Here is a 115,343-nt window from a genome sequence, read left to right on the forward strand (position 1 = left end):
AGGCATCCCGACGACTCCTTGTCTGTTTGCTCAATGCTACCAAAACGAGTTCGATTTGGGTTTTTTCTACAGCCTCAACGCTTGCAGCATGCGCGCCCACGAAATGGAGCCGAAGGCGCAATGTAGTGGGCGTCGCGGTGCCTGCACTTGTTAGGGGGATTGGGTGCATTGGGCGAAATCGACTATAAATTGTAAAAGTAGCACTCGCCGGAAACAGATTCCCCGCTCTCTGTTTCTGCACTTTCTAACTCGGCGTAACGCTCGGAATAACGGTAACACTCACCGGAAACAGACTCTCCGTCTTCTGTCTCAGCTCCATCGAGCTCACCGTATTGATCGCTATACATGTAGCATTCGCCATCGACGTCTTGCCCACTGTCGGTGGAAGCGCCATCTAGTTCGCAATATTTGCCTTGGTAGCCCTGCGCACTCAAGTTGAGCGAGTAGAAAATCATGAACGCGAATACCGATATGATCTGTACTCTCTGCATTTTGTTACTCCTTGGCTAAGACGCCTAACGCCAAATTCACGCGCCCATTTTGTGGAGCGTTTTGATGTGTAAAATTGAGCGGAGCGACTTACACATAAAAATGCGTAGCAAAATGGGTCGCCGTGGAATTTCTTGTTATGCCATTCATCCAGATTGGAAAGCCGCTTTTTCAGCGAATTCATTTGAGGATGAGTAAAGCTTTAATATCTTTGCCCTTGCTGCTAAATAGCACCTATTATTAGGGTCCCACTCCATACCTCTTAGCAGTTTAACTTCTAAGTTGGTCTTAGTGATCCTAAAAATGCCATTCACCTGGCCAATTTTCATAGTTCTGCTCTTGGAACGAGGATCAGGACCTCTTAATTCCGACGTATAGATATAATCTACAAATTCAGCAGTATCAATATCTTTCTCGATAAATATACACTGACTGTCTATTGATATTTTAGAATTCACGACTACTCCTATTCTACAGATTCTATAGTACAGAACCTGTAACTTTTCGCCTGAGGGCATAACAGCGATTAGACCGCGTTCCGCGATATTGCAGAAAAGTGCGTTCTACATAACTCCGCTTTTTCCGCTTCTGACGGGCGGCAATTTTTTAATTTAAACAGGAGCTTAGTATATTCCTCCACTTCCAACAAGTAATCGCGTGACCTCTCATTTTTGCTCATACAATGAGGCAGGAGATAATTTTGGCTCCGCAAAGTACGAACCAGCATTGGCTGCTTCTAAATGCGATAAGGAAATCGCTGAACTACATCTGGTGGAATGGCGTGCTGACTGCGCAGCACCAAGCATGGAGACAAATCGTAGGCGAGAAGCCGCATCTCAGCTTGCTGCATTAGGTCTACTGTGGAGAGCGTAGAAGGTAAAACGAGGGGGTGGTTGTCTAACGTAGTGCTTTAAATGGTGCCCGGAGCCGGAATCGAACCGGCACGGCCTTACGGCCGAGAGATTTTAAGTCTCTTGTGTCTACCAATTTCACCATCCGGGCATCGGAGGAGAAAATCTGAAGGCGGAGATTGTATAAGGCTCCGTTGCCTAACGCAATTCCGTTCTTCAACTTCCTGCCCAAGCTGTTCATTTTGCGAACAATTTGGCTAGCTTTCGGGGTTTGTCGCGACGCCCTTGTAGATGTAGCCCGCGATTTTTGGCGCTTTCGGGATGTACAGGTTCTCGAGCTCCTGAATCTCGAATCCGCCCTGTTTGAGTAACTCGGCGATGTTGCGGTTCAAATGGCAGCCTCCAGCGAGTTTTTTCCAGCCTGGGGTGATCCGGTGCTGCCATTTGCAGGTACCTTCATCAGGAGATTCACCGTGTTCCAGAAACAAAAGCTCTCCGCCCGGCTTGAGCACCCGCTTCATTTGCTCGAGAGCGGCTTGCCAATCCGGGATGGTGCACAGGGTGAATGTCAGCAGAATGGTGTCTACGGAGTGATCTTCTAGCGGTATTTTCTCGCCAGGAAGGTCTAACCATTCTACTTTGATAGACGAGCGGTTGAGGTTTGTTTGGGCTTTGCGGCGCATGCCCTCGGAAGGTTCCAGGCCGTACACCATCTCGACACGGTCGGGATCGTAAAATTCGAGGTTGATTCCAGAGCCCATGCCAACTTCCAGAACACGGCCTTTGGCACGAGGGACCACTTGGCTACGAAGCTTCATGACCTGCCCCATCGAGCAGGCCTTGTCGATGATATGGGGCAGAATTCGGTTTTCGTAAAAGCTCATTGGTTCACCGTGTTGACTCGATTTGTTGTTGTGGTATGTCAAGAGTGCGACAAAATGTCTCGCGTTTCTCTGGTATGATCACGTTAGCATTACCGTAACCGCTGGTAATAACAATATTACAAAATGCACCAGGCTGTTGCTGTGCGGGCTATGCCCTTTTGTAAGCATGTCATTGCTGGAGGTTCCTGTGGAGCTAGATCCCCTCATCCTATCGCGAATCCAGTTCGCGTTTGTCGTGTCATTTCACGCCATTTTCCCGGTGTTCACCATCGGTCTTGCATCCTATATCGCTCTGCTAGAAGGGCTTGGTTATAAAACCAAGAACCCGGTCTGGATCACCCTATCCGCGTTCTGGACCAAAGTGTTTGCGGTGGTGTTTGGCATGGGCGTTGTGTCGGGCATCGTGATGTCGTTCCAGTTTGGCACCAACTGGAGTAACTTCGCGCAGGCTTCGGCCAACTTCCTGGGTCCTATTCTTAGCTATGAAGTGCTCACGGCCTTTTTCCTGGAAGCCGCTTTCCTGGGGGTGCTGCTTTTTGGCCGCGATAAAGTGCCACCCGGGGCGCACCTGTTCTCAGCCATTATGGTGGCCATCGGTACTTTGATTTCAGCGTTCTGGATTCTTTCCGCCAACAGCTGGATGCAAACCCCTGCCGGTACAGAACTCAGAGACGGTGCGTTTCATATCCTGTCCTGGGGCGAGGCGATCTTTAACCCCTCCTTTAAGTTCCGTTTGATGCACATGGTGCTGGCCTCCTTCCTCACCGGTAGTTTCGTGGTGGCCGGCGTGAGCGCTTGGTACATTCTCAAAGGGCGCGAAGTGGAAGCGAATAAGAAAGCCCTTTCCATGTGTTTGTGGCTGTTGCTGTTCATTGCTCCGGCTCAAGCGGTTGTGGGCGATTTCCACGGTTTGAACACGCTGGAGCATCAACCTATGAAGGTGGCGGCGATGGAAGGCCACTGGGAAACGTCTACCAATGTGCCCCTTCTGCTGTTCGCGATTCCAGACCAAGAAAACCAAACGAACCATTTCGAGATTGGTATTCCCAGCCTTGCCAGCTTGATCCTCACCCACGATTTCGATGGCGAGATTCTTGGTTTGAATGAAGTGCCAGTCGAAGAGCAGCCGCCAGTGGCGATTGTGTTCTGGTCGTTCCGGGTGATGGTCGGTCTTGGCATGCTAATGATTCTGTTCGCGATCACCGGGCTGGTTCTGCGTAAAGGTGGCCGCTTGTATAAGGCCCGATGGTATCTGCAAGGGCTCCGAGCGATGAGTATTGCACCGTTTCTTGCGGTTTTGACGGGCTGGTTTGTAACCGAAACGGGCCGTGCGCCTTGGCTGGTGTATGGCATGATGACGCAGGCGGAATCGGTAACGCCGTCTCTCACCGGAGGCATGGCGCTGTTCACCCTGATTGGCTACATCCTGGTGTATGCCTCTATCTTCTCGGCCGGCTTGTACTACCTGATGCGGGTTCTGTACGTGGGGCTGGAAGGCGATGGTGGCCACACCGAAGACGAGGCCGACCGCCCTGCCCGCCCACTGTCGGCGGCGCACGTTCAGTTTGAATACGATTCCGAGGAGAATTCAGCAAATCCGGCGAAAACCGCCCATGAAGGGGGGCAGCAATAATGGAAGTGTTCGACTTGGCCCTCATTTGGGCGTTTATCATCGGCTTTGGCATCATCATGTACGTCCTTATGGACGGCTTCGATTTGGGAATTGGCATTTTGTTTCCCTTTGCGCCGTCAGAAGAAGATCGGGACACCATGATGAATTCGGTGGCACCGGTCTGGGATGGCAACGAAACCTGGCTGGTACTGGGTGGCGCCGGTTTGTTGGCCGCATTCCCGATGGTTTACAGCATCATTCTTCCTGCCATGTACATTGGTGTGTTTTTGATGCTGGCCGGTTTGATTTTCCGGGGTGTTGCCTTTGAATTCCGGTTCAAGGCCCGCAGCTCGCGCTACCTTTGGAACTGGTCATTCGCCGGTGGTTCGACCATCGCGACCTTCGCTCAGGGCGCTGTGGTCGGTGCCTATATTCAGGGCTTCAATACCGTGGATGGCGTTTACGTCGGCGGCGCACTCGACTGGCTAACGCCCTTTACCGTGTTAACCGGCTTGGGCACCTTGGCAGGATACGCCTTGTTAGGTTCCACCTGGTTGATCCTGAAAACCGAAGGCCGCCTTCAGGACTGGGCTTATCGCATCACCACACCGCTGCTGTTCACCGTATTGGTGGTGTTCGGCATTATCAGTGTGTGGACGCCCTTCGTTGACAACTTTGTTTGGGAGCGCTGGTTCTCGAATCTGGGCGTTATCTGGATTCTGCCGGCTATCACATTGCTGTGCGCGTTCCAGATCTGGCGTTCAGTTCGCAATCGCTTTGAAGGCATGCCGTTTGTGGCCACCATGGGGTTGTTCATCACCACCTACCTGGGCTTGATCGTAAGCCGCTGGCCTTATGTGGTGCCACCAAACTACACCCTGTGGGATGCAGCCTCTGCGCCGGAAGCGCAGCTGTTCTTGCTGCTCGGGTTGCTGTTCGTAATTCCGATCATTCTGGTTTACACCGCCTGGACCTATTGGGTATTCCGCGGCAAGGTGCGTGCCGGAGAGGGGTACCACTAAGTGGAATCGTCGGACCCGGCCCGTGTCCGGCGTTGGCTGTCTGGATTAACCAACAGCAGTCAGCGCTGGATACGTGCCACGGTTTTGGCCGGTGTATGGGTTGGGCTGGCAACCATCGCACAGATGGCCCTGCTGGCTTGGCTGGTATACCAAGGGATTATCGAGCACCAGCCGGTAGCCAGCCTTACTCCTGCATTTCTGGTATTGGTGGCGGTGCTCATGCTGCGGGCCCTAGGCCAGGGCTTACAAACCCGGTTTGCCGCCCGCTGTAGTGAAGAAGTGCGCCGGGAGGTTCGCCGGCTACTGCACCGCAAATGGCAATCTCTCGGGCCTGTGGCGCTGTCCGATGCCTCAGCCGCTTCCCTCACCCGGGAATGGCTGGATCACGTTGAAGCCCTTCATGGGTACTTCGCCCGCTTCCTACCGCAAATGATGTTGGCGGTGATTGTGCCGCTTCTGATTCTGGTTGTGGTGTTCTGGCTGGATTGGCTGGCCGGTATTTTCTTGGTTTTATCTGCGCCTTTGATTCCCTTATTTATGGCGTTAGTAGGCATGGGCGCTGAAAAGGTAAACCAGCAACATTTTGAAACCGTCAGCCGGCTTTCGGGCCAGTTTCTCGATAAGGTTCGAGGGCTGACCACGCTTCAGTTGTTTGGGCAAACGGCGCAAGCCAGTGACACGCTGCACCAACGTTCAGATCAATTTCGCCTGATCACTCTGAAGACCCTTAAGATTGCCTTCCTGTCGTCGGCGGTGCTGGAGTTCTTCGCCTCCGTGGCGATTGCGGTGATTGCCATTTACATCGGGTTCGGGTTGCTGGGCTACATTTCGTTTGGCCCCAGCTCGGAGCTTACGCTGTTCTCGGGCCTGCTGATTTTGTTGTTGGCACCTGAGTTCTTTCAACCCCTGCGCACGTTGTCCCAGCATTACCATGACCGAGCGGCTGCACTTGGGGCCAGCGCAGAGATTATGGCCCGGCTTGAGCAGCCAATTTCCCAGCCATCACAAACAAAAAGTTCGACTACTTCAGATAACGCATCTGTCATTGCGATTGACGGCGTATCCCTTTGCTACGGTAACGGCCTCAAAGTTATAAACAACGTGTCGCTAACCGTTAAGCAAGGCGAAACTATTGTGCTGACGGGCCCCTCCGGTGGCGGCAAGTCGTCTCTGCTGCATATGTTAGCGGGGTTCCTTCAGCCAGATTCCGGCTCAATTTCGGTGTTTGGCAAAACCGCCGGTGAGCAGCCTTTCGGGTGGCTGGGCCAGAAAGGCTTCTGGATTCAAGGCACCTGGGCCGACAACCTGCGCATGACCACCCCTGATGCCTCAGACATAGCGATTGAAAATGCGCTTCATCAGGTCGGGTTGGCCGACTTGGTGGAACACCGGGAACACGGCATCTACAGCACGATTGGCGAAGACGGCCAGGGCTTGTCGGGTGGTCAGGCGCGACGCTTGAGTTTGGCTCGAATCTTTTTGGCTGATTACGACCTGGTGCTCCTGGACGAACCCACCGCCGGTTTGGATGCCACCAGTGAAATCCATGTACTGGAAGCCCTTCACAAACTTTCCCAAGCGGGCAAAACCCTAATCCTATCAACTCACCATCAAGCCCTGCTCACGCTGGCCGATCACTTGCTGATCACCAACGATGGCGAGGTGAAGCATGCGTGATCTTCGGCCCTGGCTCAGTTTGATATTACAACGGCGTGGGCGCTTGGTTGTTGGTGCGCTGTTGCTGCTGGCCACTTTGATTTCCGGCATCGCCCTACTCGCGCTTTCGGGCTGGTTTTTGACGGAAACCGCACTGGTGGGGTTGTTGTTTGCAGCGGGGATTCAAGCCTATATCAACTTGTACGTGCCCGGTGGCGGCATCCGCTTTTTTGCGGTGTCGCGTACTGTCGCTCGCTATTTCGAGCGGTTGTTTAACCACAACACGGTTCTGCGCCTGTTAACCGATATTCGCGTGGCGTTGTTCAATCGCATGGCAGAAGCTGGGCATCGCGACAGAGGGCGTCAGAAAGGTGCTCATTGGTTGTCTCGGCTCACAGCAGACGTAGACGCTCTGGATACACTGTACCTGCGGCTTGTCGCCCCTTCGGCTTTAGCTGCGGTGGTGGCATTACTGGTGGTTGCACTGGTGTGGCTGCTATTAAGCCTTCAAATTGCCTTAACGCTGCTGGCGATTCTGGCGACTGCATTTGTAATCGCCACATGGGCACTGTATCGGCGAACACAGATGCTTTCAGGGCAGCTAAACGAACGGCAGGAGCACCTGCGCAGTGACGTCATTGAACATCTGGAAGGGTTTTCCGAGCTCACCGCAGCGGGCAGGATTGGTAAGCATGCCGCGCTGCTTAAACGGCAATCGTTGGCGCTCTCCAAAGATCAGGCTGCGATCGAAACACAAACCGGCTGGCACTTGGCGATTACGCAGTTATTGATCAACCTCTCGGCTGTATTCGTGCTCTGGAACGGGTTCGCGCTGTTTCAGAGCGGATCTGTCTCTGGGCCGGTCTTGGTGATGCTACCCATCGTGTTGCTGGGCCTTAACGAAGTCTATGGCATGCTCCCCGATGCTTTCGGCAAACTCGGCGCGACGGTTGCTGCGGCCAAGCGGCTGAATGAGGATATTAAACCTTCCACGGTTAACCCAGTGGTCTCAACCAACGAGACCGCACTTACGGCTACCGACCTCTCCATAGGGCATCCTGGTACGGCACCGATCATGAGCCATTTCTCGCTGACGGTCAGTGCGGGAGAAAGGCTCGGTATTGTTGGTGTATCCGGGAGTGGTAAATCCTCGTTGGCCGATACCTTTGCGGGGGTGATTCCTGCGCTTTCAGGCACTCTAGAACGCCCCGATTGCGTTTACCTAACCCAAAGCACCGTGGTGTTTGAGGATACGGTCAAAGCCAACCTCCTTCTGGGCAACCCCACGGCGACGGACGCAGCGTTATGGCGGGCATTGGAATTGGTGGAACTGGCAGAGCGGTTTACGCGGGAAGCTGAAGGCTTGAACACTTGGTTAGGAAGCAGTGGCAACCGGTTATCCGGGGGCGAAGCCCGCCGCTTGGTTCTGGCTCGTGTATTGCTCTCAAAAGCGCCTTTGGTGATTCTCGACGAGCCGTTTACCGGTGTAGATGCCGATACACGCACGCGGATTGCGCCGCTGATTGACCGCTGGCTAGAAGGCCGGGCGGTCATCAGTCTGGGGCATGGGCCGGAAGCGCTGCTGCCTTCCGACCACATACTGCACCTGAATTAAGTTCTTAGCGCGTTTCCAACACCTCGAAAGTCAGGCCAGCGTTGCTGGTCAGACGCTCGTGGAGCTTGCCGTTCATGGCAGAGGACGGAGTCCAGAAACCACCGGGCAACTCGTCCTTAACGTCCAGAGCCAGGCACAAACCGGCTTCACCCAGCATTTTCCCAGTTGAACCGTATCCCGGGTCCCGATCACCGGTCACTTTGGTGATCATCGTCTTGCCATCTTGGGTGCGGCCAATGAAGCGAATGTCGTAAAAGCCTGCTTCCTGCGCTTCCGGAGTTGGGCCTTCACCTGGCTGAGGAACCAGTTTTTCGACCACCCAACGGGTCGGTTTGATGGCGGACGCGGTGAAGAATGCACCCAGAGCTGCCACGATACCGTAGGCGGTCAGTCGGCCCTTGGTGCCCTTCCCTGTCATGATGGCTTCATCGTAGGTGAACTCTTTGCCGTAGCGAGCGCCTTGCATCGCGTTGGAGCGATGAACCACACGAGTATTGATGGCCCCCATCACAAAGGGTGCAAGCCAAACACCGAAATCCTTGTCGTACTCCGCGGACTTCAGGCTAGGCTGCCTTGCTTTCGAACGGTGCTCCGGCGGGCAGATTGAAAACGGGTTCGCGAGTTCTTTGCGCAATTGCGGATCGGCACCGACTTCCTTGGCGATGTTGATCATGGAGGCGACAGTGCCGCCGGACAAGCCGCCCTTGGCAACCTTAACCCGCATACGAACGTCTTGGCAGGGCTGTCCAAAAGTTTCCTCAGCCTGTTGCTGAAGGAACCAAACACCCATGTCAGACGGAATAGAGTCGAAGCCACAGCAGTGCACAATACGCGCACCGCTTTCCTTCGCCTGTTCTTCATAACGCTTGATCATCCGGCTGATCCACTGCACCTCACCGGTCAGGTCGCAATAATCGGTGCCCGTTGAAACACAGGCTTTGATCAATGGCTCACCAAACAATGCATAAGGCCCAACCGTTGAAATCACCACCTTAGTTTGCTCACACATGGCAATCAGAGCGGCTTCGTCGCTGGCATCGGCAATCAGCACGGGCAAGTTCATGGAGTCCGCACCCAGCGTAGACTTAAGGTCGTTCAGTTTGCTCTCGGAGCGGCCGGCAATGGCCCACTTTACATCACCGCCTACGCCGTAGTTCTTGGCGAGGTAGCTGGTGAGTATCTGGCCTACAAAGCTGGTGGCCCCGAATACAATGAGATCGTAATTGTTCTGCGGTGTTGTCATTGCGTGTCCTTATCTTTATTCGATTTTATGATGGAAACGATGGTAACAGGTTTAATCGTGCGTGTTACTTTCATCTTTTCATCAAAACTGCGTCCTTCCGGCCAATCGTTTAGCGCTCAAGCAGGTTCACACTGGTCACACCTTAACAAATACCTCGGAGGACATAGGTGATTGTATTCCTGGTTATAACGAGCTTCGTACTGGCGTGCCTCAGCGGCCTTCTACTCTGGCAACTACTGGAACAGCGGAAGATGATTGATCAAATGCTTGAGCGTGAAGATATACCAGAGCATCAACCCGAACCCGAACTGGCGATTGTACTGAAAGTGACTGACCCTATCGGACTGGCCAAACGGGAGTCCAGAGCTGGACGCATCATGGGGGACAGGCTCCCCACGATGGCGAAGAAAATGGTGTATCAGGAAGTTCTCAAGGAATTGACGAGCGAATTGGAAGCGCGGGAAATAGATGTCGACATGCAGATCGAATACCGCTGAGGTAACCCACCATGATCACTTTGATAATGACCGGTGTTTGTTTAACCGTGAGCGCGTGCTTGTTGGCAATCGGCTTTCGTCAGTCGACAAGTTCGCGCAGAAAGCTTCGAATTCTTAACGCCAGTCGCGTGCATGCTCGTGGCCAGATCCAAAAACGAAGAATGGAGCTGCTTGAGGTGCGTAATCGCGCCAAACTTATGGAAGATACCGTGTCCGGCGGTGCAACCGCTGTTGAAAAAGTGCACAAGGCAATCGCCAATACCACGTTTGGCCTGATTGACCGATTCGCCAAAGATGAAGAATTCAAAAACACCGCGCGTAAGGTTAAAAAGACACACCACGAGAAAAGCGAACAGGTTTATCAGGTGGTGAGAACCACCAACCGGGCCCTACATCTGCTAGCCGATAGTTTGTTTATCGAGAAGGCCGAAAAACGCATTATCTCTAAAACAAAAAAGGCACCCTAAGGTGCCTTTTTTTATGAGTTCAGAAAGTTACAGAACTTTCTTCAACTCTTCTTCAAGCTGAGGAACAGCTTCGAACAGGTCCGCTACCAGGCCGTAATCGGCAACCTGGAAGATCGGAGCTTCTTCGTCCTTGTTGATCGCAACGATCACTTTGGACTCAGACATACCTGCCAAGTGCTGGATAGCACCGGAGATACCAACCGCTACGTACAGCTGAGGCGCAACGATCTTACCAGTCTGGCCTACCTGCATGTCGTTCGGTACGAAGCCGGCGTCAACCGCGGCACGGGAAGCACCTACAGCAGCACCCATCAGATCAGCAACTTGCTCAAGCATCTTGAAGTTGTCGCCATTCTGCATGCCACGACCACCGGAGATAACGATGCCGGCAGAAGCTAGGTCAGGACGGTCAGACTTAGCCTTCTCTTCGCCTACGAAAGAGGACAGGCCAGCGTCTTTAACAACGTCAAGCTGCTCAACGGAAGCGGAACCACCTTCAGCGGCTACTGGATCAAAACCAGTCGGGCGAACGGTGATTACTTTGATGCTGTCGCTAGCTTTTACAGTAGCGATGGCGTTACCAGCGTAGATCGGACGAACAAACGTGTCTTCAGATTCAACACGGATGATGTCAGACACCTGAGCAACGTCCAGCAGCGCAGCAACGCGAGGCATGAAGTCTTTACCAGTGGTACCGGCAGAAGTCAGGATGTGGCTGTAGCCCTTACCTACTTCAGCAACCAGCTCACCTAGGTTTTCAGCCAGGAAGTGGCCGTAGGCAGCGTTGTCAGCAACCAGAACCTTGTTTACGCCTTCGGCTTTTGCAGCGGCTTCAGCGACGGCACCTACGTTTTCACCAGCAACCAGCACGTCGATGTCACCACCGATGGCCTTGGCTGCCGCTACAACGTTCAGAGTAGCCTGCTTCAGGCTGCTGTTGTCGTGTTCAGCAATTACCAGGATGCTCATTTAGATCACCTTCGCTTCGTTCTTCAGTTTATCCACCAGCTCAGCAACGTCAGCCACCTTGATACCAGCCTGACGTGAAGCAGGCGCTTCTACCTTCAGGGTGGACAGACGAGGTGCGATTTCTACACCCAGATCAGCTGCGCTTACTGTCTCGAGGGGCTTCTTCTTAGCCTTCATGATGTTCGGCAGAGAAGCGTAGCGCGGCTCGTTCAGACGCAAGTCAGTGGTAACAACCGCTGGCAAGTTCAGAGCAACAGTCATCAGACCGCCGTCTACTTCACGGGTTACGTTAACTTTTTCGCCGTCAACAACTACTTCAGAAGCGAAAGTACCCTGACCCATACCGGTCAGAGCGGCCAGCATCTGGCCAGTTTGGTTGTTGTCGGAATCGATGGACTGTTTGCCCAGAATAACCAGCTTGGGCTCTTCTTTCTCAACGACAGCTTTCAGCAGCTTGGCCGCTTCGAGGGACTGGACTTCTTCGTCAGTCTCGATGTGAATACCACGGTCAGCGCCCAGTGCCAGAGCAGTACGGATTTGCTCCTGGGAGGCCTTCGGGCCAATGGATACAACAACGATCTCGGTGGCAACGCCTTTTTCTTTCAAACGAACCGCTTCTTCTACTGCGATTTCGCAGAACGGGTTCATTGCCATTTTGACGTTGGCGAGGTCAACACCGGTGTTGTCCGGCTTGACGCGCACCTTTACGTTGTAGTCGATAACTCGTTTTACAGCGACCAGAACCTTCATAGATTCCTCGTTCTTCTACAATGGGTTTAATGATGCACAGTGCGAAAAAGAGCGCCTGCCATATAAAGCATGACAATACTGCAGGTTAAAACAGAAGGGGTAATTGCCCCATCCGACGCTCCAGGCCTGCGTTCACGGCCAATAGACCGGGTTGACCCGGCCAGGCAATGAGACGATACTAAAAATCGACTCAAAACACACGACATTTCGGTGTTTACGTACAATGCCAAAGGTGAGCGCAAATTTCAAACAAACGTTTGTTTGATTTGTCAAATGCGTTATCCTTCGTCAAATAACATTCATTAAAGCTGTATGAGGAGACCAACGTGGAACGCGAATCAATGGAATTTGATGTTCTGATCGTAGGCGGCGGCCCTGCGGGACTGTCGGCAGCCTGCCGAGTCATGCAACTGGCGCAAGAAGCCGGTGAAGAACTGACTGTTTGTGTAGTTGAGAAAGGTTCCGAGGTTGGTGCACATATCCTCGCTGGTACCGTTTTCGAGCCTACTGCTCTGAACGAACTCTTCCCTGACTGGAAAGAGAGAGGCGCGCCTCTTAACACGCCTGTTACCCGTGATGACATCTTCCTGCTGAAAAACCAGGAAAAAGCCACGAAGATTCCTAACGCCTTTGTGCCCAAGAACATGCACAACCACGGCAACTACATCATCAGCCTTGGTAACCTGTGCCGCTGGTTGGCTGAACAAGCCGAGCAACTGGGCGTAGAAGTTTACCCAGGCTTTGCCGCTTCAGAAACCATCATTGAAGATGGCCAGGTTAAAGGCATCATCACTGGCGACATGGGCGTAGCTCGTGACGGTTCCCAGAAAGACGGTTACATGCCGGGCATGGAACTGCGCGCCAAGTACACCCTATTCACGGAAGGCTGTCGTGGTCACCTGGGCAAGCGCCTGATCAACGATTTCAAGCTGGACGAAGGCAAAGACCCCCAGCACTACGGCATCGGTATCAAAGAGCTGTGGGACATCGATCCGGCTAAACACGAGCCAGGCTTGGTTGTTCACACTACTGGCTGGCCACTGAATGAATCTGGCTCTACCGGCGGTTCCTTCCTGTATCACCTTGAAGGCGGTCAGGTGTATGTTGGTCTGATCACTGACCTATCCTACAGCAACCCGCACCTGAGCCCGTTTGAAGAATTCCAGCGTCTCAAGCATCACCCTGAAGTGAAGAAGTACCTGGAAGGCGGTAAGCGTGTTGCTTACGGTGCTCGAGCCATCACCAAAGGCGGCTACAACGCTCTGCCTAAGATGAGCTTCCCGGGCGGCCTGCTGCTGGGCTGTGACGCGGGTACTCTGAACAGCTCCAAGATCAAAGGTTCCCACACTGCCATGAAATCTGGCTTGTTGGGTGCTGAAGCGGTATTTGAAGCGCTGAAAGAAGGTAAAACTGGCGAAGAGATCACCAGCTTCGCGAAGCGTTTTGAAGACAGCTGGTTGTACAAAGAGCTTTACGCTGAGCGTAACTTTGGCCCGGCCATGCACAAGTTCGGTAACTTTGTTGGCGGCGCAATCGCTTTCGTTGAGCAGAACATTCTGCGCGGAAGCCTTCCGTTCACGTTCCGTGATACCACTCCGGATTACGCAACGATGAAGCCTGCAGCTGACTGCAAGAAGATCGACTATCCGAAGCCGGATAACAAGTTGACCTTCGACCGCTTGACCTCAGTGTTCATTTCGAACACCAACCACGAGGAAGATCAGCCGGTTCACCTGAAGCTGACCGATCCGGACATCCCGCTGCAGGTTAACCTGCCTAAGTTCGACGAACCCGCCCAGCGTTACTGCCCGGCCGGCGTTTACGAAGTGGTTGAAGCCGAAGACGGAAGCGGCAAGAAGTTCCAGATCAATGCCCAGAACTGTGTTCACTGTAAGACCTGTGACATCAAGGATCCTTCACAGAACATAACCTGGGTAACGCCGGAAGGAAGCGGCGGACCAAATTATCCGAACATGTAAGAAAATGTTCTGATAGGACCAAAAAAGCCGGGATCTTCCCGGCTTTTTTGTGTTTTAAAGGCATAAAAAAACGGCTCCCGAGGGAGCCGTTTTCAATCAACCTTTCGGAAGAGGTTAGTGCACGTGACCGTGCTCTTTCTCTTCGTCAGTTGCTTCGCGAGCTTCTACAACTTCCACGTCGAAGTGCAGAGTCTCACCCGCCAGCGGGTGGTTAGCATCGATAGTGACAGTTTCTTCGCTCACTTCAACAACACGAACAACCTGAGGGCCGCCCGGAGTTTGTGCTTGGAACTGCATGCCCGGCTCGATAGTGTCTACACCTTCGAAAGCGGAGCGAGGAACAGGCTGGATCAGCTCTTCGTTAACTTCGCCGTAGCCTTCAGTAGGTTCTACGGAAACTTTAACCTGGTCGCCAGCGTTCTTTTCGTTCAGTGCGCTTTCCAGTCCACCGATGATGTTCTGTGCACCTTCCAGGTAAGACAGAGGCTCACGGCCTTCTACACGGGAGGAGTCAAGCTGCTCTCCCTGGTCATTGGTGAGCGTGTAATGGATGGTGACAACACGTGGTTGGGCCATGTGATCTCCTTGCGAGTCGCAGTGACTATGTATTTAAAATGGAGGTAATCGAAAGGAACGTGAACAGATGCACTGCACAGAGGGACTAACGACCACCGGCCTCGTTAGAGAGCCTGGCTCGATAACAAGAAAGAAACCACAGTTTAACAAGTGACAGACTGCGTTTTCTACCTTCTTTATGGAGACAGCTCTGGGCTTTTCAACCGCCCTGCCCGATTTTCCAGAAATTTCCGTGGCTCATGACGCCCACGAAGGTCATTCCGTCGATCTCACGCTCTTCAGCGACCGCCACTAAATCATAGAATGCACTGGTTTCAAGGCGAGCTTCAACGCCATAGCGAACCGCAACTAAAGGTCTTGGCTCATCCGAATCCGGGTAGCTTTCGACGGTTAACGCGTGCTCATCACCAATCTCGAGCGTTTCACCCACATTTGTCGTTAATTGAAGGATCTGGCCCTCGCCTTCACCCGTGACCGTCAACGTGTGCGCCAGCAGTGGTGTATCTTGAACTTGAATGCGCCACTTTTCGACGGGTGTCACCAAGTAGTAATGGCCGTCGTTTTCACGGCGCAAAATGGTGGAGAAGAGCTTAACAATGGCTTCCCGTTTGATTGGACTACTCTTGTAGATCCACTGACCATCCCGCGTTATCACCAGATCCATGTCACCCGATAGCTCCGGGTGCCATTTATCGAGTGGTGGCAGGCCGCGCTCTTTCGAGTGCTCGGTGACAACCTTAGCGATCTCTTCTGGCTTAGTACTCACAAGTAACCCCTTCTGCTTTCGCAACGTCGCCCTTAAAGTCCACGCATAGATTCAGGGCGCAAAGGCACGGCACCCGGTTTGGTAATAGCAAGATTCACCTGATCCAACAGGCGCTGCTTGTCCTGCCCTAACGTGCCTTTGAGAACCAAATAATTCGATGCATGATCGCTGCGGAAGGTGGTGTTCTCCAGCTCTAAGTGCTCGAGGAACACTTGGATCTCTTCAAACAGCCCACGCTGATCAAGTAGCTCGAAATCGTCGCCAAACCCTTCGCGGAAACGCTCTTCGCCCTGAGGGAAGCTAACCACCAGTGTCGACAGAAAATCCGGCTGGGTTTCGTTACACAACGTCGCTGTGTTGATCGCGTGCTGACGTGACAGGGTTTTGCCACCAAGCCCGTTAAGCACCATCACTGAACTGGTCAAGCCCGCTTGCTTGATCTTATCCAGAGCTGAACGGGTGGATTCCCAGGTTTCGCCTTTATTGATCCGGCGCAACACTTCGTCATCACCAGATTCCATACCGACATACAAAATACCCAGTCCGGCTTCGCGAAGAGCTTTCAGATCTTCGACTGACTTCTTCGCCAGATTTCTCGGTAAACAATAACTGGATACTCGTTGAAGGCCCGGAAAAGCCTCTTTCAATTCGTGAAGTATTTCGAGTAACCGCCGGGTAGGCAGCACCATGGCATCGCCATCGGCCAGAAACACCCGAGGAACACTGCCAAACGCTTTGGCCGCTTTTTCTATATCAGCGCGCACATCCGCAGGCTTTCGGGCCCGAAACTTTTTCTGCGGCTGGGTGTACATCTCGCAGAACGTGCATTGGTTCCATGAGCAGCCGTTGGTGACGGGCAGAATAAGAGACTTTGCCTCACTCGGTGGCCGAAAAACCGGTTCAATGTATTCGATCGGGAAACTGTACATAACGGCTCAGTTGTATTGAGAAATAAAGATGGCAGGACGAACTGTCAGGGCAAAAACTGCGTTTTCAAGGTGGCACAGTCCGGCCCGACGACCGGCATATCGAGCACAACCGCTTGCGCGGTCATGAACGGCATGCCATTACGATGACCGTCCGACAACAAGGTTGTGAGGCTGCCCACCAAAGGCATGTGCGACACCAACATCAAGGGCGACTCTTTGTTTTCGAGCAAAGCATCGAGACACCGCCCCGGATCATCATCCGGTGTGATGAAGGACTTCTCATGCACCCGAACGCCCAGTATTTCAGCCACAATGGCAGCAGTTTGACGTGCGCGGATGTATGGGCTGCACCAAATGATCTTCGGCTTACAGTCAGATTTCGCAATCTTTTCCGCCACGTTGGCGGCCTGCTTTCGCCCGACTTCGGTCAGCTCTCGCTCGTGATCGAGGGAGTGTCTGCCTGCTTCACCGTGGCGCATGATGATCAGTTGCATAATACTCTCCTCGTTCAGTTTGCAGAGTTACTGAGTCACGGTACGCGGCAGGATGAATTCCACATCCGAGTTCTGAACGGCATTCATCAGATTTTTAATAACGACCTCAATCGGCGCATCGTTGTATAAAATTTCGTACAACCCGCGCACCAAGGGCATATGAATGCCGATGGCTTCAGATTTGTCTCGTACTAACTTAAGAGTATAGATGCCCTCAGCCACCTGACCCAATTCTTCGGCCGCCTCATCAAGCTTTTTACCAGTACCTACGGCGTAACCTACCCGAAAATTTCGGCTCTTGCTGGATGTACACGTAGCAATCAGATCGCCCACACCGGCCAGCCCCATAAAAGTCATCGGGTTGGCACCCAGACTAACCGCAAACCGGCTCATTTCCGCCAGCCCACGTGTAATCAGCATGGCTTTGGCGTTCTCACCAAGATTTTGGGCAGAGGCCAAGCCCGCCACAATGGCGTATATGTTTTTCAGAGCGCCCGCCAGCTCAACCCCATATACGTCCACGTTGGCGTACACACGGAAATACTCGCAACCAAGCAATTCCTGAACGGTGTGACGAACAGCGGGATCTTTCGCGGCAATAACCGTCGCGGTTAACTCGCGATTAACAATCTCACCCGCAAGGTTTGGACCACTCAGCACACCTGACCGGCAGCGGGGAATTTCTTCAAGCAGAATTTCACTCATCAGCTTGAAGCCTTGTTCTTCAATACCTTTGGTCAGACTCACAACGATCTGGCCGTCTTTGAAGGCACTGCTGTTGTCACGAATAACCGAACGGAACGCCTTTGAGGGAATCGCGACAAAGACTACGTCGGCACTGCCGACTGCCTTCACGAGATCGGTTGTTGGCAGGATATCGCCTTCAAGAACGATGTCGGGCATGTAACGGGAATTCATTCGAGTTGTGCGAATTGCTTCGACCTGCCCTTCGTCACGCATCCAAAAATGCACGGTGTGACCGTTTTCACCGAGCACCTTGGCCATGGCAGTCCCAAAACTGCCTCCGCCAAGTACGGCCACATGTTGAGATTTAGCCACATCGGTTTCAGGCGTTACGTTTTCTGGCATAGTTTTTCCGTATGTTGGTGTTAGGCAAGACCCGGCGCTGAAAGCAAAAGTGATCAGCCGGGTTCTTCACACTCAAGAGCTCGAACGAGGTCTTTGAACTCTTCCCTGTTTTTGCTGTTCATGGCCATCAATACTTTGTGGGCATCCAGCACTTTCTCGCGGACTTGTTGTTCGCTGGCCTTAAGGACAGGAATCTCTTCAAGGTCTTCGATTCGGGAAGCCGGCTCGCGGACAATAATAAAGATCTTGTCGAAGCCCATGGAGGAGATAATGCGGGTAACATCAGGATTTGTAGAAATCAGAGTCGGTAGAAATTGGCTTTGTTTGTAAGCCGCCAATGCTATCTTGGCAAGGAGCCCTAGCGTTGTGCTATCGACAATGTCCGTTTCGGTGAGATCGATAACGACGGTTTTGAATTCCGGGTCCCGGGTGATGGACTCAACGAGGTTGTCCAGCGTCGAACATAGGTTCAGCCGGATTTCTCCAATAAACTTCAGGACGTAAATTCCCTGCTTATCTGCTTGCAGGATTTTATAACCAGCCATGTTTTTCACAGTGCCACTAAGTCGACGACGTTTTATCTGAACCAGCTAACTGGTCAGTGACCGATACTATCGCTATATCGTCAGGAAGCTCCGAGATGCTATTTAATCCCAAGGCCTCGCTCAGCGATGCGATAGTGTGACTACCTCCTGATACGAGTTCAAGTAGCGTACGTTCCTTTTCATCCAGAGTTTTGTCAGGAATGACCTCCAAGAGGCCATCCGAGAAAAGAAAAAGGCGAAATGGCCGATCCAGTTTTACCTGATACAAATCCCACTTGGGATCATCATCAAATAAGCCAACAGGCAGGCCGCTGCCTTCGAGAAACCGGGTCTCGCCGTCTTCAAACGATAATATAGGCATAGGAAAATGCGCCCCCACCGCGTAGCTTAACGTTCGCTCTGACAGTGTAATGATGCCAACAAAAACGGTTACGTGTTTGCCTAAACTCGTATCCATCAGTTCTGAGTTAATACGCTCAAGAATACGCTCCGGATGCATAATGTCATCACTGGACTGCCTGCGTAGATTGCGCTTTAAGCGGTTGGTCAGGTTTTTTAGCAACACTGTAACGAAGGCTGAACTGGCTCCGTGGCCGGATACATCAGCGATGTACACCAACACCTTGTCACTCGACAGCCGAATGTAATCCAGGAAATCGCCGCTCAAGTAGAGGGACGGCTTGATAAAATAGTCGGCATGGAGGCCGCAAATTTCTTGGTTGTGCTCCGGCAACATCTTCAACTGTACTTTACGGCCCGCATTTTGATCGGCCCGTAGTTCAGCAATGCCGCTGCGAAGATCCACGTTGGCCTCTTCGAGCTCTTCACGATACTGCTTGTTCAGACGATTCACCCGAATTCGATCAAACAACTTTTCGATGACGTCATCCAACGCGCTCTTATCCGCGTTACAGGGCTTAAGTACAACATCCGCGGCGCCAGCCCGAAGAAGCTCAATCACCGTGGCGCTTGAAGGACTGCTGGTGCATGCAACAATGGGCGTGTAAGTTTCGGACGCCTCGAGGCACTGGGTCAGATCCTCTATGACATTCGGGTCAAGGTCAGCAAAGATGACATCAGGCGTTTTCTCGTTGAAGAGGCTGCGCGCCGCATGAACATCCCGACAAACGCTCACATAGAAGCCTCTGGCATCCAAATAACGTGACAGGTCTGAACGAGCCTGTTTATCGGCGTCAATAATCAAAATGCGCTCGGTGCGCGAGGTCATGTTAGTTGCCCTAAACTACCAGCGGTAAAAGAAAAACAGGCGTTATAAAGTCTATTCTGGCATGACCTTGTGATATAACAAGGCCATACTGATCTTTTTGGGGGATTTGTAACCATGCGACGTGCCGTCAACGACCTTCTGGGTGCCTACGACAAACTGATCATGGACCCTGTCCATGGCGGAATTCCGCTTTACAGGCACGAGATTCAGGTTATTGACCACCCTCTGTTCCAGCGCTTGCGCAACATTTGCCAGAACGACATCTTAAGTCTGGTGTTCCCCGGCGCAACGCACTCCCGTTTTCTGCACAGCATTGGCGTGATGCACGTGGGCACTCGAATGTTCCGCGCAATGATCGATGCGTACCTTCGCGAGCGGCAGCTTAGCGAACAAGTGGAGCTAAGCCTGAACCAACTGGATGCCATCGACTACCTCGCCAAGGTCATTCGTTTGGCTTGCCTGCTTCACGACAGCGGTCATTCCAGTTTTTCCCATCAGTTCACCCAAGCTCGCCGTATTCGAGAACTGATGTCACGCCCTGATCGTTTTCGGGAGCTTTGGCGGGGCGAAGATTACACTCGCTACTACTCGGATGAACCCGAAGAACTCGAACACGAGCACTACTCGGTTCGTGTGGCGCACGAGGTGCTTTCTTCAGTCGATCTTGAAAGCGCTGGTCTGCACGCCGAAGACATCATCGGCATTATGGAAACAACCCAAGTAACACAGAGTGAAACCTTCTGCCGCCATGCCCATACCTTCCTGGCCTTTATTGCGGGCGATCAATCGTTAGCGGAAACAACCTCTGGGCAAGCAGTTCCGGCGCTGGTGATGGGCCTGTTGTCTTCTATCGTGTCAGGTGAGATAGATGCTGACCGGGCCGACTACATGCTTCGGGATGGGTTCCATAGCTCAGTGACCATTGGCGGCTTCAACCTGGACCACCTTCTTAGTAACTTACGTTTCGGCTGGGATGTGTCTGAACCTTGGATGGGACTGGCGATCACCCAGAAAGGCTTGGGAGCACTGGAGGATTTCGTCTATAGCCGGTATCAGATGTACCGCAAAGTGTATGGCCACAAGACGGCACTCGGGTTCGACTGGCTTTTGCGGGAGGCCATCAACGAAGTTCTGGAAGATACAGAGTGTTTCGAGTGGATTGATACCTGCCTCAGCGATATGAGCTTTTTCGCCGAGTTAACCGACAGCTTCTTCTGGGAAGCGTTCCGTAAAGTCGCCCGCAAACAGCCCAAGAGTTACTCGTTCCTGATCGTTAACCGGGTAAAACTCAAGCATCTGGATACCCGGGAAAACCTGAGTAAACCAGAGATCCACGATCACAGCCAATGGCTGGCAGGCGAACTGGGCTTATCGGTGGACGATGTGGTGACCTGCACCATGAAAGCCCGGTTCTCCAACATCCAAGACAACTTCAACGGCATAAAAGTACTGGCGAGGGATCCGATATCCCGCCAGCGCTCACTGCGGAAGATTACCGACGTCAGCGCGTTCTTTTCCAAGTTCGCGGACGGCACTATCACGCATTTCTATCGGCAGCCGGAAGTTTCCGCCGCGGCGCCGGATCTAACGGAATAGTCCCACCCCACCGGATTAGCCAGTCTGCATGGCCCTAGCCAGCAGGCTGGCGCTCTCCCAAGCACCTTCTACGCGCCCGCCAACCAACCAGTCGCCCGCAATGCCGACGCCCTCACTCTGATCCCACAAATAACCCGGTTGTGCCGTGGAAGCTGACCGAGCATACAGCCAGCGATGCGCAACGGAATCGTCCACCGTTCCGCCGAACCCTGTGAGTAGTCGAAATTCTGCTAGCAAGTCATTGCAAACCTTTTCTGCGCTGGCATCCACATTTGCCTCAGTCCATTCAGGCGTCGCGTGTAGTACCCACCACTCACCAGCATCGTTTCGCCCCGGCTTGGACGAGTTGTTTGCCACCCAATAAAGAACATCAGAGTCTGGCCGCATAGCGTCGAATGGGGCGGTGGGAGCGTCCCTAAAATAGGCCGCTACAGCCCAGCAAGGAAGAATGCCGCCACCTGGGGGCTGTGTTGCGGTCAACAGGGTGCTCAAGCCACTCACCGCTAAAAGCTCCTGAGTTTGCGCCGGAGGCGCCGTTACAACAACCTGATCGTATTCGCCATGCTCTCTACCCTCTGTGCATACCAATCGCCATCGATCACCCGAACGGTGCAAACGGGCGATTCGAACCTGCGTGGTAAGCTCTACCTGCTCGGACAATCCCCGAGTGATGGCCGTCATTCTCGGAATACCAACGTAGCGAGTTTCTTCCGGGAACGGCTCCCAGCGGTCACCCGCACTTTGAAATCCAAACGTTGCATTCCAGGGCCCGAAACAACCGCGCCCGGCATACCTTTCCAAAAACGTCAGAAACTCGGGGTTCCGCCCCGTAAAATATTGAGCGCCTATATCGACGGAGCCATCCGCCACTCTTTTTGATGCCATTCGGCCGCCCGGCCCCCGGCTTTTTTCGAACACTCTGACCCGATGGCCCAATTGGCCAAGAAAAATAGCTGCGGTTAAACCCGCCAAGCCTGATCCGATGACTGCAATATTGCGTATTAATGAGTTATCTGAGGTTTCATTGAGCATGGCGATTTATGACCCGAGTGAATAACTTGTTTACAAACATTCTAAGATGGTTCGACTCTGAAGCCGGATTGGATCACCTCGATACCCAATGCCGGCAATTCAACATCGTCAGAGTGCTTCCGTTTCTAGCGCTCCACGCAGCTTGTTTTCTGGCACTGTACACCGGTACCAGTGCCTTTGCTGTTGGTTTTGCGGTGATTTTTTTCTTGGTTCGAATGTTTTCCATCACGGCGTTCTACCATCGGTATTTTTCTCACAAATCGTTCAAAACCAGCCGCGTGGCCCAATTCGTTTTTGCCATCGTCGGTGCCAGCTCCGCTCAACGCGGGCCGTTATGGTGGGCGGCTCATCATCGACACCATCACCAGCATTCCGACCAACCAGAAGATCTTCATTCACCCCATCAGGGCGGTTTTTGGTGGTCACATGTTGGCTGGTTTACGTGCGATGCCGGATTTGTCATGGACGAACGCCGCATCCGGGATTGGCTTAAATTTCCGGAACTGCGGTTCATCAACCGATTTGACTCGCTTGTTCCGGCTGCCGCCGCGGTCCTGATCTATCTTTTGGGTGAATCGCTGGCCATATGGGCCCCCAGCTTGGAAACCAACGGCTTGCAGCTTTTGGTCTGGGGCTTCTTCATTTCAACGGTAGTCCTGTTCCATGCCACAGTTTCCATCAACTCTCTGTCCCATGTCTGGGGCAAACGCCGGTTCGAAACCAGTGACGATAGTCGCAACAATTTCTGGCTGGCGTTACTGACATTAGGTGAAGGTTGGCACAACAACCACCATCGCTGGCCTCAGTCGGCTCGCCAGGGATTCCGCTGGTACGAAATTGATATCACATGGTACGGCCTGTGGGTACTTTCGAAGCTGGGCGTCATTTGGGACCTGACTCCCATTCCGGCGCACATTATGAAAGAAACTCTGGCCACTGACCAAAACCGAGTAGAAAAGCCATGAAGACGACTCCTCCAGACAACATTGTGGAAGTTGGATCCAGAGAAAAAGCCATGCAGATTGTTCTGGATAAATTCTGTCGCCTCTACAACCAATTGGATAAAGGACACCTCCGTGAGTTGGCGGCGGTGTACGGTGAAGACATACAGTTCCACGATCCGTTCGGACAGGTTGTAGGGCTCGATGCATTGACTGAATACATGGCCGGCGCTTATCAGAACGTGATCCGATGTCAGTTCAGTTTTGGCGAACCCATTTTTCAGCACCCCGGGTGCTGCATTCCTTGGATGATGGAACTGAGCCATAAGCGCATCCAAGGTGGAAAGCCGGTTTTTGTTGAGGGTATCAGCCACCTGCACATTCGGGACGGCAAAGTACGCATGCACCGGGATTACTTCGATGCGGGCCAACTGCTGTACGAGCACCTCCCGCTGGTCGGTAGCGCGATACGCTGGGTGAAGAGGCGCGCCGGATGAACAAACACGCGCTGCCTGAGTTAAACATCTGGCTGACCGGAGCGTCATCGGGCATTGGCGCAGCGCTGGTGCAGGAGCTGGCTACCCACGGGCACAGAATGGTCATTAGCGGCCGACGCCAGCAAGCGCTGGATGATCTGGCAAAAAATTGGCCCGAGCAGATCCACACCGCGGTGGCCGATACCACCTGCCGGGACGAACTGGCCACGCTTTCAGGGCAGCTGGATCACTTCGGTGACCTGGATATGGTTCTTCTCAATGCGGGCACTTGCGAATATTTGGAGGTGGCTGACTACGACAGTTCGATTATTGAAGCCAATATCACCACCAATTTGCTCGGCACGGCACGCTGTCTCGACATTGCTTTACCTGCCTTGCGCGCCACTCGTGCGAAAGGGAAACCGGCGACAGTGGTGATTGTCAGCTCGTCTGCTTGGTGGTTTCCGTTCAGTCGTGCCGAAGGCTATGGCGCGTCTAAAGCTGCCCTCACCTACTTTGCCCATTCGCTCCGGGCCGACCTGGCCGCAGAAGGCATTGAGGTAGTGGTGGTCTCCCCCGGGTTTGTAAAAACACCCCTGACCGACCGGAATGACTTCCCTATGCCGTTTATGGTCAGCGCCGAAGAGGCCGCAAGGCGCATTCACCAAGGGCTCGCCAAAGGCAACCGGGAGATAGCCTTTCCAAGACGATTTACTTGGTCGCTGAAAGTTTTGCGCGTTCTGCCGCAAGGGCTCATCGACCGGCTGGCGGCCGCAATGGCCCGAAACACTGATAACCACGCTTGAATGGATTTGCTACAGGAAAATACTAGATGAATCAGGAACGCCAACGGATTGCAGTGATTGGTGCAGGAGTGTCCGGTTTGACCGCGGCCTGGCTACTCAGCGAACACCACGACGTTGAATTGTTTGAAGCTGCCGATTACGCCGGAGGCCATACCAATACCGAACAGGTCACCGTAGATGGAAAAACCTGGCCGGTAAACACGGGCTTTATCGTGTTTAATGACTGGACCTACCCCAACTTTATGAAATTGATGGACCGACTTGGCGTGGCCTCAGAGGTCAGCGACATGAGCTTCAGCGTGGATTGCCACGCCACCGGGTTGCAGTACAACGGTACCAGCCTGAACACGTTATTCGCCCAGCGCAGAAACTTGTTTAACATCAAATTCCTGAAAATGATCCGGGAGATTCTGCGCTTTAACAAAGAATCGAGGGCCGACTTGGCTGACGGACAGATTCCGGAAGGCGAAACGCTGGGCGCGTACCTGAATCGAAATCACTACAGTCGCTATTTTCGTAAGAACTACATCGTGCCAATGGGCGCCGCGATATGGTCCGCCCCGGAAATTGCTCTGGAACAATTTCCAATTCGTTTTTTTCTGCAGTTCTTTAACAATCACGGCATGTTATCCGTCGATGACAGACCTACCTGGCGCGTGATTTCAGGCGGATCCGCCACCTATGTGGCGCGCATGATGGACCGTTTGGGCGACAAAACCCATCTAAACAGCCCTGTGTCCGACATACAGCGCGATGAGAACGGCGTAACTTTCGTCTCCAACGGCCGAACCCACAGGTTTGATCAGATCATTCTTGCCTGCCACAGCGACCAAACTCTGGCCATGCTGAGTGATCCTTCCGATAAGGAAAGGGCTATTCTGGGCGCTATCTCTTATCAGAAAAATGATGTGGTGCTTCACACCGATGCGAGCGTATTGCCCTCTAACCCTCTGGCGTGGGCCGCCTGGAATTACATGATGCCGGAGCACAGCACGCAGCCTGTCTCGGTTACTTACAACATGAATATTCTGCAGAATTTCGACGACGCGCCGGAAACCTTCTGCGTCACTTTGAACCGCAGCAAGGACATTGCTCCGGGAAAAGTCATCAAACGCTTTGAATACGACCACCCGGTGTTCACTCTGGATGCGGTAGCCGCCCAAGAACGCTACCACGAAATCGGTAACCAGAACCGCACACACTATTGCGGCGCGTATTGGTTCAACGGTTTTCACGAAGACGGCGTTCGTAGTGCCTTACGGGTGGCCAAAGCGTTTGGCGTGGAGCTCTGATCATGGCCAGCGAATGGTTAGAAGGTACTATAAGACATCGGCGCAAGTTACCGATACAAAACGAGTTTCAATACAAAATTGGCATGCTGGCACTGGATCTTGACGACTGGAGCAGTGTGACCAGCATCAGCCCCTATTTTTCATTAGAACGCTTCAATTGGCTGAGTCTGTATCGCAAGGATTACCTTGACCCTGACGAACCGGATTTGCGCCAAGCGGTTAGCAAGCGAGTGCAATCAGCCACCGGCTGGTTGCCGGATGGCCCTATCCAGTTGATCACCCACCCGCGCTACTTAGGCTACGTGTTCAACCCGGTAAGCTTTTATCTGTGTTATGACCGGGGCCGCCAACCCGAAAAAGGCGACGTACCACGCGTCATCCTCGCACAAATCACTAACACGCCGTGGAAAGAACGACACGTTTACTGCATGGAATGCCAACAACCCGGTGCCTTTACCCCCAACCGCTGGCAAACCGAGCGCTTTGCCTTCAGCAAACGCTTCCACGTATCTCCTTTCAACGGCATGGATCAACACTACCATTGGCTGTTCAACTTTCGCGGGCCCGACCTTCGTATCCACATGAACGTGGAGGAGGAAAACCGGAAACATTTTGATGCCACGCTGGAAATCCAACGCACCGCCCTCGACCGTATAACGCTAAACAGAAGCTTGCGGCGGTTCCCGCTGGAAACCGTCAAAGGTGTTGCCGGCATTTACTGGAACGCCCTGAAACTGAAATTGAAGGGAGCACCCTTCTACACCCATCCAGACAAGCTTGACGCTCAAGATTCGGCTTACCGCAGAGGCACAGAAGATCAGGGCCTGGATGTTACCGAGCAGCTGACGTTGTCGGAAGCAGATACAAAATCGATAGGAAGGGTAAGCTCATGGAGAACTTGAACACCTCCGTTGAAAAGCATGGCACCGTTACTGGGCGCCCATCAGTGATAAGCCGCATTGCACAGCAATTGGTTTGCCATCAGCTGTCTCAGTTGGGCCACGGCACCCTTCGGATTCGCGAAGCGGGTTTTGACGATCGGGTATTCGGTGATGGCGATCCATGCTACCCGGCTGCGGAGCTGGTTATACATAATCACAGCACCTGGAGAGACCTGGTGACTGGCGGCAGCGTCGGCGCAGCCGAGTCTTATGTGGCAGGCGACTGGGGATCGCCCGATCTAGTCGCGCTACTGCGTTTTTTCACCCGCAACCTGGACACCATGAACGCGTTCGAGGACAAATTCAGCTGGATCAGCAAGCCCGCGCTGAAGGGTTTGCACTGGCTGAACCGTAATACTCCCGAAGGCTCACGCAAGAATATCAGCGCTCACTATGACTTGGGCAATGACCTGTTTAGCCAGTTTCTTGACCCAACCATGATGTACTCTTCCGCGATCTATCCGAGCGAAGAATCCAGCCTTGAAGAAGCCGCCGTGCACAAGCTCGACGTTATCTGCCGGAAGCTGAACTTGCAGCCTGACGACAAGGTAATGGAAATCGGTACCGGTTGGGGCGGATTTGCTATACACGCCGCGAAACACTACGGCTGCCATGTCACCACGACAACCATTTCCAAAGAGCAGCTAGAGCTGGCCCGGGCCCGAGTGGAATCCGAAGGTCTTGAAGACAAAATCACTCTGTTGTTTGACGACTATCGAGACCTGACCGGCCAGTTCGACAAGCTGGTCTCCATTGAAATGATTGAAGCCGTCGGGCCGCAATTTCTCGACAGTTACCTCAGTCAGATCAGTACATTGTTAAAGCCGGACGGGCTTGCGCTCGTGCAAGCCATCAACATGCCTGAGCAGCGCTACGAACGAGCCCTGAAGAACGTCGATTTCATTCAACGCTATATTTTCCCTGGCAGTTTCATTCCTTCCTTCGGCAGTATTTTGGGGGCCATGAGCCGAGGTACAGATCTCGTACTCACTCAGGTTGATGATTTCGGCTTCCACTACGCACGCACCTTGCGCGACTGGTGTGAGCGCTTCATGGCCAAACGTGACGCGCTGTCTAAACAAGGCTACGACACCGAATTCCAGCGCTTGTGGCAATTCTATTTTGCATACTGCGAAGCAGGTTTCAGTGAACGGGCCATTGGTGTTGCCCACGTATTGATGGCCAAACCTCCCAACAAGCGCGCCAGTCTTGTTTGTTCATGATCACCTCTGAGATGGGCCGTAACGGGCTCAACTTTTTGCTCTTTCAAACCGGCTGGCTGGTTTGTGTGCTTTACCCGGGCCTCGCGTCTACCGGGCTAGCTGCGCTATTTCTAGCCATCCACATGGTGTTGGTGAGTACTCAGCGTGGCGCCGAACTCCGGTTCATCGCTGTTGGCATTCTGCTCGGAAGCCTGCTGGATGCACTTTGGTTCCGACTCGGCGTACTGGGGATCGAAGGCGCTGAAGGCATCAGTAACACCGTGCCACTTTGGCTCATCGCCATTTGGGCGTTGTTCATGACAACCTTGTGCCATTCGCTCAGCTGGATGACCAAACGGAAATGGCTCCCATTCGTTCTGGCGCCGTTTGCCGGCTCGTTTGCCTATTGGTCCGCCAGCAAGCTGGGCGCGATAACACTACCCGGGCACTTCGTTTCACTCCTGGCAATCGGAGCCGGCTGGCTCGTTTTGTTCCCGTTATTACTGACCATTCGCAAACATCTGGTTGTGGAGGTGGCGTCATGATTCGGTGGCTGGCGTGTCTTGCGGTTTTCTTATCAGCCTCGCAGCCGGCGCACGCAGCCTCCACGTTCGATTTTATCGGGACGGCCAAATCTGGTGACACAAAAAATGTTCTCTACCAAGAGCAGCACCGAATCACAGGGGCCTGCACAAAGGCTGGGTTCGAGCCCGACGAACACACCGTGGAGTACCGAAAAGGGCCGGCGGAAAGCCGTTTTGCGATAAAAACACTTCGATACGATGAACGCCCTAGCCGGCCCAGCGTCGATTTTCGGCAGCCGCATTTTGGAGAGTCCTTAACGATAACCTACCCTGAGAAAAATCAGTTGGCCATTGCGTGGAGGCCTCCGTCGGGGGACCGAAAAAACTTCAGGGTTCGATACGATGATCAGTTGGTTGTCGATGCCGGATTTGACCATTTTGTCAGGGCCAATTGGCAAGCGGTGACAGCTGGTAAATCTCTTTCCTTCCAGTTTCTGGCACCGACACGGGGAGACCACTACGGATTCGTGCTTGAACCGGCTCCAGCGGCAAAGATGGACGCCGATGTGGTGGTACAGATTCGTCCAACCAGTCTGGTACTGCGGTTTCTTGTCGATCCCATCATCTTGGGCTACAACCAGCGTGGCGCGTTAACGCATTATCAGGGGTTAACCAACATCCGCGCCAATAGCGAAACAAACTACACCGCCAACATCCACTACCGCATCACCCAATACCCGGACTGTGAGCTGACTTTCTGAGGCTCTACCTGCGGCCATACGGCCACCCTGCTATACCCCTTCGGTGTGGTAAACTCCGGATCAAACTGATTCGGAGTTTCTAAAACCATGATGTTCGTGTCATTTAACGTCAACAGTATCCGCACTCGCTTGCACCAACTCGAAGCTGTCATTAAACAGCTCGATCCTGATTTTATCGGACTTCAGGAAACCAAGGTCAGAGATGAGGAATTCCCCGAGGAAGCTATTCGGGAACTGGGCTATCACGTGCATTTTCATGGCCAGAAAACCCATTACGGCGTTGCCCTACTCTCCAAGCATGCACCCGATAATGTGGTAAAAGGCTACGCGACCGATGACGACGATGCGCAACGCCGTCTGATCACCGGCCATTTCACCGTAAACGGCGAACCGCTCACGGTGATTAATGGCTACTTCCCGCAAGGTGAAAGCCGTGACCACCCGGTCAAGTTCCCGGCAAAACAAAAGTTCTACGCAGACCTTATGGACCTGCTGGATGAACAGAACAAGCGCCCCGGTCACGTCGTACTGATGGGCGACATGAACATCTCGCCGACCGACAGTGACATTGGTATCGGTCCGGATAACGCCAAACGCTGGCTACGCTCCGGCAAGTGCAGCTTCCTACCCGAAGAGCGGGAGTGGCTGAGCCAAGTTGAAGCTCGCGGATTCACCGACGTGTTCCGCCATTTGAACCCGAACGAATCCGATACCTTCAGCTGGTTTGACTACCGGAGCAAAGGATTCGAACGCGAGCCCAAGCGGGGCCTGCGTATCGACTTAATCATGGCCAGTGACAGCTTGTTGCCCAAAGCCAAGGACGCCGGAGTGAGCTATGACATCCGTGGCATGGAACGCCCTTCTGACCATTGCCCGGTTTGGGCGAGCTTCGAACTCTGACAGGCCGATAGATTCGTTATGAAGAAAATAAAAACCAAGGATAGGATACTCAACACCAGCTTGCAGCTGTTCAATAGCCACGGCGAACCGAACGTCACCACGCTGCTGATCTCCGACGAGCTGGAAATTAGTCCGGGCAATCTTTACTACCATTTCAAGAGTAAAGGCGACATTGTTGAGGAGTTATTTAAGAGCTTTGAGGCTGAGATGCTGGACCTGCTCGCGGTGCCGGAAGATGCGGAGGTGCCGCTGGACCAATTCAGCTTCTTTCTGCACCTCCTGTTCGAGGCGGTTGCCCGCTATCGCTTCATGTATCAGGATCTGGTGAACGTGCTATCACGGTATGACCGCCTACAGGTGCGCTTTCGACGGATATTGAAGAAAAAAACGTTAGCTTTTCAGTCTCTGTGCACGAGCTTCAAGCGGCAGGGGTTGATGGAAATAGAATCGACAGAGCTCGATGCCCTGTGCCAACAGCTAACACTGACCGTTTGTTACTGGAGCAGTTTCGACACGCTGTCGCATCTGGATGATCGTGAGTTCGTCGATCCCGGTAAAGGGGTGTATCAGGTATTGCACCTGATACTGCCCTATCTTACCGATGACGAAAAAGAGGAGGTCAGGCTGATTAGCGCAACGTACCTCTAATCGTCAAAACTTACTCTTCTTCATCGCTGACGCTAGGCCCTTTTCCGCTGAGCTTGGCCAGCTCACCTTCCAGATACTCGATTCGACTCTCCAGAGCCTGAATGTCTTCCTTGCGATGAATCCCTAGTCGGCGTAAGGCTCCGGAAACACGCTGATCAAACATATGCTCAAGCTTGTCCCACGTGCCGGTTGCTCGCTCGCGTACTTCACCAACCCGGTCTTCAACGGTGCGAATTTGCTTGCCTACAACACCGCGAGTTTTGGATTCAAGCTGCTCACCTTCCTGAACCAGGCGCTCAAAGAATTTGCCGGCGTCTTCCTCTGCTTTAGTGTAGGCACCCAGCCCAGCCAACCAGATCTGACGGGCAGAGTCCTTGATCTTTCCAGGAAGCTGCGGATCAGTCTCGGGGGTTTGATCATCGTGCTCAGACATGAGTACCTCTTGAATACGGGCAATAGGATTAATTAGGCATTATATTACAGCCACCATTTGATTGCAGTGCTTGTGGCAAACTCCCCTAGAGCCCGCATCACGAAAGGCTGCAATATAAAGAACGTTGGCATATGAAGAAATGTTTTCAAAGGAAACGGTGCAAAGCTTGAGTTGTACGAAATATGGTCAATACTTCTCGATACCGGTGTCCCCGTTGATGCCGGTTTGTCTGGAAGTCTTTCATGGATACTACTCGCACGCCTCTGCCCGGCCTCCCATGCCGGGCTTTTTTTGGCCTTATTTCCTGTTATTATATGCTTATTCCAAACACACACTTTTTCGGGAATTTACCCATGATAAACATTGCTTGGAGTGATTTTACCCCCGTCAGCGCATTGGCGGGCGGCATTCTGATTGGCCTTGCTGCGGCTAGCTTCCTTCTGTTGAACGGCCGAATTGCTGGCATTAGCGGCATTCTTGGTGGACTGCTGACACCGGTGCGCAACGATATCATCTGGCGCACCGCCTTTCTCGGCGGTTTGATCGGAGCCCCCATCGTTTGGTTGCTGTTTGCCGAGCTACCGGAAATTGAGATCAACGCAGGCTTCCCGGCCATTATCATTGCGGGCCTATTAGTGGGTGTCGGCACCCGCTACGGCTCTGGCTGCACCAGTGGCCACGGTGTGTGCGGGCTATCAAGGCTCTCGCCTCGCTCGCTGGTAGCCACCCTGAGCTTCATGGCAACGGGCTTTATTACTGTTTATGTCATTCGTCACCTGATCGGAGCCTGATCTCATGAAATACAACCTTACCTCTCTGATTGCCGGCTTGATCTTCGGTTTGGGCCTCATCATTTCAGGTTTGGCTAACCCGGCTAAAGTTCTCGGATTTCTGGACCTTGCCGGCCTTTGGGATCCTTCGCTCGCGCTCGTTATGGGTGGTGCAATTCTCGTCGGCTTGTTTGCCTTCACGGTCGCTAAGAAGCGCACCTTATCGCTGCTCGGTTTTAGTATGAAGCTTCCAACCAACACAAAGATTGATAAGCGTCTAGTCGGCGGCAGTTTGATGTTTGGTGTGGGCTGGGGTGTTGCCGGATTCTGCCCGGGGCCGGCATTGGTTGCCGTTGGCGCGGGTGAAATTAAAGGGATAGTCTTTGTCGTGTCCATGGTGGCAGGTATGATGCTCTTTGAACTTATCGAACGGAAACGCGCGCAATCTACCGAACGTTAATCTAACTATTGCGCTCATATCCGTGCCGGGCTTCTTACGAGCCCGGCTCAGCCAACCTCCGGAGAAGCCCAGTGGATATCAGAAAAATTGACGACACCATCTCTGTTGCCCCCCAAATTGCCATCGAAGATATCGCCGAGCTTGCCCGCCTTGGCTTCAAGACACTGATCGCAAATCGGCCCGATGGCGAAGAATATGGGCAACCCCCAATGACTGACATCAAAGAAAGTGCCGAGGAACATGGGTTAAAGTGGGTCTATCTGCCTGTTGCGTCCGGCCATATTACCGATGAGGATGTCGATGCATTCGCCCCCATGTTTAAGGCGGCGGAAAAACCAGCCTTGGCGTTTTGCCGGTCTGGCACCCGCAGCGCCGTTTTGTGGGCACTGAGCGCTGCGCGAGAGCAGAACCCACAAGACCTGCTCTCAAAAGCGTATCAAGCCGGCTATGATCTCACCGGGCTGATTGGCCGTATGCACATGCAGCAACAGAACCACCAAAGCTAACTCCCACAACCGGAAAGTTTCAATGCCATACCAAGGGACTGAAAATTTCAGCCATAACCAGGCCGAACGCCTGGGCGTTCTTGTCACCAACTTGGGCACACCCGACGCCCCTACCCCATCAGCGTTAAGAAAGTATCTGGCTGAGTTTTTATGGGACCCGCGCGTGGTGGAGGTACCACGCCCACTTTGGTGGCTGATACTGCACGGCGTTATCCTGCGCATTCGCCCCAGGCGCAGTGCAAAGGCTTATGCAGGCGTATGGTCTCCCGAGGGGTCTCCGCTACTGGTGCACACCGCCAAGCAAGCCGAGGGCATTAGAGAAGCCTTACAAGCGCGATACGGAAGCAATGTCGTGGTTGGATTCGCCATGCGCTACGGCAATCCATCCATTCCCCGTGTATTGGATGAGATGCAACAACAGGGCGTGAACAAACTTCTGGTGCTCCCCCTGTACCCGCAATATTCTGCATCGACTTCGGCTTCAACCTTTGACGCGATTTCCAAAGACTTTAAGGGGCGCCGTTGGCTTCCCGACTTCCGCTTCGTGTCCCACTATCACGACTTCCCAGCCTATATCGAAGCAATGGCTCAGCATATCGAGGCACACTGGGCGGAACACGGGCGCAAGCAAAAGCTGATTCTTTCTTATCACGGGATACCGCTTAAGTATCTTCTGAAGGGGGATCCGTATCACTGCGAGTGCCATAAAACATCTCGCCTGCTGGCGGAACGACTGGGGCTTAAGAGTGACGAATACTTCACCACCTTCCAGTCACGCTTTGGCCGCGAAGAGTGGCTTAAGCCCTATACCGATGAAACGCTGAAGTCACTGCCCGAGACTGGCGTAAAGTCCATAGACGTGTTCTGTCCGGGCTTTTCTTCCGATTGCTTGGAAACCGTTGAGGAAATCGATGAGGAAAACCGAGAGTACTTTATGGAAGCCGGCGGTGAAAAGTTTGCTTACATCCCCTGCTTGAATGCCACACCGGGCCACATCGATGCGCTTGTGCAGCTTGTTGAAGAAAACATTAAAGGCTGGACCGTGCCCACCAATGATGGCGAGCAACTGGAAGCTCGAGCGAAACTGGCAGAAGAGCGGAAAAAGGCCACCTTCCCTGGCCGAAACGACATCTAAGAACTTCAGGCCGAGCGTCACCACTCATAATCTAATCAGGGTGGTGGCTCTTGGCGACTTCAGTCTTCGCGACTTCCCCTTTGCGCTCTGCGTCGGGCAAGGCCTGACAAAACGTGCACTCCTCAGTATCAATGGCCGCACCACCCGATTCGACATAGCGAATACGGTGGCTCGCATTGCCACGATTGGCTGATACCGAAAAACGACGATCTTTGCGCTTGTCCTGCTCAGAAATTTTGTCACCGTGCGTCATGGAGCACCTCCGTTCAGTTCACCTTATAGTGGTAAAACCGCGAAGCGAAGACAATACGAGGATAGACGGACCGGGCTTGAAGAGAGGAGAATCTACCCGCCGTATTCAAAGACGGCGGGTAGATTCTTTCAGAGGTTAGCTTTTACGAGCGTCTTCCCAAGTTTTCAGCAGTTCCTGATAAGGCACTGTCTTACCTGGTACTTTTTCGTTCGCCAGCTTCGGCTTAGGTGCGCCGGGCTGGTCCAACCAGTACTGAGGATCGCGAGGCTTGTTCAGCTTCGGACCACAGTTAGGCATAACATTGGCCCGTTCCAAACGCTCCATCACACGATCTTGCGCATCAGCCAGACCGTTCAGCGCTTCCTGCGGCGTTGCTTCGCCACTGGCCGCCTGAGCAATGTACTGCCACCAGAGTTGCGCCAGTTTTGGGTAGTCTGGAACGTTAGTGCCGGTCGGTGTCCACTGGACACGTGCCGGGCTACGATAGAACTCAACCAGTCCACCGAGTTTCGGGGCCATCTCTGTCATGTAGTCCGAGTTGATGTCGGAGTCACGAATGGGCGTCAGGCCAGCGATGGTTTTTTCCAAAGAAACGGTCTTGGAAACCGTAAACTGTGCGTACAACCACGCCGCCAAACGACGCTTCTCGGGTGTTGAGTCTAGGAAGGTCCAGGAACCAACGTCCTGATAACCCAGCTTCATACCCTCTTCCCAGTATGGCCCACGAGGTGAAGGCGCCATCCGCCATTTAGGCGTGCCGTCTTCATTCACCACCGGCAAGCCTTCTTCGATCATGCTGGCCGTAAAAGCGGTATACCAGAACACCTGTTGAGCAATGTTACCCTGAGCCGGAACAGGGCCGGATTCAGAGAAGGTCATGCCCGTAGCTTCAGGTGGCGCGTATTTCTCCATCCAATCCACGTATTTGGTGGTCGCATAGACCGCTGCTGGGCCGTTGGTGGCACCACCGCGCGACACGTTCGAACCGACCGGGTGGCACCCTTCAACTCGAATGCCCCACTCGTCTACAGGCAGCCCGTTAGGAAGCCCCTTGTCGCCAGCACCGGCCATAGAGAACCAGGCATCGGTAAAGCGCCAACCTAGAGACGGGTCTTTTTTGCCGTAATCCATGTGGCCGTATACTTTTTTGCCGTCGATCTCCTTCACGTGGACGGTAAAGAACTCGGCAATATCTTCATACGCAGACCAGTTAATCGGCACGCCCAACTCGTACCCGTAACGATCTTTAAACTGCTTCTTCAGGTCTTCCCGCTCAAACCAATCCGCACGGAACCAGTAAAGGTTAGCGAACTGTTGAGTTGGCAGTTGATACAGTTTGCCATCCGGACCCGTGGTGAAATCCAAGCCGATAAAATCATCCAGATCCAGAGTCGGTAACGTCAGGTCTTTACCTGCCCCTTTCATGATGTCTTCCACCGCCACTACCTTGCCGTAGCGAACGTGGGTGCCGATCAAGTCGGAGTCGTTTACATAACCGTCGTAGATATTCCGGCCGGACTGCATTTGAGTCTGCAGCTTCTCGATTACATCGCCTTCCTGAATCAACGTGTGGTTGAGCTTGATACCGGTGATTTCAGAAAACGCCTTGGCTAAAACGTTAGATTCGTACTCGTGGGTCGCGATGGTTTCTGACACCACGTTGATTTCCATTCCACGGAAATCTTTCGCAGCCTGGGTGAACCAAGCCATCTCTTCCAGCTGTTGCTCTTTGGTGAGGGTCGATTTCTTAAACGACTCAGTCACCCACTTTTCAGCTGCATCTGAATATTGATCCGCATAGGCCTGCAGGCTAAGCCCCATACCGGCTGCTGCAATAGCCGCGCTGAGTATAAGGGCCTTGGGATGTTTTTTATTTTCGAACATATCCGACCTCATTTTTTAATTTAGTAGAGCGAGACTAAGCAACACCCTTCTTTTTACTTCACAAACGCTTATCGAATTCCATTCGGTAAGCGTTGTGTTCAGTAATCGTCTAATGAACGTTTTCAAACACTGCTTTCAAACTAGTTCGCGAACGAACTATTTACAAATATCACCAAACAACGCAGAGCCTTGCTCACCCCCAGCGCAGCAATATCATCAGCCAGAGCACAGAAACTCCAAGCGCAACCCACAAACTGATGTCACTAACTGCCAAGAAGGTAAGGTGTATATAGGCCGCCGACAACAAGCCGATAAAAAGCCGATCACCCCGAGTCGTTTCGATGGGCAGAAACCCCTTACGCTCTGTACAGGGTGAAACTATTTCGAAAACGGTCATAACGGCCAGGATGGCGGCAATGACGGAAAAGAAAATGACAACACTGGGAGTCCAGTTCATCCACGCAATCATAGGTATTCTCCTTATACGCGTCCGAGAGCGAAGCCCTTAGCGACGTGGTTACGAACAAACCAAATTACAAGCAAGCCGGGAATAATGGTCAGCACGCCGGCTGCAGCAAGAACACCCCAATCGATACCGCTGGCACCAATGGTACGTGTCATGATTGCCCCAATAGGCTGAGCATCTACGGAGGTAAGCGTTCTTGCCAGTAGCAGTTCGACCCAAGAGAACATGAAGGCGAAAAATGCGGTCACACCGATACCAGAGCGGATCATCGGCAGGAACACTTTCACAAAAAAGCGCGGAAAGCTGTACCCATCGATGTAGGCCATTTCGTCGTATTCACGAGGAACCCCCTTCATGAACCCTTCAAGAATCCACACCGCCAAAGGCACGTTAAACAAGCAATGCGCCAACGCAACCGCTATGTGGGTATCGAATAGGCCGATCGACGAATACAGCTGGAAGAACGGCAGCAAGAACACCGCCGGTGGTGCCATGCGGTTACTTAGCAGCCAGAAAAATAGATGCTTGTCGCCCAAGAATTTATACCGGCTGAAGGCATAAGCTGCGGGTAACGCTACCAGCAACGTTATGATGACGTTGATAGTCACGTAGGCCATGGAATTCAGGTAGCCGTTGTACCAACTTGGGTCCGTGAAAATCACCATATAATTATCAAGAGTGAAATTCTTGGGCCACATGGTCAGCCCCCCGAGAATTTCCTGATTGGTTTTGAACGACATGTTCAACAACCAATAGACGGGAGCCAGTAACAGGACAATAAAAATAGTAATCGCGACATTTTTCGAGCGAGCTTGTTTCATCACACTCTCCTTAGTTTTCTTTGTCGGCGTGAGTGATGGCGGTAAAGAACAACCATGAAATCAGCAAAACGATCAGGAAATAGATCAAAGAGAATGCCGCTGCACGGCCAAGATCAAACTGCCCTATCGCCATGGTCGTCAAGGTTTGGCTCAGAAAGGTTGTCGAACTACCTGGGCCGCCACCGGTCAAAACAAACGGCTCTGTATAAATCATGAAGCTGTCCATAAAGCGCAACAGGACAGCAATAATCAGCACACTTTTGAGCCGTGGGAGCTGGATGTAACGAAAAACCGCCCACTTGGAAGCGCGGTCTATTTCTGCTGCTTGGTAAAAGGCTTCCGGAATCGCGCGCAGGCCTGAGTAGCAAAGCAAGGCTACCAGGGGCGTCCAGTGCCAGACATCCATCAACAAAACAGTTAGCCAAGCGTCTACGGTGCTACCGGTATAGTTATAATCAACGCCTAATTGGTTAATACCCCAACCAAACAAACCAATGTCACCGCGGGCAAAAATCTGCCAGATCGTGCCTACCACGTTCCAGGGAATCAGTAGCGGTATGGCGACCAAGATTAAGCACAGGGAACCCTTAATGCCGGACTTCGGCATCGTCAACGCAACGCCGATCCCCAAAGGAATCTGGATCAACAGCACGGCCCCTGAAAACAGAAACTGTCGTAGCAAGGAGTCTTGCAAACGTTCGTCGGTCAACACTTCTTTGAACCATTCCGTGCCAACAAAAAACGATTGTCCCGGCCCGAAGATGTCCTGTACCGAATAGTTGACTACAGTCATCAGTGGAATGAGCGCCGAAAACGCCACCAACAAAAATACCGGTAGTACCAGCCACCAAGCACGATTATTTGGAATCTTATCCATCACGGTTGCTCCTGTATCAGGAATTCATCGACATACAACATCGTCCACTGGGGCGGCAACGCAAGGTAAACGAGACTGCCAACCTCTGTCTCGAAGTCCTCATTAACTCGAACTTTTAGATTCTGGTTATCGAGTCGCACGTCAACAATCTTATAAGTACCGAGGTCTTCCATATCCAAAACCTCAACCTCATAAGAACTCTCTGAAGGATTACCAGCTAACTCAATGAATTCAGGGCGGATTCCGATCTTCACATTGACGGATTCAAGGCGACTTAAATGCTCATTCTGCCAAGACTGTAAAGCCACCTCGGTTGATCCAAAACGAACGCCTCCAGTACAGCGCTCGACCTCAATGAGGTTCATTCCGGGACTACCGATAAAGTAGCCAACGAAGGTGTGATTCGGCTGTTCGAAAAGCTCGGTCGGGGTACCAAACTGAACAATCTGACCGTCATACATCACGGCTATCTTGTCGGCAAAGGTCGACGCTTCCAATTGATCGTGGGTCACGTAAACCATGGTGATATCAAATTGTTCGTGGATTTGCTTGAGCTTGCGCCGCAACTTCCACTTGAGCTGGGGGTCGATCACTGTCAACGGTTCGTCGAACAAAATGGCGGACACATCTTCACGCACCAGCCCCCGCCCCATAGACACTTTTTGCTTTTCGTCAGCGGTCAGGTTCTTGGCTTTCTTATGCAGCTTGTCTTCAATCTCCAGAACTTCGGCGATCTCTTGTACCCGCTCCTTGATGCGCGCCGCCGGAACTTTATTGTTCTTCAGCGGAAACGCCAGGTTTTCGTATACCGTCATCGAGTCGTAAATGACGGGAAACTGGAAAACCTGAGCAATGTTTCGGTCCCGTGGTGACAGAGTGTTTACTCGCTTTCCGTCAAACAAAACCTCACCTTCAGATGGCTGAACCAGTCCAGAGATGATGTTGAGCATCGTGCTCTTACCACACCCGGAAGGCCCCAGCAGAGCGTAGGCGCCACCTTTGTGCCAAACGTGGTCGAGCTGACGAATCGCATAATCTTCGGGTCCTGCGGGCGACTTGCTGTAGCTGTGTGCCAGTGACTTCAGTTGAATTTCGGCCATTACACTCCCCTCCCCGAAACCTGCGATGGCGTGTGCACCAACTGTTCGTTGGCATCAAAAACGAACAGTTTATTGATCGGCAGATAAACCTTAATGGAAGCCCCTGTGTGGTGTTGGTGCACCCCCATCAATTGGGTGACCATTTCAAAGTGACTGTTTTCAACATGCATGAAGGTTTCAGAGCCGCTGATTTCACTCAAAGCCACTTCCATCGCCAGTTCTATATCGTCATCACTGGTAGGAGCCAAAGCGATATGGCTAGGACGAATTCCAAACCAATAATCGCCAGGCGTCAGCTTGGCTAGTTCATGAGTCAGCGCGTGGCGGGTGTCTTCGTCAAACGTGATTTCAGTATCTGAAACACGCCCACGAACCAGGTTCATTGGCGGCTCGCTAAACAACTGAGCCGCAAGTGTATTCACCGGTTTGCGATACACTTCCATCACTGGCCCACTTTGCACAACATTACCTTCGTGCAGAATCGTGGTTGTACCGCCCAACGCTAGGGCTTCATTCGCCTCTGTCGTTGCGTACACGGCAATACACTGGCGTTCACGAAACAAATCTCGCAGCTCAGCCCTGAGTTCCTCGCGAAGTTTATAGTCGAGGTTAACCAAGGGCTCATCGAACAGTACCAACGTGGCATCTTTAACCAACGCGCGCGCCATGGCTGTGCGCTGTTGCTGGCCGCCGGATAGCTCAAGAGGGAAGCGCTTCAACAGCGGTTCAATCTGCAGCATCGACGCTGTTTCTTTAACACGGCGGTCGATTTCCGATTCTGGCATTTTCGCTAGGCGCAACGGCGATGCGATGTTCTCGTACACAGAAAGATTCGGATAATTGATGAACTGCTGATAAATCATCGAAATATTACGACGCTGAACGCTTTGCCCGGTCACATCTTCGCCGTTGTAGATCAAGCGGCCTTCAGTCGGTTTATCGAGCCCTGCCATCAGCCTCATTAGCGAGGTTTTCCCCGCCAGCGTCCGGCCTAATAACACGTTGAAAGAGCCTGCCTCAAACGTAAGGTTGGCATTCCGAATGTAATCGACACCGTCGACTTTTCGGGAAAGGTTCTCGAGCGTTAAGGACATGTATCTTCCTTGCTGTTCTTGTGAATACGTGTCGGGCGCAATGATTGCGCCCTGTCATTCAACACTAATTTAATCAGAACAATAGCTTACGGCGGTTAAGCCCTTTCGAACTAAAGCTTTTGCACCGCATTAATCCAGCCATCGTATAGTCGATCTCGATGCTCTTTGGTCATAATCGGTTCAAAGCGGCGATCACAACGCCACAAATCTGAAAGCTCATCCTGTGACTTATAGACGCCAGCTTTAAGACCCGCCAAATAGGCAACGCCCAGAGCTGTGGTTTCTACCAGTGAAGGTCGGTCAACGGTTGCTCCAAGAATATCCGCCAAGAATTGCAGCACCCAGTTGTTCGCCACCATTCCACCATCGACCCTAAGAGTTGTTGGACGAATACCGTCTTTCTCCATGGCCTTCTGCAAGTCTTTGGTTTGGTAGCACACGGACTGCAGGCCAGCCGTTACAATTTCTTTGATTCCTGTATCCCGTGTTAAACCAAAGATGGCACCCCGTGCGTTAGGGTCCCAGTATGGCGCCCCCAAGCCTGTAAACGCAGGAACCAGATAAACTCCGTGATCAACGGGAGTATCCTGTGCCAATGGTTCGGTATCGCAGGCGTCGTTAATTAGTTGAAGCCCATCCCGAAGCCACTGAATCGCAGCTCCGGCGATAAAGATGCTGCCTTCCAAAGCATAGGTGGTTTTTCCATTTAGTCGATAGGCAACCGTGGTGAGCAAACGGTGCTCCGAACGAAGTGCTTTATCACCCGTGTTAAGCATCAAAAAGCAGCCAGTACCGTAGGTGCTTTTGGCCATGCCCACCTCAAAGCAGGTTTGCCCGAACAAGGCAGCTTGTTGATCTCCGGCAACGCCATACACGGGTGTGCCGTTGAGCGCACCACCGTTGGTGATCTCACCAAAGTCATCGGATGAATCCATGACCTCAGGCAACAGCGACGCTGGAATACCGAACATCTCCAAGAGATCTTCGTCCCACTGCTGGGTATGGATATTAAATAGCAATGTGCGGCTTGCATTGGTGGCATCCGTGCGATGCACCCGGCCATTAGTAAGCCGCCACAGTATGAAGGTATCAACGGTTCCGAAAGCCAACTCACCGCGTTCCGCGCGTTCCCTAACACCCGCCACATTCTCAAGCACCCACCGGATCTTTGTGGCGGAAAAATAAGGGTCAATCAAGAGGCCAGTTTTACCGTGCACCCAAGGTTCGTGGCTGCCTAGCTTCAACGATTTACAATACTCGGCCGTGCGCCTGTCTTGCCAGACAATGGCGTTGTATACAGGCTCTCCCGTTTTTCGGTCCCATATAATGGTTGTTTCACGCTGATTCGTGATACCAACCGCGAGCACTTCGTCGTCTGGACCAAACTCTTCAGTCATAACGGCGTCGCACGTGCGTTTCACCGTTGACCAGAGATCTTCCGGATCGTGCTCTACCCAGCCGCTCTCGGGAAAATGCTGCGGGAATTCCTCTTGTCGAACAGCATGAATATTGCCACTCAGATCAAAGAGGATAGCGCGGGAACTGGTGGTTCCCTGGTCAATGGACAGTAGGTACTGACTCATGCGTTGTCGGCCTCACCTTCATTTTTGTTCGTATTTTTACTTTTTTGAACATAAATACCAAGAATTTTTCCCGAACTTTCCTTATTTGACGCAATTTTGCAGCACACAACTGGCTGGAGTGGCTGCATATAACAGGCAAAACAACTAAACTTTCGTTCTATTTTCAGTTATACACACATTCGAACAAGAATACGCACTCGCAGAGGAAATCGCATGGCGCAGCGGCACCGACAGGAACTCATTCTCGAGCTGATTCATGAAAATGGTTTTGTGACCACTGAACAGCTGGTTGAGCAGTTTCAGGTAACGCCACAGACCATTCGCCGGGACTTAAACGAGCTGGCCAAACATAAGAAAGTACGACGGCACCACGGCGGAGCGGGTATCGACTCCAGTACGGTGAACACCGCCTATCAGGCACGCAAGATTATGGACCTGGAAGCCAAAGAACGCATTGCCGAGGCCATGGTTAAGCTCATCCCGGACAACTCTTCGATATTCATTAATATTGGCACCACCACCGAAACCATCGCTAAAGCCCTTCTCGTAAAAAACAACTTACAGATCGTGACCAACAACTTGCATGTAGCCTCTATTCTCTCGGCTAAAGAGGACTTTCACGTCATTATCGCCGGCGGTGAAGTGAGGAGTCGTGACGGCGGCATTGTGGGCGAGGCAACCCGCGACTTTATCAACCAATTCAAAATGGATTTCGGAATTATCGGGATCAGCGGCATTCACAACGACGGATCGCTTCTGGATTTCGATTACCGTGAGGTGCGGGTTGCTCAGGCGATCATAGCTAATTCCAGCCAAACCTTACTGGCAGCAGATCACTCCAAATTTGGCCGAAACGCAATGGTGCGCTTAGGCAGCATCACACAAGCGGATCATGTGTTCACAGACCAAAAACCGCCCGAGGCGATCGCTAAGATGCTCAAAGAGAACAGCGTAATCCTGCATTTGGTCTGACGCGCCCTCCACTTTTTTCCTCTCCGAACATTTTACTTTCTCGTATATTCGTTTATTTTCATATTTTCCTTTACGAAAATCTTGAGCTTTCGCATAATATCGAATTATGTTTTATCTACGGGCTTAGGAGATCATCAACAATGTCAGCAGATCACCCACATTATGACGTCGTGGTCGTAGGCGGCGGCATAAACGGTACCGGAATCGCCATGGATGCCGCCGGGCGCGGTTTGAAGGTTCTGTTGTGCGAAATGAATGATCTCGCTTCTGCTACTTCCTCTAACAGCAGTAAGCTTATCCACGGCGGGCTCCGTTATTTGGAGCATTACGAGTTTCGACTGGTTCAAAAGGCGTTGGCTGAACGGGAGTCACTTCTGCGAAACTCGCCTCACATCATGCGGCCGATGAGATTCCGCTTACCGCATCGCTCTCATTTGCGCCCGGCCTGGATGATTCGCACCGGCCTATTTCTCTACGACCACTTGGCCAAGCGTGAAATGCTGCCAGGCTCGCGCTCGATCCGCTTTGACGACTCAGGCCCGCTGAAGCCGGAAATGACCCGCGGATTCGAATATTCCGACGGTTGGGTAGACGATGCACGATTGGTCGTTCTAACAGCTAAAAAGGCGGAACAGGCCGGTGCAACCATCATGACCCGGACCAAGTGCGTAAGTGCCAAGCGTGGACGTGACCAGTGGCAAGTTACGCTTAGAGACACCAACACAAGCGCGGAACAGGTTATCGCCGCCAAAGCGATCGTTAATGCCTCTGGGCCTTGGGTTAGCGCACTTTTCGGAGAGACGCTATCCATGCCAGCCCCGAAGATGATTCGTATGGTTAAGGGCAGCCACATTGTTGTACCCCGCCTTAATCAGGAAGAAGAAGCCTACATCCTGCAAAATGAGGACGAGCGAATCGTCTTTGTGATTCCTTATGAGGACAACTTTTCGCTGGTGGGTACCACCGACGTTGAATACGAAGGTGATCCTTCAAAAGCAAAAATCTCACCGGAAGAAACCACCTATTTACTGGATATCGTAAACGATCACTTCAAGAGGCAGCTGCAACCCTCTGACGTTGTTTGGTCCTATTCCGGTGTTCGCCCTCTGATGGACGGCGAAGAAGAAAACGCACAGAAAGCTTCACGGGACTACACCTTTGAAGTCAGCGATGAAAAAGGCCAGGCCCCTCTGATCTCGGTATTCGGCGGCAAGATCACCACCTACCGTAAGCTTGCGGAAGTGGCTACTGACAAGCTTTGTAACTTCTTCAAGGGTTCAGGCGGTCACTGGACTAAAACGGCGGCGCTTCCGGGCGGAGATTTCGACAACCAACCGAACCTTGCCGCGTCGCTGAAACAGTCCTACCCCTGGCTTCCAGACAACCTTATTAGTCGGTACGTGCGGACCTACGGCACCTTATCGCATGACATTCTGAGCGGTTGCACATCGATGAGCGATCTTGGCCAACACTTTTTAGGCACACTTTATGAACGAGAGGTTAACTACTTGGTCCGCAACGAGTGGGCCATGACCTCAGAAGACATTCTTTGGCGCCGTACCAAACAAGGGCTTTATGCCACAGACAATGAGGCTGAGGTATTGGACCAGTATCTCGCTAATCTATCGGAGGGTACGCGAGTTACGGTCGACCATTAAGAATGAAGGGGGCATGGAACGCCCCCAAATTGCTTGTTTGATTCCGAATAATAAAACCAACTATTCAGAGGCAAGTACATGACCATCCGAATTGCAATCAATGGGTTCGGCCGCATTGGCCGCAATACTCTTCGCGCACTCTACGAAAACAACTACCGCAAACACATTCAGGTTGTCGCCATTAACGATCTGGCCGACGCCGAAACAAACGCCCACTTGCTCAAGTACGACAGTGTTCACGGACGCTTTTCTGCGGAGGTCAGCCATGACGCTGACTCATTAACGGTTAACGGTGACCGCATCAGAATTACCGCCATCCGCAATCCGGCCGACCTGCCCTGGAAAGAGCTCGACGTTGATGTTGTGCTGGAATGTACGGGCCTGTTCACCAAGCGCGAAAAAGCCGCAGACCATATAAAGGCAGGTGCTCGCAAAGTAATCCTCTCTGCACCAAGCGCCGACGCCGACGCTATGGTCGTATATGGTGTTAACCACCACACCCTTAGCGCTGACCACCAGATCATTTCGAATGCCTCCTGCACAACAAACTGCTTGGCACCCGTGGCAGAAGCGCTGCACAAAGGCATCGGCATTGAAAGTGGTTTAATGACGACGATTCACTCCTACACCAATGATCAACACCTCACGGACGTATACCACCCTGACCTTTACCGGGCGCGCTCGGCCACCCAGTCCATGATCCCAACTCAAACTGGTGCAGCTGCCGCCATCGGCAGGATCATACCTGAGCTAAACGGCAAGCTGGACGGGCTGGCGGTTCGAGTACCGACCATCAACGTGTCCCTCGTCGATTTTGGATTCATAGCCAGTCGCGACACGACAGTCGAAGAAATCAACGCCGTCGTGAAAGCCGCCGCTAAAAACAACTTAGTGATGAGTTACTGCGAAGAAAAGCTGGTGAGCGTGGATTTCAACCACGATGCGCATTCGAGCATATTCGACGCCAGCCATACGCGGGTGATTGGCCGCCACGTGAAAGTAATGGCTTGGTACGACAATGAATGGGGCTTTTCGAACCGAATGCTGGATAACACACTGGCGCTCATGAACGCCGCACGGTAACGTAACGACAAGCGAGCATTGCAACAGCGGTATTTTCAACGGGAAATTAACGCAGTTCTTTTACGTGCGCCTATAGGTTTGTTGCTGAAACGACAAAGCAGATCTATAGCGCGCCGTCTTAAGGGGGGTAAAACAAGGAGGGGTTTTCAAGAGGACTTAAAAGAAAAAATGGCGGTGGGCCAGGGATTCGAACCCCGGGAAGGCTATTAACCTTCGCTGGTTTTCAAGACCAGTGCATTCAGCCGCTCTGCCAGCCCACCGCATCGTTCTTGCCGTCATGTCGACAGCGGTGTGCATGATACCGGAATCACCTATGCTGTCAACGGTCTATATCGAAATTCCTAAAATTCTCGAACATTTTCTTTATGTTGTTCATACTTTCATCAACCCCTCCAAGGTGGACGAAGTGTAATGAACTTCTTCGCCGTGTTTATTGTCCTAAATGATTGAAAGTTGCGCATACAACCTTATTATGGGCTTTAGGTTAGAGGGAACAAGCAAGGCGAGATCAGCCTGCCCTCCCCGCCGTTTGATAAATTCGGAGACGAGAATGGATAACAGGCAATACAACGTTCAAAGCCAGGGTGGCATTCAAGTCGCTCGCGGCAGCGCTACGGGCGCCATCAGCCCGGAAGCAACCAAGGTTCTACGCAACACTTACACCCTACTGGCTATGACACTTCTGTTCAGTGCTGTCATGGCGGGTGTTTCCATGAGCGTTGGCTTGAGCCAAGGCGCAAGCCTCGTTTGCAGCTTGGGCGCACTGGCACTGGTATGGCTTGTTCTTCCGAGAACAGCCAACAGCGCAGCTGGCATTGGTGTCGTTTTCGCCTTCACAGGACTCTTAGGCCTTTCACTTGGCCCGATTCTGATGCACTACCTTCAGTTTGCTAACGGCAGCCAGATCGTTATGCAGGCACTGGGCGGCACCGCTGTTGTCTTTTTGGGGCTGTCAGGCTACGTGCTGACCACCAAGAAAGACTTCAGCTTCATGCGCGGCATGCTGGTCGCAGGCATGATGGTGGTTATCGTTGGTATGCTTGGCGCCTTTGTCGCCAGCTTGTTCGGCGTTCAGGTAACTGCTTTTAGTCTGGCGATGAGCGCAGCTATCGTATTCCTGATGTCTGGCTTCATCCTTTACGATACCAGCCGTATCGTAAACGGTGGTGAAACCAACTACATCATGGCAACAACCGGGCTGTACCTGAACATTTACAACCTGTTCGTCAGCTTGTTGCACCTGATTGGCGCCTTCACTGGCGAAGACTGATTCAGCAAACTGAACCAGCCTACAGAAACCCCGGCGCTTTGCCGGGGTTTCTGCTTTAGGTACACTCATAACCTGCATCTACCCACTACCAGAACTCTGACACATGCCGAATTCGATTGCTTATACGCTGGTTATCACAGGCGCCCCATGGACCACTCAGGCACCGCAAACCGCCTTGATGTTCGCGAGAGCAGCCCTCTCGGCCGGGCACAGAATCGACCGCGTATTCCTCTACGGAGAAGGTGTGCACCTCGCCTCCAACCTGAGCTCTCCCCCCTCCGATGAAATGCACTGGCCGCACGAGTGGGCACTCTTCCTCGAGGAATATGGGATACCCGCTGCTGCCTGCATTGCCTCTGCCTTGCGCCGGGGCCTTGTGGACGAAACAGAACAGGCTCGCTACGAACTGTCCGCCAACAATCTTCGCTCACCGTTCGAGATTGCTGGGCTGGGTGAATGGGTAGAAGGCAACCTGACCTCCAATCAAACCATCTACTTCCATGGGGGAAGCTGACGTGACCACTCTTATCGTGATCGATCAGGCACCCTATGGCTCTTGGGTGGGACGGGAAGCGCTGGATATGGCCTTTTCGCTAGCCGCTTTTGATCAGCCTGCGGCGATGCTGTTCACGGGTGCAGGTGTTAATTGGCTCCGTAAAGGTCAGCAACCTAGCGGTGTAGGCCAGAAGTCTGCAGAAAAAAATCTGTCTGCCGCTCCCCTGTTCGGAATAGAAGCATTGATTGCCGACAAGCACGCCTGCCAGCACTATGGAATGGATGAAGCGGCAATGCTGTCCGGCGTGGAACTTTCAGATAACATTCAAGACGTATTGAGCAGCCACAACCAAGTGGTATTCGCAGGCTAAGGAGCAGAGATTATGACTGGCAACGCATCGAGCCACCCTACGCTCCATATTTTGAACAAATCTCCTGAGCACCCAAGGTACAACACCTGCATGCAGGTGCTGGTTCCCGCGGACACCTTGGTGTTGATCGAAAACGGCGTACTTGCGGCTGCTGGCACCCAGCCGGAGCCCCCTTGCCAAGTCTTTGCTCTTGCAGCAGACATTGAAGCCAGAGCGCTCGAGAGCACATGCGGAGACATCAAAACGATCGATTACGATGGGCTGGTGCAGCTAACGGCAAATCACGAAAAGATAATCAGTTGGTAAACATGAGCAACTCAAATCTACCCGAAAGAAATAACGAAGGTTTTCTGGAAGACGCTACCGACTGGACGCCCAAGGCTGCGACTACGATCGCAGCCGAAGACGACATCACCCTCAACGAAAATCACTGGGAAATCATAGAGTTTCTGAGGGAATTTTACAGCGCACATGAAATGTCACCACCCTCGAACCGGCTTTTCGTGAAGGCCGTAAAGGACGCACTGGGCGAAGAGAAAGGAAACAGCATTTACTTGATGAAGCTGTTTCCGGGCACTCCAGCAAAAACCGCCTGCAAAATAGCCGGCTTACCTAGACCCACAAACTGCCTATGAGCGGTGCTGGCGCTCGCCGGTGCCGGACTTACCTTCATCCTCATTAGCTTCGGACTTCTGGCCGTCAGCAACTCCACCTAAAAAGCTGCTTAAGCCATTCTCAAACAAGCCGGAGCCAAACTTTATAACTTGCCTGGCTGGTTCCTTGGTCGCTCCTTCCCATGCACTTTGAGGGGCTTTACGGGCTGCATCCATCACGCCCTTGTGCACTCCTCGCGTGACTCGGGGCTCAATCTCTTCCAATGCGTCAATAAGCTCTTGCACCTTTTGCGACAGCCAAGGGCGCACGATCACGTACCAGAAACCAGCTAAAACGCACACCACGGCGACAACCGTGACGAATACCTGAATAGCAACCTGTACCCATATCGACATAATTAAACTTCCTGCCTTAGATACTAAAGGAGATCATGGGCAAATACGTCGCCCCCAACAACTGAACGAACCCTGCCCCAGCGCCGAAAATGCCGCCAACAACCATCAGTTGGAGCTCTTCTTCACGAAATGCCGGACGTAAGATGTCCTGAAACTCTTCGGGCTTCAATGCTTTCATTTGCTCAGAGAGCACCGCTGCCACAGCCGGGGCTCGCTCCTTTTTAAACGCTGGGTCGGCAAAGACATCCTTCGTAGCAATGACGGCCTTATCATTCATAACACGCTTCAAATCGGTATAGCCTGCCATCCCCACGCTGACCTGAGCCGCCACTTTCAATACCAGAGATTCGTCCAGCATCGGCCGAAGATGTTTTTGAATGATTGCACGGGTTCGACCTGCCTGATCACCGTTAACCATGGCATTGGCTACTTGTTCGATGGTGATCAACTCTTCAGCCACCAAGCGCGCCCACACATCACTGATCTCATCCTGACGGCGCAGAAACACCCCCTGAATCTTCCAGAACAAGAATCGGCGCGGACGCAGTGGTGAAAAGATGAAGTTAATCGCAAGCCAGTTGGTTATAAAGCCGATCAAGAAGCCACCCACGGGCAAGGCCCATGGTTCCGGATACCGGACCCAAAGCGGCACCAAAGCGGCACCAAGCATCCCGCCAATCACCCCACCCCGATTCACCACCGACCTCAACTCAACTGCGCCCGCTTCTTTAAATATCCGGTTCATCAAGTCCGGGTGTGCTTGCAACTGCCGGCTTAATAAAGCTTTCAGATCAACAAGGCCGTCCAGATCATCGCCAATGTCATCAACCAACTCTTCAATCCGAGAAGGCAGCTGTTGACGGGCCCACTGATAAATTCTGGAACGTACGAAAAGCGGTAGGTTGTCCCATAGAACGGGCTGAACTTCATACATCATTGAGTCGATGTATTCGTCTAGTCTCGGAGAAACCAGATTAACCACATGCTCAACAATCTTGTGCGGCTCCAGCTTCTGATAGACTGAGTTCAAATCACCGAACTGCTGGAGCGTTTGATCGATACAAATGTGGGCCATTTTTTCCGCTTTGCGCGGTATCACGCCCTGCCAACCGAAGGGGCCAACCCCCACAAACTGAACGGGATAGAACGACATTTGTATGGCGAGCCAATTGGTGAACCACCCGACAAATGCAGCCACTACAGGCACCAATAGAAGAAAGTAATCAGACAAGCGTGACCCCAAGCATCATCCCCGCTGCACCGCGGGTTATTGTTCGTGTGAACCGGCAAAATACCGCACTAAACATCCATTTATATGACAAATGATGAAGCAATTGGGCAAGGGTCACATTGGCCGCATTGCCAGCGGTAAGAGGTGATACCGGCAGGCGGCGTCTAATACCACCACCTGCCCAAGGCGGGAAACGCAATTACGTGTGGCGGGTCTTACTGGTAATAAGCGTTTTCGGTTTGCGTGTGATCTGTTACGTCACGAACGGCTGTGATCTCTGGCACACGCTCTTTCAGCGTTTTCTCGACGCCCTGCTTGAGAGTCAGACTGACCGCAGAGCAGCCCTGACAACCGCCACCAAATTTCAGCACCGCCACTGACTCTTCAACGATTTCAACCAACGACACGTCACCGCCGTGGGCCGCAAGGTTCGGATTGATCTCAGACGCCAGCACGTACTGAACACGCTCCGGCAACGGTGCATCGTCAGAAACCTGAGGGACTTTCGCGTTCGGCGCTTTAATGGTCAGCTGGCCGCCCATCTGATCTTTCGAATAATCGACGAAAGCATCTTCCAGAAACGGTACGGAGTTGTGGTCCAGATAAAGCATGAACTTTTCCAAGTCTTTGGCTTCATCCGTCGGCACCACCTCATTTGGCGGGCAATAAGCCAGACACGTTTCCGCATTTCGTGTACCCGGCTGGGTTACAAAAATGCGAACCCCCATGCCTTCAACATCCTGCTTTTCTATCAAGCTTGCGAGATAATCTCGTGCGGAATCTGTCACAGTTACCACGGCCATGCTTCCTACCTGTTTTCAAATGTAGCTTCCATTTTAAGAGAGTTGGCTCAAAGTTGAAAGACCAAGTAAAACAGTCAGGCATTCTACACGTAACTAATTTCCCTTATTCACACCCTTCTCCCTCCTAATTTTCAGTCACTTGATAATGATCATCTGTACTAAGACCTTCTGTTGCATTTTTGCTATGATCCCGCGGCACGACATTTACTAGATGTTATTCATGACCCCGGAAGATTTACCTATGACCGATCGCAGCAGCCGTCTGGAACAGCTCCATCTCGCCCTTAAAGAACGTATTCTGGTTCTCGATGGCGCCATGGGTACCATGATCCAGAACCAGAAACTGGACGAAGCCGACTTTCGAGGCGATCGGTTTAAAGATTTTGCCAACGATGTTCAGGGCAACAACGACCTGTTGAATCTGACCCAACCCGCCCTGCTCCGCAATATTCACGCGGAATATCTGGACGCTGGCGCAGACATCATCGAGACCAACACCTTCAACTCAACGCAACTTTCTCAAGCCGATTACGGCATGGAGTCGCTCGCCCGCGAACTCAACGTAGAAGCGGCCAAGATTGCGCGTAAAATTGCTGACGAATACACGGTAAAAACTCCAAATAAGCCACGCTTTGTGGCTGGCGCAGTGGGCCCCACGTCCCGCACAGCATCACTATCACCCGATGTAAACAACCCGGGCTTTCGCAACGTCGACTTCCAGATCCTGGTCGATAACTATTACGAGGCAGTGTCCGGCTTGGTTGAAGGCGGATCAGACATTATCCTGATCGAAACCATCTTCGACACCTTGAACGCCAAGGCAGCGATCTACGCCACTCAGCAGTTCTTTGAAGATAGCGGCATCGAGCTGCCGATCATGATTTCCGGCACCATTACCGATGCCTCTGGTCGAACCTTGTCAGGCCAAACCACCGAAGCCTTCTACAATTCCATCGCGCACGCCAAACCAATTTCTGTCGGCCTTAACTGTGCATTGGGTGCAGACGCGTTGCGCCCCTACGTAGAAGAGCTGGCCAACAAAGCCGAAACCTACGTATCCGCCCACCCCAATGCGGGCCTGCCCAATGAGTTTGGCGAATACGACCAAACCCCGGAAGAGATGGCAGACATCATCGAAGGATTTGCCCGCGACGGCTTCCTGAACATCATTGGTGGCTGCTGCGGCTCACAACCTGAGCATATCGAAGCCATTGTAAATGCGGTTTCAAAATACCCGCCGCGGAAGATACCAGACCGCCCGAAGGCTTTGCGCCTATCCGGCCTTGAGCCCTTTACCGGTGATGAAAACACGTTGTTCATCAACGTGGGTGAGCGTACCAACGTTACCGGCTCCAAGCGGTTCCTGCGCTTGATCAAAGAAGAGCAATACGAAGAAGCGTTAAGCGTTGCCCGCGACCAGGTTGAGAACGGTGCCCAGATCATCGACATCAACATGGACGAAGGCATGTTGGATTCGAAGGAAGTGATGGTCACTTTCTTGAATCTGGTGGCCTCGGAGCCCGATATCTCACGAGTGCCCATCATGATCGACTCCTCCAAGTGGGACGTCATTGAAGCAGGCCTGCGCTGCATTCAGGGCAAAGCGGTGGTCAACTCCATCAGCTTGAAAGAAGGCGAAGAAAAGTTCATCAAACAAGCCCGTGACTGTATGCGCTACGGCGCTGCAGTTGTAGTGATGGCCTTCGACGAGGACGGTCAGGCCGATACCTTTGAGCGGAAAACCGAAATCTGTAAGCGCTCCTACGACATTCTGGTGGACATAGGTTTCAATCCGGGCGACATCATTTTCGACCCCAACATTTTTGCCATCGCAACCGGTATCGAAGAGCACAACAATTACGCCGTGGACTTCATTAACGCCACGCGCTGGATTCGAGAGAATCTGCCCCACGCGTCCATTTCTGGCGGCGTAAGCAACGTTTCGTTCTCTTTCCGGGGTAACGATGCGGTTCGTGAAGCCATCCACTCGGTGTTCCTGTACCACGCGATCAAAGCCGGCATGAACATGGGCATCGTCAATCCCGGTCAGCTGGTGATTTACGACGAAATCGAGCCTGACTTGAAGGAACTCGTAGAAGACGTTGTTCTTAACCGCCGGGACGATTCCACCGACCGATTGCTCGAAGCCGCAGAGAAGTTCAAAAGCAAAGGTGGTAAGGCGCAAGAAGAAGATCTTTCGTGGCGCGAGCTGCCAGTTCAGAAGCGCCTCGAGCACGCCTTGGTTAAAGGCATCACCAGCTACATCATCGAGGACACCGAAGCCTGCCGCCTTGAGGCCGACCGCCCAATTCACGTCATTGAAGGCCCGCTCATGGATGGCATGAACGTGGTTGGCGATCTGTTTGGCGACGGCAAGATGTTCCTGCCCCAAGTTGTCAAAAGCGCTCGAGTGATGAAGCAAGCCGTGGCCCACCTCATCCCCTTCATTGAAGCGGAAAAGGATGAGAACCAGCAGGCCAAAGGTAAAATACTGATGGCCACGGTAAAAGGAGACGTTCACGATATTGGTAAGAACATCGTCGGCGTGGTTCTTCAGTGCAACAACTACGAAGTGATTGACCTGGGCGTTATGGTGCCCTGCGAAAAGATTCTGGAAACCGCCAAGAAAGAAAACGTAGACATCATCGGCTTGAGCGGCTTGATTACCCCATCCCTCGACGAAATGGTTCACGTAGCTCGCGAAATGCAGCGCTTGGACTTCCATCTGCCGTTGATGATTGGTGGCGCTACTACGTCCAAAGCGCACACTGCAGTCAAAATTGAGCCCCACTATAAAAACGACATTGCCCTGTATGTTTCTGACGCGTCTCGCTGCGTGAACGTTGCCTCGCAACTCCTCAGCAAAACGGCCAAGCCTGCACTGGTTGAGGCCGCACGCAAAGAATACGACGAAGTGCGTGAGCGCCGCAAAAACCGCGGTGATCGTACCAAACTGGTTACACTGAAAGAAGCTCGTGAACGAGCTCCCGAGATTGACTTCGAAAACTATGAGCCGCCACGCCCGGCATTCACCGGTGTTCGCGTATTTGACGATTACGATTTGGCCGAGCTCGTTAATTACATCGACTGGACACCCTTCTTTATCGCTTGGGATATCTCCGGAAAATACCCGGCGATTTTCGATGACCCTAAGCGCGGCGAAGCCGCACGCACCCTGTTTGACGATGCCCAGGTAATCCTCAAGCAGATGATCGAGCAAAAGCGCGTGACGGCAAGGGCCGTGGTCGGTTTCTGGCCAGCCAGTCGTCGCGGAGACGATGTTGTTCTGTTTGCCGATGACTCTCGCACCGAAGAGCTCACTACCCTGCACCACCTGCGCCAACAGGATGACAAAGCCCCCGGCAAGCCGATGATGGCACTCTCGGACTTCGTTGCACCGGAAGACTCCCACAAGGAAGATTATGTCGGCGGGTTTGCGGTTACAACCGGCATTGGTGCTGATGAATTCTCTCGCGAGTTTAAAGACAAGAACGATGACTACAACGCCATCATGGTGCAAGCACTGGCCGACCGCTTGGCTGAGGCATTTGCAGAAAGGATGCACGAACGCGTTCGTAAAGAGTTCTGGGGCTACGCTAACGAAGAGCAGATGGCCAACGAGGATCTGATTAAAGAACGCTACCGAGGCATTCGTCCTGCCCCCGGTTACCCGGCCTGCCCGGATCACACCGAGAAAGGGACACTGTTCAAGCTATTGGAAGCAACAGAAAACATCGACCTTAAACTGACCGAACACTTCGCCATGTTCCCGACCGCCGCTGTCTCTGGTTGGTACTTCGCTCACCCTGAGTCGAAGTATTTCCCGGTCGGTAAAATTGGCGTTGACCAGGTTGAAGACTATGCTGAGCGTAAAGGCATTTCCAAAGCAGAAGCGGAACGGTGGCTGATGCCAAGCTTGGCTTACGATCCTGCGGAATAATTCAGGGACTTCACATGACAGACGTTGCTAAAAACAAAAATAACGACAACGAGAAACCCCGGGGGCCCGGGGTTTTGAAAATTACACAAAGCATTCTTGCCGGTGCGCTGGGCGTACAGTCAAACAAACGCCGGCAAGAAGACTTTTCCAGCCACAGCCCTGCGCCTTATATTATTGCAGGCCTCGTCTTCACTGGGCTATTTGTGGGCGGCCTGATGTTGGTCGTCAATCTGGTACTTTCGGGCCAATAGCGATTTATTGGCCTGACACCCACAGCACGGCAAACCCCACCACAAGAACAACCAAGGCTATTGCGGCCATTGAATCTACGACACTGTCGGAACGTTCTGACTGCTTCATGTGCACCTCATTCGTATAACTCTTTTGTTTTTTATCGGGTTGCTGCTGAAATTAAAGCAGATAACTGACATTCGTCCAGCTCGATGATCGCCCTTATCACCTGAATCGATAAAGATATTTTGAAATAATCGTTTTGAGAATAAAAACTCGCTGGTATCCTTCACATCAGGAATAAGGCGCAATGTAAAATTGCCGCCATAACTATTAGCTTCTGATGTTAGCAGGCAGGACGTTCCACTATGTACGTTTATGATGAACACGACCGAAAAATTGCCGCAGAGCGCGTCGCCCAGTTCAGGGACCAGACCGAGCGCGCCTTGGCAGGTGAACTTTTAGAAGAGGAATTTCTCCCTCTTCGCCTACAGAACGGTCTTTATGTCCAGCGCCTCGCACCTATGCTACGAATCTGTGTGCCCTACGGCATGCTCCGTTCCGAGCAACTGCGCCGTCTGGCCAGAATTACTCGCGATTACGACAAAGGCTACGCCCACGTCACCACGCGTACGAACATACAGCTCAACTGGCCGCGTCTTGAAGACGTACCCGACATTCTCGCCGAGCTGGCCGAAGTTGAAATGCATGCAAACCAGACCAGCGGTAACTGCATTCGAAACACCACAACGGATCAGTTCTCCGGCGTACAAAAAGACGAAATTGCCGACCCGCGCCCTTACTGCGAGATTATCCGTCAGTGGTCAACGTTCCACCCGGAATTTGCGTTTCTGCCTCGTAAATTCAAAATTGCGGTGAACGCTTCCGAACACACCGACCGCGCGGCTATTCAGGTTCACGACATTGGCCTGCAGCTGGTCCGGAACGACCAAGGTGACTTGGGCTTCAAGGTTCACGTGGGCGGCGGCCTGGGCCGTACTCCGATGGTCAGCCCCGTGATTCGTGAGTTCCTTCCGGAAATGGATCTTCTGACCTATCTGGAAGCCGTGGTACGGGTGTATAACCGCTACGGTCGCCGTGACAACAAGTTCAAAGCGCGCATCAAAATTTTGGTAAAGGCCTTGAGCCCGGCCACGTTTGCCGAAAAAGTTGAAGCCGAGTGGGAGCACATTAAAAACTCCCCTACCCGACTGACTCAGAAAGAGATCGACCGAGTTAAGGGTTACTTCACCGAGCCTGCTTATGAAGCCTTGGAAGATGCCACCGAAGAACTGAGTCAGCGTCGATTCGAGAACAAAGAGTTTGACCGTTGGTTAACGCACAACGTCAATGAACACAAAAAGCCGGGCTATGCCATCGTCACACTGACTCTCAAGAAGACCGGCACGCCGCCTGGCGATATGACTGACCGCCAACTTGAGCAGATCGCTGACCTGGCAGACGAATACAGCTTCGGTGAAGCGCGCGCGACCCACGAACAGAACATGGTGCTGGCCGATGTCCGCCAAGATCGTTTGTTCGAGCTTTGGCAAGCCATTACAGGCATGGGCTTTGCCACTGCGAACCTGAACACCCTGACGGACATGATTTGCTGCCCCGGCGGCGACTACTGCGCACTGGCAAACGCTAAGTCGATTCCAGTTGCAGATGCCATTCAGCGCCGGTTCGATGACTTGGATTATCTCTATGATCTGGGCCCCATCGACTTGAACATTTCAGGTTGCATGAACGCCTGTGGCCACCACCATGTAGGCCACATCGGTATCCTGGGTGTCGACAAGAAAGGCGCGGAGTTCTATCAGGTCAGCCTCGGCGGATCATCTCAGCACGACGCCAATATCGGCAAGATTCTTGGGCCGTCGTTTGCTCGGGAAGATATGCCAGACGTGGTTTCCAAGATCATTGATGTGTTCGTTGAGAAACGAACTGAAGAAGAGACTTTCCTCGACACTTATCGCCGGGTTGGTTTGGATCCATTCAAGGAGCGGGTTTATGCCTGATGTTATTGCCGCTGACGGCACTATTCGTAACGACAACTGGGTAGTGGTTGCCCGCCCTGCCGAGGGTGACTCTCTGGACATTCCAGAGGGCCAACCGGCATTGATTCCAGCGGATCTGTGGCTTGCAGGCTATGAGCATTATGCGGGTCGAGCAGACATCGGTGTCTGGTTCGACAGCCATGACGAGCCTGAGCTGCTTGAAGGCAAGGTGAACGAGCTGCAGTTGATTGCGGTGAACTTTCCGCGCTTTGTGGATGGCCGCGGTTACAGCATTGGCCGCCTTCTGCGCCAGAGGTTCGGTTACACAGGCGAAATGCGGGCTATCGGTGATGTGCTGCTAGACCAGCTTCAATTCATGAAACGCTGCGGGTTTGATTCTTATGTGCTTCGCGCCGATAAGGACATTACCAAGGCAGCACGTTGCCTGAACTTCTTCTCTGAAACTTATCAGGCTGCCGTGGATAACGACGTGCCGCTGTTCCGGCGCAGGGCTTCTTAAGCTGCCTACAGACTGTACGAAGTGAGCAGGTGCCAACTATTTGGTTGGCACCTCTACTTGCCTCACCTGCTATTGAATCTTCTGATTCCTGAAAGCACTCAATACTTTCCACACGGAACGCTCCAGCGCCGTGCTGGTCGCAATTCCGATCTTCTCAGCCAGTGTCCGCTTTTGCTGGAACGATACTGAAACCACTTCAGCACGATCACAGGCTTCGATGAGGTATTCATCGGAGGTTTTGATTTCGTCGATGAGTTTTACGTCCAGGGCACGCTTACCAAACCAGATGTCACCATTAGCAACAGCTTGGATATCAAGATTCGGCCTACGCTCGCTTACGTATTCTTTAAACAGGCCGTGGGTGTCTTCCAAGTCTTCCAGAAACTTCTGCCGGCCTTTTTCGGTGTTTTCACCAAACATGGTGAGCGTGCGTTTGTGTTCACCCGCGGTCAGCACTTCAAAATCGACGTTATTTTTCTCAAGCAAACGATGGAAGTTCGGTAGTTGAGCAACTACGCCGATGGAACCGATGACGGCAAACGGAGACGCAATGATTTTATCGGCCACGCAAGCCATCATGTAGCCGCCACTGGCTGCGACTTTATCAACGCAGGCTGTCAATGACAGTCCTTTGCTCCGAATGCGGTCTAATTGAGCTGATGCCAAGCCGTAGGCATGAACCAGGCCGCCACCGCTCTCAAGGCGGACAACTACTTCGTCCTTTTCGGGGTCTGCAACGCTCAGGACAGCGGTTACGGAACGGCGAAGCGTGTCGGTATCACTGGCCTTGATGTCACCGTCGAAGTCGATCACATAGATACGCGATTTCGCTTCGCTTTCATCATCCGCTTTGTTTTTGGCAGCTTTTTTCTTTGCTTTATCTTCTTTCTTCTTTTGTTTGTTCCAAGCCTTGTATTCGTCATCCGACATCAACTTGGCCTGAATCGACTCTTTCAGGTTTCGGTATTTGTCGTTAAGTTTTCGTACCTTCAGTTCGCCTTCGTCATCGTCCGAATCACTATGCTTGCTTGCGGACATAATAACCGCGGCCAAAATAATCGCCGCCACAACGAAGGTTGCAACCTTTGCAAGAAACAATCCGTAATCACTAATGAATTCCAAAATTCAGTCTCCAGTGCGCTTTATGCAAACCCCAGAGTGTACTCTGTCGCACCTTAACTGATAAGCCCGAATCAAATTAAAACAAGCGTTCGATCAAGCTTGACATGCTCCTGCCGTAACCATAAAGTCGAATACTGAGGTCGGCGATACCCAGCTACTACAGAGTCAGTTGCGCTCGGGTTGTTGATCCGCCACTGTAAGATAAGACAATCACCAAAAAGGGTATAACTAATGTCTGTAGAACAGATTTTTGAGAAGCTGGAAAAGAACTTCAACGCAGACGCAGCACAGGGCTTGGACCTGGTGTTCCAGTTTGATATCGAAGACGACAAGACTTACAACCTGGAAATCAACGACGGCTCTTGCAAGTTGAACGAAGGCGCTCACGAAGATCCTTCTGTTACCCTGATCATGAACTCCGAAACTCTGGAAGGCATCGTTTCTGGCGAAACTGACGGCATGCAAGCATTCATGGCTGGTCAGCTGCGCGCCGAAGGCGACATGATGCTGGCTACCAAGCTGGGTGAACTGTTCGACATGGGCTAAGCCCTTATCGAAAGTTCCATAAAAAAACCTGCGTAGATCGCAGGTTTTTTTATGTCTGTTGTTTGGCTTAACAGCCTTATAAACCGACGTCTGCCAATGAAGACTCCGCCAAGTTGAGCAGCCCGACATTACTCTCTTCCCGCCGCCCAACGCTCTCGATGTAATATTCCAGCGACGTAAGCGCATCTGCCAGCGCTTCCAAGACAGAGCTCGATGGCGCTTCTTTCGCGTCCAGAAGCTCGCCCTGAATGGAATCTGCAACTCTTGCAATGACACTGGCCGCTGCAGGATCACTCACCATGATGAGCCCACCCCATATACTGCGCAGCGTACCGGGCAGGTTGGCAAGGTGTAACTTGTCGTAATCGGATTCAATGAATGCGGTAATCGCACGCTTCGCCAATGTTAAAGCGCCCCGCGCCTCTTCGGTAACCACCCAGATAGCTTCTTGGAGGTACACCGATTCTTCGGTTCGGCTATTCGCGCCCGCCAGCGCGTCGGTCTCAGACGTAATGCCACGGGTTACAATTTGCATAACCGCATCTTCTACGCCCAGAACTGAATCCGCCAGCTGATAAAGCTCGTCTTCAGCGGGCAAACGATTCTCCGTCTCCCACTGACGAAGCTTGCAAGCTTCGCCGCGGGAAATGCTTGCCAAGCGATTGAGGTCGAGCATAACTAAAGTATTGGCAAGCCGCTCCAGGGCATCCGCAATGGAGGATAACTCAGCCAAGTCTGGCTCGATGCCCCGCTCAATGATGTCGAGCTTGTCTTTGAGCTGATTCAACTCTTCCAGCAATGCATCAGACAAGGACTTCAAGACATCGCTTCCCGGGCCGTAGAGCCTACGAGAATGCGCTTCCATCATGGAGTCGGGAAAATCTGAAGGAAGCAGCTTGTAGCTTTGCAGCACCTTGACAATTTCCGGATTCGAAGACCCGCTTCGATAGAGCAAGTACAGCAGATCTTTTACAATCGAATCTGGCGCATCTTTTGCGGTTGCAACTTTGCCCACATACACGATTTCACGGGTGTAACGCTCCAAACGCATCAACAAGCGCTTACGAGCTTTACTGAATCCCATCGCCCGATCAAGCATGGCATCCGCTGCAATAGCAAGAAGGCACCACATCTGCCCCATTGGCGCGCCTTGGCAAAGTCGAGCGAAACCACGAGCCGCGCGAGCAATCAGCTTTTTACTGACATCTTCGTTCTGCTCTCGGAGTATGCTCAACAAAGCGACCTGAAACGTTAGGCGCATACGCCGCGCCAACACTTCGTATTCGGTATCATCTTCTACGCTGGGGCGGAGCGCCACATCGCAGCAAAAATCGGGGCGTTGACGCACATCCACGTCAAAAAAGCACGATTCGGGGTACGGTTTTTCCTTCCGGGCTTCGCGCAAGTCGTTAATAACGGGGAGCAATAATTCCGGGTGGTCAATGCGTTGCTGATGGTAGTACTCGACATAGCGACGCAAGGTAAATAGAGCGCTGTTCAGGGTCGTCAGCAAGATGTTTTTGTCGTCGTTGGCACCCACAGGGACATCGTTCGCCAGGCCCACTGCTTCCTGACAAATTAACGTTCCACCACGAAGTTCAACCAGCAGAAAAATACCGCGAAGCTGGTTCAGATAGTCGACACAGTTCTGCAGGTCTTCCCCACTTTCCCGATTTTCCTGAAAGCGTTCAAGGCTCGATTCCGCTTGTTTGATGGTCTGCTCAATTTCACCTTTAACCAGATCAAACGACTGCGATTTCGTCGCAAGAGACGATTGGACCATAAACGCTTCCTGTTACGTTGCGGAGACGACCGCTTCCTGTGCATGAACAATATCAATTCGCGAAAAACCCGGGAACTTATCATTACTTATAACATAAAATTCAAGTAGCTCAAGAAATCTGAAATGTAACAATTAGTACAGTTAGATGCAGATCTCACTCTGAGGCTTCAAGTTTGCTCCAGACCGTCTGCCCCGCCTTCTTTTCGATCCTGTCCATCATTTCATTGTGTGCGTTGATTTCGTCGTTAGTGGCTTCAATAACGGGCAAGCGAGCTCGTGTAGATGAAAGTCTCCGCACGCCTATTGCCCCCCCCTCTTCACCGGAGCCTGCGTCCAAAGAAAGCGCAGTTTGACCACCCGTCATCAACAGGTAGACGTCAGCCAGGATCTCGGCATCCAATAACGCGCCGTGAAGCTCTCGATTCGAGTTATCTACCCCGTAGCGTTTACAAAGCGCATCCAGATTGTTCTTTTGCCCGGGGTGTTTCTTTCGCGCAATGGCCAAGGTATCAACAATGCCGCAATGATCAGCGGTTTTTCGTACCGGCTTAACACGAGCGAACTCGGCATCCATGAAGCCAACGTCAAACGCCGCGTTATGAATAACCAACTCGGCACCTTCAATAAACGCAAAGAATTCGTCCGCGATTTCTGCAAATTTCGGCTTGTCCTGCAAAAATTCGTTGGTGATGCCGTGAACGGTAATGGCTTCGGCCTCAACTTCCCGCTCCGGATTGATGTATACGTGGTAGTTGCGCCCCGTCAGCTTACGCTCAATAACTTCAACACAACCGATCTCGATAATCCGGTGCCCGGCGTTGGGATCAATGCCCGTGGTTTCTGTATCCAGTACAATCTGTCTCATGCATTACCTTCCGGAGAACATCGTTTCGTGCTTCTATTTCTTTAGCAACTCATCACTGTTTCGACACCCAAGTTGGCAAGTTCATCCGCCAACTCGTTCCCGGGGTCGCCCGCGTGGCCCTTAACCCAATGCCAGTTCACGTTATGACGTGCGGATTCCACGTCCAGCTCCTTCCACAAATCTGAATTCTTAACCGGCTTTTTAGCTGAGGTTTTCCAGCCGTTGCGCTTCCACCCAGTCATCCACTCAGTGATCCCTTTGCGGACGTACTGGGAGTCTGTGTACAGTTCGACATCGCAGGCGCGATTCAAAGCTTTAAGGCCCTGAATGGCGGCCATCAGCTCCATGCGGTTATTGGTTGTTTCGCGCTCACCGCCGTGCATTTTTTTCTCGGATCCGCCATAACGCAAAACCACCCCCCAACCACCCGGGCCTGGATTACCTTTGCACGCACCATCGGTGTACATCACTACTTTGCCTACCATTAGAACTCCGGTGAATGATTACTGGTATCGAGTTTTCCGGGCACTCTGTTCACACAATCCCTCGACGCGCCTACCGCACCGGGGAGCGTAATGACTTTACTCTTTCGCCAATTTACGCGCCGCTGAATGGGCGCCGGCACCCGTTTGCGCGCAAGGATACAGTAATAGGCACCAACGGGAATAATGTTGGCTTTGCCGGAAGGCATTCGAGTGGCTACAGAACTGCTGCGTTTCTGAATCGGGAGCTGGCTGAAATACGTGGCAGAGGATTCAACGGTAAAGCCAAGCAACCGGAGCCAGTCTTCCATTCGTGACCGCATCAAAAATCGACCACCCCAAGGCCCCTGATGTTGCCGGGAGATCAACTTGCGGGCTCCCCATAGGCCCAAGGGATTAAAGCCGACCAAGGCCATCACGCCCTCCCCACGCAACACTCTTGCAGCCTCTCTAAGCACTTGGTGAGGATCTTTGGAGAAGTCGGCAGCATGATGAAGAATGGCTAAATCGACAGACTCGGCAGGGAACGGCAACTCATCCGAATCGCAAACCGCCACGCCGTCGGGCATATTCGGGCTCCAGCTTGGCGTCGTAATAATACGCTGCACAAAATCCGTGCCGCTGGCCAACGGCAACCTGTGACTCAAGCCAATCTGTAACTGTCGCGCGCCAGTGAGGCTGCTTAATTCTCTATCAAGCACACACCGCTGACTGGCTAACAAAGCACGCCCGAGCGGGCTCTGAAACCAGACTTCAAAGCTTTCATGTCGTACTGCGAAATCAACCGGCCTAGAGTCTTTCACCGTTCATCCCTCTAATCCTGCGGCCCTGACATCGGATACCTTGGGATAGGCGCGCTGTTGCTTTATCATAACAGTCACATCCATCAAGCACATGTGGTCATGATGTTTAGTATTTACCCTATTCCGGCGTTTTCAGACAACTACATCTGGTGCCTTGCAGATACAGAGGCAGGTAAAGCTCTTGTGGTAGACCCGGGGCAGGCTCAACCGGTCACGGATTACCTGGAACAGGCCGGCCTGACACTCGACACCATTTTGGTGACCCATCATCACCCGGACCACACCGGCGGGATTGCCAAGCTAATCGAAGGCGACCCGACCGTCAGAATCGTCGGCCCTGAAGGATCACCCTTCACTAATGTGACAGAAACGGTGTGCCATGGCGATAACATCGAATGGCAAACGATAAGTTTTCACATTCTGGCGACCCCGGGCCACACGCTGGATCACATCGTTTATTTTACTGAGACTGAGGTTAATGGCGCGCCAGTATTGTTCTGTGGTGACACCCTGTTCATTGGCGGATGTGGACGGTTGTTCGAGGGCACCCCGGCACAAATGCACGGGTCGTTGAACTCTTTGCGTGCCTTACCGGATAGCACGGCAATCTACTGCGCCCACGAATACACACTTGCCAACCTTCGCTTTGCCCGCCATTGGCTGCCAGAAGATGCAGGATTGATCCAATTCGAGCAGAAATGCTTCGAACTGCGCCAAGCGGGAAAACCGACCGTGCCTTCTAGCCTTAAAAACGAGAAAGCGTTAAATCTGTTCCTGCGCTGGGATGATCCAGCGGTTGTCCGAGCTGCTGAAGCCTATGGCGCTGAAAAAGGCTTACCGGTAACAAAACCGGCCGAGGTATTTGCGGCCATCCGGCATGGAAAGGATCACTTCTGACCTGAAACGGCTATGAGGCGGGGTAACAAGACCTCTCAAAGCCGTAACATCATGCGTCTTGACCGCCTCAAAACCCGTCCCATAGAATCTTGCACGAACTTTGTTTGTAACATCGCATTTTTATTTACGCCGGGGGCTTGTCACTCATACCCGGCGCAACCTCCCGGAACCCTATTTATGCCGGTTAATCGCCTTTCGTTGGTTTTGCTCACGACATCCTTAACAGCAGGGTGCAGCAGCAACCCCTTATTCGACAGTTGGCACAATAGCCCGCTTGAATCCGAACGTGTTGTCGTTGCTCAAGGCGACGACGAATTGATCGCTGCTATCGATTCCGACCAAGATATCGCCACAAATGCTCCGTTAGACGACGCCATATCTTCGCAATTGAAAGCTAAAGCCAAAGAAGCCCGCAAGAAGCTGGACGAGCCTAAATCTTCCAGTTCTGACGAACTTGATGAGAATGATATGTGGAGCCGCATGCGTGCAGGCTTTGCAATGGATCACTCGATCGACAATCCCCGGATGCAAGCGCAGCTCGACTGGTATGCCCGCAACCCACGCTATATTCAACGTGTGACCGAAAGGGGCGCTCGATACCTGCACCACATCCTGAGTGAAGCCGAAGCTCGCGGCTTGCCGACAGAACTTGCCCTGCTACCAGTGGTAGAAAGCGCGTTTGACCCTTTCGCGTACTCCCATGGGCGCGCGGCAGGGCTTTGGCAGTTTATACCTTCTACTGGTAAATACTTCGGCCTGACACAAAGCTGGTGGCATGATGATCGACGGGATTTACTGACTTCTACCGATGCGGCGCTGACCTACCTGGATCGACTGGCCAACCGTTTCGACGGTGACTTCACGCTGGCACTGGCTGCCTATAACTCCGGTGGCGGCACAGTTTCAAGTGCGATGCGCCGAAACCGCAAGGCCGGCAAACCCACGGACTATTGGTCTCTGCGTTTGCCAAAAGAAACCCGGCATTACGTACCCAAGTTGCTGGCACTGGCAAAGATCATCGACAATCCGGATGCCTACGGCATTGTCTTACCGGAATTGAAGAACGAACCCTATTTCGAAGTGGTTGAGACGGGTTCACAACTGGATCTCGCGCAAGCAGCCAAGCTTGCAGGCGTCGACATCGATGAAATTTACCTGCTGAACCCTTCATACAACCGGTGGGCGACCAACCCCGATGGTCCACACCGACTCTTGGTGCCCACTCAAAACGCTGAAACATTCCGTACTGCGTTGGCGAAATTCCCCGCTGAACAACGGGTTTCTTGGGAGAACTATAAAGTATCCAAAGGCGATAACCTCGGAAGCATCGCTCGTCGGTTCTCCACCACCACGTCCGTTATACGCCAGGTGAACAAACTGAATGGCGATATGATTCGTATCGGTCAGCAACTGCTAATCCCCTCTTCTACCAAGGGCTCTGAAGCCTATGCTTTGAGTCAGTCACAGCGGGTCGAGCGCAAGCAGGAGCGGAAACGTTCAGGCAATAAAGTGCGCTATACGGTTCGCAGGGGCGATACATTCTGGGACATTGCCCGGGAACACCGGGTGAGTGTACGAGAGGTTGCCGCATGGAATGGCATGGCGCCGGGGGACCCACTCCATCCCGGCCGGGAACTGGTGATCTGGAGTAAGGTCAAGCAGCCAAAGACCGTCGCAAGTAACGCCAGAAGCAAAGCCATGGTCCGCAAAGTTGGGTATCGAGTGCGTAAAGGCGATTCTTTGTCTACGATCGCCTCCCGATTCTCCGTGAATGTGCGAGATATCGCATCATGGAACGATCTTAATACCAACCGTTATCTGCAACCTGGCCAAAGTCTGGTACTCTACGTTGACATAAGAAACAGCCCATAACGTGCGAGAACTATGACAAAAATACGTAAAGCACCGAGTCTGACAGGACTGGTTACGTCGCTGGCCTTAGTGGTCACTTCTTTTGTTTCATACGCAGACAGTCAAGCCCCGGAAACGCCCGCCCCCGTGCACGGAATTGCCATGCACGGGGCGGTGAAATACTCCCCAGATTTCAGTCATTTTGATTATATAAACACAGAAGCCCCAAAAGGCGGCCACCTGAAACTGAGCGTCGTCGCAAACGGTTTCGACAGTTTTAACCCATTTGTTGTCAGAGGCGTTGCCGCAGCCGGTATCAGCACCTACGTTTACGACACGCTGATGGAGTCATCCGATGATGAGCCCTTTTCCGCTTACGGGCTGATCGCAGAAAGCCTCGAAGTACCCGAGGACAGAAGCTACGTCATCTTCAATTTGCGGGAAGAAGCCCGCTTTCAGGACGGCGAGCCCATCACCGCCGACGATGTGGCTTTTTCGTTCCGCATCCTGACCACTGAAGGCCATCCCTTCTACCGTAATTACTACTCCGATATACAAAACGTCTCAGTAGAAAATGATCACCGCGTTCGTTTTGATTTTGGAGATACTGAAAACCGCGAGTTGCCGCTAATTATCGGACAAATGCCTATTCTTCCGGCGCACTATTGGCAAGATCGTGAATTCGAGGGTAACGGCCTGAACGTTCCCGTAGGCAGTGGCCCTTATCGCATTGCATCGTTCGATGCCGGTCGTGCCCTGACTTTTGAGCGCGTGCCCGATTACTGGGCAGCCGATCTTCCGGTTCGCAAGGGCCGGTTTAACTTCAACAAAATTACCTACGAATACTACAGCGACGATACGGTCGCACTGGAATCCTTCAAAGCGGGTAACTTTGACTTCCGCCAGGAAACGTCCGCAAAGAATTGGGCCACTGCCTATAGCGGCACGCCCTTCGAGAACGGCTCCATTGCCAAGGCCGCCATCGAGCATCACCGTCCTACCGGCATGCAGGGATTCGTGTTCAACACCCGCAAAGCCGTCTTTAAAAATCCCAAAGTTCGGGAAGCCTTGGCGTACGGGTTTGATTTCGAATGGGCAAACCGAAACCTATTCTTTGGCCAGTACAGCCGCACAGACAGTTACTTCGATAATAGTGAGCTTGCCTCAAGCGGCCTCCCAACCGGACGCACTCTGGAGATTCTTGAGCCTTTCCGTGATCAGCTGAGCCCGGACGTGTTCAACAAAGTGTACACACCACCCGACACCGGAAAATCCAGGACCGTTCGTGACAACCTTAAACAAGCCCTTAAGCTGCTGACTGAAGCCGGCTACAGCATCCGTAACGGAAAGATGGTGAACAACGAAACCGGTAAGCCCCTGGCCTTTGAAATCCTGCTGGCACAGAAAAGCTTTGAGCGCGTGGTCCTGCCGTTTACGCAAAACCTGAAGAAACTGGGCATCGATGTCACTGTGCGTCTTGTGGATACCAGTCAGTATATCCGCCGTGTACGCAGCTTCGATTTCGACATGATCACCCAAGTGCTGCCCCAGTCAGACTCGCCGGGCAACGAACAGAGGGACTACTGGCACTCAACGAATGTTGATGTCGAGGGCTCCCGCAATACCATTGGCGTGAACGACCCCGTCGTTGATCAGTTAGTGGACATGGTGATTCAAGCGCCGGACCGCGATGAATTGGTGCATCGAGTCCGCGCCCTCGACCATGTGTTGCTGCATGGCCATTACGTGATACCTCACTGGCACCTGAGTAAAGACAGAGTGGCCTACTGGAACCATCTTGAACGGCCCGACGTTACCCCTAAAAGCGGTATCGATCTTAACAACTGGTGGGTGGCCCGCTGAGCGGCCCATTCCGAACCAAGCCGTCATGAAAGGATTCCTTCCCTAGATGGGTACATACATACTTCGTCGATTGGCGCTCATTATTCCGACGCTGGTCGGAATAATGCTACTCAATTTCATTATTGTGCAGGCAGCTCCCGGCGGCCCCATTGAGCAGCTCATTGCCGAAATGGAAGGCCTCGGCGGTAATGCGCTGGCCAGAGCGGGTGGCGGCGATATGGGCGGAGAAGTTTCCGCTGCCTCGGGAGAAAGCCGAGGGGCGCGGGGGCTGCCTCCGGAACTCCTCGCAGAGATGGAAACCCGGTACGGATTCGACAAACCCGCACACGAGCGTTTTCTGGGAATGCTGAAGGATTACGCCACCTTTGACTTCGGCGACTCCTTCTTTCGGGACCGCTCAGTGGTGGAGCTCGTCATCGATAAGATGCCTGTGTCGATTTCCCTCGGTCTCTGGTCAACACTGGTTATCTACCTGATATCCATTCCTCTAGGTATTCGAAAAGCCGTCACCGATGGCTCCCGCTTCGATGTCTGGAGCAGTTCGGCCATCGTAGTGGGCTACGCCATACCTGGGTTCCTGTTTGCCATTCTGTTAATTGTCCTGTTTGCTGGCGGCAGCTACTTTGATTGGTTTCCGTTGAGAGGCCTCACCTCACCCGACTTTGACACCATGACCTGGTACCAAAAAATAGCTGACTACTTCTGGCACTTGGCCCTGCCCGTCACCGCAAACGTCATCGGCGGTTTTGCCACCCTCACCTTACTGACCAAAAACTCTTTTCTCGATGAGATAGGCAAGCAATACGTGGTGACTGCCCGAGCGAAAGGTCTGGATGAAAAACAAGTGCTTTACGGCCACGTATTCCGTAACGCCATGTTAATCGTCATCGCCAGCTTACCCGGCGTACTGGTGTCTCTGTTTTTTACCGGTTCGTTGCTGATCGAGGTAATCTTCTCGCTCGATGGTCTGGGTTTGCTCGGCTTTGAAGCCGCACTGAACCGTGATTACCCAGTTATCTTCGGAACGCTTTATATCTTTACCCTCATGGGGCTTCTGCTAAAACTGATCAGCGACATAACCTATGTTCTGGTTGATCCGCGCATCGACTTTGAAAGCCGGGAGGGCGCGTAATCGTGATTAAGCTCTCGCCCATTCAGCGGCGCCGGGTACGTAACTTTCGCAATAACCGCCGCGGATTTTGGTCCCTTTGGCTGTTTTTGCTGATATTCGGCATCAGTCTCGGTGCAGAATTGATCGCCAACGACAAGCCGTTGTTCGTGTCTTACAACGGCGATTGGTATTTCCCGGTCGCCCAGACCATCCCAGAGGAAACCTTCGGTGGCTTCCTTCCGACCGAGACGGATTACCGGGACAGTTTTATAGCAGACGAGATCAATGCCAACGGCTGGATGATATGGCCTCCGATCCCGTTTAGTTACAACACGATCAACTTCAATCTGGACGTGCCCTCACCCGCACCACCGAGCTCCGTCAACTGGCTTGGCACAGACGATCAGGGGCGCGATGTAGCCGCCAGAGTGATTTACGGTTTCAGGATTTCAGTGGTATTTGGTCTGACACTGACACTGGTCAGCTGCCTCATCGGCGTGGCTGTGGGTGCCATTCAGGGCTATTACGGCGGCAAGATAGACCTTCTCGGGCAGCGGTTTCTGGAAATCTGGTCAGGGTTACCCATGCTCTACTTACTGATCATTCTGTCGGCCATTGTTCAACCCAACTTCTGGTGGCTTCTAGGCATTATGTTGCTGTTCAGCTGGATGGGGCTCGTAGATGTCGTTCGAGCTGAATTCCTCAGAGCCCGCAATTTTGAGTACGTACGCGCGGCGCGAGCTTTGGGCTTGGAGAACCGGCATATCATGTTCCGCCATGTGTTACCGAACGCCATGGTCGCCACCCTGACCTTTCTACCCTTTATTCTAGCGGGCGCCATTACCAGTCTGACCTCGCTTGATTTTCTTGGCTTTGGCTTGCCCTCGGGCTCTCCCTCACTGGGCGAGCTGATTGCTCAGGGTAAAGCCAATCTACATGCTCCGTGGCTGGGCATTTCAGCCTTTGTTTCCTTGTCACTCATGCTGACTCTGCTGGTCTTTACCGGAGAAGCTGTGCGTGATGCATTTGACCCGAGAAAGAATTGATATGAGCGCCCTGTTAACCATCTCGGACCTATCCATTCAGTTCGATAACGGTCCTCTCGCCGTTCAGAACCTTTCTCTGTCGATAAACTCGGGCGAGACACTGGCTGTGGTGGGTGAAAGCGGGTCCGGAAAATCGGTCTCTGCTCTTTCGGTACTTCGGCTGCTGGACGAGCGGCACGTCAGTTATCCGTCCGGAAAAATCCTGTTTGAAGGCACGAACGTTCTCAAGGCTTCCGAAAAGGCCATGAAGAAGATCCGGGGCCGGAAAATCAGTATGATTTTCCAAGAACCGATGACCTCGCTCAATCCACTTCACACCGTTGAGAAGCAAATTTCAGAAACCTTACAAGTCCATCTGGGCATGCGCGGACCGCAAGCCCGTGCACGTTGTATCGAACTTCTTGAGCTGGTCGGCATTCCAAACCCCGAGCGACGTCTTGCGAGTTACCCTCACCAGCTTTCCGGCGGACAAAAACAGCGGGTGATGATTGCCATGGCTCTGGCTAACGAACCTGAGCTGCTGATCGCCGACGAGCCGACCACCGCACTGGATGTGACGGTACAGAAACAGGTTCTGGAACTTCTGAAATCACTTCAGCAAAAGCTTGGTATGGCGATGCTGCTGATTACTCATGATCTGAGCCTTGTCAGGCGATATGCCGACCGGGTACTGGTCATGGAGAAAGGTATCAAGGTTGAAGAAGCCGAGACTGATCGATTGTTCACCGCGCCTGAGCATCCGTATACACGTACATTAATTGATGCAGAGCCTCCGCAACAGCCCGTGGCCCCGCGGGTCGAAGCTAAGGCTTTACTGGACGTTGCGGGACTGAACGTATCATTCACCCTTAAGAAAAACCTGCTGGGTAAAGTCACCAAGAGCTTTCACGCGGTGAAAGATGTCAGCCTCGACCTAGGGCGCGGTGAGACCTTGGGCATCGTAGGTGAAAGCGGTAGCGGCAAAACCACCATCGGCCATGCGCTGCTCAAACTGACCGGCAGCACCGGCTCCATTCGACTCGACGGCACCGATTTATCGCCCCTGTCTCAGAAACAGTTCCGGCCTTGGCGACGCCGCATTCAGATTGTATTCCAAGACCCGTTTGGCAGTTTGAGCCCTCGCATGTCAGTGGCTGAAATCATCAAAGAAGGGCTTCAGATTCACGACCAATCCAATGCCGAACAACACGATGCCAAGGTTATTCAGGCGCTGAAGGATGTCGGGCTCGACCCCGAAGCGCGGCATCGCTACCCCCACGAATTTTCCGGTGGCCAGCGCCAGCGCATTGCTATCGCTCGTGCGCTCGTTTTGCAGCCCGACGTGATCATTTTGGACGAGCCCACATCAGCGCTCGACCGGACGGTTCAGAAGCAAGTAATTGAGTTGCTGCAAGAACTTCAGGCGCAGTATGGGCTAAGCTATATTTTTATAAGCCATGACCTGAATGTCGTCCGTGCGCTCAGCCACAAGCTGCTCGTGCTACAACAAGGCGAGATTGTTGAATATGGGGTCGCGGAAGCTATCTTCCGAGCTCCCCAAGAAAACTATACGAAGGAGCTGCTTAACGCAGCGTTTTTCTACAGTACTACGACCAATTGACATTAGCCCCTTTGACTCGGGTCAGGGATAATGCGCCAAAATCAAGGAACATAGGGAGTCGATACCCATGGGTATTCTCAGTGGTAAGAAAGCACTGATTGTTGGTGTTGCCAGTAAACATTCCATCGCTTATGGCATCGCCGAAGCCTTTGCTCGTGAAGGCGCCGAACTGGCCTTTACGTACCAGAATGAAAAACTTCAGTCCCGCGTGGAAAAGTTTGCCGAGCAGTGGGGAAGCAACATCACCATCCCCTGCGACGTCGCGAGTGATGAAGAGATCGAACATGTTTTCACCGAGCTTGGCAAGCACTGGGACAACATCGACATCATTATTCACGCCGTTGGCTTCGCGCCTGGCCACGAGCTGGATGGTAATTACGTTGATGTGACCACTCGTGACGGTTTCCGCATCGCCCACGACATCAGCTCTTACAGCTTTGTCGCCTTGGCGAAAGGCGCCCGTAAAATGATGCACGAAGGCAGCAGTCTTCTGACCCTGAGCTATCTGGGCGCTGAAAAGGTTCTGCAGAACTACAACGTCATGGGCCTCGCCAAGGCCTCTCTGGAGGCGAATGTTCGCTATATGGCGGCGAGCCTGGGCAAGGAAGGCATTCGTGTGAACGGTATCTCTGCTGGGCCTATCAAGACTCTGGCGGCCTCGGGCATCAAGAGCTTCCGCCGCATGCTGGCAGAGAATGCCAAGCGCGCACCTCTGCGCCGCAATGTGACGACTGAAGAAGTGGGCAACGCCGCCGCGTTCATGTGCTCAAACCTGGCATCCGGTATCACAGGTGAGATTCTCTACGTTGACGGTGGTTTCAATATCACCGGTATGGGCGAACTGGAAGACTAAAGTCTTTCCGCCCAAGCAAACAAAAAAGCCGGCGTCATGCCGGCTTTTTTTATTCTGAACCCGAAAAAGCTTCAGCCACAGCTTCAAGCCAGTTTAGATAATCCGTTTCATCCGAATCGAACACCCGTACGCCATTCAAATGCCGGCTACCCTCTTCTTTCTTGCTCCACACAACTTCAACCATGAGTCGAAACGATTTCTTCTGTGCAGACAAATGGATCTCGGCTGCCAACAGAGAGCCCGCGTGTAACGGTTCCATAGTCACCAGACTCATGCCGCTTGCGGAGAGATCCCTGACTTCGCACGTTCGGACCGAGGCCTCCAATGATTCATCACCGAACTCGATAGGCTCAGCGGACTCAACACGCAGCCGCGCCGTTGCCCGAGCTGACAAGCGATAATCTTCACGTTTATCAGCTCCGTCAGGCAAGGAAGCTTCCCGACCAAAACTGTAATATTTGTCCATCACACACTCCCTCCATTCCGGCTGCCCCGGATTCTGCCAACGACACGACTGAGAGTGTCATCAAACGCCGCTCCGCCGCCAAGTATCCTGATCGTTCCATTGACGACGCCGGTTAGCAATTCGTCCCGCATGAACTGATGGCGGTTAAGCCCCAACCGATCGACAAACACAAACTTTCCGGAAGCCGCAATTTTAACGGCTAATTTCAGACGCAGAGGCTCGCCCTTGGTCGGCTCCCGATCCAGCACGATCCACCCTTCAAGCCCGAGTTGCTCGATCTGCCGTGCCGCTTCCGTTTCAGCCTCACGCATCAACCTCTCTGATTCCAGTTTTTCATCGGCAATCCGTTGTTGCTCGGCTTCGGCCCGCAGGCGTTCAATCATGGCTTCTTGAGCGGCTTGTTGCTCTGCTGCCAAACGCTGCGCCTCTTCTTTTTCTCGACGCAACGCCTCAACTCTCGCGCGAACTTCTCGTGCGGCTTGCTCTCGCTGTTGTTGCTGCTTATCACAGACGTTTGCCACGAGGAGTATCGTTTCCTCCATAACCTCGCCAAATGGTTTTAAATCAGGTAAAAGCCGCAGCGTCTTGGCCTCCAGTTCTTGCTGAAATTCAGACCAAGCCTGCAAGCCGAGTTTTACGCCGGCACCGTTGGTCCAGACAATCTCTTGGCTGTCAGGCAGAAACGTAAAGAAAAAGCGCCGCTGCTCGTCTACCCCCTCGCCTTTTACAAACCAATGATCCAGATAGAATTCAATGTCAGTGGCCTTCACCGCCTTTCGGTCCAGCGAACTGGCATCCCAAATAAAGTCATCACTACCAGGCAAGGCTAATTCAAGCTCGATTGTTTCGCCTTTAATCCTGTCGACAATAACGGCATTGATCGCATCAATCTTTGCTACAGGTATGTCCTGTCCCAAGGCACGGCGCCATACATCGTGGATCAGATCCCCAAGCTGTTCACCAACTCGGTACAACTTACTTCGGTCTTTATCGGACAGTTCAGGGTCGCCAGCCCACACCAACCACTCAAGAATCTTATTGGCGTGTCGGCACAGCTCGCTTTCCTCACCGTCCGCCAGCACGCTTTGTTTAAGCACAGAAATCCAGTCGTCCATCACGAACCGGGCAATAACGATGGGCAAATGCCGGCCCTTGAGTGCTCTGCCCACCAGCGCCTTTGCTATCTGTTCCGCATGGCGCTGACGAGATAAACCTCGTTCAGTTTCGGACAACCTTTGACGTAGCTTATCGACCTGACCAAGCCTCTTCAGACTATCATCAAGCCAGTGCCTGCAGTACGCCTCGACAGGTTCGGTTGAGCCCCCTTCAAAGCTACCGGCCACGGCGATGACCAAGCTGTCGAGCAACTCCAGCAATACACGAGAAGACCGGCCACCGTTGTCGCTCCATCCGCGCCACTCCTGCAAATGGTCGAGCCATTTCAACACCACAAGAGGGAACCCCGCTCCGCCATCTTCACCGACCCGCCATGCGAACCAGAACCTCAGCCGGGCGATACGACTAACCAACGAAGTATGAAGCCCACTCGTATTCAGAAAGACATCCATAATACGATCCGCCAAGTACGCGGCATTAACCTGCCGAACACTCCAGTCAATCTGGACCGACCGCAAAACATGGGTAACACGCTCATCCCGCTGCTCGGACCAACAGGACAAAAGCAAAGGTCGCCAATCCGGTATCGCCTCCGGTGCGGATTTTCCGGTGGGGTATGGCAGGTCCGGTACGCGAATGCCGTTGAGAACCTGATTGATTCGGGCAGCAACCTCTTTATGCGAGATCGGTACTGCCTGTGGCTGCTTTGCCGTAGGGGACATCCGGTGCCTGTTGTCTGGAATCGTTGAAAAGGGCCTTCAAATAACGCAGTATAACCAACTCGCCGGGGTTTGCTGCAACCGTGTACCGGCGCCATTCGTGTTTATCTTCAATCACCGAGCAAAGCGACACGGAGTTGTTTCGGTGACGTAACGATTTGAGTTGGGGAACTACAACAAGATGTCGGGCAAGAAACTGGAAAACCTGAACGTGGCCAGCCAGGAACAACTGATTACTCCTGAAGCCTTGAAAGCAGAACTGCCATTATCTGACAAGGCTGCAGATACTGTCGCGTCAGGCCGTCAGGCCATTTATGACATCATGGACGGCAAAGATAAGCGATTGTTTATCGTTGTTGGCCCCTGCTCCATCCACGATCCCGAAGCCGCAAGAGAATACGCCAGCCGACTGGCAAAACTGGCGGACGAAGTCAGCGACACCCTGCTTCTTGTGATGCGCGTCTATTTCGAAAAGCCCCGCACCACGGTTGGTTGGAAAGGTCTGATCAACGACCCACACCTGAACGACACCTTTGATATTGAGCAGGGTCTTCATATCGGGCGTCGCCTGTTGTTGGATATCAACGAAATGGGCTTGCCAGCAGCCACCGAAGCGCTTGATCCGATCTCACCTCAGTATCTGCAAGATACCATTGCCTGGTCGGCGATTGGTGCGCGTACCACTGAGTCGCAGACACACCGTGAAATGAGCAGCGGACTGTCTATGGCCATCGGCTTCAAAAACGGGACCGACGGCAATCTGGACGTGGCCGTGAATGCGATGAACTCTGTATCGCACCCTCACAGCTTCCTGGGTATTGATCAGCAAGGCCGCGGCGCCATTATCCGCACCAAGGGCAACAACTACGGCCACGTGGTTCTTCGTGGTGGCGGCGGCAAACCAAACTACGACTCGGTGAATGTTGCATTGTGCGAACGTGCCTTGGAAAAAGCCGGGCTACGGAAATCCATCATGGTGGATTGCAGCCACGCCAACTCCAACAAGGACCCCGGCATTCAACCTCTGGTTATGCAGGACGTTACTCGTCAAATCATAGAAGGTAACAACTCGATTCAGAGTTTGATGGTGGAGAGCAACATCAACTGGGGCAACCAGTCTATCCCCGAAAATCTCGAAGACCTGAAATACGGCGTATCCATCACGGACGCGTGTATCGACTGGGAAACAACTGAAAAAGCGATTCGTGAAATGCGCGAAAAGCTGAAGGACGTGCTACCAAAGCGCGGCGCGTAAAACGAATAAGGCCCGGAGGCTGAACAACCCCGGGCCTTATTTAGCAATCAATAAACTGATCAATTAACCGATTCACACCCCAGCCAGTCCAACTTCCTTCTCAAACTGACCACGTGGCCGATTATCACGATGGTTGGCGCCTGAACCCCGCTGCTTTTAACCAACTCAGCAATGTTGTCCAAAGTGCCAGTAACTACTTTCTGTTCCGGAGTTGTGCCCTTGGAAACTAACGCTACAGGCATGCTCGAATCCATTCCATGGGCTATCAGTTCACGGCAGATGATCGGTAGCCCTACCAATCCCATATAGAACACCAGCGTCTGGTTATTCTGAACAAAGTCCGACCATGGTAAATTGCAGGTATCATCTTTCAAGTGGCCGGTGATAAAGCGCACGGATTGGGCGTGATCACGATGCGTCAGCGGAATACCGGAGTAGGCTGCGCAGCCCGATGCGGCGGTGATACCCGGCACCACCTGAAAGCGTATCCCTGCGGCCGCCAAGGTTTCGATTTCTTCTCCACCACGACCAAAAATGAACGGGTCGCCTCCTTTAAGGCGGACAACCCGATACCCTTCCTTCGCCAAATCCACTAAACGCTGATTAATTTGCCCCTGCGGCAAAGTATGGTTCGCTCGTTTCTTACCTACGTGGATCTTCTCGACCTGCTCCGGAATCAACGCCATGATTTCAGGCGACACCAGACTGTCGTATAGCACCACTTCAGCCGACTGAATCAATCGCCAGGCTTTCAGCGTGAGCAGTTCTGGATCACCGGGGCCAGCTCCAACAAGAGCTACCTCGCCGGCAGAATTGTTCGGATTATCCGTCACCGGATTAGGTTTGTAGCGGACTGGCCCCGCCCCAACCTTTATACCTTTCCCTGGCACCTCGGTTTGTCGGCTCATTGGATGCGCTCAACGCCTCCCATATAGGGCTTAAGAACCTCCGGAACAACAATGCTTCCGTCAGCCTGCTGATAATTTTCCATAACCGCAATCATCGCCCGGCCTACCGCCAAGCCAGAACCGTTCAGAGTATGCACCGGCTCGGGCTTTCCGGTTTCCGGATTACGCCAACGAGCCTGCATGCGGCGCGCCTGGAAATCACGGGTGTTGGAGCAAGAGGATATCTCACGGTATTTACCCTGGCCCGGGAGCCAAACCTCAAGATCGTAGGTCTTGACCGCAGAGAAGCCCATATCGCCGCCACACAGGGTGACCATGCGATACGGCAACCCAAGCAACTGCAATACTTTTTCTGCATGACCTGTCAGCTCTTCCAAGGCTGCGCTGGACTCTTCAGGGCGAACCACCTGAACCAACTCCACTTTGTCGAACTGATGCTGGCGGATCATGCCACGCACATCGCGGCCGTATGAGCCAGCCTCACTGCGGAAACACGGGGTATGCGCCACCATTCTCAATGGCAATTCGGCATCGTCCAGAATCGTATCAGCCACTAGATTCGTGACGGGCACTTCCGCTGTCGGGATCAGATACAAAGGATTATCACCTTCCGTGCGGAACAGATCCTCTTCAAATTTGGGGAGCTGACCGGTGCCAAAAAGAGCATTTCCGTTCACTAAGTACGGCACATAGGTTTCGGTGTAACCGTGCTCGCCTGTGTGCAAATCGAGCATGAACTGAGCCAAGGCACGATGCAGCCGGGCCAACTGACCACGCATGACCGCGAAACGGGAGTGCGCCAGGTTGGTCGCTTTCTCAAAATCGAGACCGTTAATGGCTTCACCCAAAGCAACGTGATCTTTCGGCTCGAAATCAAATTCTCTGGGCGTTCCCCAAACACGGGTTTCAACGTTGTCGTCTTCGCTCTTTCCGGGAGGGACATCTTCGTCCGGCACGTTCGGGATACCGGCCAAAAACGCATTCAGAGCTTCCTGTACGGAACGCAGTTCATCTTCCGCTTCGCTACGCTGCTGCTTTAGGCTTTCAACTTCATCCAGCAGCGGTTTGATGTCTTCACCGGCCGCCTTGGCTTTGCCAATCGACTTGGAACGTTTGTTCTGCTCGCTCTGCAGCGTCTCGGTACGAACCTGAATGGCTCGGCGGCGCTCTTCCAGCTGCTCGAAAGTAGCTACGTCGAGCTCAAAGTTTTTAATGGCCAGCCGGCGGGCGATCTCTTCAGTCTGTGAACGGACACGTTTGGGATCGAGCATGGTGTTCCTGAATTATCCAGTTAACGAATGGGTGAATAGGCGAACATTATACCCGCCGTGAGTTTGCTGGCCACCATTGACCTGAGCACTGAGGCAAATCAAGGCGCAGCCAATCAATAGCGTTTCACAGCACTTTGCTGGTCGAGAGCCTCCAGGCGCTGACGCTTTTCGGCGAGTTTGATTTCCAGACCCCGCATAACGGGTTCATAGTAGCGACGCTGATGGATCGCTTCTGGCAGGTATTTCTCCCCCGCAGCATAGGCATCCGGCTCATCGTGAGCATACCGATACTCTTCGCCGTGCCCCATGCTTTTGAGCAGCTTGGTTGGCGCATTCCGTAAATGCACTGGCACGTCGTAATCGGGGTCGCTCTTGATATCCGCCATACATTGATTGAACGCGGTGTAAACCGCATTACTTTTAGGAGCCATGGCCAAATAAGTAGCCGCTTGAGCCAGTGCCAACTCCCCTTCCGGCGAGCCTAACCGCTCCTGCGCATCCCAAGCCTGCAATGCAATCTGCAGCGCTCTGGGGTCCGCATTACCTATGTCTTCGCTGGCGATTCTGGCGAGCCTTCTTGCGATGTAAAGCGGATCACAGCCGCCATCCAGCATTCTGCACAGCCAATACAGAGCGCCGTCTGAACTTGAACCTCGTATGGACTTGTGCAACGCCGAGATCTGGTCGTAAAAAACATCACCGCCTTTATCAAACCTGCGCAAGCTTGTTTGCAGAACCTGTTCAAGCGTCGAAGGCAGAACCCGGTCGTTTCCTTGCTCGTCCGGTTCCGCGAGATCTGCAGCCACTTCTAGAATGTTCAACGCACGGCGAGCATCGCCTCCTGAAGCCGAAGCCATGGTGCCCAGCACAGAAGGCTCAACCTTTAATGAACCCGCAAAGCCTTCTTCACTGGTAAGCGCACGCTCCAGCAAGGTGAGAATGTCCGCGGATTCGAGATTTTTGAGCACGTAAACCCGAGTACGGGACAGCAGAGCGCTGTTAAGTTCGAATGAGGGGTTTTCTGTCGTAGCGCCGACAAAGATGAAGGTGCCATCTTCAATATGGGGTAGGAAGGCATCCTGCTGACTTTTATTGAAGCGGTGCACCTCATCCACAAAAAGAAGTGTGTCACTGCCTTGTGCCTGCTTGCGATGTTTTGCGCGATCGACAACTTCGCGGATTTCTTTTACGCCGCTGAGCACCGCCGACAAGGTTTCGAACGTTAACTCGCCAACGTTCGCCAACAATTGAGCAAAAGTCGTCTTCCCGACTCCGGGCGGCCCCCACAAGATCATGGAGTGCAGCTGGCCCTGCTCCACTGCCCTGCGCAGCGGCTTACCTTCGCCAACCAGATGTGCCTGCCCAACGTAGTCAGCAAGGGTCCTCGGGCGCATTCTGGCAGCCAGAGGCTGAAACCCGACCTCTGGCTGAAGCAAACTGTCCTGCATCAGGCACCGTCCCGAATGACGTCAACCTCCTCGGGATACTCCAACGTGAAGGCACTTTGATCGACATCCTTGTTCAGTTCAATGGAGTCGAAGCTGAGAATGCTGATCTGCGCCAGCGAATCTTCCATTCTCATTTCTTGCAGCTCGCCATCGAAAAAACTCAGGCGCAGTGATACAAACAAAGAGTCTGCACCTCTAGGTACCAGAGTAAACTCCCGAGTCAATTCTCCGATTCGGCGCTGGCTGACCTCATAAGTTTCGTCCAGGTTATCGACTTCGCCACTTAACAGCAGTGCTGGCGTACTCTGAACGCGATCATCCAGTTTGTGGATCGTCACCTGTTCAAGATCAGGGTCATAAACCTCAACGGTTTCGCCATCGCTCACGATAAACTGCGACAAGGGAGCGGCTGTTTCCCAGTAAAACAGGCCGGGCCTCTTGGCTTTGAGAGAGCCCCGGGTTTCTTGAACACGGCCGCCGTTTTCACCTACGACGATTTGAATAAAATCAGCCTGGTACGTTTCATAGCTTCTCAGGATCGATGACAGCTCCTCCGCTGCTCCAGCCGAGGCGCCCTCAGCATGAGCTGCACCGGCGGTGAACGTGAGTAGCAAACTCGCAATCAGAAAGAACACAAATCGACTCATAATAACGCTCCTAGTCTCTTGGGGGCGGCGGTGCCAGAACTTCTCTGGCGCCATTGTGGCCCGCCGCACTGACTACACCTGCAGCTTCCATTGCATCCACCAGGTTGGCGGCACGGTTATAGCCAATTTTGAATTTACGCTGAACCGAGGATATCGAAACCCTGCGATTTTCTGTCACGAACGCGACCGCCTCATCAAATAGAGCATCGCCTTCATCGCCACCACCACCTTCACTCAACGTGGGTACGCCTGGCAAATGTTCTCCTTCGGCACCACTCAGCACGTCATCAACGTATTCCGGCTCGCCTCGAGCCTTCCACGCACTGACCACACGATGAACTTCATCATCGTCCACAAAGGCGCCATGCACACGCACTGGCAGACCGGAACCGGGCGGCAAGTACAACATATCCCCGTGCCCGAGAAGCTGCTCTGCCCCGCCCTGATCCAGTACTGTTCTGGAGTCGATTTTAGAGGAGACCTGAAACGAGATCCGCGTTGGAATGTTGGCTTTGATCAAACCGGTAATCACGTCAACCGAAGGCCGCTGAGTGGCCAGGATCAGATGGATGCCGGCAGCACGGGCTTTTTGGGCAATCCGCGCAATCAGCTCTTCAACCTTTTTACCGACAATCATCATCATATCGGCAAATTCATCGATCACGACGACGATGAACGGCAAGGTCTCCAGTTCCGGGCGCTCCTGTTCATCATTTAAGAGATGCTCATCAGGCTTCCAGAGAGGATCAAGCAAGGGCTCTCCCTCGGCCCGAGCGTCTTTTACTTTCTTGTTGTAGCCCGCCAAATTACGCACGCCCAAGCTCGCCATAAGGCGATATCGACGCTCCATTTCAGCGACACACCAGCGAAGTGCATTAGCTGCTTCTTTCATATCGGTGACCACAGGCGCCAGCAAATGCGGAATGCCATCGTAGATGCTCAGCTCCAGCATCTTCGGGTCGACCATGATAAAGCGAACGTCTTCTGGGCCTGCCTTGAGCAGCATGCTCAGCAGCATGGCGTTCACCCCCACCGACTTACCCGAGCCTGTCGTGCCCGCTACCAGCAGGTGAGGCATCTTCGCCAGGTTAGCGACCATCGGGTTACCGCCGATATCGTTACCCAAGGCAAGCGTGATGGGAGACGAAGACTCCTTGAACACACGAGCACTCAGCACTTCACTTAAACGAACCATCTCTCGGGTTTCGTTCGGTATTTCAATACCGACCACCGACTTGCCCGGAATAACTTCAACCACACGCACACTTAGCACCGCTAACGAGCGTGCAAGGTCTTTGGCAAGATTCGAGATCTTGCTGACCTTAACTCCTGCGGCCGGCTTGATTTCAAACCGTGTAATCACGGGGCCGGGGTTCACCTCGACCACTTCCACGGATACACCGAAATCGGCTAGCTTCTCTTCCAGCAAGCGCGACATATGCTCCAGTGATTCCTCTGAATAACCGCTCACCTGATGCTCTTCGGGTGGGTCCAATAAGGTAATTGGTGGAATCGGGCTTTCAATATCTTCCAGCAGCGAGCCTTGTTTACTGTTGCCTTTTTTCTTAACCGAGGCCCCCTGATCGTCTTTTTTGAAAGGTGCTATCTTAAGCGCGCGGCTTAGTGGCTTCTCGGGGTTCTTGGCCGCCGGTTTAGGCGCAATAGGTTCTACGTCGCGGGAGCTAAAGCTCTCCACCTCCGAAGGCTCAGGCTCAGCGGTTGGCCGACCTTCCAGAGCCGGTTCGTTGCGCTGCTTATGCGACTTGGTATTCGGATCTTGTTTAGCTGCGCGGTCTTTTTTCGCAAATAGACGACGCCACCAAGGCGTCTTTGAGGAGGATTCCGACTTAGATGCCGACGCTGTCAACCGGGACTGGCTGTGCACTACAGGCGGTTGAGGTTCAGCCACTGTCTGCGACTTCTCTGTACGACCGGCTTTAGCGGTCTGATTCTTGAAGAATGCACTAATGGCCAAGGCCGCTTTGAGCGTCAGGCCACCCACCCGATCCATCAAACGGAACCATGAAAGGCCAATCGTTACGGTCAGGGCAAACAAGAAAATTGCAATCAACAAGAGCGTGGTTGCTGGCAGGTTGAAGAACCGTACCATCGCCTCAGACACGGCCTTACCTAAAACCCCGCCGGAGGACATACCCAGGCCAAACAAGGAATACAAAGACAACAAACTAGTGGCAGAAAGCAGAATCAGAACGAATCCGCCAAAACGCACCATAAACAACGGCCAGTGCAGGTCCAGTGGCTGGTGGCGCAAGCGAATGAGCATGAAGGCATAGCCTGCCACCATGACTGGGAATAGCCAGGAGACGTGCCCGAAAAAGTCCATTAACAGACTTGCAAGCCAAGCCCCCGTGCGACCGGCGTAATTTTCTACGTTGGTTTCATGGCCGATGCTGGCCCAACCCGGGTCTGAATGGCTAAACGTAAACAGCGCCATGGCCAGATAAATACACAGCACGATGAGGCCGAGAACAGCCCCCTCACGAGCTCCTTGGGCCATCAAGCGGCGAAAGCGCTTTTGTTTGTCTGTGAGTTCCGTTGGTACAGATTTCTTCGCTTTAGCGGATTCCGCCATGAATGCTCAAACCGTATGTAAGTTTAGTCTTCCAACGCCTGAAAACCCCGTGCGAGATCAGTTTTCAGGTCGTCAATGGCTTCAATGCCAACTGACAGCCGGATCAGATTTTCAGTAATACCTGCCTGCACTTTATCTTCAGGAGCAAGGCGCCCGTGCGTGGTTGTCGCCGGGTGGGTGATTGTTGTTTTCACATCACCCAAGTTCGCCGTGATGGAAATCATTCTTGTGCCATCAATAAACCGCCAGGCTTGTTCCCTGCCGCCTTTGACCGTAAACGACACCATGCCACCGAACCCGCTTTGCTGTTTTTTGGCCAACTCATGCTGAGGATGACTTTCCAGCCCCGCATAAAAGACCTTTTCAACCGATGGCTGTGTTTCCAACCACTTAGCCAACTCTAACGCATTGTCACAGTGAGCTCGCATACGGATCGGTAAGGTTTCAAGACCTTTCTGGAAAACCCAGGCATTAAACGGGCTCATGGTGGGCCCGGCTGAGCGGATAAAACCGTAAACTTCGTCGAGGTACTTGGCAGGCCCAACAACGACACCGCCAACACAGCGACCTTGCCCATCCAGGTACTTGGTCGCTGAGTGAATAACCAGATCCGCACCGTGTTCCAGCGGCCGCTGCAAAATAGGCGTACAGAAGCAGTTATCGACAACGAACAACGCATCGTTTGCGTGGGCCAAAGAAGAAAGAGCATCCATGTCAGCAACTTCACAGAGCGGATTCGATGGCGTTTCGATAAATAACATCTTGGTTTCAGGTCGAACAGCCGCCTGCCACGCACTCACATCAGTCAGGCTGACAAACGTCGTTTCGACACCAAACCGCGCCATATATTTCTGAAACAACACGTTCGTGGTTCCGAAAACGCCCCGCGAACAAATCACGTGATCGCCGGTTTTGAGCAGCGACATACAGGTGCTCAGAATGGCGGCCATGCCAGAAGCTGTCGCTACGGCTTTTTCGCCCCCTTCCATTGCAGCGATCCGACCCTCAAACGCCTGAACCGTTGGGTTAGTGAAGCGCGAGTAGATATTCCCCGCTTCTTCCCCACCAAACCGCGCAGCAGCCTGTGCGGCACTGCCGTAGACGAAGCTCGACGTTGGGAATATTGCGTCACTGTGCTCCAGCTGCCCCGTACGAATCTGCCCTGCCCTGACCGACAGCGTATCAACGGACATCCCTTCCAGATCGGACTCCGGGATCCAAAGGTGTTCTTCATGTCCGTGGCTCATCGCATTCTCCTGGTCCAAGCGCTGTGATCAGTCTTCGTCATTATGCAGGTCAATATTGTCGTTATCCGAGTCGGAATCAGAGTCCACATCAGACATGCCTGAGTTGGAGCTGCTGCTGTCCTTGCGACGATTTTCAAGGCGTGTGAGGTACTCTTTGTCGATATCTCCGGTGATGTAATTACCACTGAAGACAGAGCATTCCCAACCGTTGATGTCATCATTCACGTCGCTAACACAGGCGATCAGATCATCCAGTTCCTGATAAACCAGCCAGTCCGTACCAATCAGCTCACCAACCTCTTCAACCGTGCGGTTGTGGGCGATCAGCTCTGAAGCCGACGGCATGTCGATACCGTACACGTTCGGGTACCGAACAGGCGGCGCAGCAGAGGCAAAATAAACGTTGCGCGCTCCGGCGTCTCGAGCCATCTGAACAATTTCTTTACAGGTGGTACCACGAACAATGGAGTCGTCTACCAACATGACGTTCTTGCCACGGAACTCCAGATCGATTGGGTTGAGTTTTTGGCGTACCGACTTTTTCCGCATTTTTTGACCAGGCATGATGAACGTCCGGCCGATATAGCGATTCTTGATGAAGCCTTCACGGTATTTAACACCGAGCTGATACGCCATTTGCATGGCAGAAGTACGGCTGGTGTCCGGAATCGGAATCACTACGTCAATATCGTGGTCCGGGCGCTCTCGCAATACTTTATCAGCCAGCACTTCACCCATCCGCAGACGGGCTTTATACACAGACACGCCGTCCATAATGGAATCAGGACGAGCAAAGTACACGTGCTCGAAGATACATGGATACAGCTTGGGCGACTCGGCACACTGCTCCGAGTATAGCGTGCCGTCTGTTTCGATATAGACAGCTTCGCCAGGTTCGATGTCCCGAACCAGAGTGAATCCGGCTGCATTCAGAGCCACACTCTCGGAAGCGATCATGTACTCTTTCTGACCGCTTTCACTCTCACGAACACCGTAACAAGCCGGACGAATACCGTTAGGGTCTCGGAAACCAACAATGCCGTAGCCCGTAATCATGGCGATAACGCCATAAGCACCACGGCAGCGCTTATGAACGGCGCGGACGGCAGCAAAAATTTCGTCTTTAGTCGGGTCCAGCTTTCCTAGTTTCTGCAGCTCATGTGCAAAGACGTTCAACAAGACTTCCGAATCGGAATTGGTGTTGATGTGGCGAAGATCCGTACGGAACAGGTCACTGCTCAATTCGTCGGCATTCGTCAGATTGCCGTTATGAGCAAGCGTGATACCGTAAGGGCTGTTCACGTAAAACGGCTGGGCTTCAGCAGAACTGGAGCTGCCGGCTGTCGGATAACGAACATGCCCAATGCCCACATTCCCGACCAAACGGCGCATATGGCGAGTATGGAACACATCCCGCACCAAGCCGTTATCTTTACGCAAAAAGAAACGGTCATCCTGGAAGGTAACAATACCCGCCGCATCCTGGCCACGGTGCTGTAGAACGGTCAATGCGTCATAAAGCATCTGATTGACGTTAGAAGTACTGACAATACCGACAATGCCACACATGGCTGGAAGATTCTCCGAGTGTTAGAACTGAATGTTAGCGAGAGGCGGACGTGGGTTCCACGCCTTCCGGTTCACTGGGTGCTTCTGTATTAGCTGAACTGCTATCTGCCGGCCCCAGAAAGCGGGCAAATTCGTCACCAAAGGTGCGTCGAGACCAGTCCTCAACCACCGCCAGACGATCGATCATGACGGATGACTGCCACCAAGTATCTTGCGCCAGCGGCGTATAACGAGTGAAGGCAATGCCAACAATAACAACCACCACGCCACGGAGTAATCCAAACCCCATACCCAACACTCGGTCGGTAGCGGAAAGCCCGGTTGCCCGAACCAAATGGCCGATAAGATTATTGACGATGGCACCTACGATCAGGGTACCGAAAAACAGAATAGCGAATGCAGCAACCAAACGAACCAGTGGTGTCTCGACGGATGACTCGAGAAGTGCCTGCATCTGCGGGTGAAACGTACGGGCGATGATGAATGCACCAATCCAGGTCACCAATGACAGAGCTTCGCGAACGAACCCCCGCTTCAGACTGATGAGCGTGGAAACAGAAATGAGGGCAATGATGACCCAGTCAATCCAGATCAGCGATTCCATGAACAACCCGGTGGAGAAAACGAAGGGGGAATTCTAACAGGAAACGAGAGCGCACCAAACTCTCGTCTTAAGATAATTCTGTTTCCGGCGGAATTATTTTCCGCCTTGGGTCACCAGACTTTTCAGACCGAACTTTTGATCCAGCTTGGCCTTGGCTTGGTCGGCATCGGCACGACTCACGAAGGGACCACTAAAGACGCGGGTTAGTGTCTTGTCGCCGCTGGAAAATTGCTGTAGATGAGCACCAAAACCCATTTCGATCACGTTGTCGCGCAACCGCCGTGCATTACCTTCGTTTCCAAAGCTGCCTAACTGAACAACCCAAGCGCCTTCCAAGGTACGAGTGAATTCGGCCTTTTCATCGGCGGGCTTCGCCGGCACCTGTTCTGGCTGTGAAGGCCGCACCGTTTCAGTTACTGAGCCAGCCTCAGCTTGCTTAACGGGAGCGCTCTGGACTGACTCAGACTGCGCTGCAACCGTCGCTCTTTGTGGCTTCTCTTCTTCAATAATTCGGAATCCTGGCGCTTGCTCCGAACTCCCAGTGACGGACGATCCATTCCCTGAAGTCACTTCATAACCAATCGCATCACCCGATGGCTCGGCCGGCATATCTACCTCGGGGAATGGAGGCTCTTCCGGGATGGTAATTGACGTGGTTTTTCGTTGCGAATGGGGCTCATCAAAAATCATCGGCACAAAGATGACAGCTAGGGAGATCAGAACCAAAGCACCAATGATCCGTTGTTTTAATCCGTCCACCTGAAAGAACTCCCTATGCCAACCTATTTGAGTTCGATAGTAACTGCGTCAAAAACAGAACTGAAGCCATATCCGGCCAATGAACAAAGTTTAAGACGCATCACCCAGGAGTAAAGCTCTGGCTTCAGCCACTGTAAAGAATGATCCGAAAACCACCACACAGTCTGCCTGCCCTACAGCCTGATCTTTAGCGCGCTCAACGGCCTCAGCGATGGTGGTATAGGAACCGGAGCTCGGAACCTCTCCAACACGAGCCTCAAGCTCGTGAACAGACAAACCTCTGGGCACATCCAGACCAGCAAGACACCAGTGATCGACAACAGGCGTCATGGCCGAAACCACACCCTCAATATCTTTGTCGCCAAGCGCGGCATAGACCGCAACAACCCGCCCGCTGCTTTGCAGCTTCAACTCATGAAGCTTGCCTGCCAACCAACGGGCTGCATGAGGATTATGACCCACATCAGCAATGATCAAGGGATCGCTACTGAGCCGCTCGAAGCGCCCGGGTAGGCTGACCGTATAAGCTGCCTCACCCAAGAGTTCAAGCTCAGCATCTGGAACCAGCTGTGCAGCCATGACAGTAGCTGCAGCCACGCTCTCGATGGGCAGAGGGCCCGCAGGCAACGCTACACGCCCCTCTGCCATCACCAAATCCATGATTGCACGGTCGTCAGCGCGAGGTTCCAGCTGGTAATCACGCCCCGTCAGTCGCAGATCAACTTTCTGCGCCGCTGCCTGCTGTAAAACCGAAGCAGGCGGCACTGGATCGGCACAAACAGCCGGAATCCCCCGCCGCAAAATGCCCGCCTTCTCAAAACCAATCACTTCCCGGTTATCACCAAGAAAACCAATATGATCAATATCGATGGAGGTAATAATCGCAAAATCGGCATCCAGCACATTCACTGCATCAAGCCGGCCACCCAAACCCACTTCCAATACCCAGTCCTGAACCCCGGCCTGCTCAAGAGCCACAAAAGCGGCCAGAGTTCCGAACTCGAAATAGGTCAACGAGACTCTATCCCTTGCGACCTCTACCTTTTCAAAGGCAGAAACCAAGTCAGCATCGGAAACATTGGTTCCGTTAATACGGACGCGCTCGTTGTAATACTGAAGATGGGGCGAAGTGTAGGCACCCGTGGTACGTCCGGCCGCCATTAACTGGCGCTCCAGCGTTGCTACGGTGGAGCCCTTTCCATTGGTACCGGCAACGGTAATGATTCGGGCATTGGGCTTTTTCGGAAACAAGCGGCGCAAAACCACCAGAACTCGATCAAGCCCCATGTCGATTTCTGTGGGATGAATGGCTTCTAACCACTGAAGCCATTCATCAACTGACGCACCCTCACTCGGGGCTTTCAAAGCCATACCGGGATTACTCGACTGATTCATCCGCACCCGGCTTCTCTGAAATTTCAAACTCGATTGGAGCCTCCGTGCCCGGCTTCTCTTGGCCGGTAAACTTGGCCAACACGTGGGCAATTCTTTCGCGCATCTGATGGCGATGCAAAATCATATCAATGGCCCCGTGTTCCAACAGAAACTCACTGCGCTGGAAACCTTCCGGCAACTTCTCCCGAACCGTTTGTTCGATAACACGTGGCCCGGCAAAGCCGATCAACGCATAGGGCTCTGCTATATTGAGATCACCCAACATGGCCAAACTTGCTGATACACCACCAAAGACCGGGTCTGTCATCACCGAAATGTAAGGAATACCCTCTTCCTTCATGCGCTCAAGAACGGCTGCGGTTTTTGCCATCTGCATCAAAGACAAAATGGCTTCCTGCATACGCGCTCCGCCACTCGCCGAAAAGCAAACCAGCGGAATCCGGCGTTCCAGTGCAACGTTTGCGGCCTGAACGAACTTCTCACCCACAACCTGACCCATCGAGCCGCCCAGGAAGTTGAATTCGAAGGCACAGGCAACTAGGGGGACGCCCAAAGCACTGCCGCTCATGGCAACCAAAGCATCCTTTTCGCCTGTCGCTTTCTGAGCTGCCGCCAAACGATCTTTGTAGCGCTTGGTGTCTTTGAACTTCAGACGGTCGTTCGGCTCAAGATCAGCTGCAATTTCTTCACGCCCGTCTTTATCCAGGAAAATTTCCAGGCGACGGCGAGCCGACACACGCAGGTGATGATTGCACTTGGGACATACGTCCAAATTCTTTTCCAGCTCTGGCTTATACAGAAATGCGCCACACTTTGGACACTTTTTCCAGAGCCCTTCCGGGACACCGGTGCGTTGTCTTGATTCCGAGCGAATTTTGCTCGGCATTATCTTGTCCAGCCAGTTACTCATGCTTTCGTCCTGTCCTTTTGTGCCTGGATACCGGTTTATAAAGCTAGGCTATCCAGCGCTTCGCGCATCGGGTACAACAGATCGTACAACGCTTGATTCAAGGCGTCAGTATCTGATTGATTTCGAGCTATTGTATCCACCAGTACGCTCCCGACAATTACACCATCGGATACTTTGCCGATCGCACCTGCGGTCTCTGCATCCCGGATACCAAAGCCTACACCTACAGGAAGTGCGGTTAACTCGTGGATATGAGCCACTTTCTCAGCAACTTCATCAACATTGATGGTCGCCGAGCCGGTCACGCCCTTAATAGAAACATAGTACACATAGCCGGACGAGTGCTTACTAATTGCTTTAATACGCTCATCAGTCGTGGTTGGGGCAAGCAGGAAGATCGGATCCATATTGCGTTCGGCGAACAACGGCGCAACGTCACCGGCTTCTTCAGGGGGCAGATCTACCGTCAATACCCCATCGATTCCAGCTTTAGCCGCTGCGTCTGCAAAGACCTCATAACCCATAGCTTCCACTGGGTTAAGGTACCCCATTAATACAACCGGGGTATCGGCGTCGGTTTTGCGAAACTCTTCAACCATGCCAATCACCTGCCGCAACGACGTGTTGTGCTTCAGAGCTCGCTCACACGCTAGCTGGATAACTGGACCATCGGCCATCGGATCCGAGAACGGAACACCAAGCTCAATAATGTCCGCGCCCGCCTTGACCAGAGTGTGCATCAGGCTGACCGTTTGATCAGGATGAGGATCTCCCGCAGTGATATAGGGGATCAACGCCTTACGTCCCTGCTCTTTCAAGGACTTCAATACACCTTCAATACGACTCATGCCTGCTCCTGATACCTTCAGATCTCGATGCCATCCAACTGGGCGATGGTATGAATGTCTTTGTCGCCGCGGCCCGACACGTTAATAACCAGAACTTTGTCTTTATCCATGGTCGCAGCCAGCTTCAGCGCGTATGCCACCGCATGGGACGACTCTAGTGCCGGCATGATGCCTTCTACCTGCGTCAAGGTGCGGAAACCAGCCAGCGCTTCTTCATCGGTCACTGACACGTAGTTAGCCCGACCAATATCCTTCAACCATGAATGCTCAGGCCCCACTCCCGGGTAATCCAACCCGGCACTGACAGAATGGGTTCCTGAGATCTGACCGTTTTCGTCTTCCATCAGGTAAGTGCGGTTACCATGCAAGACGCCTGGGCGGCCGGCACACAACGGCGCAGCGTGATCCCCGGTCTCAATACCCAAACCTCCAGCCTCAACGCCGTATAGCTCAACCGACTCGTCGGTCAGGAACGGGTAGAACATACCAATGGCATTAGAGCCCCCCCCCACACAAGCAACCAGAGCATCCGGAAGCTTTCCGCATTTTTCCATGGACTGCTCGCGCAACTCGCGACCGATCACAGATTGGAAATCGCGCACCAACAACGGATACGGATGGGGGCCAGCGACGGTACCAATGATGTAGAAGGTGTCGTCAACGTTTGCCACCCAATCCCGCATGGCCTCATTCATGGCATCTTTAAGCGTCTTTGTACCGCTTTCTACCGCGTGAACGGTGGCACCCAACAGTTTCATGCGATAAACGTTCAGAGATTGGCGCTGAACATCTTCCGAGCCCATGAAAATGTGACATTCGAGACCCAAACGAGCACAGACGGTCGCGGTTGCCACGCCATGTTGACCAGCCCCGGTTTCAGCAATAATGCGCTTCTTGCCCAAAAAACTGGCGAGCAGTGCCTGACCAATGGTGTTGTTCACCTTGTGGGCACCGGTATGGTTGAGGTCTTCGCGCTTCAACCAGATTTGCGCGCCACCCGTTTCACGGGTCAGGCGTTCAGCAAAATAAAGCGGGCTTGGCCGGCCTACGTAGTCGGCCAGATCTTTATCAAATTTAGCCTGAAATTCTGCGTCATCCTTCAGCTGGAGGTATTCTTTCTCCAACGTCATTAACGAGTCCATCAGGGTTTCGGAAACAAACCGGCCACCGAAGGCACCAAAGTGACCTCTGGAATCCGGGAGTGCCTTCAACATTTCATCAGTCAGTTTTACGGACACTTTGCACCTCTTTGCAGAAAACAGATAATTTGGTGGCGTCTTTAATACCCTTGCTCAGCTCAACCCCGCCGCTGACATCAACTGCCCAAGGGCGAACCTCTTCGATGGCGCGGGCTACGTTAGCAGATGACAAGCCGCCGGCCAATATCAAGGGGATTGGGCGTTGCTGCGGTATCAGTTGCCAATTAAAAGATTGGCCTGTTCCGCCATAACGATTTGGATCCCAGGCATCAACCAGCAATCCAACCGCTTTGTTATACGTAGAATACGCTTCTGAGATCTGTTCTGAACTACGAACCCTGATCGCTTTTATCCATCGCCGACCGAACGAATCACAGAATTCTGGCGTTTCGTCACCGTGAAACTGCAATAAATCCAGCGGAACGACCTCAAGCACCGACTTCACATAGTCTGAGGTCGGATTAACAAACAACCCCGTCACGGTCACAAACGCCGGAACAGCCGCCGCCAACTCTTTCGCCTGTTCGACGGAAACCGCTCGCGGGCTGCGCTCATAAAAAACAAGACCAACCGAATCCGCGCCGCAAGCCACAGCGGCTTCTACGTCTTCTACTCTGGTTAAGCCACAGATCTTTACACGCGTTGTCATGAGTCTGAAACCGGCTGCTTAGGATGAATATGGGTCGGAACGATCGGCAGGTTATCTTCCCTAGAGAACCACGGGGCCACAAAAGCCGGGCCGCAAAGCGCTTCGGGGATACCAAAGTGATCAGGATACCCTACATCAACCAGATAAAGCCCGTACGGTGGCGCGGTTACACCTGCCAACTTCCTATCCGTTGCGGCCAGAACCTCCCCAACCCACTCCACCGACTGCTCTCCGGAGCCAACCGCCATGAGAGCACCGGCAATGTTTCGAACCATGTGATGCAAGAAAGCATTAGCCTGCACATCGATCACCACATAGTCGCCAGAACGAGTCACTGATATTCGCTCCAAAAAACGAATCGGCGTTCGAGACTGGCAACCCGCGGCACGGAATGATGAGAAATCATGTTCACCGGTAAGTGCCTGAGCGGCTTCGTGCATCTTCTGGGCATCCAGCGGTCGAAAATTCCAACTCACCTGCCCCCGCTGAATACCCGGTCGCACAGGATTGTTGAAAATGACATAGCGATAACGCCGATAGGTTGCCGAGAAACGGGCATGAAAATCTCCCACGCCGTTACCCGCCCAATGCACAGCTATGTCATTGGGTAGCGCGGTATTAATCCCCATCACCCAAGACCGAAGCGTGCGTACGGCCGTGGTGTCAAAATGTACGATCTGAAAACTGGCATGAACGCCAGCATCTGTACGCCCAGCGCACACGAGTTCAACGGGATGATCAGCTACTTTAGAAACTGCTTTCGTTAATTCCGCCTGGACCGACCGAACGCCGCTTTTTTGCTGCTGCCAACCGTGAAATGCCTGGCCATCGTATTCAAAAGCAATCACTACCCGACCGTCACCAATCGCGTTGTTCGTAGTTAAAGGGTTCGGCTGAAGAAACAATGGAGCATCCAGTTTTACGGGTTCAGAAAAACAAAGCGCCGGCACGAAGGCCGGCGCTGTTGCCGTTATACGTTGATTATAACGAATCAGGAGAGATTTTTAAGAAGCTCTTGCGCTTCAGCCTTCTGCTCTTCGTTCCCCTCCAATGCAACTTCTTCGAGGATATCTCTGGCACCGTCGCCGTCCCCCATCTCAACGTAGGCTCGCGCCAAGTCGAGTTTTGTTGCGGCTTCATCTGTACCCGCAAGGAAGTCGAAATCATCGTCGTCGCCAAGGTCAGCATCATCGATGTTCAGTCCCGACAGCCCTTTGTCCTCTTTTTCCTCAATATCCACTTCAGGATCCAGAGAGGGAATGTTTTCTACAGCGTCGTCGACTAAACTTTCGTCTTGCTCCAGCTCATCCAGCGCATCCTCAAGACCCAGCTCTTCGTCTAACGACCTTTCACCTTCGTCCGAGGCGACAGCCTTATCAAGATCAGAGATTTCACCCATCAAGGCCAAGTCTTCATCAGTTACATCTAGCTCTAGATCATCCAAACCAGATTCACTTAAATCCAGAGCATCAACCTCAGTTTCTTCCTCAACTTTATCGAGCTCAGCATCCAGCTCATCAAGGAAAGATTCATCGAGACCTGAATCTTCGTCCGACATATCTTCAAGAGAAACGGCTTCATTTTCTTGATCTACTTTTTCACCTGCCTCGTCGCCGGACAGAGCGCTCAATTCATCCAGCTCGCCATCAAAATCCAAACTTTCGGTCAGATCCAACTCAGGATCGAGAACATCCTCAGAATCTCCCGCACCGAATACAGCCTCGTCTTCGTCGCTTAGCTCGAAATCAAGACTAAACTCATCTTCGCCGAGAACGTCATCAGGCTTGTCGACCTGAGAATCCGCCTCAACATCCATTTCGAACGATGAGAAATCTGATTCTTCTGCAGAGGCGTCCGCGGAATCATCTGACTTATCGAGCGCACCAATACCTGACAGGTCATATTCGATCGGATCATCCGGTGAACCGGCGCCCTTGTTATTACTCTCCAGCTCTTCACCCAGATCAAGCTCGCCAGCATCTTCTTGCAGACCTTGGAATTCGTCTTCAAGCGGCGTTGCAGACACTTCTGGCTCGTTCTCATTGGCATAGGTTTCTGAAGCGAAGCCGGCCAAAGAATCAGAGCGAAGCTCATTTTCGAGATCGTCGATGCTCGGCATTGCTTCAGCTTCTTCCAGCTGCTGCTTGAGAACCACTGCCTGGGCCAGCACCTCTTCATCACCCAAGGCTTCTACTTCACCGAATTGCTTATCAAAAGACTGATAATCCTGCCCATCGGCATAAGTTTCCAGCAGCTTCAGGCGCAGATCTGTTCGGCTAGGTTCACGCGAGATCGCTGTTTCCAAAATCTCAGCAGCCTTATCATGCTGACCATAGGCGACATAGCTATTAGCCTCAGCCAAAGCGTAATCACCCTCTGAGGAGTCCGCCATTTGGTCCTGGCCATCAGCGGCAGTCAGATCAAAACCTTCAGAATCGCTCTCATCTTCAGCGTTCAATTGATCGTAAAACGCTTTTTCACGATTTGCATTGCGACGAGCAACCAACAGAAGGAGCAAAAGAAGCAGAATCAGGCCGCCACCGAGCGCGAGCTGGTACACCGGATTTCCGACCACCGCGTCCATCAACTGACCCAACAAACCTTTTTTGTTCGCTTCAACCGGCTGATTTGAAGCTGATTGCTGAGTTTGGGCATCAGTATCTGAAACGCTCGCTACAGGCTCAGCCATTTCATCTGACTTTGCTGCTCCTGTGGTTTCTTCCGTGCTTTGACCTGCAGACTGTTCGCCTACAACTTCAGCGGCTTCATCTTCGAGCGAGTCGCCCTCTGTTATCGACTCGCCTTCCGTTACTTCAGATTGAGTGTCAGCTTCACTTACATCGGAGCCTTCGCTTTGAGCACCTTCAGCCTGCTGACCCTCCGCAGCCTCAGCGTCGGCAGCAGCCTCACTGCCTACTGCATCAGCGCCATCACCCTGAGCACTGGTTTCTCCGCCAACAGACACGTCCGGAGCTCCAGCTTCCTCGGATGAAGCCTTATCTTCAGCACCTTCCGCCGCTCCGCCCTCAGCGCCGTCAATGTTGCCAGAAGCGAGCGCTGAGTCTTCAGAAACGGCGCCCTGCAAATCAGCTAGCTGAGTACTCTTCAACTCCAAAAGACGCTGCAGCGTTTCAACCTGAGCCTGCATATCTTCCAGTCTGGAGTTCAACTCTTCATTTTCGCGACGCGTTGCTTCAAGCTCTTCCAAGGCCACAGCTGACCCTGCATCGACTCCACCCTCACTTGCACCATCACCACCAGCAGATCCACCCTGCTCTTCTGAACGAGCCTCGGTTTCATCCGCAGCAATAAGACGAAGCTCTGCTCCTGCTTCCACCTCTTGGGGCTTAGCGCTCGGCTTGGCTGCCGTTTGGGAGGATTGAGTCGCGTCTACAGGGCGAGGAGCTTTCAGCTCTTGGTTCTGTCTTGCAACAACACGAGAGGCCTCGGCCTGACTGCGCCGTTCAATTTCCGCAAGACTCGGCGCACGAAGTACCTGGCCGCGCTTGAGGCGGTTTATATTCCCGCCAATAAACGCATCCGGGTTTTTATCTTGAATAGCCAGCATAACTTGCTGCATCGACACCGAATTGTTCGGGCGCATGCGCTGAGCGATCGTCCAAAGCGTGTCAGAAGACCCAGTAGGACCATAGCTCTCGGCACTATAGCTACGAGAAGGGCGCGGACTCTGAGCGGCAGCCTGACGGCGTACAGACTCAGAACTACGTGCCGTTCGCGTAACTGAGCTACGCTGAGGTGCCGATGACGGCGCGGCAACTTGCTCGCGCACTCCGGACTCTTCCGCATATACCGGCGGATCAACAAGTACTGCGTACTCGCGCATGAGTCGGCCGTTAGGCCAAGTCAGTTCAAGCAGGAAATTCAGGTAGGGTTCGCGGAAAGGTTCACGTGATGACACGTTGATCGCGAGGTTACCGTCAGCCTCTGTAACCACTTCAAATTTCAGTTTACTCAGAAACTGATGACGCTCCAAGCCGACTCGTTGGTAAGCAGCTTCAGGAGCCACGTTAACGAAGACATCACCGGGATCGACTCCACGACTTTGTCTCAACGAAATTTCAGCGTCCAACGGCTGATTCAGCCAGGACTGCATCTCAATTTCACCCAGCCCCAGGGCCTGAGCCATACCCGAGCCGAGCCCTCCCGCCAACGCCAGGGCAACCGCAAGCTTGCGTACCTTCATGCTTTTTCCTTTCCAGTCTCCGTTATTCTTTGACTGCTGAATCTCAACAGAATCGGACGAGGTTGGATGACTTTCGTCTTTTTATAGTTTGGGAGTATTGTTGATAAAACCTCTTTTATCAATCAATCAGCCGCAATCCTTGCACCTTTAGTTCACCACTCCCACGGAACTCATTAGTGCTCCTGAAAATAACAGGGGCGGGCACTGAAATCAGCACCCGCCCCGAACCGGCTTGTGAAAAACCGGACACAGTTGGCATTAATGACCAACCTGTAACAATTTTTAACGTTCCTGAAGAATTCTCAGCATCCTGCGAAGCGGCTCTGCCGCCCCCCACAACAGCTGGTCACCAACGGTGAACGCGGAGATGTATTCAGGGCCCATCGCCAGCTTACGAATACGTCCGATTGGCACACTCAATGTGCCGGTCACCTTCGTTGGGGTCAGCTCCTGCATGGTCGCATCACGATCATTCGGGATTACTTTCACCCAATCGTTACCTTTAGCCAGAATACTTTCGATCTCGGAAACCGACAGATCTTTCTTGAGCTTGATGGTCAGAGCCTGACTGTGGGAGCGCATCGCTCCAATGCGAACGCAAATACCATCAATTGGAATCGGATTGCCACTGCGACCAAGAATCTTGTTGGTCTCAACACCGGCCTTCCATTCTTCCTTGCTCATACCGTTATCAAGCTGCTTGTCGATAAACGGAATCAGGCTACCCGCCAGCGGAACACCGAAGTGCTCGGTCGGAAAATCACCTGAACGCATGGTGTCAGTCACCTTACGGTCAATTCCCAAAATGGCAGACGAAGTATCTTCCAGCTCCGCTTTTACGCTGTCATTCAGCGCACCCATCTGGTTCAACAACTCACGCATATTCTGCGCGCCGGAACCGGAAGCGGCCTGATACGTCATGGGGGATACCCACTCGATCAGATCCTGCTCAAGCAGACCGCCCAGGGCCAGCATCATCAAACTTACAGTGCAGTTTCCACCCACGTAATCCTTCACACCCTTCTCGAGCGCTTCATCGATTACGTTGCGGTTAACAGGGTCCAGAACAATAACGGAGTGATCAGCCATCCGCAGCGTTGAGGCTGCGTCAATCCAATAGCCCTGCCAGCCTGCATCACGCAGCTTCTCATACACCGCTGAGGTGTAGTCTCCGCCCTGACAGGTGACAATCACGTCCATGGTTTTCAGGATGTCGATATCAAACGCATCCTGTAGTGCTGGAACACCCTCCTTTCCTACATCCGGAGCAGGTTTACCCGCTTGTGATGTGGTAAAGAATACCGGATCGATGTCAGCAAAATCGTTTTCTTCACGCATGCGCTGCATGAGGACAGACCCCACCATGCCACGCCAACCTACAAGTCCAACTCGCTTCATGTGCGACCTTTGAACCTCACATTATGCCCGCCCACTGCCGTTATCGCTGGCAGGGACAGGATGGATGATCCCGCAGCGGCTGCATCCCGCCGCCGTCGGGCCTCGGTTTTTGAACCTTAATATTAAAGCGCGTTTAGAACAGCTTCGCCCATTTCACGGGTCGAAACTTTCTTGCCGCCTTCAGACATAATATCGGCGGTACGCAAACCTTGGTCCAACACCTTGCTGACCGCGGCTTCAATGGCTGCTGCAGCTTCGTCTTCATTCAGACTGTACCGCAACATCATTGCTGCACTGATAATCGTGGCCAGCGGATTAGCAATGCCCTGCCCGGCGATGTCCGGAGCCGAACCATGGCAAGGCTCGTACATACCTTGCTTCTCAGAGTTCAACGAAGCGGACGGCAACATACCGATTGAGCCGGTAAGCATTGCTGCTTCGTCAGAAAGAATATCACCAAACATGTTACCAGTCACAATCACGTCGAACTGCTTAGGCGCTTTAACCAACTGCATAGCGGCGTTATCAACGTACATATGAGACAGCTCGACATCCGGATATTCGCTCTTGAGCTCCTCCATGATTTCGCGCCATAGCACCGTCACTTCCAGCACATTGGCTTTATCGACGGAGCACAATTTCTTGCCGCGCTGTTGAGCGGCTTCAAAAGCGACACGGCCGATACGACGAATCTCGGACTCAGTGTACTGGTAGGTGTTGTAACCCTGACGCTCGCCACTCTCCAGCTGGCGAACACCGCGCGGCTGACCGAAATAGATACCGCCCGTCAGTTCCCGCACGATCAGGATGTCCAAACCGGAAACCACTTCCGGCTTGAGCGAAGACGCAGAAGCCAGTTGCGGGTAAAGAATCGCCGGGCGCAAGTTGGCAAACAGCTCCAAGTTGGAGCGCAAACCCAGCAGCCCTTTTTCTGGGCGGCTCGCCATGGGCAGACTATCCCACTTCGGGCCACCGACGGCGCCGAGCAAGATGGCTTCGGCTTTGCGGGCCTTATCCAGCGTTTCGGCCGGAAGCGGAGTATCTTCTGCATCGATAGCCGCGCCGCCCACAAGAGCCGTATCGAATGACAGTCCTAAGGAGAACTTCTCATTCACCTTATGCAGGATCTTCTCGGCTTCCGCCACAATTTCCGGGCCAATGCCGTCACCCGGCAACAACAAAACACTACGGGACATATCAGAATCCTTTTAATTAGTTTCCAGCGTTAAACAACCAGGGAGCCGTTTGGCGACGCGCATCTTCATAGGCTTGGATTGCATCGGCATCTTCTAGCGTGACACCGATATCATCCAGGCCGTTCAGCAAACAATGACGACGGAAATTGTCGACATCAAAACTGAAGGATTCCCCCTCAGGCGTCGTGACCGTTTGCGCTTCGAGATCTACCGTCAACTGATAACCTTCGCTGGCTGCAACACTCTCGAACATTTTATCCACAACTTCTTCTTCAAGAACAATGGGTAACAAACCATTCTTAAAGCAATTGTTGTAAAAAATGTCAGCAAAGCTCGGCGCGATAATGACCCGGAAACCGAAATCATCCAATGCCCAAGGAGCGTGCTCACGGCTAGAACCACAACCGAAGTTGGTGCGCGCCAACAGCACGCTGGCATTCTTGTAACGCTCCTGATTGAGCACGAAATCGGGGTTCAACGGGCGGCCCGCGCAATCCTGATCTGGCTTACCTTCGTCCAGATAACGCAGCTCATCAAACAAGTTCGGACCAAAACCTGTGCGTTTGATGGACTTCAAAAACTGCTTTGGAATGATCATGTCCGTATCCACATTGGAACGGTCCATGGGGGCAACAATGCCCTGATGTTGCGTAAATGCTCGCATGGTGTCTCTCCTGTGGATCAGTTCATCAACTCACGGACATCAACAAAATGGCCAGTTACCGCAGCAGCGGCCGCCATCGCCGGACTCACCAAATGGGTGCGCCCGCCAAAGCCCTGACGACCCTCGAAGTTACGGTTTGAAGTGGAAGCACAATGCTCGCCCTGCCCCAACTTGTCGGCGTTCATCGCCAAGCACATGGAACAGCCGGGATCGCGCCACTCGAGACCTGCTTCGATAAAGATCTTGTCCAGACCTTCTTTTTCCGCCTGTTCTTTCACCAAACCGGAACCGGGAACCACCATCGCCTGTTTCAGACCAGCAGCAACCTTGCGCCCTTTGACCACAGCCGCCGCTTCACGCAGATCTTCAATACGGCTGTTGGTGCAAGAACCGATAAACACACGATCCAACTTGATGTCGGTAATTTTCTGATTCGGCTCTAACCCCATGTATTTCAAAGCACGAACAATGCCTTCGCGTTTGATGGGATCTTCTTCTTTGGCAGGATCAGGCACATTGGCACCTACATCAGCCACCATCTCTGGTGATGTGCCCCAGCTCACCTGCGGCTGGATCTTACTGCCATCAATCTCAACAACCTTGTCGAACACAGCATCGTCGTCACTGTGCAGCGTACGCCAGTACTCAACGGCCTTGTCCCAGGTTTCACCCTCAGGCGCGAAAGGACGACCTTTCACATAGTCGATCGTAGTGTCGTCTACCGCCACCATACCTACGCGTGCACCGCCTTCAATGGCCATATTACAAATGGTCATCCGGCCTTCCATGCTCAACCCACGAATCGCTTCGCCACCGAACTCGATCGCGTAACCCGTGCCGCCGGCCGTGCCGATCTTACCAATGATCGCCAACACCACGTCTTTACCGGTCACACCTGCACCCAGCTTACCGGTCACCTTAACCAGCATGTTCTTCATTTTCTTCTGCACCAGACACTGAGTGGCCAGTACGTGCTCAACCTCAGAGGTACCGATACCGTGCGCCAAGCAACCAAAAGCACCGTGAGTAGACGTATGGGAGTCACCACAAACAATGCTCATGCCCGGCAAAGTCGCGCCCTGCTCAGGCCCGATGACGTGAACAATACCTTGGCGAATATCCTTGATCTTGAACTCGAGGATACCGAACTCATCACAGTTCTTGCCCAGCGTTTCGACCTGGGTACGGGACACAGGATCGACAATGCCATCGATACCTTTGTCACGGTCTGTGGTCGGTACGTTGTGATCCGGCGTTGCGAGGTTGGCGTCAATTCGCCACGGCTTACGGTTAGCCAACCGAAGTCCTTCAAACGCCTGCGGAGATGTGACTTCGTGCAGCAACTGGCGATCGATATAGATCAATGCTGAACCGTCATCGCGCTGTTTGACCAAATGGTCATCCCACAACTTGTCGTATAAGGTCTTGCCCGCCATGGTTCTCTCTCACTCTCTGGGGGTTTCTGTTTCATTCTTAAGTGCAGCTATCATACTACCCTGCCTCCAATAACCCCAATTCATGTTTTTCATTCATTGCATTCCAATTAGTAATCGCTGATAGTTTTGTTCGGACCGGTCGCCGTTAATCTTTGGGTGCAAGTCACTATCGATAGCGCCCCAATTCCTGTCAGGGAATTCGCTTTCGGAGACAAATTCAATCAATCAACGGCATATACAGCTGCACAACTAGCGACTTTAGTACCCCCTCCCAAAAATTTCGTAGGCCATGGATGGCCGAAGAGAAGCGCACATGGATGTGCTCGTAGCGGTTTTTGGGAGGGGTACTGAAGTCGCGACACACCCCAAAGGTGCAGTTCTAGACAGGTGAGACCTAAAAAATGGACGCAAACTCCCTAAAAGCATTCCTAACTATCGTCGATCAAGGCTCCTTTTCCGAAGCCGCCGAAACGCTGCACCTTACTCAGCCAGCGGTCAGCAAACGCCTAGCAACCCTAGAGCACCAACTAGGAACCAAACTGATCGAACGAGGCCACCGGGAAATTCGCCTAACCGACGCAGGCGCCCGGTTGCTCCCCCATGCCAGACAAATACTGGACGACATACACAACGCCAAAGCCGCGCTTACCTCCGATGACGGCACCATCACCGGCGAACTTAACATCATCGCCAGCCATCACATCGGCCTGCATCACCTCCCAAACTGGCTTCGCCGCTTCGCCCGGGAATACCCCAACGTATCCGTAAACCTACAATTTATGGAATCCGACGCAGCCTACAGCCAAATGGTAAAACGTAACGCAGAGCTGGCTTTTGTAACACTCAGTGACAGTATGGAAAGCCAGTTCATGGTTTATCAACAATGGCCCGACCCTATGGTCTTTGTAACCGGCATCGATCATGAGCTGACCGAACAAAAAACGACTACACTTAAGAATCTAGCAAAGTATCCAGCCTTACTGCCCGACACGGCAACAGCCACCTATCGCGCTGTGAGCCGATTATTTTTAGAGGCCAACCTACCCCTCAAACAGCAAATACCCACCAATTATCTTGAGACCATCAAAATGATGACCAGCGTTGGCCTAGGTTGGAGCGTACTGCCCTTGAGCATGATGGATAGCAGCTTGCATCCATTGCACACAGGCTTCTCAGTAAGCCGAGTACTCGGCGCCATCGGGCTATCAGGACGTCAACTGAGCTTGGCAGCCAAAGCTATGTTGGATATTGTTCGGGAAGAAGAAGCAAACAGTTAATTAAAATAATGATTACAGGAGTTTTCATGGGCTTTGACGATTATCTTAAAATTCTGGCCAAACACGACGGTTCTGACCTCTACTTGAGCACCGGCGCACCGCCCTGCGCAAAATTCCACGGCGTGTTAAAGCCCATAGATCGCACACCTCTCGCCCCTGGCGCTATTAAAGAGATTGCTTGGTCCATCATGGACGAAGAGCAGCGCGCCGAGTTCGACCAGGAGCTGGAGATGAACCTGGCCTATTCCATTCGCAATGTGGGCCGTTTCCGCGTCAACATATTCCGACAGCGCAACGAAATCTCCATCGTCGCCCGAAACATCGTCACAGACATCCCCAACGCTGACGACCTCGGCCTACCGCCGATTCTAAAAGATGTAGTCATGGCCAAGCGTGGCTTGGTGCTATTTGTCGGTGGCACAGGCTCTGGCAAATCCACATCACTGGCCGCACTGATTGATCATCGCAATACAAACTCTGCTGGCCACATCATCACCATTGAGGATCCGGTTGAATACATACACCGGCACAAAAAAAGCATTGTAAACCAGCGTGAAGTTGGCGTTGATACCCGCAGTTTCCAAAAGGCGCTAAAGAACACTCTACGCCAGGCCCCCGACGTTATCCTTATAGGAGAGATCCGTGATCGCGAAACCATGGAGCACGCGCTCGCCTTCGCTGAAACCGGCCACCTTTGCATCTCTACCCTGCACGCAAACAACGCCAATCAAGCGCTGGACAGGATTATCAATTTCTTCCCGGAAGAACGCCGCCCACAACTGCTGATGGACCTAGCGATGAACCTCCGGGCGTTCGTGTCGCAAAGGCTTATCCCGACCGTTGATAAGAAACGCTGTGCAGCTATCGAAATCCTTCTAGGCACCCCCACCATCAGCGATCTCATTCTGCGTGGCGAGTTTGAGAACATTAAGGCCGCCATGGAAAAATCCGCCAATCTGGGCATGCAAACCTTTGACTTGGCGCTACTCAATCTTTGGAAGGATGGAAAAATTACGGAAGAAGAGGCTTTGAAAAACGCAGACTCGGCAAACAACCTGCGGCTGAAAATCAAGCTTCATGGCCAGGACGGCTCAATCACGAACGGCGAAGGGCCTAAACCCTCAACACCGACCGGAAGCGGCTTATCTTTGATGATGGAAGATGACGACGAAGAAAACCCGGAGCCATAGAATTACCCGTTTGGCGGCGGGCGTAGCCCCCGCCAAGTCACCACAATCGCAACCACCATAGCGGCAGAGCCGCCCCAAAAAGCCGCAGAGGTACTGTAGCCATCCACCAGAAAGCCTGACAACCAAGCACCTAAAGCGCCACCTGCACCAAAAGTTAGACCGCTATACAGCGCCTGCCCCTGACCGTGATGATGCCTCCCGAAATAGCCTTGAATGTACTGTACCGAAACGGCATGCAGAACACCGTACGAAACTGCGTGAAGCAATTGAGCAAAAACAAGCACCGGCACCACTGATGTGAACTCGGCAATAAGCGCCCAACGAATCATGGTCAGAACCAGTGCGCCAAGAACAACCTGTCGCACCGACAATATTCTTAGTAGCCGATGCATGACCATAAACAGGACGATTTCCGCAATCACACCGAGCGACCACAACAAACCAATCGAAAGTTTGCCGTACCCATGCTGCTCTAGGTGGATACTGAAAAAGGTGTAATAAGCTCCGTGTGACACCTGAAGCAAGAAGTTCATCAGAAAGAACGTCAATACCGCCGGGTGAGTCACAATCGCCTTGAGACTGCCTTTCGGGGCCTCCCCCTTCCGCTCACCGCGCTCCGACGGCACTAAAAATGCCGACACCGCGATGCCTGCAAAAACCGGCAACAGCAACCAAGGCAGGTACTGGATGGGCAACCATTCCAACAAAGCACCCACCAAAGCCACCGCCCCGATAAAACCCACCGAGCCCCATACACGAACCTTGCCGTACTTGTCTTTGTGAACTCCTAACACTCTTAGCGTAATGACTTCGTAGAGCGGAAGGATGGCATTCCAAAAGAAGGTGAACACCAGCATCACCAAAAGCAGGCCGTAAAAACCGGGATCAAGAAATACGCCGCCGAAGAACAGAGAGCCGGTGATCGCTCCAAACCGAACCAGACGCACTCGCTGGCCAGTTCGATCTCCAAGCCAGCCCCAAAGACTGGGAGCCACTATCTTGGTTAACTGGATGGTCGCCATGAGTGTGGCGATTTGCAGATAAGTAAAGCCCTGCCCCTCCAGATAGAGGGACCAATAAGGCAAAAGCCCTCCAAGGAGGGCAAAGAACCAGAAATAGAGGTTAGACAGCCGCCAGTAGATGGTGTCGCCTCCTTTTGATCAGAGCTGACCGAGAACCGGGGTGGAGACTTCAACATCGCCATTTTGAGCGCGATGACGCAGATAGTGATCCAACAAAACAATCGCCATCATGGCTTCCGCAATGGGCGTAGCCCGAATACCAACACAAGGATCGTGACGCCCGGTTGTAATCACCTCAACAGGGTTGCCATGCACGTCGATACTCCGCCCAGGCAAGCGCAAACTGGACGTCGGCTTCAACGCAATACTGGCAACAATCGGCTGCCCCGACGAAATGCCCCCGAGCACACCGCCAGCTTCATTAGACAGGAAGCCCTCCGGTGTCATCTCATCCCGGTGCTCAGTGCCTTTCTGCTCAATGCACCCAAAACCCGCACCAATTTCAACACCTTTGACCGCATTGATGCTCATCAGCGCATGAGCCAGATCTGCGTCCAAGCGATCAAAAATAGGCTCACCCAGCCCCGGAGGTACGCCTTCGGCGACCACGTTGATGCGCGCACCGATGGAGTCGCCCTCTTTTCGCAAGGCATCCATGTAGGCTTCCATTTCCGGCACCTTGTCAGCATCCGGGCAGAAGAACGGGTTCTGATGGACCTGCTCCCAATCCAGCTTGTCGGCCTTGATCGGGCCAAGTTGGGACAAATAACCGCGAATACGAATACCTAGGCGTTGTTCCAGAAATTTGCGAGCAACGGCGCCAGCTGCCACACGCATAGCTGTTTCGCGGGCAGAGGAACGGCCACCACCGCGGTAGTCTCGGTTACCGTACTTATGGTGATAGGTGTAATCAGCGTGTGCCGGGCGGAACTGCTCTGAAATTTTGGAGTAATCCTTGGAGCGCTGATCGGTATTCTCAATGATCAAGCCAATCGGTGTGCCGGTGGTTTTCCCCTCGAACACACCGGACAGAATGCGAACCTCATCAGCTTCGCGGCGCTGTGTAGTATGTCGGGAGGTGCCCGGTTTGCGGCGATCAAGGTCGGCCTGCATATCCGCTTCTGATAACTCAAGGCCTGGAGGGCAACCATCAATAATGCAGCCCAAAGCGGCACCGTGGCTTTCACCAAAGGTGGTGACCGTAAACAGCTTTCCGAAAGTATTTCCCGACATATTTCAGCACTTTATGTAAGTTTTATAAAAACGGCTTTAAGATCTTTTTGCTTGCCATTCACGAAGATCGCGGGCGGTAACGAGGAACACGCCATCACCACCGCTTTCGAACTCAAGCCAAGTCAGCGGCAGATCCGGATAAGCGTCATCCATGGCTCCCCAGGAGTTGCCCACCTCAACAATCAACAAGCCGTCTTCAGTCAGATGCTCGGCCGCTCCGGCAATAATACGGTGGGCGATATCGAGCCCATCGTCACCGGCAGCCAAACCTAACTCCGGCTCATGCCGATACTCTTCAGGCATGTCGGCCATATCTTCAGCATCCACGTAAGGCGGGTTGCTAAGAATGACATCGTAGCGACCTTCAATGCTTGCGAACACATCCGAGCGAACAGCTTGCACGCGACCCTGCAGGCCGTGCAATTCAATGTTCGATTCCGCCACGGCCAGCGCATCTTCAGAAATATCGGACAGTGTGACCTCGGCTTCGTCAAACACTGTCGCAGCGCCAATCCCGATACAGCCGCTACCCGTACACAAATCCAGCACTCGCTGAACAAAGGTATCGCCCAACCAAGGCTGCAAGCCGTTTTCGAGCAACTCACCTAAAGGAGAGCGGGGAACCAACACCCGCTCATCCACATTGAACGGCATTCCCATAAACCAGCCCTCGCCTAACAGATAGGCGATAGGCACACGCTCATTAATGCGACGATCGATACGCGTGAGAATCAAGTCTCTTTCTGAGCGGGTTAACCGCGCATCCAGGAAAATGTTGTTATTTTCCAGGGGCAGATGAACACTGCGAAGCACCAAGTGGACAGCCTCATCCCACACATTGTCAGTTCCATGGCCAAAATAAAGCGGCGATGCAGCGAATCGAGAAGACGCATATCGCAACAAATCACGGATGGTATGCAGATCATCAACGGGGCTAGTCACAAATAATCTTTCCTGATCGGGGTATTTTAGCGCGCCATTATACGCTGATTAGGCGCACGACTGCAGCATACGGGGCGCTTAAAGCGCCAGAGGACCAGAACTACTGCGACTCTCCTCAAAACGATCTAACGCCGCCGTCATTCGCTCACGCCCCAAACGGATCAGTTCAGGCGCTTTATGATAGTCGTAACTTCGGCTCGCATTTTTCGGAATGTTGATCAGAAGATCGGGCGGATAACCGGCGATCTTGTACTGAACCAAGGCACTTTGCATGGTTTCGATGGTCAGGTTCATCACATCAAATTTACCAATGCCGAGCTTATCCCAGTCGATGGTCGGGTGCTCCTCTTTTTGCTTTGCCTTATTCTGACTCCGTTCTTCTTCTTTTGCCTTCAGTTCGCTTTTCTTCTTATCCTCAGCGGCTTTCTTGGCAATCTCGCGGCTGATTTTTTCCTCTGGCGATTCGCTGCCACTTGAACTCCGAGTTGTTAGTGATTTAAGCGTATCCCAGTCAAACCAACGCGAAGCTTTATCGCGAACCGCCCCAACCCATTCTTCAATATCACTCCCGTCATCACCGTCAGTAGAGAACGCAGCATCGGGAATGCGTCGATGCTGATCGTCTTCGCCACTCAGGTTTACGGCCATCACCAGATCGGCATGGGCTGAAATCGTGGGAATTATCGGCAGGGGGTTAAGAAGTGCGCCATCCACCAACACACGGCCGTTAAGCACCAAAGGAGTGACAACACTTGGGATGGCGATGGAAGCACGAATAGCCTGATCTAGCGGGCCTTCCTGAAACCAAATCTCTTTATGGGCGAGCAGGTCGGTTGCGACAGCGGTGTAGGACATTGGCAAATCTTCAATGCGGGTATCGCCCAGGATTTCCCGAACCACGGAAAAGACTTTTTCACCGCGGATAGCTCCAATCGAGGTAAAGGTCACATCAAGCAGCTTGAGCACATCAAACTGCCCTAGCCCAGTAACCCAGTCTTTGTACTCCTGCAGTTTTCCAGCGGCATACATCCCGCCAACCAGCGCACCCATTGAGCACCCGGATACGGCAATAATCTTGTAACCACGCTCGTGAAGCACTTCAATAGCACCAATATGGGCGTAGCCTCTAGCGCCACCGCTACCCAGCGTCAGTGCGACCGTTTTACCGTTCCCGGTTTGCTTAACCGCTCGTTCAGCCGGAGACACTCCGGCACTTTCAACGACCGCACTAACGCCATCCTGTACCGGTTCCTGCGACGTCGGCTCATCGCTTGATTCGGGAATATCCTGGTCTGCCATGCTTACTGCCTCTTGATGACCACAACTTCAACCCGGTTACTTTGGCGGTTCGGGGTTGCTGATTGAACGGCTGGGCCAATTGAAATAACTCGGATCTGGCTTTGGGAAACGCCGGTTTTACCAAGTAATTCGGCCAACGAATGCCCTGCCTGCTGTGCCCGCTTAATCGAGGCATCCAAAGGCTCACCATTTTTCAGCTCAGCAAAAGATACAAGGACGACTTCCGCACCTTCGTCTCCCGCCCAATCTAAAAGCCGGCGCCGATCATCGGCAGAAAAGTCGAATTTAAAGGTAATTCCGCCACTCCAGGGAACGACAACAGGACCTCTGACGCGCCCGCTAGCAACCTCAAATCCAGGAATGATCGTACCCGGGGTAACACTCAAATGCTCAACCCATACATACTCTCGCAAATTACCTCGGGTAACGGTATAGACCGCCGTTAACCATTGCCGCCCCTGCTCGTCGGCCACAGCGGCAACGGTATAATCCTGACTGGTATCTCTGCCTAAAATTCGGGGTTGCTCAAAGACCTGGTTCGCCCACACATTGCTTCGCCCACAGTTAATTCCAGAGCACTCAAACAGCACCTGCGCACCACGTACCTGCAATTGCTTCAGATAGTGATCTCGAGCAGCCTCACGACTTGCATCACGATTAATCTCATACAACTGAGCCTGGCCATCAACCGGCAAACGAGCCATTACCTCCGAGCGAATCTCATTACGCACTTCTCGGATGGGACTGAAAAGAACAAGGTGCCCGGATGATTTAACATCTTTCGTGAGCTGCAGTCTGGATTGAGGAAAAGGTTCTGGGGCCTCGCTCAATGAGGCTGCGGCGGAGTTAAGCGAAAGCCCGACCATGATGGCGGCTAATAAGCCTTGCAGAAAACGAGAACGCACTTGATCAAGCATTGAAAAGGAACCTTTTTATGGCGGAGGCCACCGGAGCCGTATCACCATCAAGGTGGCAATGATGTCCTCCCGGCACTTCCGCGATCGTTAGTTCAGGAATCAACTCCACCCGTTTATCCAACCCTTTTCGCCCTGCCAGCAACCCTTCCTGTGCTCGCACGAATAATGTCGGGGTGTTCAGCTCGGACAACGACGCATGCACCTGCTCTTCCGTCATCATAAGTGCGGTTGGGTGCCTCAAGCGAGCATCGGTTCGCCAAACAAAGCCGTCGGGATGCACCTGCATGTTACGAGGCACCAAGGTGGCGGCAGCCTCTGAACTCAAAGGGCTAAGGCCGCCTTCCCGGATTCTTGCCGCGGTTTCGATATCTGGATAGACAGCCGGAGGTGCCGAACCGTTCCGTTTTTTCTGCAACGCTCGACGAAGTTGCGGGATGGTTTCTTTAGCTGGGCGACTCAGGGGGCCAATACTGTCGATCATCACCAGCCGCCTCACTCGCTCGGGAAATGCCGCGGCATAGATCGCGCACACAATGCCACCCAGCGAATGCCCCACCAAATCCAGCGGCTGCTCTCCTCCTTGTGAGAAGTGAACATCGATAAGCTCACAGAGATCGGCAACATAGTCCGTCAACCAGTAGCCATACCCGGGCGGGCGGTGGCCAGAATGCCCATGTCCAGCCATATCAATGGCATGAACACTCGTGTATTCAGACAGCTCAGGCGCCAATCTGGCGAAGGTCATGGCATTGTCCAGCCAGCCGTGCACCATGAGAGCCGCAGGATGATGATTGGTATGGGTTTTACTTGGCCAGATAAGACCGGCCAACTCGATATTTTGAAGGGGCCAGTGCGCCTCCCGGCAACCGGCCGGATTGGCGAGCCTGCTGCGAGCTAACACGGCATCATTCATTCGATGAAAATCCTACATCGTGTGCGTTGGGCGATCCGAACTCAAAGAGCCTGCCAGGTATGATTCAATCTTGGTGCGAGCTGTTTCATCATCACCGTTAAATTGAACGCCAATGCCTGCAGCTCGGTTGCCCTGAGCGCCTTTGGGTGTGATCCATACCACTTTGCCGGCTACGGGAATCTTCTCTGGCTCATCCATCAGGTTGAGCAACAGAAACACCTCATCCCCAAGCTGATACTGTTTCTGGGTCGGGATGAATAACCCGCCCTGTCGGATATACGGCATGTAAGCGGCGTAGAGTACCGCTTTATCCTTAATGGTCAGGGTTAGAATACCGCTGCGTGCTCCGAATCCGGGGCCCATATAAAACACCTTTGAATGCTAAAAGTTTCGTGACGTCATTTTATGCTATTTTTCGCCAAGAATTTCCCGACATTTCACAATCATAGCAGCTGATCTTAAACAAAGCTCAACTTGCCTTACGCCTAACCGGCATCAGCTCTCGCCATGCAATTAAAAGCTGGCTGGCTTCCAGTTCCGGGCTGGCGTTGTAAACAACTGCGCTCCGGCTTTCCTTTACTTTATCCAGCAATTCATGAGCACGCCAAGCAGGATTGCTTCTTGCAAGATACCCAAACATATCTGCTGCCTCGGGATCAGAGACTTCTCCGCCAGCACAGCAACGAGCGAGGTCTGCAGCCCAACTTTCAAACAACGCCAGTGAATCTTCGACGCCTAGCGCTTTGAATTTTTTCGCGGCATCACCGACACCAACCTGCCCTTTCATAAACTGTCGGAACGCTTCAAAGGCCGCATCTCTCAGCGCAAGAAACTCCCCTGTCGCATACTCGAGTGCCAAGCGAGGCGCATTACCGGAGAGTAGCAAACTGCGCGCAAGATCCCGATCACTGGGTCTGTTTTCTTCATCCAGCGCCGCTACCTTCGTGGCTAACCAGTGGCTCGCCTGCTCTTCCGTCGGTAATGGAAGTGCCAGCGCCTGACACCGGGACCGAATCGTTGGCAATATCGGTCGCCCACTTTCCTGCAACAACAGCAAGGTTACATCCGGCTGCGGCTCTTCCAGAGTTTTCAGCAAAGCGTTGGCTGCGTTGATATTGAGCTGATCAGCCCGATCGATAATGGCCACTTTGTGCTGCGCGACTTGGGCCGAAGACACCGCAAAGGATGTCAAAGCCCGAATCTGATCAACTTTGATCATTCGCGATTTTTCGGGCGCGTAGACTCGAATATCGGGATGGGTTCCCGCCGCCACCAATTCACACTGCTTACAATGCCCACACGCCAGCGGGGATCCGCTCTGCAGTCCGTTGGGAGCTTCACACAACAGAAGCGCACCAACCGCTTGTGCCCATGCCTGTTTGCCAACCCCTCGTTCGCCGCCAATCAATAACGCGTGAGGCAAGCGCCCCTGAGCCAAGCGCTGCTGAATCCCTTGCCAGTGATTGGCAAGCCAAGGCATGTCCTGTGCGATGTCCGTCATTTCATCGGGCCTGTGGAGCTTCTTTTGCCATCGTGCCGAAGCTGGCGCTTGATGGCTTTCAATAATCGTTTGAGGCGCTGCAAATCTTCATCGCTCTGCGATGGCAGACCCTGCCTATAGTAATGGCTGTTCACCGCCCGGGCAAAAGTCCTTGCCAATTCAGCCACGGCTGGCCGGGCAAGCGCCAAACGCTCAGCCTGAACCATCGGGGTTTCACCACTACGAACCGGCACACCTGCTTGCTGACAGATTCGATGCCAGGTTACCAAGGCCCGTCCAAAAGCGTCTCGCCTCTGACCAGTCCTTAAGCTGAGCCCTGAAACGATGCCTGCAATCAACAAGGCGGCACCCACTATACCAGCTGTGATATACCCCAATTCCTTCAGCCCCACTCCACCGGGCAACCGGGACATAAGATCCAGCTGACTCTGACCTTGGTAGCCCACTACCCAGCGTTGCCATTGGTAATTGATGCGGTCGAGCTGAAGCCCCACCCATTGCAGTGCCGCAAAGTCTTGGTATCGCTGAAGTGAGGTGAAGTCATTTTCCAGAAATGAACCTTCTTCCTCCACGGCATCCCTCAGCCCGGATTCGATGCGGCTGGGCGCAATCGCAGCGGTAGGATCTACTCTCACCCAACCACGACCATCCAACCATACTTCTACCCAAGCGTGGGCATCGTACTGGCGTACGATCAGGTACTCGCCCCCGGCTCCCGCATCTCCACCCTGATAACCCACCACGACCCGTGCGGGTATACCGGCGGCACGGAACAAGAACGTAGAAGCCCCCGCGTAATGCGCACAAAAACCGCGTTTGTTATCAAACAACAAGGCATCCACCCCATCTTCCGGCATGGTCGGCGGGCGAAGCGTGTAGAAGTACGCTTGCTCACGAAACCTGCGCATCAGCTCGTTGACCAGTTCGGCAGGTTCCAGTTCGGCGGCCATATCTTCCGCGAGCGCACGGGTTCTCGGATTGCCGCCACGAGGTAATTGGAGGTATCGGTTTTGGAGAACCGAGTTCAGCTCCGACGCGGCAGGCGCCGGTGCAGAAGCCAATTCCATCCGGTAACGTATCGGACTGTCTGCAGGCCTATCGAAACGGAATAAATCCTCGCCGGCTGCAAACACGTTGTTCGAGACCGCCAACGAATTCTCTAAGGTAAACGCCCAGCGCTGGTCTGTTGGCTCCATCAGCACATCGTATTCGTTCTCTGCGAGAGGGCCAGCGCCTCCGTCGGTTGCGACTCGTCCCAAACGCCGGAAAGGCTCCTCATTCCGTTGCCGCCAGGTTTCGCCGTCTAGGTAATCCAGAATCAGCCCTCGCCAATAGCGGTCACGATATTCCGGGTTTGAACCACCGAAAGTCACCCGAAACGCCCTTTCGCTACTCTGAGCAAGGTTCGAAATATCACCGGGGCGCATGGTGTCCGAGATACCGCTGCGTGCCTGCCCTGATACCAGAGGCACACTCCACAAAGGAGCCATTCGCGGAAAAAACACAAACAACAGCACCACAATGGGGAAGGTTTTTAGTAGCAGTAACCCTAAACGTTTCCAGCCCGCGCGATAATTGCCTGGCAATGCCGGAGCATTCAAAATCTGGAGCCCCACCAATAGGCAACCAATGGCAGCAAAGGTAATCAGCGCCCAAACAATGCTTTGCTGAAACAGAAAATTAACGGCCGCGAGATACACCAAAATAAAGAACAGAACGTAAAAATCCCGGGCCGTGCGAGTTTCCAGCCACTTCAAACCCACCGCCAGTACAAAAAAGGATGCGGCAGTATCGACTGTAAACCGGCCCTGTACTGTAGCTATGTACACTGCAACCAGCACCAACATGACGCCGGTTTTCAGCCATCGTCCGGGCAACCTGAATTTGCCTTGTTGGGCCAACCAACGCCACGCGGCCAACACGGCACAAGCGCCAATTAACCACCAAGGCAAACGGTCCCACTGCGGAGCCAGCAAAAAAACAAAGGCCCCTATCAGCCAAAGCAAAGCGCCAGATGGAATTGCCTGCATCGAGCTATCTGAATTGTCGGCTTGGCTCAGGTTGAAACGACTCAACAGGCTCATTCCGTCGCCCCCGTATAACGAGCATCCAAAGATTTTCGTGTTCCGAAGGATAAGGCATCCTGATCTCTGGGCGGCTTTTCGCCCCAAGCGGCAAGCGCTCGCATACAACGTTCACCATGGGCGGAACCGGAATCTGGCTCAATGATTTCACCCGGCAGGTTAAGCCCAAAACGCGCGCTTTGCTGCACCCGATCCGTCACCAACCAGGCCAGATAACTTAATCGAAGTTCCGTATCAGCGCCCGGGAACGCATTAAAATCCAGCCAATGAGGACTGCCCTGCTCGCCCTGCCAATCTGCTACCACCATTTGGCCTGAGCGGGCAAAGCGTTTCCACATCACACGCTGACTGAGATCCCCCTCCCGGAACGGCCGCAGGTCCGCGTTATCCTGCCCAACCACCGGTTTAGCGGCCGTCGCCTCAACACCATCCTCTACTTGGCTACCCACTTCCGGCGCAACCAAAGGCCGCGGGTAAGCAAGGGCAGCCGATGATGGGCGCAGCCACGACCAAGCTTTTAACAACCCAAAGGGAAAGCGGGTTTCAATACGGATGCGATCCGGGCGTACATAACCGCGATGGGCAGACGGCACAGGCAATACCACATCCTTGGTGGAACCTGCGGGAATATGAATCTGCTCGAGCAAGGATTCTTCCACCAACACCTGAATCGCCACCGCCTGATCCTTGCCGGCGGTCAGTCTTAAATAGAAAGGAATATCTTCACCGGCCGTACCTTCCCCTGTCCGCGTAATAGAAAGGGATAGGCCCGACAAGTTACGATGCGTTTGGTGCATTGCACCGATAAACACGGTTCCCAGCACAAACGTCATCAGGTAAATAAGGCTGTTTTGGTAGTTGATACCGGTAATCAGCATGATCAGTAACAGCACACCAAACACCACCCCCGCCCCGGTAGGCAAAATAAAGATGTTCTTTTGGCTGAATACTTGAGTGTCTGAACGGGGAATGCGCCGGTTAATCCAGCCCCGCCATCGATTTAATAAACCTTGCTTCAACATGCCCACCAAGACCTAAATGCCGTTAACACTCAACCGATTAAGCGCCCATCAAACCACAGTTTGGGGCCTCAGACACGACTATACTGGTTAACTACGGGTCTTGGTCACACCTAGGGCACTTTCTGATTGAAAAAGCGTCTGACAACCAGAATACTCCGTTAAGGGAGCGTATTGGCTGAATATTGCATTCTCAGCGGCGGCTCTGAACAGACAAAGTAACGCATGAGGCACGACTTATGATTCGCCCATCACTGCTTGCAGGGACAATTGCAGCAACACTGGCCAGCTCCGCTTGGGCCGGCGTACAAACCATGAGTTCCGATGAGATGGTTGATACCTACGTCGAAGATTCGGCCGTCATCGTAGTTCCCAGAAGTCAGCAAAAATCCGAAGCCGACCGTCATAAGATTATCCGCGCCCTAACCATTTCACCGGGCGAACCGGTGGTCACCGAAGCGGAAGAAGAAGCCTATCGGGAAGCGCTGCAGCGCTATATGGAAGATGGCCGAAAAGATGCACTAACGGATGCGGAAGAAGAGTTTGTTCGTAAGGCACTCCTGCTACCTGTCGACGAACTGGCTAACGCACAACCGCCAACAGAGTTTACGCCCAGAACCCTACCCCTGATTTTCGGCCAACAAATCGAGATCCCGGACGAGCCCTTCACTCAGACTTTCATGAACGATCAGCTCGGGCTTGGGTTTGATGGCCAGAATTTGAACTTCAGCATTGGCAACCCATCCGGTTTAAATCAAATCCAAGTACCGCAAGGGATTAACGAAGGGCCGGTTACTTTGACACCTCGGCCAGGTGGCGGGTTTGATTTATCGATTGCGGTGCCGGACCGGTAGGCGCCTAAATACAACCCTATGCA

109 protein-coding genes and 2 tRNA genes are annotated in these 115,343 nt (G+C 52.9%); 46 read left to right on the plus strand and 65 right to left on the minus strand.

The genetic code is table 11. From position 1 onward, the window contains the following. Window positions 1-182: 182 nt before the first annotated feature. From ACNQ6O_RS07085 to ACNQ6O_RS07100, 4 genes are all read right to left on the minus strand, one after another. On the minus strand, window positions 183-491 hold the full coding sequence (locus ACNQ6O_RS07085) for a hypothetical protein (protein ID WP_418052545.1): 309 nt from the start codon (window positions 489-491) through the stop codon (window positions 183-185). Window positions 492-635: 144 nt separating this feature from the next. Then, window positions 636-947: a hypothetical protein gene (locus ACNQ6O_RS07090; RefSeq protein ID WP_418052546.1), complete on the minus strand. Its 312-nt coding sequence runs from the start codon at window positions 945-947 to the stop codon at window positions 636-638. Window positions 948-1,404: 457 nt separating this feature from the next. Next, window positions 1,405-1,491: transfer RNA gene (locus tag ACNQ6O_RS07095), tRNA-Leu, on the minus strand. A gap of 106 nt (window positions 1,492-1,597) precedes the next feature. Beyond that, window positions 1,598-2,224 carry a class I SAM-dependent methyltransferase gene (locus ACNQ6O_RS07100; RefSeq protein ID WP_418052547.1) on the minus strand — a complete coding sequence of 209 codons (627 nt, stop codon included), beginning with the start codon at window positions 2,222-2,224 and terminating at the stop codon, window positions 1,598-1,600. Between the two features lie 187 nt (window positions 2,225-2,411). Between ACNQ6O_RS07100 and ACNQ6O_RS07105 the strand changes: the two genes are divergently transcribed. The 4 genes from ACNQ6O_RS07105 to cydC are packed head-to-tail and all read left to right on the plus strand — an operon-like array spanning window position 2,412 to window position 8,129. Then, entirely contained in the window at window positions 2,412-3,857 is a 1,446-nt protein-coding gene (locus ACNQ6O_RS07105) for a cytochrome ubiquinol oxidase subunit I (protein WP_418052548.1), read from the plus strand. Beyond that, window positions 3,857-4,858, plus strand: coding sequence for a cytochrome d ubiquinol oxidase subunit II (gene cydB / locus ACNQ6O_RS07110; protein WP_418052549.1), 1,002 nt, complete (start codon window positions 3,857-3,859; stop codon window positions 4,856-4,858). The genes ACNQ6O_RS07105 and cydB overlap by 1 nt, the downstream gene beginning before the upstream one ends. Next, window positions 4,859-6,535: a thiol reductant ABC exporter subunit CydD gene (gene cydD / locus ACNQ6O_RS07115; protein WP_418052550.1), complete on the plus strand. Its 1,677-nt coding sequence runs from the start codon at window positions 4,859-4,861 to the stop codon at window positions 6,533-6,535. Further along, complete coding sequence (gene cydC, locus ACNQ6O_RS07120) at window positions 6,528-8,129, plus strand: thiol reductant ABC exporter subunit CydC (RefSeq protein ID WP_418052551.1); 1,602 nt, start codon at window positions 6,528-6,530, stop codon at window positions 8,127-8,129. Before cydD ends, cydC begins: the two co-directional genes overlap by 8 nt. A gap of 4 nt (window positions 8,130-8,133) precedes the next feature. Here cydC and ACNQ6O_RS07125 read toward each other — a convergent pair whose 3' ends face one another. Beyond that, a complete protein-coding gene (locus tag ACNQ6O_RS07125; protein ID WP_418052552.1) occupies window positions 8,134-9,372 on the minus strand; it encodes a saccharopine dehydrogenase family protein in 1,239 nt (412 codons plus the stop codon). A gap of 167 nt (window positions 9,373-9,539) precedes the next feature. Here ACNQ6O_RS07125 and ACNQ6O_RS07130 point away from each other — a divergent pair, with 167 nt between their 5' ends. Both ACNQ6O_RS07130 and ACNQ6O_RS07135 read left to right on the plus strand, forming a co-directional pair. Beyond that, entirely contained in the window at window positions 9,540-9,869 is a 330-nt protein-coding gene (locus ACNQ6O_RS07130; protein WP_418052553.1) for a hypothetical protein, read from the plus strand. Between the two features lie 11 nt (window positions 9,870-9,880). After that, a complete protein-coding gene (locus ACNQ6O_RS07135; RefSeq protein ID WP_418052554.1) occupies window positions 9,881-10,336 on the plus strand; it encodes a hypothetical protein in 456 nt (151 codons plus the stop codon). Between the two features lie 27 nt (window positions 10,337-10,363). Here ACNQ6O_RS07135 and ACNQ6O_RS07140 read toward each other — a convergent pair whose 3' ends face one another. Both ACNQ6O_RS07140 and ACNQ6O_RS07145 read right to left on the minus strand, forming a co-directional pair. Then, window positions 10,364-11,305, minus strand: a complete 942-nt coding sequence (locus ACNQ6O_RS07140) for an electron transfer flavoprotein subunit alpha/FixB family protein (protein WP_418052555.1) — start codon at window positions 11,303-11,305, stop codon at window positions 10,364-10,366. Continuing rightward, on the minus strand, window positions 11,306-12,055 hold the full coding sequence (locus ACNQ6O_RS07145) for an electron transfer flavoprotein subunit beta/FixA family protein (RefSeq protein WP_114333740.1): 750 nt from the start codon (window positions 12,053-12,055) through the stop codon (window positions 11,306-11,308). A gap of 326 nt (window positions 12,056-12,381) precedes the next feature. Between ACNQ6O_RS07145 and ACNQ6O_RS07150 the strand changes: the two genes are divergently transcribed. Continuing rightward, complete coding sequence (locus tag ACNQ6O_RS07150) at window positions 12,382-14,034, plus strand: electron transfer flavoprotein-ubiquinone oxidoreductase (RefSeq protein ID WP_418052556.1); 1,653 nt, start codon at window positions 12,382-12,384, stop codon at window positions 14,032-14,034. A 114-nt stretch (window positions 14,035-14,148) separates the two neighbouring features. Here the strand turns inward: ACNQ6O_RS07150 and ACNQ6O_RS07155 are convergent, their stop codons facing one another. The 7 genes from ACNQ6O_RS07155 to ACNQ6O_RS07185 form a co-directional block, all read right to left on the minus strand. After that, window positions 14,149-14,610, minus strand: coding sequence for an FKBP-type peptidyl-prolyl cis-trans isomerase (locus tag ACNQ6O_RS07155; RefSeq protein WP_418052557.1), 462 nt, complete (start codon window positions 14,608-14,610; stop codon window positions 14,149-14,151). A gap of 199 nt (window positions 14,611-14,809) precedes the next feature. Then, entirely contained in the window at window positions 14,810-15,376 is a 567-nt protein-coding gene (locus ACNQ6O_RS07160; protein ID WP_418052558.1) for a DUF1285 domain-containing protein, read from the minus strand. A 32-nt stretch (window positions 15,377-15,408) separates the two neighbouring features. Then, window positions 15,409-16,305 (minus strand): radical SAM protein, encoded by an 897-nt coding sequence (locus ACNQ6O_RS07165; protein ID WP_418052559.1) that lies wholly within the window; start codon window positions 16,303-16,305, stop codon window positions 15,409-15,411. Between the two features lie 44 nt (window positions 16,306-16,349). Next, window positions 16,350-16,799: a phosphohistidine phosphatase SixA gene (sixA, locus tag ACNQ6O_RS07170; RefSeq protein ID WP_418052560.1), complete on the minus strand. Its 450-nt coding sequence runs from the start codon at window positions 16,797-16,799 to the stop codon at window positions 16,350-16,352. Between the two features lie 27 nt (window positions 16,800-16,826). Beyond that, window positions 16,827-17,858, minus strand: a complete 1,032-nt coding sequence (locus ACNQ6O_RS07175) for an NAD(P)H-dependent glycerol-3-phosphate dehydrogenase (RefSeq protein ID WP_418053356.1) — start codon at window positions 17,856-17,858, stop codon at window positions 16,827-16,829. 83 nt (window positions 17,859-17,941) lie between these two features. Then, window positions 17,942-18,433 carry an STAS domain-containing protein gene (locus ACNQ6O_RS07180; RefSeq protein ID WP_418052561.1) on the minus strand — a complete coding sequence of 164 codons (492 nt, stop codon included), beginning with the start codon at window positions 18,431-18,433 and terminating at the stop codon, window positions 17,942-17,944. Window positions 18,434-18,449: 16 nt separating this feature from the next. Further along, a complete protein-coding gene (locus ACNQ6O_RS07185; RefSeq protein ID WP_418052562.1) occupies window positions 18,450-19,661 on the minus strand; it encodes a PP2C family protein-serine/threonine phosphatase in 1,212 nt (403 codons plus the stop codon). 114 nt (window positions 19,662-19,775) lie between these two features. On the opposite strand from ACNQ6O_RS07185, the gene ACNQ6O_RS07190 reads away from it, so the two are divergent. Beyond that, the gene (locus ACNQ6O_RS07190; RefSeq protein WP_418052563.1) at window positions 19,776-21,257 is read left to right on the plus strand and encodes an HD domain-containing protein; all 1,482 of its coding nucleotides are present in this window, start codon (window positions 19,776-19,778) and stop codon (window positions 21,255-21,257) included. 15 nt (window positions 21,258-21,272) lie between these two features. Here ACNQ6O_RS07190 and ACNQ6O_RS07195 read toward each other — a convergent pair whose 3' ends face one another. After that, entirely contained in the window at window positions 21,273-22,289 is a 1,017-nt protein-coding gene (locus ACNQ6O_RS07195; protein ID WP_418052564.1) for an NAD(P)/FAD-dependent oxidoreductase, read from the minus strand. 8 nt (window positions 22,290-22,297) lie between these two features. Between ACNQ6O_RS07195 and ACNQ6O_RS07200 the strand changes: the two genes are divergently transcribed. The 10 genes from ACNQ6O_RS07200 (at window position 22,298) to ACNQ6O_RS07245 (ending at window position 30,780) form a co-directional block, all read left to right on the plus strand. After that, window positions 22,298-23,254, plus strand: coding sequence for an acyl-CoA desaturase (locus tag ACNQ6O_RS07200; RefSeq protein WP_418052565.1), 957 nt, complete (start codon window positions 22,298-22,300; stop codon window positions 23,252-23,254). Then, a complete protein-coding gene (locus tag ACNQ6O_RS07205; protein WP_418052566.1) occupies window positions 23,251-23,727 on the plus strand; it encodes a nuclear transport factor 2 family protein in 477 nt (158 codons plus the stop codon). Before ACNQ6O_RS07200 ends, ACNQ6O_RS07205 begins: the two co-directional genes overlap by 4 nt. Then, the gene (locus ACNQ6O_RS07210; RefSeq protein WP_418052567.1) at window positions 23,724-24,512 is read left to right on the plus strand and encodes an SDR family NAD(P)-dependent oxidoreductase; all 789 of its coding nucleotides are present in this window, start codon (window positions 23,724-23,726) and stop codon (window positions 24,510-24,512) included. Before ACNQ6O_RS07205 ends, ACNQ6O_RS07210 begins: the two co-directional genes overlap by 4 nt. Window positions 24,513-24,538: 26 nt before the next feature. Beyond that, window positions 24,539-25,804: an NAD(P)/FAD-dependent oxidoreductase gene (locus ACNQ6O_RS07215; RefSeq protein WP_418052568.1), complete on the plus strand. Its 1,266-nt coding sequence runs from the start codon at window positions 24,539-24,541 to the stop codon at window positions 25,802-25,804. A gap of 2 nt (window positions 25,805-25,806) precedes the next feature. Beyond that, entirely contained in the window at window positions 25,807-26,706 is a 900-nt protein-coding gene (locus ACNQ6O_RS07220) for a DUF1365 domain-containing protein (protein WP_418052569.1), read from the plus strand. Beyond that, the gene (locus ACNQ6O_RS07225) at window positions 26,694-27,968 is read left to right on the plus strand and encodes a class I SAM-dependent methyltransferase (RefSeq protein ID WP_418052570.1); all 1,275 of its coding nucleotides are present in this window, start codon (window positions 26,694-26,696) and stop codon (window positions 27,966-27,968) included. Before ACNQ6O_RS07220 ends, ACNQ6O_RS07225 begins: the two co-directional genes overlap by 13 nt. Continuing rightward, window positions 27,965-28,492, plus strand: a complete 528-nt coding sequence (locus ACNQ6O_RS07230) for a DUF2878 domain-containing protein (protein ID WP_418052571.1) — start codon at window positions 27,965-27,967, stop codon at window positions 28,490-28,492. Before ACNQ6O_RS07225 ends, ACNQ6O_RS07230 begins: the two co-directional genes overlap by 4 nt. Before the next feature lie 179 nt (window positions 28,493-28,671). Beyond that, on the plus strand, window positions 28,672-29,232 hold the full coding sequence (locus tag ACNQ6O_RS07235) for a hypothetical protein (protein WP_418052572.1): 561 nt from the start codon (window positions 28,672-28,674) through the stop codon (window positions 29,230-29,232). A gap of 87 nt (window positions 29,233-29,319) precedes the next feature. Next, window positions 29,320-30,132 (plus strand): exodeoxyribonuclease III, encoded by an 813-nt coding sequence (xthA, locus tag ACNQ6O_RS07240; RefSeq protein ID WP_418052573.1) that lies wholly within the window; start codon window positions 29,320-29,322, stop codon window positions 30,130-30,132. Between the two features lie 18 nt (window positions 30,133-30,150). Then, complete coding sequence (locus ACNQ6O_RS07245; protein WP_418052574.1) at window positions 30,151-30,780, plus strand: TetR/AcrR family transcriptional regulator; 630 nt, start codon at window positions 30,151-30,153, stop codon at window positions 30,778-30,780. Window positions 30,781-30,790: 10 nt separating this feature from the next. On the opposite strand, the gene ACNQ6O_RS07250 is transcribed toward ACNQ6O_RS07245, so the two are convergent. After that, the gene (locus tag ACNQ6O_RS07250) at window positions 30,791-31,213 is read right to left on the minus strand and encodes a phasin family protein (protein WP_418052575.1); all 423 of its coding nucleotides are present in this window, start codon (window positions 31,211-31,213) and stop codon (window positions 30,791-30,793) included. 353 nt (window positions 31,214-31,566) lie between these two features. Between ACNQ6O_RS07250 and ACNQ6O_RS07255 the strand changes: the two genes are divergently transcribed. From ACNQ6O_RS07255 to hemH, 4 genes are all read left to right on the plus strand, one after another. Beyond that, window positions 31,567-32,004, plus strand: coding sequence for a YeeE/YedE family protein (locus ACNQ6O_RS07255; protein WP_418052576.1), 438 nt, complete (start codon window positions 31,567-31,569; stop codon window positions 32,002-32,004). 4 nt (window positions 32,005-32,008) lie between these two features. Further along, window positions 32,009-32,443 carry a DUF6691 family protein gene (locus tag ACNQ6O_RS07260; RefSeq protein ID WP_418052577.1) on the plus strand — a complete coding sequence of 145 codons (435 nt, stop codon included), beginning with the start codon at window positions 32,009-32,011 and terminating at the stop codon, window positions 32,441-32,443. Between the two features lie 71 nt (window positions 32,444-32,514). Beyond that, window positions 32,515-32,949, plus strand: coding sequence for a TIGR01244 family sulfur transferase (locus ACNQ6O_RS07265; protein WP_418052578.1), 435 nt, complete (start codon window positions 32,515-32,517; stop codon window positions 32,947-32,949). 22 nt (window positions 32,950-32,971) lie between these two features. Beyond that, on the plus strand, window positions 32,972-34,084 hold the full coding sequence (hemH, locus tag ACNQ6O_RS07270) for a ferrochelatase (RefSeq protein WP_418052579.1): 1,113 nt from the start codon (window positions 32,972-32,974) through the stop codon (window positions 34,082-34,084). 31 nt (window positions 34,085-34,115) lie between these two features. Here hemH and ACNQ6O_RS07275 read toward each other — a convergent pair whose 3' ends face one another. The 8 genes from ACNQ6O_RS07275 to glpK all read right to left on the minus strand — a co-directional run bounded on the left by ACNQ6O_RS07275 (window position 34,116) and on the right by glpK (window position 42,162). After that, complete coding sequence (locus ACNQ6O_RS07275; RefSeq protein WP_418052580.1) at window positions 34,116-34,337, minus strand: hypothetical protein; 222 nt, start codon at window positions 34,335-34,337, stop codon at window positions 34,116-34,118. A 135-nt stretch (window positions 34,338-34,472) separates the two neighbouring features. Continuing rightward, window positions 34,473-36,221 carry an ABC transporter substrate-binding protein gene (locus ACNQ6O_RS07280; RefSeq protein WP_418052581.1) on the minus strand — a complete coding sequence of 583 codons (1,749 nt, stop codon included), beginning with the start codon at window positions 36,219-36,221 and terminating at the stop codon, window positions 34,473-34,475. A gap of 193 nt (window positions 36,222-36,414) precedes the next feature. Next, the gene (locus ACNQ6O_RS07285) at window positions 36,415-36,690 is read right to left on the minus strand and encodes a DUF2160 domain-containing protein (RefSeq protein WP_418052582.1); all 276 of its coding nucleotides are present in this window, start codon (window positions 36,688-36,690) and stop codon (window positions 36,415-36,417) included. 11 nt (window positions 36,691-36,701) lie between these two features. Further along, the gene (locus ACNQ6O_RS07290) at window positions 36,702-37,508 is read right to left on the minus strand and encodes a carbohydrate ABC transporter permease (protein WP_418052583.1); all 807 of its coding nucleotides are present in this window, start codon (window positions 37,506-37,508) and stop codon (window positions 36,702-36,704) included. Between the two features lie 10 nt (window positions 37,509-37,518). Beyond that, window positions 37,519-38,385, minus strand: a complete 867-nt coding sequence (locus tag ACNQ6O_RS07295; protein ID WP_418052584.1) for a carbohydrate ABC transporter permease — start codon at window positions 38,383-38,385, stop codon at window positions 37,519-37,521. Further along, on the minus strand, window positions 38,385-39,485 hold the full coding sequence (locus ACNQ6O_RS07300) for an ABC transporter ATP-binding protein (protein WP_418052585.1): 1,101 nt from the start codon (window positions 39,483-39,485) through the stop codon (window positions 38,385-38,387). Before ACNQ6O_RS07300 ends, ACNQ6O_RS07295 begins: the two co-directional genes overlap by 1 nt. Continuing rightward, on the minus strand, window positions 39,485-40,579 hold the full coding sequence (locus ACNQ6O_RS07305) for an ABC transporter ATP-binding protein (RefSeq protein WP_418052586.1): 1,095 nt from the start codon (window positions 40,577-40,579) through the stop codon (window positions 39,485-39,487). Before ACNQ6O_RS07305 ends, ACNQ6O_RS07300 begins: the two co-directional genes overlap by 1 nt. A gap of 110 nt (window positions 40,580-40,689) precedes the next feature. Then, on the minus strand, window positions 40,690-42,162 hold the full coding sequence (gene glpK, locus ACNQ6O_RS07310) for a glycerol kinase GlpK (RefSeq protein WP_418052587.1): 1,473 nt from the start codon (window positions 42,160-42,162) through the stop codon (window positions 40,690-40,692). A gap of 213 nt (window positions 42,163-42,375) precedes the next feature. On the opposite strand from glpK, the gene ACNQ6O_RS07315 reads away from it, so the two are divergent. The 3 genes from ACNQ6O_RS07315 (at window position 42,376) to gap (ending at window position 45,875) form a co-directional block, all read left to right on the plus strand. Continuing rightward, the gene (locus ACNQ6O_RS07315) at window positions 42,376-43,134 is read left to right on the plus strand and encodes a DeoR/GlpR family transcriptional regulator (protein ID WP_418052588.1); all 759 of its coding nucleotides are present in this window, start codon (window positions 42,376-42,378) and stop codon (window positions 43,132-43,134) included. A gap of 140 nt (window positions 43,135-43,274) precedes the next feature. Further along, the gene (gene glpD, locus ACNQ6O_RS07320) at window positions 43,275-44,792 is read left to right on the plus strand and encodes a glycerol-3-phosphate dehydrogenase (protein WP_418052589.1); all 1,518 of its coding nucleotides are present in this window, start codon (window positions 43,275-43,277) and stop codon (window positions 44,790-44,792) included. A gap of 78 nt (window positions 44,793-44,870) precedes the next feature. Further along, window positions 44,871-45,875, plus strand: coding sequence for a type I glyceraldehyde-3-phosphate dehydrogenase (gap, locus tag ACNQ6O_RS07325; protein ID WP_418052590.1), 1,005 nt, complete (start codon window positions 44,871-44,873; stop codon window positions 45,873-45,875). Window positions 45,876-46,044: 169 nt separating this feature from the next. Here the strand turns inward: gap and ACNQ6O_RS07330 are convergent. Next, window positions 46,045-46,135, minus strand: a tRNA-Ser gene (locus ACNQ6O_RS07330). A 290-nt stretch (window positions 46,136-46,425) separates the two neighbouring features. Between ACNQ6O_RS07330 and ACNQ6O_RS07335 the strand changes: the two genes are divergently transcribed. The 5 genes from ACNQ6O_RS07335 (at window position 46,426) to ACNQ6O_RS07355 (ending at window position 48,646) form a co-directional block, all read left to right on the plus strand. Further along, window positions 46,426-47,145, plus strand: a complete 720-nt coding sequence (locus ACNQ6O_RS07335; RefSeq protein WP_418052591.1) for a Bax inhibitor-1/YccA family protein — start codon at window positions 46,426-46,428, stop codon at window positions 47,143-47,145. Window positions 47,146-47,248: 103 nt separating this feature from the next. Then, on the plus strand, window positions 47,249-47,659 hold the full coding sequence (gene tusD, locus ACNQ6O_RS07340; protein WP_418052592.1) for a sulfurtransferase complex subunit TusD: 411 nt from the start codon (window positions 47,249-47,251) through the stop codon (window positions 47,657-47,659). A 1-nt stretch (window position 47,660) separates the two neighbouring features. Next, a complete protein-coding gene (locus tag ACNQ6O_RS07345) occupies window positions 47,661-48,011 on the plus strand; it encodes a DsrE family protein (protein ID WP_418052593.1) in 351 nt (116 codons plus the stop codon). 12 nt (window positions 48,012-48,023) lie between these two features. After that, window positions 48,024-48,317 (plus strand): sulfurtransferase complex subunit TusB, encoded by a 294-nt coding sequence (gene tusB, locus ACNQ6O_RS07350; protein ID WP_418052594.1) that lies wholly within the window; start codon window positions 48,024-48,026, stop codon window positions 48,315-48,317. Between the two features lie 2 nt (window positions 48,318-48,319). Next, complete coding sequence (locus ACNQ6O_RS07355; RefSeq protein ID WP_418052595.1) at window positions 48,320-48,646, plus strand: TusE/DsrC/DsvC family sulfur relay protein; 327 nt, start codon at window positions 48,320-48,322, stop codon at window positions 48,644-48,646. On the opposite strand, the gene ACNQ6O_RS07360 is transcribed toward ACNQ6O_RS07355, so the two are convergent. From ACNQ6O_RS07360 to nfuA, 3 genes are all read right to left on the minus strand, one after another. Further along, window positions 48,641-49,021, minus strand: a complete 381-nt coding sequence (locus tag ACNQ6O_RS07360) for a hypothetical protein (protein ID WP_418052596.1) — start codon at window positions 49,019-49,021, stop codon at window positions 48,641-48,643. The two genes, ACNQ6O_RS07355 and ACNQ6O_RS07360, sit on opposite strands and share 6 nt — an antisense overlap. Before the next feature lie 16 nt (window positions 49,022-49,037). Further along, window positions 49,038-50,252, minus strand: coding sequence for a DUF445 domain-containing protein (locus ACNQ6O_RS07365; RefSeq protein WP_418052597.1), 1,215 nt, complete (start codon window positions 50,250-50,252; stop codon window positions 49,038-49,040). 215 nt (window positions 50,253-50,467) lie between these two features. Next, window positions 50,468-51,055 carry a Fe-S biogenesis protein NfuA gene (gene nfuA / locus ACNQ6O_RS07370; RefSeq protein ID WP_418052598.1) on the minus strand — a complete coding sequence of 196 codons (588 nt, stop codon included), beginning with the start codon at window positions 51,053-51,055 and terminating at the stop codon, window positions 50,468-50,470. A 241-nt stretch (window positions 51,056-51,296) separates the two neighbouring features. Here nfuA and metH point away from each other — a divergent pair, with 241 nt between their 5' ends. From metH to ACNQ6O_RS07390, 4 genes are all read left to right on the plus strand, one after another. After that, entirely contained in the window at window positions 51,297-54,995 is a 3,699-nt protein-coding gene (metH, locus tag ACNQ6O_RS07375) for a methionine synthase (protein ID WP_418052599.1), read from the plus strand. Window positions 54,996-55,009: 14 nt separating this feature from the next. After that, window positions 55,010-55,246, plus strand: a complete 237-nt coding sequence (locus ACNQ6O_RS07380) for a DUF2970 domain-containing protein (RefSeq protein ID WP_418052600.1) — start codon at window positions 55,010-55,012, stop codon at window positions 55,244-55,246. 348 nt (window positions 55,247-55,594) lie between these two features. Next, complete coding sequence (locus tag ACNQ6O_RS07385; RefSeq protein WP_418052601.1) at window positions 55,595-57,247, plus strand: nitrite/sulfite reductase; 1,653 nt, start codon at window positions 55,595-55,597, stop codon at window positions 57,245-57,247. Further along, a complete protein-coding gene (locus tag ACNQ6O_RS07390) occupies window positions 57,240-57,746 on the plus strand; it encodes a DUF934 domain-containing protein (protein ID WP_418052602.1) in 507 nt (168 codons plus the stop codon). The genes ACNQ6O_RS07385 and ACNQ6O_RS07390 overlap by 8 nt, the downstream gene beginning before the upstream one ends. A 69-nt stretch (window positions 57,747-57,815) precedes the next feature. Here ACNQ6O_RS07390 and sohB read toward each other — a convergent pair whose 3' ends face one another. Further along, on the minus strand, window positions 57,816-58,868 hold the full coding sequence (gene sohB, locus ACNQ6O_RS07395; RefSeq protein ID WP_418052603.1) for a protease SohB: 1,053 nt from the start codon (window positions 58,866-58,868) through the stop codon (window positions 57,816-57,818). 231 nt (window positions 58,869-59,099) lie between these two features. Here sohB and ACNQ6O_RS07400 point away from each other — a divergent pair, with 231 nt between their 5' ends. Next, window positions 59,100-59,414 carry an SCP2 sterol-binding domain-containing protein gene (locus tag ACNQ6O_RS07400; protein ID WP_418052604.1) on the plus strand — a complete coding sequence of 105 codons (315 nt, stop codon included), beginning with the start codon at window positions 59,100-59,102 and terminating at the stop codon, window positions 59,412-59,414. Window positions 59,415-59,490: 76 nt separating this feature from the next. On the opposite strand, the gene ACNQ6O_RS07405 is transcribed toward ACNQ6O_RS07400, so the two are convergent. From ACNQ6O_RS07405 to ACNQ6O_RS07420, 4 genes are all read right to left on the minus strand, one after another. After that, window positions 59,491-61,197 (minus strand): chemotaxis protein, encoded by a 1,707-nt coding sequence (locus ACNQ6O_RS07405; protein WP_418052605.1) that lies wholly within the window; start codon window positions 61,195-61,197, stop codon window positions 59,491-59,493. Window positions 61,198-61,351: 154 nt separating this feature from the next. Next, a complete protein-coding gene (gene dnaQ, locus ACNQ6O_RS07410) occupies window positions 61,352-62,062 on the minus strand; it encodes a DNA polymerase III subunit epsilon (RefSeq protein ID WP_418052606.1) in 711 nt (236 codons plus the stop codon). Between the two features lie 41 nt (window positions 62,063-62,103). Further along, window positions 62,104-62,547 carry a ribonuclease HI gene (rnhA, locus tag ACNQ6O_RS07415; protein WP_418052607.1) on the minus strand — a complete coding sequence of 148 codons (444 nt, stop codon included), beginning with the start codon at window positions 62,545-62,547 and terminating at the stop codon, window positions 62,104-62,106. Then, window positions 62,547-63,347: a class I SAM-dependent methyltransferase gene (locus tag ACNQ6O_RS07420; protein WP_418052608.1), complete on the minus strand. Its 801-nt coding sequence runs from the start codon at window positions 63,345-63,347 to the stop codon at window positions 62,547-62,549. Before ACNQ6O_RS07420 ends, rnhA begins: the two co-directional genes overlap by 1 nt. A gap of 102 nt (window positions 63,348-63,449) precedes the next feature. On the opposite strand from ACNQ6O_RS07420, the gene gloB reads away from it, so the two are divergent. From gloB to ACNQ6O_RS07455, 7 genes are all read left to right on the plus strand, one after another. After that, on the plus strand, window positions 63,450-64,244 hold the full coding sequence (gene gloB / locus ACNQ6O_RS07425; protein WP_418053357.1) for a hydroxyacylglutathione hydrolase: 795 nt from the start codon (window positions 63,450-63,452) through the stop codon (window positions 64,242-64,244). A 177-nt stretch (window positions 64,245-64,421) separates the two neighbouring features. After that, complete coding sequence (locus ACNQ6O_RS07430) at window positions 64,422-66,116, plus strand: LysM peptidoglycan-binding domain-containing protein (RefSeq protein ID WP_418052609.1); 1,695 nt, start codon at window positions 64,422-64,424, stop codon at window positions 66,114-66,116. Window positions 66,117-66,128: 12 nt separating this feature from the next. Next, window positions 66,129-67,958, plus strand: a complete 1,830-nt coding sequence (locus ACNQ6O_RS07435; RefSeq protein WP_418052610.1) for an extracellular solute-binding protein — start codon at window positions 66,129-66,131, stop codon at window positions 67,956-67,958. A gap of 46 nt (window positions 67,959-68,004) precedes the next feature. Next, the gene (locus ACNQ6O_RS07440) at window positions 68,005-69,090 is read left to right on the plus strand and encodes a microcin C ABC transporter permease YejB (RefSeq protein ID WP_418052611.1); all 1,086 of its coding nucleotides are present in this window, start codon (window positions 68,005-68,007) and stop codon (window positions 69,088-69,090) included. A 5-nt stretch (window positions 69,091-69,095) separates the two neighbouring features. Further along, window positions 69,096-70,115 (plus strand): ABC transporter permease, encoded by a 1,020-nt coding sequence (locus ACNQ6O_RS07445; protein ID WP_418053358.1) that lies wholly within the window; start codon window positions 69,096-69,098, stop codon window positions 70,113-70,115. Window position 70,116: 1 nt separating this feature from the next. Beyond that, on the plus strand, window positions 70,117-71,715 hold the full coding sequence (locus ACNQ6O_RS07450; protein WP_418052612.1) for an ABC transporter ATP-binding protein: 1,599 nt from the start codon (window positions 70,117-70,119) through the stop codon (window positions 71,713-71,715). Between the two features lie 67 nt (window positions 71,716-71,782). Then, window positions 71,783-72,568, plus strand: coding sequence for an enoyl-ACP reductase FabI (locus tag ACNQ6O_RS07455; protein ID WP_418052613.1), 786 nt, complete (start codon window positions 71,783-71,785; stop codon window positions 72,566-72,568). A 49-nt stretch (window positions 72,569-72,617) separates the two neighbouring features. Here the strand turns inward: ACNQ6O_RS07455 and ACNQ6O_RS07460 are convergent, their stop codons facing one another. Continuing rightward, a complete protein-coding gene (locus ACNQ6O_RS07460; protein WP_418052614.1) occupies window positions 72,618-73,034 on the minus strand; it encodes a PilZ domain-containing protein in 417 nt (138 codons plus the stop codon). Continuing rightward, window positions 73,034-74,872 carry a DUF1631 family protein gene (locus ACNQ6O_RS07465; RefSeq protein ID WP_418052615.1) on the minus strand — a complete coding sequence of 613 codons (1,839 nt, stop codon included), beginning with the start codon at window positions 74,870-74,872 and terminating at the stop codon, window positions 73,034-73,036. The genes ACNQ6O_RS07460 and ACNQ6O_RS07465 overlap by 1 nt, the downstream gene beginning before the upstream one ends. Before the next feature lie 178 nt (window positions 74,873-75,050). On the opposite strand from ACNQ6O_RS07465, the gene ACNQ6O_RS07470 reads away from it, so the two are divergent. Then, on the plus strand, window positions 75,051-76,124 hold the full coding sequence (locus ACNQ6O_RS07470; protein WP_418052616.1) for a 3-deoxy-7-phosphoheptulonate synthase: 1,074 nt from the start codon (window positions 75,051-75,053) through the stop codon (window positions 76,122-76,124). Window positions 76,125-76,183: 59 nt separating this feature from the next. Here the strand turns inward: ACNQ6O_RS07470 and cobA are convergent, their stop codons facing one another. From cobA to leuC, 20 genes are all read right to left on the minus strand, one after another. Then, the gene (gene cobA / locus ACNQ6O_RS07475) at window positions 76,184-77,032 is read right to left on the minus strand and encodes a uroporphyrinogen-III C-methyltransferase (protein ID WP_418052617.1); all 849 of its coding nucleotides are present in this window, start codon (window positions 77,030-77,032) and stop codon (window positions 76,184-76,186) included. Next, window positions 77,029-78,303, minus strand: coding sequence for a serine--tRNA ligase (gene serS, locus ACNQ6O_RS07480; RefSeq protein WP_418052618.1), 1,275 nt, complete (start codon window positions 78,301-78,303; stop codon window positions 77,029-77,031). The genes cobA and serS overlap by 4 nt, the downstream gene beginning before the upstream one ends. Window positions 78,304-78,416: 113 nt before the next feature. Continuing rightward, window positions 78,417-79,751: a replication-associated recombination protein A gene (locus tag ACNQ6O_RS07485; RefSeq protein ID WP_418052619.1), complete on the minus strand. Its 1,335-nt coding sequence runs from the start codon at window positions 79,749-79,751 to the stop codon at window positions 78,417-78,419. Continuing rightward, the gene (gene lolA, locus ACNQ6O_RS07490) at window positions 79,751-80,398 is read right to left on the minus strand and encodes an outer membrane lipoprotein chaperone LolA (RefSeq protein ID WP_418052620.1); all 648 of its coding nucleotides are present in this window, start codon (window positions 80,396-80,398) and stop codon (window positions 79,751-79,753) included. The genes ACNQ6O_RS07485 and lolA overlap by 1 nt, the downstream gene beginning before the upstream one ends. 10 nt (window positions 80,399-80,408) lie before the next feature. Next, window positions 80,409-82,991 carry a DNA translocase FtsK gene (locus tag ACNQ6O_RS07495; RefSeq protein ID WP_418052621.1) on the minus strand — a complete coding sequence of 861 codons (2,583 nt, stop codon included), beginning with the start codon at window positions 82,989-82,991 and terminating at the stop codon, window positions 80,409-80,411. Window positions 82,992-83,014: 23 nt separating this feature from the next. Beyond that, the gene (locus tag ACNQ6O_RS07500) at window positions 83,015-84,238 is read right to left on the minus strand and encodes an O-succinylhomoserine sulfhydrylase (RefSeq protein WP_418052622.1); all 1,224 of its coding nucleotides are present in this window, start codon (window positions 84,236-84,238) and stop codon (window positions 83,015-83,017) included. Window positions 84,239-84,265: 27 nt separating this feature from the next. Continuing rightward, the gene (gene purF / locus ACNQ6O_RS07505) at window positions 84,266-85,807 is read right to left on the minus strand and encodes an amidophosphoribosyltransferase (RefSeq protein ID WP_418052623.1); all 1,542 of its coding nucleotides are present in this window, start codon (window positions 85,805-85,807) and stop codon (window positions 84,266-84,268) included. Window positions 85,808-85,841: 34 nt separating this feature from the next. Beyond that, entirely contained in the window at window positions 85,842-86,411 is a 570-nt protein-coding gene (locus tag ACNQ6O_RS07510; protein ID WP_418052624.1) for a CvpA family protein, read from the minus strand. Between the two features lie 93 nt (window positions 86,412-86,504). Next, window positions 86,505-87,170 (minus strand): SPOR domain-containing protein, encoded by a 666-nt coding sequence (locus tag ACNQ6O_RS07515; protein WP_418052625.1) that lies wholly within the window; start codon window positions 87,168-87,170, stop codon window positions 86,505-86,507. Window positions 87,171-87,260: 90 nt separating this feature from the next. Next, on the minus strand, window positions 87,261-88,565 hold the full coding sequence (gene folC / locus ACNQ6O_RS07520; RefSeq protein WP_418053359.1) for a bifunctional tetrahydrofolate synthase/dihydrofolate synthase: 1,305 nt from the start codon (window positions 88,563-88,565) through the stop codon (window positions 87,261-87,263). Then, a complete protein-coding gene (accD, locus tag ACNQ6O_RS07525; RefSeq protein WP_199007023.1) occupies window positions 88,549-89,475 on the minus strand; it encodes an acetyl-CoA carboxylase, carboxyltransferase subunit beta in 927 nt (308 codons plus the stop codon). The genes folC and accD overlap by 17 nt, the downstream gene beginning before the upstream one ends. 35 nt (window positions 89,476-89,510) lie before the next feature. Beyond that, complete coding sequence (gene trpA, locus ACNQ6O_RS07530) at window positions 89,511-90,323, minus strand: tryptophan synthase subunit alpha (protein WP_418052626.1); 813 nt, start codon at window positions 90,321-90,323, stop codon at window positions 89,511-89,513. A gap of 17 nt (window positions 90,324-90,340) precedes the next feature. Next, on the minus strand, window positions 90,341-91,549 hold the full coding sequence (trpB, locus tag ACNQ6O_RS07535; RefSeq protein ID WP_418053360.1) for a tryptophan synthase subunit beta: 1,209 nt from the start codon (window positions 91,547-91,549) through the stop codon (window positions 90,341-90,343). Next, entirely contained in the window at window positions 91,542-92,171 is a 630-nt protein-coding gene (locus ACNQ6O_RS07540; RefSeq protein WP_418052627.1) for a phosphoribosylanthranilate isomerase, read from the minus strand. The genes trpB and ACNQ6O_RS07540 overlap by 8 nt, the downstream gene beginning before the upstream one ends. Beyond that, complete coding sequence (truA, locus tag ACNQ6O_RS07545; RefSeq protein WP_418052628.1) at window positions 92,168-93,076, minus strand: tRNA pseudouridine(38-40) synthase TruA; 909 nt, start codon at window positions 93,074-93,076, stop codon at window positions 92,168-92,170. The genes ACNQ6O_RS07540 and truA overlap by 4 nt, the downstream gene beginning before the upstream one ends. A gap of 86 nt (window positions 93,077-93,162) precedes the next feature. Beyond that, window positions 93,163-96,375: a FimV/HubP family polar landmark protein gene (locus ACNQ6O_RS07550; protein WP_418052629.1), complete on the minus strand. Its 3,213-nt coding sequence runs from the start codon at window positions 96,373-96,375 to the stop codon at window positions 93,163-93,165. Between the two features lie 282 nt (window positions 96,376-96,657). Then, window positions 96,658-97,773: an aspartate-semialdehyde dehydrogenase gene (asd, locus tag ACNQ6O_RS07555; RefSeq protein ID WP_418052630.1), complete on the minus strand. Its 1,116-nt coding sequence runs from the start codon at window positions 97,771-97,773 to the stop codon at window positions 96,658-96,660. A gap of 122 nt (window positions 97,774-97,895) precedes the next feature. Beyond that, on the minus strand, window positions 97,896-98,969 hold the full coding sequence (gene leuB / locus ACNQ6O_RS07560) for a 3-isopropylmalate dehydrogenase (RefSeq protein WP_418052631.1): 1,074 nt from the start codon (window positions 98,967-98,969) through the stop codon (window positions 97,896-97,898). Between the two features lie 16 nt (window positions 98,970-98,985). After that, window positions 98,986-99,633: a 3-isopropylmalate dehydratase small subunit gene (gene leuD, locus ACNQ6O_RS07565; protein ID WP_418052632.1), complete on the minus strand. Its 648-nt coding sequence runs from the start codon at window positions 99,631-99,633 to the stop codon at window positions 98,986-98,988. Between the two features lie 17 nt (window positions 99,634-99,650). Further along, the gene (leuC, locus tag ACNQ6O_RS07570; protein ID WP_418052633.1) at window positions 99,651-101,069 is read right to left on the minus strand and encodes a 3-isopropylmalate dehydratase large subunit; all 1,419 of its coding nucleotides are present in this window, start codon (window positions 101,067-101,069) and stop codon (window positions 99,651-99,653) included. A gap of 401 nt (window positions 101,070-101,470) precedes the next feature. Here leuC and ACNQ6O_RS07575 point away from each other — a divergent pair, with 401 nt between their 5' ends. Then, window positions 101,471-102,346, plus strand: coding sequence for a LysR family transcriptional regulator (locus tag ACNQ6O_RS07575; RefSeq protein WP_418052634.1), 876 nt, complete (start codon window positions 101,471-101,473; stop codon window positions 102,344-102,346). A 26-nt stretch (window positions 102,347-102,372) separates the two neighbouring features. Further along, window positions 102,373-103,536, plus strand: a complete 1,164-nt coding sequence (locus ACNQ6O_RS07580) for a PilT/PilU family type 4a pilus ATPase (RefSeq protein WP_418052635.1) — start codon at window positions 102,373-102,375, stop codon at window positions 103,534-103,536. A gap of 2 nt (window positions 103,537-103,538) precedes the next feature. On the opposite strand, the gene ACNQ6O_RS07585 is transcribed toward ACNQ6O_RS07580, so the two are convergent. The 10 genes from ACNQ6O_RS07585 to ACNQ6O_RS07630 form a co-directional block, all read right to left on the minus strand. Then, window positions 103,539-104,678 (minus strand): MFS transporter, encoded by a 1,140-nt coding sequence (locus ACNQ6O_RS07585; protein WP_418053361.1) that lies wholly within the window; start codon window positions 104,676-104,678, stop codon window positions 103,539-103,541. Window positions 104,679-104,696: 18 nt separating this feature from the next. Further along, complete coding sequence (gene aroC / locus ACNQ6O_RS07590) at window positions 104,697-105,791, minus strand: chorismate synthase (RefSeq protein WP_418052636.1); 1,095 nt, start codon at window positions 105,789-105,791, stop codon at window positions 104,697-104,699. Between the two features lie 36 nt (window positions 105,792-105,827). Then, the gene (gene prmB, locus ACNQ6O_RS07595; protein ID WP_418052637.1) at window positions 105,828-106,733 is read right to left on the minus strand and encodes a 50S ribosomal protein L3 N(5)-glutamine methyltransferase; all 906 of its coding nucleotides are present in this window, start codon (window positions 106,731-106,733) and stop codon (window positions 105,828-105,830) included. Window positions 106,734-106,811: 78 nt separating this feature from the next. Further along, window positions 106,812-108,032: a patatin-like phospholipase family protein gene (locus tag ACNQ6O_RS07600; protein WP_418052638.1), complete on the minus strand. Its 1,221-nt coding sequence runs from the start codon at window positions 108,030-108,032 to the stop codon at window positions 106,812-106,814. Between the two features lie 2 nt (window positions 108,033-108,034). Beyond that, complete coding sequence (locus tag ACNQ6O_RS07605; protein ID WP_418052639.1) at window positions 108,035-108,949, minus strand: DUF4892 domain-containing protein; 915 nt, start codon at window positions 108,947-108,949, stop codon at window positions 108,035-108,037. Then, a complete protein-coding gene (locus tag ACNQ6O_RS07610; RefSeq protein ID WP_418052640.1) occupies window positions 108,942-109,862 on the minus strand; it encodes an alpha/beta fold hydrolase in 921 nt (306 codons plus the stop codon). Before ACNQ6O_RS07610 ends, ACNQ6O_RS07605 begins: the two co-directional genes overlap by 8 nt. Before the next feature lie 12 nt (window positions 109,863-109,874). Continuing rightward, window positions 109,875-110,225 carry a PilZ domain-containing protein gene (locus tag ACNQ6O_RS07615; protein ID WP_114333655.1) on the minus strand — a complete coding sequence of 117 codons (351 nt, stop codon included), beginning with the start codon at window positions 110,223-110,225 and terminating at the stop codon, window positions 109,875-109,877. Between the two features lie 106 nt (window positions 110,226-110,331). Further along, the gene (gene holB, locus ACNQ6O_RS07620; RefSeq protein WP_418052641.1) at window positions 110,332-111,363 is read right to left on the minus strand and encodes a DNA polymerase III subunit delta'; all 1,032 of its coding nucleotides are present in this window, start codon (window positions 111,361-111,363) and stop codon (window positions 110,332-110,334) included. Further along, entirely contained in the window at window positions 111,360-113,447 is a 2,088-nt protein-coding gene (locus tag ACNQ6O_RS07625; RefSeq protein WP_418052642.1) for a transglutaminaseTgpA domain-containing protein, read from the minus strand. Before ACNQ6O_RS07625 ends, holB begins: the two co-directional genes overlap by 4 nt. Beyond that, window positions 113,444-114,469 (minus strand): DUF58 domain-containing protein, encoded by a 1,026-nt coding sequence (locus ACNQ6O_RS07630; protein WP_418052643.1) that lies wholly within the window; start codon window positions 114,467-114,469, stop codon window positions 113,444-113,446. Before ACNQ6O_RS07630 ends, ACNQ6O_RS07625 begins: the two co-directional genes overlap by 4 nt. 236 nt (window positions 114,470-114,705) lie before the next feature. Between ACNQ6O_RS07630 and ACNQ6O_RS07635 the strand changes: the two genes are divergently transcribed. Then, complete coding sequence (locus ACNQ6O_RS07635) at window positions 114,706-115,320, plus strand: hypothetical protein (RefSeq protein ID WP_418052644.1); 615 nt, start codon at window positions 114,706-114,708, stop codon at window positions 115,318-115,320. Window positions 115,321-115,343: the final 23 nt, after the last annotated feature.

Source organism: Marinobacter sp. SBS5, assembly GCF_048285575.1.
In the GTDB taxonomy this organism is placed as follows: Bacteria; Pseudomonadota; Gammaproteobacteria; order Pseudomonadales; family Oleiphilaceae; genus Marinobacter.

Coding starts and splice junctions, on each gene's coding strand:
- ACNQ6O_RS07085 (WP_418052545.1), bottom strand. CDS start 491: ATGCAGAGAGTACAGATCATATCGGTATTCGCGTTCATGATTTTCTAC.
- ACNQ6O_RS07100 (WP_418052547.1), bottom strand. CDS start 2,224: ATGAGCTTTTACGAAAACCGAATTCTGCCCCATATCATCGACAAGGCC.
- cydB (WP_418052549.1), top strand. CDS start 3,857: ATGGAAGTGTTCGACTTGGCCCTCATTTGGGCGTTTATCATCGGCTTT.
- cydC (WP_418052551.1), top strand. CDS start 6,528: ATGCGTGATCTTCGGCCCTGGCTCAGTTTGATATTACAACGGCGTGGG.
- ACNQ6O_RS07125 (WP_418052552.1), bottom strand. CDS start 9,372: ATGACAACACCGCAGAACAATTACGATCTCATTGTATTCGGGGCCACC.
- ACNQ6O_RS07135 (WP_418052554.1), top strand. CDS start 9,881: ATGATCACTTTGATAATGACCGGTGTTTGTTTAACCGTGAGCGCGTGC.
- ACNQ6O_RS07140 (WP_418052555.1), bottom strand. CDS start 11,305: ATGAGCATCCTGGTAATTGCTGAACACGACAACAGCAGCCTGAAGCAG.
- ACNQ6O_RS07145 (WP_114333740.1), bottom strand. CDS start 12,055: ATGAAGGTTCTGGTCGCTGTAAAACGAGTTATCGACTACAACGTAAAG.
- ACNQ6O_RS07155 (WP_418052557.1), bottom strand. CDS start 14,610: ATGGCCCAACCACGTGTTGTCACCATCCATTACACGCTCACCAATGAC.
- ACNQ6O_RS07165 (WP_418052559.1), bottom strand. CDS start 16,305: ATGTACAGTTTCCCGATCGAATACATTGAACCGGTTTTTCGGCCACCG.
- sixA (WP_418052560.1), bottom strand. CDS start 16,799: ATGCAACTGATCATCATGCGCCACGGTGAAGCAGGCAGACACTCCCTC.
- ACNQ6O_RS07180 (WP_418052561.1), bottom strand. CDS start 18,433: ATGGCTGGTTATAAAATCCTGCAAGCAGATAAGCAGGGAATTTACGTC.
- ACNQ6O_RS07185 (WP_418052562.1), bottom strand. CDS start 19,661: ATGACCTCGCGCACCGAGCGCATTTTGATTATTGACGCCGATAAACAG.
- ACNQ6O_RS07190 (WP_418052563.1), top strand. CDS start 19,776: ATGCGACGTGCCGTCAACGACCTTCTGGGTGCCTACGACAAACTGATC.
- ACNQ6O_RS07195 (WP_418052564.1), bottom strand. CDS start 22,289: ATGCTCAATGAAACCTCAGATAACTCATTAATACGCAATATTGCAGTC.
- ACNQ6O_RS07200 (WP_418052565.1), top strand. CDS start 22,298: ATGACCCGAGTGAATAACTTGTTTACAAACATTCTAAGATGGTTCGAC.
- ACNQ6O_RS07205 (WP_418052566.1), top strand. CDS start 23,251: ATGAAGACGACTCCTCCAGACAACATTGTGGAAGTTGGATCCAGAGAA.
- ACNQ6O_RS07210 (WP_418052567.1), top strand. CDS start 23,724: ATGAACAAACACGCGCTGCCTGAGTTAAACATCTGGCTGACCGGAGCG.
- ACNQ6O_RS07215 (WP_418052568.1), top strand. CDS start 24,539: ATGAATCAGGAACGCCAACGGATTGCAGTGATTGGTGCAGGAGTGTCC.
- ACNQ6O_RS07220 (WP_418052569.1), top strand. CDS start 25,807: ATGGCCAGCGAATGGTTAGAAGGTACTATAAGACATCGGCGCAAGTTA.
- ACNQ6O_RS07225 (WP_418052570.1), top strand. CDS start 26,694: ATGGAGAACTTGAACACCTCCGTTGAAAAGCATGGCACCGTTACTGGG.
- ACNQ6O_RS07230 (WP_418052571.1), top strand. CDS start 27,965: ATGATCACCTCTGAGATGGGCCGTAACGGGCTCAACTTTTTGCTCTTT.
- xthA (WP_418052573.1), top strand. CDS start 29,320: ATGATGTTCGTGTCATTTAACGTCAACAGTATCCGCACTCGCTTGCAC.
- ACNQ6O_RS07245 (WP_418052574.1), top strand. CDS start 30,151: ATGAAGAAAATAAAAACCAAGGATAGGATACTCAACACCAGCTTGCAG.
- ACNQ6O_RS07250 (WP_418052575.1), bottom strand. CDS start 31,213: ATGTCTGAGCACGATGATCAAACCCCCGAGACTGATCCGCAGCTTCCT.
- ACNQ6O_RS07255 (WP_418052576.1), top strand. CDS start 31,567: ATGATAAACATTGCTTGGAGTGATTTTACCCCCGTCAGCGCATTGGCG.
- ACNQ6O_RS07260 (WP_418052577.1), top strand. CDS start 32,009: ATGAAATACAACCTTACCTCTCTGATTGCCGGCTTGATCTTCGGTTTG.
- hemH (WP_418052579.1), top strand. CDS start 32,972: ATGCCATACCAAGGGACTGAAAATTTCAGCCATAACCAGGCCGAACGC.
- ACNQ6O_RS07275 (WP_418052580.1), bottom strand. CDS start 34,337: ATGACGCACGGTGACAAAATTTCTGAGCAGGACAAGCGCAAAGATCGT.
- ACNQ6O_RS07280 (WP_418052581.1), bottom strand. CDS start 36,221: ATGTTCGAAAATAAAAAACATCCCAAGGCCCTTATACTCAGCGCGGCT.
- ACNQ6O_RS07285 (WP_418052582.1), bottom strand. CDS start 36,690: ATGATTGCGTGGATGAACTGGACTCCCAGTGTTGTCATTTTCTTTTCC.
- ACNQ6O_RS07290 (WP_418052583.1), bottom strand. CDS start 37,508: ATGAAACAAGCTCGCTCGAAAAATGTCGCGATTACTATTTTTATTGTC.
- ACNQ6O_RS07295 (WP_418052584.1), bottom strand. CDS start 38,385: ATGGATAAGATTCCAAATAATCGTGCTTGGTGGCTGGTACTACCGGTA.
- ACNQ6O_RS07300 (WP_418052585.1), bottom strand. CDS start 39,485: ATGGCCGAAATTCAACTGAAGTCACTGGCACACAGCTACAGCAAGTCG.
- ACNQ6O_RS07305 (WP_418052586.1), bottom strand. CDS start 40,579: ATGTCCTTAACGCTCGAGAACCTTTCCCGAAAAGTCGACGGTGTCGAT.
- glpK (WP_418052587.1), bottom strand. CDS start 42,162: ATGAGTCAGTACCTACTGTCCATTGACCAGGGAACCACCAGTTCCCGC.
- ACNQ6O_RS07315 (WP_418052588.1), top strand. CDS start 42,376: ATGGCGCAGCGGCACCGACAGGAACTCATTCTCGAGCTGATTCATGAA.
- glpD (WP_418052589.1), top strand. CDS start 43,275: ATGTCAGCAGATCACCCACATTATGACGTCGTGGTCGTAGGCGGCGGC.
- gap (WP_418052590.1), top strand. CDS start 44,871: ATGACCATCCGAATTGCAATCAATGGGTTCGGCCGCATTGGCCGCAAT.
- ACNQ6O_RS07335 (WP_418052591.1), top strand. CDS start 46,426: ATGGATAACAGGCAATACAACGTTCAAAGCCAGGGTGGCATTCAAGTC.
- tusD (WP_418052592.1), top strand. CDS start 47,249: ATGCCGAATTCGATTGCTTATACGCTGGTTATCACAGGCGCCCCATGG.
- tusB (WP_418052594.1), top strand. CDS start 48,024: ATGACTGGCAACGCATCGAGCCACCCTACGCTCCATATTTTGAACAAA.
- ACNQ6O_RS07355 (WP_418052595.1), top strand. CDS start 48,320: ATGAGCAACTCAAATCTACCCGAAAGAAATAACGAAGGTTTTCTGGAA.
- ACNQ6O_RS07360 (WP_418052596.1), bottom strand. CDS start 49,021: ATGTCGATATGGGTACAGGTTGCTATTCAGGTATTCGTCACGGTTGTC.
- nfuA (WP_418052598.1), bottom strand. CDS start 51,055: ATGGCCGTGGTAACTGTGACAGATTCCGCACGAGATTATCTCGCAAGC.
- metH (WP_418052599.1), top strand. CDS start 51,297: ATGACCGATCGCAGCAGCCGTCTGGAACAGCTCCATCTCGCCCTTAAA.
- ACNQ6O_RS07380 (WP_418052600.1), top strand. CDS start 55,010: ATGACAGACGTTGCTAAAAACAAAAATAACGACAACGAGAAACCCCGG.
- ACNQ6O_RS07385 (WP_418052601.1), top strand. CDS start 55,595: ATGTACGTTTATGATGAACACGACCGAAAAATTGCCGCAGAGCGCGTC.
- ACNQ6O_RS07390 (WP_418052602.1), top strand. CDS start 57,240: ATGCCTGATGTTATTGCCGCTGACGGCACTATTCGTAACGACAACTGG.
- ACNQ6O_RS07400 (WP_418052604.1), top strand. CDS start 59,100: ATGTCTGTAGAACAGATTTTTGAGAAGCTGGAAAAGAACTTCAACGCA.
- ACNQ6O_RS07405 (WP_418052605.1), bottom strand. CDS start 61,197: ATGGTCCAATCGTCTCTTGCGACGAAATCGCAGTCGTTTGATCTGGTT.
- dnaQ (WP_418052606.1), bottom strand. CDS start 62,062: ATGAGACAGATTGTACTGGATACAGAAACCACGGGCATTGATCCCAAC.
- rnhA (WP_418052607.1), bottom strand. CDS start 62,547: ATGGTAGGCAAAGTAGTGATGTACACCGATGGTGCGTGCAAAGGTAAT.
- gloB (WP_418053357.1), top strand. CDS start 63,450: ATGTTTAGTATTTACCCTATTCCGGCGTTTTCAGACAACTACATCTGG.
- ACNQ6O_RS07430 (WP_418052609.1), top strand. CDS start 64,422: ATGCCGGTTAATCGCCTTTCGTTGGTTTTGCTCACGACATCCTTAACA.
- ACNQ6O_RS07435 (WP_418052610.1), top strand. CDS start 66,129: ATGACAAAAATACGTAAAGCACCGAGTCTGACAGGACTGGTTACGTCG.
- ACNQ6O_RS07440 (WP_418052611.1), top strand. CDS start 68,005: ATGGGTACATACATACTTCGTCGATTGGCGCTCATTATTCCGACGCTG.
- ACNQ6O_RS07450 (WP_418052612.1), top strand. CDS start 70,117: ATGAGCGCCCTGTTAACCATCTCGGACCTATCCATTCAGTTCGATAAC.
- ACNQ6O_RS07455 (WP_418052613.1), top strand. CDS start 71,783: ATGGGTATTCTCAGTGGTAAGAAAGCACTGATTGTTGGTGTTGCCAGT.
- ACNQ6O_RS07460 (WP_418052614.1), bottom strand. CDS start 73,034: ATGGACAAATATTACAGTTTTGGTCGGGAAGCTTCCTTGCCTGACGGA.
- ACNQ6O_RS07465 (WP_418052615.1), bottom strand. CDS start 74,872: ATGTCCCCTACGGCAAAGCAGCCACAGGCAGTACCGATCTCGCATAAA.
- ACNQ6O_RS07470 (WP_418052616.1), top strand. CDS start 75,051: ATGTCGGGCAAGAAACTGGAAAACCTGAACGTGGCCAGCCAGGAACAA.
- cobA (WP_418052617.1), bottom strand. CDS start 77,032: ATGAGCCGACAAACCGAGGTGCCAGGGAAAGGTATAAAGGTTGGGGCG.
- serS (WP_418052618.1), bottom strand. CDS start 78,303: ATGCTCGATCCCAAACGTGTCCGTTCACAGACTGAAGAGATCGCCCGC.
- ACNQ6O_RS07485 (WP_418052619.1), bottom strand. CDS start 79,751: ATGCAGGACAGTTTGCTTCAGCCAGAGGTCGGGTTTCAGCCTCTGGCT.
- lolA (WP_418052620.1), bottom strand. CDS start 80,398: ATGAGTCGATTTGTGTTCTTTCTGATTGCGAGTTTGCTACTCACGTTC.
- ACNQ6O_RS07495 (WP_418052621.1), bottom strand. CDS start 82,991: ATGGCGGAATCCGCTAAAGCGAAGAAATCTGTACCAACGGAACTCACA.
- ACNQ6O_RS07500 (WP_418052622.1), bottom strand. CDS start 84,238: ATGAGCCACGGACATGAAGAACACCTTTGGATCCCGGAGTCCGATCTG.
- purF (WP_418052623.1), bottom strand. CDS start 85,807: ATGTGTGGCATTGTCGGTATTGTCAGTACTTCTAACGTCAATCAGATG.
- ACNQ6O_RS07510 (WP_418052624.1), bottom strand. CDS start 86,411: ATGGAATCGCTGATCTGGATTGACTGGGTCATCATTGCCCTCATTTCT.
- folC (WP_418053359.1), bottom strand. CDS start 88,565: ATGAATCAGTCGAGTAATCCCGGTATGGCTTTGAAAGCCCCGAGTGAG.
- accD (WP_199007023.1), bottom strand. CDS start 89,475: ATGAGTAACTGGCTGGACAAGATAATGCCGAGCAAAATTCGCTCGGAA.
- trpA (WP_418052626.1), bottom strand. CDS start 90,323: ATGAGTCGTATTGAAGGTGTATTGAAGTCCTTGAAAGAGCAGGGACGT.
- ACNQ6O_RS07540 (WP_418052627.1), bottom strand. CDS start 92,171: ATGACAACGCGTGTAAAGATCTGTGGCTTAACCAGAGTAGAAGACGTA.
- ACNQ6O_RS07550 (WP_418052629.1), bottom strand. CDS start 96,375: ATGAAGGTACGCAAGCTTGCGGTTGCCCTGGCGTTGGCGGGAGGGCTC.
- asd (WP_418052630.1), bottom strand. CDS start 97,773: ATGAAGCGAGTTGGACTTGTAGGTTGGCGTGGCATGGTGGGGTCTGTC.
- leuB (WP_418052631.1), bottom strand. CDS start 98,969: ATGTCCCGTAGTGTTTTGTTGTTGCCGGGTGACGGCATTGGCCCGGAA.
- leuD (WP_418052632.1), bottom strand. CDS start 99,633: ATGCGAGCATTTACGCAACATCAGGGCATTGTTGCCCCCATGGACCGT.
- leuC (WP_418052633.1), bottom strand. CDS start 101,069: ATGGCGGGCAAGACCTTATACGACAAGTTGTGGGATGACCATTTGGTC.
- ACNQ6O_RS07575 (WP_418052634.1), top strand. CDS start 101,471: ATGGACGCAAACTCCCTAAAAGCATTCCTAACTATCGTCGATCAAGGC.
- ACNQ6O_RS07580 (WP_418052635.1), top strand. CDS start 102,373: ATGGGCTTTGACGATTATCTTAAAATTCTGGCCAAACACGACGGTTCT.
- aroC (WP_418052636.1), bottom strand. CDS start 105,791: ATGTCGGGAAATACTTTCGGAAAGCTGTTTACGGTCACCACCTTTGGT.
- ACNQ6O_RS07600 (WP_418052638.1), bottom strand. CDS start 108,032: ATGGCAGACCAGGATATTCCCGAATCAAGCGATGAGCCGACGTCGCAG.
- ACNQ6O_RS07605 (WP_418052639.1), bottom strand. CDS start 108,949: ATGCTTGATCAAGTGCGTTCTCGTTTTCTGCAAGGCTTATTAGCCGCC.
- ACNQ6O_RS07610 (WP_418052640.1), bottom strand. CDS start 109,862: ATGAATGATGCCGTGTTAGCTCGCAGCAGGCTCGCCAATCCGGCCGGT.
- ACNQ6O_RS07615 (WP_114333655.1), bottom strand. CDS start 110,225: ATGGGCCCCGGATTCGGAGCACGCAGCGGTATTCTAACCCTGACCATT.
- holB (WP_418052641.1), bottom strand. CDS start 111,363: ATGACGGACATCGCACAGGACATGCCTTGGCTTGCCAATCACTGGCAA.
- ACNQ6O_RS07625 (WP_418052642.1), bottom strand. CDS start 113,447: ATGAGCCTGTTGAGTCGTTTCAACCTGAGCCAAGCCGACAATTCAGAT.
- ACNQ6O_RS07630 (WP_418052643.1), bottom strand. CDS start 114,469: ATGTTGAAGCAAGGTTTATTAAATCGATGGCGGGGCTGGATTAACCGG.
- ACNQ6O_RS07635 (WP_418052644.1), top strand. CDS start 114,706: ATGATTCGCCCATCACTGCTTGCAGGGACAATTGCAGCAACACTGGCC.